The organism is Salinarimonas sp. (assembly GCF_046292825.1).
In the GTDB taxonomy this organism is placed as follows: Bacteria; Pseudomonadota; Alphaproteobacteria; order Rhizobiales; family Beijerinckiaceae; genus Salinarimonas.
This window is the reverse complement of sequence record NZ_JBKBQG010000006.1, coordinates 1-113,687: the sequence shown is the minus strand read 5'-3', so window position 1 is coordinate 113,687 and position 113,687 is coordinate 1. Positions and strand designations below refer to the sequence as shown.

The 113,687-nt window shown below is 70.9% G+C and carries 97 protein-coding genes and 1 pseudogene (1 of these 98 running past the window's edge); 43 read left to right on the top strand and 55 right to left on the bottom strand.

All coding sequences use genetic code 11. From position 1 onward, the window contains the following. Positions 1–435: the 5' portion of a polysaccharide biosynthesis/export family protein gene (locus ACK4UM_RS05440; protein WP_409796616.1), read on the bottom strand. It extends 123 nt beyond the left edge of the window; only the first 435 of its 558 coding nucleotides appear in the window; its start codon is at positions 433–435; its stop codon lies beyond the left edge, outside the window. A gap of 263 nt (positions 436–698) precedes the next feature. Here ACK4UM_RS05440 and rpsD point away from each other — a divergent pair, with 263 nt between their 5' ends. Next, positions 699–1,316: a 30S ribosomal protein S4 gene (rpsD, locus tag ACK4UM_RS05435; RefSeq protein WP_409796614.1), complete on the top strand. Its 618-nt coding sequence runs from the start codon at positions 699–701 to the stop codon at positions 1,314–1,316. Positions 1,317–1,815: 499 nt separating this feature from the next. Here the strand turns inward: rpsD and ACK4UM_RS05430 are convergent, their stop codons facing one another. Beyond that, positions 1,816–2,382 (bottom strand): Spy/CpxP family protein refolding chaperone, encoded by a 567-nt coding sequence (locus tag ACK4UM_RS05430; protein ID WP_409796612.1) that lies wholly within the window; start codon positions 2,380–2,382, stop codon positions 1,816–1,818. A gap of 266 nt (positions 2,383–2,648) precedes the next feature. Between ACK4UM_RS05430 and ACK4UM_RS05425 the strand changes: the two genes are divergently transcribed. The 4 genes from ACK4UM_RS05425 to ACK4UM_RS05410 all read left to right on the top strand — a co-directional run bounded on the left by ACK4UM_RS05425 (position 2,649) and on the right by ACK4UM_RS05410 (position 9,751). Continuing rightward, the gene (locus ACK4UM_RS05425) at positions 2,649–5,936 is read left to right on the top strand and encodes a DUF2126 domain-containing protein (protein ID WP_409796610.1); all 3,288 of its coding nucleotides are present in this window, start codon (positions 2,649–2,651) and stop codon (positions 5,934–5,936) included. 4 nt (positions 5,937–5,940) lie between these two features. Further along, on the top strand, positions 5,941–8,412 hold the full coding sequence (locus ACK4UM_RS05420; protein ID WP_409796608.1) for a circularly permuted type 2 ATP-grasp protein: 2,472 nt from the start codon (positions 5,941–5,943) through the stop codon (positions 8,410–8,412). Beyond that, positions 8,409–9,290, top strand: a complete 882-nt coding sequence (locus ACK4UM_RS05415; RefSeq protein WP_409796606.1) for a transglutaminase N-terminal domain-containing protein — start codon at positions 8,409–8,411, stop codon at positions 9,288–9,290. Before ACK4UM_RS05420 ends, ACK4UM_RS05415 begins: the two co-directional genes overlap by 4 nt. Positions 9,291–9,415: 125 nt before the next feature. Beyond that, positions 9,416–9,751: a hypothetical protein gene (locus tag ACK4UM_RS05410; protein WP_409796604.1), complete on the top strand. Its 336-nt coding sequence runs from the start codon at positions 9,416–9,418 to the stop codon at positions 9,749–9,751. Positions 9,752–9,776: 25 nt separating this feature from the next. Here the strand turns inward: ACK4UM_RS05410 and ACK4UM_RS05405 are convergent, their stop codons facing one another. Further along, positions 9,777–10,136 carry a hypothetical protein gene (locus ACK4UM_RS05405; protein WP_409796602.1) on the bottom strand — a complete coding sequence of 120 codons (360 nt, stop codon included), beginning with the start codon at positions 10,134–10,136 and terminating at the stop codon, positions 9,777–9,779. 152 nt (positions 10,137–10,288) lie between these two features. On the opposite strand from ACK4UM_RS05405, the gene ACK4UM_RS05400 reads away from it, so the two are divergent. After that, positions 10,289–11,704, top strand: coding sequence for a GGDEF domain-containing protein (locus ACK4UM_RS05400; protein ID WP_409796600.1), 1,416 nt, complete (start codon positions 10,289–10,291; stop codon positions 11,702–11,704). 37 nt (positions 11,705–11,741) lie between these two features. Next, positions 11,742–13,292, top strand: coding sequence for a phospholipase D-like domain-containing protein (locus ACK4UM_RS05395; RefSeq protein WP_409796599.1), 1,551 nt, complete (start codon positions 11,742–11,744; stop codon positions 13,290–13,292). Positions 13,293–13,405: 113 nt separating this feature from the next. Here ACK4UM_RS05395 and ACK4UM_RS05390 read toward each other — a convergent pair whose 3' ends face one another. From ACK4UM_RS05390 to ACK4UM_RS05375, 4 genes are all read right to left on the bottom strand, one after another. After that, on the bottom strand, positions 13,406–14,467 hold the full coding sequence (locus ACK4UM_RS05390) for a nickel/cobalt transporter (RefSeq protein WP_409796597.1): 1,062 nt from the start codon (positions 14,465–14,467) through the stop codon (positions 13,406–13,408). A gap of 10 nt (positions 14,468–14,477) precedes the next feature. Next, positions 14,478–15,158, bottom strand: coding sequence for a DUF1007 family protein (locus tag ACK4UM_RS05385; protein WP_409796595.1), 681 nt, complete (start codon positions 15,156–15,158; stop codon positions 14,478–14,480). 175 nt (positions 15,159–15,333) lie between these two features. After that, the gene (dnaN, locus tag ACK4UM_RS05380; protein WP_409796593.1) at positions 15,334–16,452 is read right to left on the bottom strand and encodes a DNA polymerase III subunit beta; all 1,119 of its coding nucleotides are present in this window, start codon (positions 16,450–16,452) and stop codon (positions 15,334–15,336) included. Between the two features lie 444 nt (positions 16,453–16,896). Beyond that, positions 16,897–17,349 (bottom strand): Lrp/AsnC family transcriptional regulator, encoded by a 453-nt coding sequence (locus ACK4UM_RS05375; RefSeq protein ID WP_409796591.1) that lies wholly within the window; start codon positions 17,347–17,349, stop codon positions 16,897–16,899. A gap of 143 nt (positions 17,350–17,492) precedes the next feature. Here ACK4UM_RS05375 and ACK4UM_RS05370 point away from each other — a divergent pair, with 143 nt between their 5' ends. After that, a complete protein-coding gene (locus tag ACK4UM_RS05370; protein WP_409796589.1) occupies positions 17,493–20,978 on the top strand; it encodes an indolepyruvate ferredoxin oxidoreductase family protein in 3,486 nt (1,161 codons plus the stop codon). Positions 20,979–21,219: 241 nt separating this feature from the next. Here the strand turns inward: ACK4UM_RS05370 and ACK4UM_RS05365 are convergent, their stop codons facing one another. The 4 genes from ACK4UM_RS05365 to ftsE all read right to left on the bottom strand — a co-directional run bounded on the left by ACK4UM_RS05365 (position 21,220) and on the right by ftsE (position 24,662). After that, complete coding sequence (locus ACK4UM_RS05365) at positions 21,220–21,789, bottom strand: exonuclease domain-containing protein (RefSeq protein WP_409796587.1); 570 nt, start codon at positions 21,787–21,789, stop codon at positions 21,220–21,222. 448 nt (positions 21,790–22,237) lie between these two features. Beyond that, on the bottom strand, positions 22,238–22,855 hold the full coding sequence (locus ACK4UM_RS05360) for a YdcF family protein (RefSeq protein WP_409796585.1): 618 nt from the start codon (positions 22,853–22,855) through the stop codon (positions 22,238–22,240). Positions 22,856–22,979: 124 nt separating this feature from the next. Then, positions 22,980–23,945, bottom strand: coding sequence for a cell division protein FtsX (locus ACK4UM_RS05355; protein WP_409796583.1), 966 nt, complete (start codon positions 23,943–23,945; stop codon positions 22,980–22,982). Positions 23,946–23,966: 21 nt separating this feature from the next. Continuing rightward, positions 23,967–24,662, bottom strand: a complete 696-nt coding sequence (gene ftsE, locus ACK4UM_RS05350) for a cell division ATP-binding protein FtsE (protein ID WP_409796684.1) — start codon at positions 24,660–24,662, stop codon at positions 23,967–23,969. A 109-nt stretch (positions 24,663–24,771) separates the two neighbouring features. Between ftsE and ACK4UM_RS05345 the strand changes: the two genes are divergently transcribed. Genes ACK4UM_RS05345 through ACK4UM_RS05335 form a run of 3 tightly spaced genes read left to right on the top strand, consistent with a single transcriptional unit; the run spans position 24,772 to position 26,526 of the window. Beyond that, positions 24,772–25,581, top strand: coding sequence for a zinc-ribbon domain-containing protein (locus tag ACK4UM_RS05345; RefSeq protein ID WP_409796581.1), 810 nt, complete (start codon positions 24,772–24,774; stop codon positions 25,579–25,581). Between the two features lie 17 nt (positions 25,582–25,598). Continuing rightward, on the top strand, positions 25,599–26,162 hold the full coding sequence (hpt, locus tag ACK4UM_RS05340; protein WP_409796579.1) for a hypoxanthine phosphoribosyltransferase: 564 nt from the start codon (positions 25,599–25,601) through the stop codon (positions 26,160–26,162). Between the two features lie 10 nt (positions 26,163–26,172). Next, complete coding sequence (locus tag ACK4UM_RS05335) at positions 26,173–26,526, top strand: response regulator (RefSeq protein WP_409796577.1); 354 nt, start codon at positions 26,173–26,175, stop codon at positions 26,524–26,526. 81 nt (positions 26,527–26,607) lie between these two features. Here the strand turns inward: ACK4UM_RS05335 and ACK4UM_RS05330 are convergent, their stop codons facing one another. From ACK4UM_RS05330 to rpsA, 7 genes are all read right to left on the bottom strand, one after another. Next, positions 26,608–27,441, bottom strand: coding sequence for a YsnF/AvaK domain-containing protein (locus ACK4UM_RS05330; RefSeq protein ID WP_409796575.1), 834 nt, complete (start codon positions 27,439–27,441; stop codon positions 26,608–26,610). A 56-nt stretch (positions 27,442–27,497) separates the two neighbouring features. After that, complete coding sequence (locus ACK4UM_RS05325; RefSeq protein WP_409796574.1) at positions 27,498–27,872, bottom strand: DUF2382 domain-containing protein; 375 nt, start codon at positions 27,870–27,872, stop codon at positions 27,498–27,500. 223 nt (positions 27,873–28,095) lie between these two features. Beyond that, positions 28,096–29,049, bottom strand: coding sequence for an ornithine cyclodeaminase family protein (locus ACK4UM_RS05320; RefSeq protein ID WP_409796572.1), 954 nt, complete (start codon positions 29,047–29,049; stop codon positions 28,096–28,098). After that, positions 29,046–29,402, bottom strand: coding sequence for a DUF4381 family protein (locus tag ACK4UM_RS05315; protein ID WP_409796570.1), 357 nt, complete (start codon positions 29,400–29,402; stop codon positions 29,046–29,048). Before ACK4UM_RS05315 ends, ACK4UM_RS05320 begins: the two co-directional genes overlap by 4 nt. Positions 29,403–29,415: 13 nt before the next feature. Continuing rightward, complete coding sequence (gene ihfB / locus ACK4UM_RS05310; RefSeq protein ID WP_409796568.1) at positions 29,416–29,748, bottom strand: integration host factor subunit beta; 333 nt, start codon at positions 29,746–29,748, stop codon at positions 29,416–29,418. A 26-nt stretch (positions 29,749–29,774) separates the two neighbouring features. After that, the gene (sppA, locus tag ACK4UM_RS05305; RefSeq protein ID WP_409796566.1) at positions 29,775–30,755 is read right to left on the bottom strand and encodes a signal peptide peptidase SppA; all 981 of its coding nucleotides are present in this window, start codon (positions 30,753–30,755) and stop codon (positions 29,775–29,777) included. Between the two features lie 212 nt (positions 30,756–30,967). Continuing rightward, positions 30,968–32,668, bottom strand: a complete 1,701-nt coding sequence (gene rpsA, locus ACK4UM_RS05300; protein WP_409796564.1) for a 30S ribosomal protein S1 — start codon at positions 32,666–32,668, stop codon at positions 30,968–30,970. A gap of 483 nt (positions 32,669–33,151) precedes the next feature. On the opposite strand from rpsA, the gene ACK4UM_RS05295 reads away from it, so the two are divergent. The 8 genes from ACK4UM_RS05295 to ACK4UM_RS05260 all read left to right on the top strand — a co-directional run bounded on the left by ACK4UM_RS05295 (position 33,152) and on the right by ACK4UM_RS05260 (position 43,982). Further along, positions 33,152–35,335, top strand: coding sequence for a PAS domain S-box protein (locus ACK4UM_RS05295; RefSeq protein ID WP_409796562.1), 2,184 nt, complete (start codon positions 33,152–33,154; stop codon positions 35,333–35,335). A gap of 217 nt (positions 35,336–35,552) precedes the next feature. Then, the gene (locus ACK4UM_RS05290) at positions 35,553–36,746 is read left to right on the top strand and encodes an ABC transporter substrate-binding protein (RefSeq protein WP_409796560.1); all 1,194 of its coding nucleotides are present in this window, start codon (positions 35,553–35,555) and stop codon (positions 36,744–36,746) included. A 68-nt stretch (positions 36,747–36,814) separates the two neighbouring features. Continuing rightward, complete coding sequence (locus ACK4UM_RS05285) at positions 36,815–37,645, top strand: ABC transporter ATP-binding protein (protein ID WP_409796558.1); 831 nt, start codon at positions 36,815–36,817, stop codon at positions 37,643–37,645. After that, entirely contained in the window at positions 37,642–38,346 is a 705-nt protein-coding gene (locus ACK4UM_RS05280) for an ABC transporter ATP-binding protein (RefSeq protein ID WP_409796556.1), read from the top strand. The genes ACK4UM_RS05285 and ACK4UM_RS05280 overlap by 4 nt, the downstream gene beginning before the upstream one ends. A gap of 3 nt (positions 38,347–38,349) precedes the next feature. Then, the gene (locus ACK4UM_RS05275; RefSeq protein ID WP_409796555.1) at positions 38,350–39,363 is read left to right on the top strand and encodes a branched-chain amino acid ABC transporter permease; all 1,014 of its coding nucleotides are present in this window, start codon (positions 38,350–38,352) and stop codon (positions 39,361–39,363) included. After that, a complete protein-coding gene (locus ACK4UM_RS05270; protein ID WP_409796553.1) occupies positions 39,360–40,712 on the top strand; it encodes a branched-chain amino acid ABC transporter permease in 1,353 nt (450 codons plus the stop codon). Before ACK4UM_RS05275 ends, ACK4UM_RS05270 begins: the two co-directional genes overlap by 4 nt. Before the next feature lie 72 nt (positions 40,713–40,784). Next, positions 40,785–41,615 carry a PRC-barrel domain-containing protein gene (locus ACK4UM_RS05265; RefSeq protein ID WP_409796551.1) on the top strand — a complete coding sequence of 277 codons (831 nt, stop codon included), beginning with the start codon at positions 40,785–40,787 and terminating at the stop codon, positions 41,613–41,615. A 186-nt stretch (positions 41,616–41,801) separates the two neighbouring features. After that, the gene (locus ACK4UM_RS05260; protein WP_409796549.1) at positions 41,802–43,982 is read left to right on the top strand and encodes a sodium-translocating pyrophosphatase; all 2,181 of its coding nucleotides are present in this window, start codon (positions 41,802–41,804) and stop codon (positions 43,980–43,982) included. A gap of 87 nt (positions 43,983–44,069) precedes the next feature. On the opposite strand, the gene ACK4UM_RS05255 is transcribed toward ACK4UM_RS05260, so the two are convergent. Beyond that, complete coding sequence (locus ACK4UM_RS05255) at positions 44,070–45,020, bottom strand: hypothetical protein (protein WP_409796548.1); 951 nt, start codon at positions 45,018–45,020, stop codon at positions 44,070–44,072. Between the two features lie 244 nt (positions 45,021–45,264). On the opposite strand from ACK4UM_RS05255, the gene ACK4UM_RS05250 reads away from it, so the two are divergent. After that, entirely contained in the window at positions 45,265–47,004 is a 1,740-nt protein-coding gene (locus ACK4UM_RS05250; protein WP_409796546.1) for a SulP family inorganic anion transporter, read from the top strand. On the opposite strand, the gene ACK4UM_RS05245 is transcribed toward ACK4UM_RS05250, so the two are convergent. The 4 genes from ACK4UM_RS05245 to ACK4UM_RS05230 form a co-directional block, all read right to left on the bottom strand. After that, positions 47,001–47,273 (bottom strand): hypothetical protein, encoded by a 273-nt coding sequence (locus ACK4UM_RS05245; RefSeq protein ID WP_409796545.1) that lies wholly within the window; start codon positions 47,271–47,273, stop codon positions 47,001–47,003. The two genes, ACK4UM_RS05250 and ACK4UM_RS05245, sit on opposite strands and share 4 nt — an antisense overlap. A 4-nt stretch (positions 47,274–47,277) precedes the next feature. Continuing rightward, positions 47,278–47,949, bottom strand: coding sequence for a carbonic anhydrase (locus tag ACK4UM_RS05240; protein WP_409796543.1), 672 nt, complete (start codon positions 47,947–47,949; stop codon positions 47,278–47,280). 102 nt (positions 47,950–48,051) lie between these two features. Further along, a complete protein-coding gene (locus ACK4UM_RS05235) occupies positions 48,052–49,458 on the bottom strand; it encodes an MFS transporter (protein ID WP_409796541.1) in 1,407 nt (468 codons plus the stop codon). 86 nt (positions 49,459–49,544) lie between these two features. Then, positions 49,545–49,955 (bottom strand): MerR family transcriptional regulator, encoded by a 411-nt coding sequence (locus ACK4UM_RS05230; RefSeq protein WP_409796539.1) that lies wholly within the window; start codon positions 49,953–49,955, stop codon positions 49,545–49,547. A gap of 228 nt (positions 49,956–50,183) precedes the next feature. Here ACK4UM_RS05230 and ACK4UM_RS05225 point away from each other — a divergent pair, with 228 nt between their 5' ends. From ACK4UM_RS05225 to glmS, 3 genes are all read left to right on the top strand, one after another. Continuing rightward, the gene (locus tag ACK4UM_RS05225; RefSeq protein ID WP_409796537.1) at positions 50,184–50,900 is read left to right on the top strand and encodes a hypothetical protein; all 717 of its coding nucleotides are present in this window, start codon (positions 50,184–50,186) and stop codon (positions 50,898–50,900) included. Positions 50,901–51,355: 455 nt separating this feature from the next. Beyond that, positions 51,356–52,720, top strand: a complete 1,365-nt coding sequence (gene glmU / locus ACK4UM_RS05220) for a bifunctional UDP-N-acetylglucosamine diphosphorylase/glucosamine-1-phosphate N-acetyltransferase GlmU (protein ID WP_409796535.1) — start codon at positions 51,356–51,358, stop codon at positions 52,718–52,720. Positions 52,721–52,853: 133 nt separating this feature from the next. Further along, positions 52,854–54,683 (top strand): glutamine--fructose-6-phosphate transaminase (isomerizing), encoded by a 1,830-nt coding sequence (gene glmS, locus ACK4UM_RS05215; RefSeq protein WP_409796533.1) that lies wholly within the window; start codon positions 52,854–52,856, stop codon positions 54,681–54,683. Here glmS and ACK4UM_RS05210 read toward each other — a convergent pair. After that, complete coding sequence (locus ACK4UM_RS05210; RefSeq protein ID WP_409796531.1) at positions 54,670–55,257, bottom strand: glutathione S-transferase family protein; 588 nt, start codon at positions 55,255–55,257, stop codon at positions 54,670–54,672. The genes glmS and ACK4UM_RS05210 overlap by 14 nt on opposite strands. Positions 55,258–55,319: 62 nt before the next feature. Between ACK4UM_RS05210 and ACK4UM_RS05205 the strand changes: the two genes are divergently transcribed. Next, positions 55,320–56,054 carry a helix-turn-helix transcriptional regulator gene (locus ACK4UM_RS05205; RefSeq protein ID WP_409796529.1) on the top strand — a complete coding sequence of 245 codons (735 nt, stop codon included), beginning with the start codon at positions 55,320–55,322 and terminating at the stop codon, positions 56,052–56,054. On the opposite strand, the gene ACK4UM_RS05200 is transcribed toward ACK4UM_RS05205, so the two are convergent. Next, positions 56,041–56,526, bottom strand: a complete 486-nt coding sequence (locus ACK4UM_RS05200; RefSeq protein WP_409796527.1) for a YbaN family protein — start codon at positions 56,524–56,526, stop codon at positions 56,041–56,043. The two genes, ACK4UM_RS05205 and ACK4UM_RS05200, sit on opposite strands and share 14 nt — an antisense overlap. Before the next feature lie 149 nt (positions 56,527–56,675). Between ACK4UM_RS05200 and ACK4UM_RS05195 the strand changes: the two genes are divergently transcribed. Continuing rightward, the gene (locus ACK4UM_RS05195) at positions 56,676–57,032 is read left to right on the top strand and encodes a DMT family protein (protein WP_409796525.1); all 357 of its coding nucleotides are present in this window, start codon (positions 56,676–56,678) and stop codon (positions 57,030–57,032) included. On the opposite strand, the gene ACK4UM_RS05190 is transcribed toward ACK4UM_RS05195, so the two are convergent. Beyond that, a complete protein-coding gene (locus tag ACK4UM_RS05190) occupies positions 57,016–58,014 on the bottom strand; it encodes a heparan-alpha-glucosaminide N-acetyltransferase (protein WP_409796523.1) in 999 nt (332 codons plus the stop codon). The genes ACK4UM_RS05195 and ACK4UM_RS05190 overlap by 17 nt on opposite strands. A gap of 427 nt (positions 58,015–58,441) precedes the next feature. Here ACK4UM_RS05190 and ACK4UM_RS05185 point away from each other — a divergent pair, with 427 nt between their 5' ends. Next, complete coding sequence (locus tag ACK4UM_RS05185; RefSeq protein WP_409796682.1) at positions 58,442–58,963, top strand: cold-shock protein; 522 nt, start codon at positions 58,442–58,444, stop codon at positions 58,961–58,963. A 22-nt stretch (positions 58,964–58,985) separates the two neighbouring features. Next, positions 58,986–59,474, top strand: a complete 489-nt coding sequence (locus tag ACK4UM_RS05180) for a DUF192 domain-containing protein (RefSeq protein WP_409796521.1) — start codon at positions 58,986–58,988, stop codon at positions 59,472–59,474. 293 nt (positions 59,475–59,767) lie between these two features. Here the strand turns inward: ACK4UM_RS05180 and mutS are convergent, their stop codons facing one another. After that, positions 59,768–62,518, bottom strand: a complete 2,751-nt coding sequence (gene mutS / locus ACK4UM_RS05175; RefSeq protein WP_409796519.1) for a DNA mismatch repair protein MutS — start codon at positions 62,516–62,518, stop codon at positions 59,768–59,770. Positions 62,519–62,712: 194 nt separating this feature from the next. Here mutS and ACK4UM_RS05170 point away from each other — a divergent pair, with 194 nt between their 5' ends. The 7 genes from ACK4UM_RS05170 to ACK4UM_RS05140 all read left to right on the top strand — a co-directional run bounded on the left by ACK4UM_RS05170 (position 62,713) and on the right by ACK4UM_RS05140 (position 70,674). Further along, entirely contained in the window at positions 62,713–63,012 is a 300-nt protein-coding gene (locus ACK4UM_RS05170; RefSeq protein ID WP_409796517.1) for an aa3-type cytochrome c oxidase subunit IV, read from the top strand. Between the two features lie 69 nt (positions 63,013–63,081). Next, complete coding sequence (locus ACK4UM_RS05165; protein ID WP_409796515.1) at positions 63,082–64,221, top strand: Re/Si-specific NAD(P)(+) transhydrogenase subunit alpha; 1,140 nt, start codon at positions 63,082–63,084, stop codon at positions 64,219–64,221. A gap of 28 nt (positions 64,222–64,249) precedes the next feature. Then, entirely contained in the window at positions 64,250–64,690 is a 441-nt protein-coding gene (locus tag ACK4UM_RS05160) for a proton-translocating transhydrogenase family protein (protein WP_409796513.1), read from the top strand. A 4-nt stretch (positions 64,691–64,694) separates the two neighbouring features. Next, complete coding sequence (locus ACK4UM_RS05155) at positions 64,695–66,089, top strand: NAD(P)(+) transhydrogenase (Re/Si-specific) subunit beta (RefSeq protein ID WP_409796511.1); 1,395 nt, start codon at positions 64,695–64,697, stop codon at positions 66,087–66,089. Positions 66,090–66,280: 191 nt separating this feature from the next. After that, positions 66,281–67,276, top strand: a complete 996-nt coding sequence (locus ACK4UM_RS05150; RefSeq protein ID WP_409796509.1) for a calcium/sodium antiporter — start codon at positions 66,281–66,283, stop codon at positions 67,274–67,276. Positions 67,277–67,374: 98 nt separating this feature from the next. Further along, a complete protein-coding gene (locus ACK4UM_RS05145; protein WP_409796507.1) occupies positions 67,375–68,436 on the top strand; it encodes a putative zinc-binding metallopeptidase in 1,062 nt (353 codons plus the stop codon). 237 nt (positions 68,437–68,673) lie between these two features. Then, positions 68,674–70,674, top strand: a complete 2,001-nt coding sequence (locus ACK4UM_RS05140) for an acetyl-CoA carboxylase biotin carboxylase subunit (RefSeq protein ID WP_409796505.1) — start codon at positions 68,674–68,676, stop codon at positions 70,672–70,674. 244 nt (positions 70,675–70,918) lie between these two features. Here the strand turns inward: ACK4UM_RS05140 and cobT are convergent, their stop codons facing one another. Next, positions 70,919–71,941 (bottom strand): nicotinate-nucleotide--dimethylbenzimidazole phosphoribosyltransferase, encoded by a 1,023-nt coding sequence (gene cobT, locus ACK4UM_RS05135; protein ID WP_409796503.1) that lies wholly within the window; start codon positions 71,939–71,941, stop codon positions 70,919–70,921. Between the two features lie 121 nt (positions 71,942–72,062). On the opposite strand from cobT, the gene ACK4UM_RS05130 reads away from it, so the two are divergent. From ACK4UM_RS05130 to ACK4UM_RS05120, 3 genes are read left to right on the top strand one after another with little or no spacing between them, the layout of a single operon-like run. Next, positions 72,063–72,911 carry an adenosylcobinamide-GDP ribazoletransferase gene (locus ACK4UM_RS05130; protein WP_409796501.1) on the top strand — a complete coding sequence of 283 codons (849 nt, stop codon included), beginning with the start codon at positions 72,063–72,065 and terminating at the stop codon, positions 72,909–72,911. A gap of 17 nt (positions 72,912–72,928) precedes the next feature. Then, positions 72,929–73,144 carry a DUF1289 domain-containing protein gene (locus tag ACK4UM_RS05125; protein WP_409796499.1) on the top strand — a complete coding sequence of 72 codons (216 nt, stop codon included), beginning with the start codon at positions 72,929–72,931 and terminating at the stop codon, positions 73,142–73,144. Continuing rightward, a complete protein-coding gene (locus tag ACK4UM_RS05120) occupies positions 73,144–73,836 on the top strand; it encodes a TIGR02281 family clan AA aspartic protease (RefSeq protein WP_409796497.1) in 693 nt (230 codons plus the stop codon). Before ACK4UM_RS05125 ends, ACK4UM_RS05120 begins: the two co-directional genes overlap by 1 nt. Positions 73,837–73,846: 10 nt before the next feature. Here the strand turns inward: ACK4UM_RS05120 and ACK4UM_RS05115 are convergent, their stop codons facing one another. The 14 genes from ACK4UM_RS05115 to ACK4UM_RS05050 all read right to left on the bottom strand — a co-directional run bounded on the left by ACK4UM_RS05115 (position 73,847) and on the right by ACK4UM_RS05050 (position 90,938). Next, positions 73,847–75,184 carry a lyase family protein gene (locus tag ACK4UM_RS05115; RefSeq protein WP_409796496.1) on the bottom strand — a complete coding sequence of 446 codons (1,338 nt, stop codon included), beginning with the start codon at positions 75,182–75,184 and terminating at the stop codon, positions 73,847–73,849. After that, positions 75,181–76,386, bottom strand: a complete 1,206-nt coding sequence (gene pobA, locus ACK4UM_RS05110) for a 4-hydroxybenzoate 3-monooxygenase (protein WP_409796494.1) — start codon at positions 76,384–76,386, stop codon at positions 75,181–75,183. The genes ACK4UM_RS05115 and pobA overlap by 4 nt, the downstream gene beginning before the upstream one ends. Before the next feature lie 2 nt (positions 76,387–76,388). Then, positions 76,389–76,955, bottom strand: a complete 567-nt coding sequence (gene pcaG / locus ACK4UM_RS05105) for a protocatechuate 3,4-dioxygenase subunit alpha (protein ID WP_409796492.1) — start codon at positions 76,953–76,955, stop codon at positions 76,389–76,391. Beyond that, positions 76,948–77,664, bottom strand: coding sequence for a protocatechuate 3,4-dioxygenase subunit beta (gene pcaH, locus ACK4UM_RS05100; protein ID WP_409796490.1), 717 nt, complete (start codon positions 77,662–77,664; stop codon positions 76,948–76,950). Before pcaH ends, pcaG begins: the two co-directional genes overlap by 8 nt. 374 nt (positions 77,665–78,038) lie before the next feature. After that, the gene (parC, locus tag ACK4UM_RS05095; protein WP_409796680.1) at positions 78,039–80,237 is read right to left on the bottom strand and encodes a DNA topoisomerase IV subunit A; all 2,199 of its coding nucleotides are present in this window, start codon (positions 80,235–80,237) and stop codon (positions 78,039–78,041) included. Positions 80,238–80,387: 150 nt separating this feature from the next. After that, on the bottom strand, positions 80,388–81,086 hold the full coding sequence (gene urtE, locus ACK4UM_RS05090; protein ID WP_409796488.1) for an urea ABC transporter ATP-binding subunit UrtE: 699 nt from the start codon (positions 81,084–81,086) through the stop codon (positions 80,388–80,390). Positions 81,087–81,090: 4 nt separating this feature from the next. Beyond that, positions 81,091–81,903, bottom strand: coding sequence for an urea ABC transporter ATP-binding protein UrtD (gene urtD / locus ACK4UM_RS05085; protein ID WP_409796486.1), 813 nt, complete (start codon positions 81,901–81,903; stop codon positions 81,091–81,093). A 14-nt stretch (positions 81,904–81,917) separates the two neighbouring features. Continuing rightward, on the bottom strand, positions 81,918–83,087 hold the full coding sequence (gene urtC / locus ACK4UM_RS05080) for an urea ABC transporter permease subunit UrtC (protein WP_409796484.1): 1,170 nt from the start codon (positions 83,085–83,087) through the stop codon (positions 81,918–81,920). A gap of 10 nt (positions 83,088–83,097) precedes the next feature. Continuing rightward, positions 83,098–84,729, bottom strand: coding sequence for an urea ABC transporter permease subunit UrtB (urtB, locus tag ACK4UM_RS05075; protein ID WP_409796482.1), 1,632 nt, complete (start codon positions 84,727–84,729; stop codon positions 83,098–83,100). 260 nt (positions 84,730–84,989) lie between these two features. Then, positions 84,990–86,279: an urea ABC transporter substrate-binding protein gene (urtA, locus tag ACK4UM_RS05070; protein WP_409796480.1), complete on the bottom strand. Its 1,290-nt coding sequence runs from the start codon at positions 86,277–86,279 to the stop codon at positions 84,990–84,992. Positions 86,280–86,655: 376 nt separating this feature from the next. Then, on the bottom strand, positions 86,656–87,486 hold the full coding sequence (locus tag ACK4UM_RS05065) for a GH25 family lysozyme (protein ID WP_409796478.1): 831 nt from the start codon (positions 87,484–87,486) through the stop codon (positions 86,656–86,658). Between the two features lie 147 nt (positions 87,487–87,633). Further along, positions 87,634–88,758, bottom strand: coding sequence for a hypothetical protein (locus ACK4UM_RS05060; protein WP_409796476.1), 1,125 nt, complete (start codon positions 88,756–88,758; stop codon positions 87,634–87,636). Between the two features lie 12 nt (positions 88,759–88,770). Further along, positions 88,771–89,676, bottom strand: a complete 906-nt coding sequence (locus ACK4UM_RS05055) for a hypothetical protein (RefSeq protein ID WP_409796474.1) — start codon at positions 89,674–89,676, stop codon at positions 88,771–88,773. A 65-nt stretch (positions 89,677–89,741) separates the two neighbouring features. Beyond that, positions 89,742–90,938 carry an HBL/NHE enterotoxin family protein gene (locus ACK4UM_RS05050; protein WP_409796472.1) on the bottom strand — a complete coding sequence of 399 codons (1,197 nt, stop codon included), beginning with the start codon at positions 90,936–90,938 and terminating at the stop codon, positions 89,742–89,744. 411 nt (positions 90,939–91,349) lie between these two features. Between ACK4UM_RS05050 and ACK4UM_RS05045 the strand changes: the two genes are divergently transcribed. Further along, positions 91,350–91,595 (top strand): hypothetical protein, encoded by a 246-nt coding sequence (locus ACK4UM_RS05045; protein WP_409796471.1) that lies wholly within the window; start codon positions 91,350–91,352, stop codon positions 91,593–91,595. A 106-nt stretch (positions 91,596–91,701) separates the two neighbouring features. Then, a complete protein-coding gene (locus ACK4UM_RS05040) occupies positions 91,702–92,307 on the top strand; it encodes a glutathione peroxidase (protein ID WP_409796469.1) in 606 nt (201 codons plus the stop codon). A 9-nt stretch (positions 92,308–92,316) separates the two neighbouring features. On the opposite strand, the gene kdsA is transcribed toward ACK4UM_RS05040, so the two are convergent. Both kdsA and ACK4UM_RS05030 read right to left on the bottom strand, forming a co-directional pair. Then, complete coding sequence (gene kdsA, locus ACK4UM_RS05035) at positions 92,317–93,192, bottom strand: 3-deoxy-8-phosphooctulonate synthase (RefSeq protein ID WP_409796467.1); 876 nt, start codon at positions 93,190–93,192, stop codon at positions 92,317–92,319. 31 nt (positions 93,193–93,223) lie between these two features. Next, positions 93,224–93,625: a DUF350 domain-containing protein gene (locus ACK4UM_RS05030; RefSeq protein ID WP_409796465.1), complete on the bottom strand. Its 402-nt coding sequence runs from the start codon at positions 93,623–93,625 to the stop codon at positions 93,224–93,226. A 116-nt stretch (positions 93,626–93,741) separates the two neighbouring features. On the opposite strand from ACK4UM_RS05030, the gene ACK4UM_RS05025 reads away from it, so the two are divergent. Next, positions 93,742–95,139, top strand: coding sequence for an MFS transporter (locus tag ACK4UM_RS05025; RefSeq protein ID WP_409796678.1), 1,398 nt, complete (start codon positions 93,742–93,744; stop codon positions 95,137–95,139). 272 nt (positions 95,140–95,411) lie between these two features. Here the strand turns inward: ACK4UM_RS05025 and fabI are convergent, their stop codons facing one another. Genes fabI through fabA form a run of 3 tightly spaced genes read right to left on the bottom strand, consistent with a single transcriptional unit; the run spans position 95,412 to position 98,080 of the window. Next, on the bottom strand, positions 95,412–96,239 hold the full coding sequence (gene fabI, locus ACK4UM_RS05020; RefSeq protein WP_409796463.1) for an enoyl-ACP reductase FabI: 828 nt from the start codon (positions 96,237–96,239) through the stop codon (positions 95,412–95,414). A 29-nt stretch (positions 96,240–96,268) separates the two neighbouring features. Beyond that, entirely contained in the window at positions 96,269–97,492 is a 1,224-nt protein-coding gene (gene fabB, locus ACK4UM_RS05015) for a beta-ketoacyl-ACP synthase I (RefSeq protein WP_409796461.1), read from the bottom strand. 54 nt (positions 97,493–97,546) lie between these two features. Then, positions 97,547–98,080: a 3-hydroxyacyl-[acyl-carrier-protein] dehydratase FabA gene (gene fabA / locus ACK4UM_RS05010; RefSeq protein WP_409796459.1), complete on the bottom strand. Its 534-nt coding sequence runs from the start codon at positions 98,078–98,080 to the stop codon at positions 97,547–97,549. 258 nt (positions 98,081–98,338) lie between these two features. Between fabA and irr the strand changes: the two genes are divergently transcribed. Continuing rightward, positions 98,339–98,803, top strand: a complete 465-nt coding sequence (gene irr, locus ACK4UM_RS05005) for a Fur family transcriptional regulator Irr (RefSeq protein ID WP_409796457.1) — start codon at positions 98,339–98,341, stop codon at positions 98,801–98,803. A gap of 507 nt (positions 98,804–99,310) precedes the next feature. Here the strand turns inward: irr and pnp are convergent. The 3 genes and pseudogenes from pnp to ACK4UM_RS04990 all read right to left on the bottom strand — a co-directional run bounded on the left by pnp (position 99,311) and on the right by ACK4UM_RS04990 (position 105,125). Continuing rightward, positions 99,311–101,509, bottom strand: coding sequence for a polyribonucleotide nucleotidyltransferase (gene pnp / locus ACK4UM_RS05000; protein ID WP_409796455.1), 2,199 nt, complete (start codon positions 101,507–101,509; stop codon positions 99,311–99,313). Positions 101,510–101,753: 244 nt separating this feature from the next. Continuing rightward, entirely contained in the window at positions 101,754–102,023 is a 270-nt protein-coding gene (rpsO, locus tag ACK4UM_RS04995) for a 30S ribosomal protein S15 (protein WP_409796453.1), read from the bottom strand. A 689-nt stretch (positions 102,024–102,712) separates the two neighbouring features. After that, positions 102,713–105,125 (bottom strand): annotated as a pseudogene (locus ACK4UM_RS04990) (transketolase). A gap of 249 nt (positions 105,126–105,374) precedes the next feature. Between ACK4UM_RS04990 and ACK4UM_RS04985 the strand changes: the two are divergent. Then, positions 105,375–105,602, top strand: a complete 228-nt coding sequence (locus ACK4UM_RS04985; protein WP_409796451.1) for a hypothetical protein — start codon at positions 105,375–105,377, stop codon at positions 105,600–105,602. A 22-nt stretch (positions 105,603–105,624) separates the two neighbouring features. Here the strand turns inward: ACK4UM_RS04985 and ACK4UM_RS04980 are convergent, their stop codons facing one another. Then, entirely contained in the window at positions 105,625–106,161 is a 537-nt protein-coding gene (locus ACK4UM_RS04980) for a flavin reductase family protein (RefSeq protein WP_409796449.1), read from the bottom strand. A gap of 123 nt (positions 106,162–106,284) precedes the next feature. Then, positions 106,285–108,228, bottom strand: coding sequence for a glycoside hydrolase family 15 protein (locus ACK4UM_RS04975; RefSeq protein ID WP_409796447.1), 1,944 nt, complete (start codon positions 108,226–108,228; stop codon positions 106,285–106,287). A gap of 125 nt (positions 108,229–108,353) precedes the next feature. Between ACK4UM_RS04975 and ACK4UM_RS04970 the strand changes: the two genes are divergently transcribed. Continuing rightward, positions 108,354–108,590 (top strand): Lrp/AsnC ligand binding domain-containing protein, encoded by a 237-nt coding sequence (locus tag ACK4UM_RS04970; RefSeq protein WP_188913449.1) that lies wholly within the window; start codon positions 108,354–108,356, stop codon positions 108,588–108,590. A 291-nt stretch (positions 108,591–108,881) separates the two neighbouring features. Here the strand turns inward: ACK4UM_RS04970 and ACK4UM_RS04965 are convergent, their stop codons facing one another. From ACK4UM_RS04965 to ACK4UM_RS04955, 3 genes are all read right to left on the bottom strand, one after another. Then, positions 108,882–109,850 carry an ABC transporter ATP-binding protein gene (locus ACK4UM_RS04965; RefSeq protein WP_409796444.1) on the bottom strand — a complete coding sequence of 323 codons (969 nt, stop codon included), beginning with the start codon at positions 109,848–109,850 and terminating at the stop codon, positions 108,882–108,884. A 253-nt stretch (positions 109,851–110,103) separates the two neighbouring features. Next, complete coding sequence (locus ACK4UM_RS04960; protein WP_409796442.1) at positions 110,104–111,987, bottom strand: dipeptide/oligopeptide/nickel ABC transporter permease/ATP-binding protein; 1,884 nt, start codon at positions 111,985–111,987, stop codon at positions 110,104–110,106. A 205-nt stretch (positions 111,988–112,192) separates the two neighbouring features. Further along, positions 112,193–113,140, bottom strand: a complete 948-nt coding sequence (locus ACK4UM_RS04955) for an ABC transporter permease (protein ID WP_409796440.1) — start codon at positions 113,138–113,140, stop codon at positions 112,193–112,195. Positions 113,141–113,687: the final 547 nt, after the last annotated feature.

Here is a 113,687-nt window from a genome sequence, read left to right as displayed (position 1 = left end):
CCGCGGCGTGAAGCCGCCGGCGATGGCCACCGCGGTCTGCGCGGTCATGCCGTTGACGAAAGGAAACTGGCCGGAATTCGTCACCTCGCCCATGATGAAGAACGGGCGATAGGTGTCGACCTCGACCGCCACGCGCGGATCGCGCAGGAAGCCCGCCCGCAGCCGCTCGGCGACGCGCGCCTCGATCGCGGCCGTCGTCGCCCCCGCGACGGGGATCGCGCCGACGAGCGGCATCGCGATCGCTCCGACCGCGTCCACCGTGTAGAGGTTCGAGAGGTCGTCCTGCCCGAACACGATGATCCGCAGCCTGTCGCCGGCCGCGACGCGGTACTGCGTCTCGAATTCCGCCTCGAGCAGGCGCGGGCGCGGCGTGACGCAGCCCGCGAGCAACGGGGCGGCCATGACGAGGGCGATGGCGCGGCGACGGGTGAGCATGCGTGTCGAGCTTCCTCTTTCCGCCTGAGAGGTTTAGGCGCGCATGGTTAACGAGCGGTGACCGCGTGGCGCGGTTGACAGGGGCGGCGGGTCGCTATATTGCACCCGGCAAGAGCGCGGGTCTCGGATCGGGGCCCGCGTTCGCGTTCGAGCGCAAGCTCGGGCTCTGTACGCACCCGTGGGCCGGTCCGCCGGCCCTGTCGTCCCGAGAGGGAAGAGGAGGGCGCGTTCCTCGACAACACCAAGATCGCAGAGGAACAGCGATGTCGAAGCGCATTCAGGCGAAGCACAAGATCGACCGGCGCCTGGGTCAGAACATCTGGGGCCGCCCGAAGAGCCCCGTCAACAAGCGCGAATACGGCCCCGGCCAGCACGGCCAGCGCCGCAAGGGCAAGCTCTCCGACTTCGGCACGCAGCTGCGCGCCAAGCAGAAGCTCAAGGGCTATTACGCCAACATCACCGAGAAGCAGTTCCGCCGCTACTACGCCGAGGCGATCCGCCAGAAGGGCGATTCCGGCGAGAACCTGATCGGTCTGCTCGAGCGCCGTCTCGACGCGGTGGTCTACCGCGCGAAGTTCGCGCCGACCCCGTTCGCGTCGCGCCAGTTCGTCAACCACGGCCACGTCCGGGTCAACGGGCGCCGCGTCAACATCCCGAGCTTCCTCGTCAAGCCCGGCGACGTGATCGAGGTGAAGGACGCCTCGAAGCAGCTCGTCATCGTGCTCGAGTCCGTGTCGCTCGCCGAGCGCGACGTGCCGGACTACATCGAGGTCGACCACCAGAAGATGGTCGCCAAGTTCGGCCGCATCCCGACCCTCTCCGAGGTGCCCTATCCGGTCCAGATGGAGCCGAACCTCGTGATTGAGTTCTACTCGCGCTGATCCGCGCAAGCGATTGCGACGATTGTCGAAGAGCCGCCCGGGAAACCGGGCGGCTCTTTTCGTTCATGCGCGGCCGCTCACCGTCTCATTCGGGGACGCTGGTCCGAGGGACTAGGGAGTGCAGAGATCGTCGGTCTCGCAGGCGTCTGACGGGCAGAGGACGCTCCCTTTCCTTCCCCTCAGGGGAAGGTGGCTCCGGACCCGAACCGGGTCCGGAGCCGGATGGGGTCGCTCGCTCCGATGGAGCGAAGGGGTGCTGGGCTTCTCCTTACGTAAGGAGCTTTAGGACCACGCCCCTTCGCCGCTTGCGCGGCGAAAAACCCCATCCGACCCGTCGGCTCCGCCGCCGGGCCACCTTCCCCTGAGGGGAAGGAGAGCGGCGGCGCCGGATCTTCTCCTCGATGCGCAGATCACGACGTGTGTGATGTTCGACGCGCCGAGGGGAGGGGAAACCGCCGAGTTCCTCGCCCTCCGCCCCGGCTCGCCGACGAGCCGGCGATCAGCGCGTGCGATCCGGCCCGCGGCCCTCGCGGCCCATGCGGTGGTGGTAGCCGCGATCGCGCATGCGCATCGGGCGCTCCATCCGCGGGCGCGGCCCGTCCATCGACCGCATGCCGAAGAGCGCCGGGAGCGTCGCGCGCTGGCCCTCGTCGAGGCTGTCCCAGAGCGGGCGGAGCGCCTCGACGAGCTGGACCTGCTCCTGCGTGCGCGCCGCGGCGAGCGCGCTGCGCCGCTCCATGCGGGTCATGAAATCGAGCGCGGGCTCGGTCTCGACGACGCCGGCCTGGGCCGCGCGCTCGGCGCGGGCGGCGTGGGCGTCGCGCATCGCCTGCTCGACGGGCTCGAACAGCGTCTCCTGCTCGTCGGATAGGCGCAGGCCGGCGCGCAGCGCGGCGATGCGCGCGTCGAGCAGAGCCTCCCGATCGGGCTGCGCCTGCGCGGTCGGCGCGGGAGCCGCCTCGCGGGGGGCTTCCTGCGCCTGGGGTGCGGGCTGCTGCTGCGCCAGGGCCGGGGCGCCCGCGAGCGCGGTCGCGGCCAAGAGTGCGACGATGAAGGGGCGGGTCATGAGCATCTCCTGCTTCTTGCGGGGCCCCGATTCGCCGGGGCCGAGACGTGAAATGTCGCCCCGCTCCGGTGTTCCCCGCCTGTCCGGCGCATGACCATTTCGTCATGATCGTTGCCGCCGGGGCCCCCGTGCCCGAGAATGAACGCGCGCCGCGCATTGGACGCACGCCACCTGGGGAAATCTTCCCCGAGCCCGACAACAGAGCCTTGCGCGCGCACGGAACTTGCTTGAGCTTGTGTCTCTTGGGATGAGGAGAGCTTCGCCCCGTGTCGATCCGCGTCGCGCTGCACCACGTCACGCACTACACCTACGATCGCCCGGTGGGCATCGGCCCGCAGGTGATCCGCCTGCGGCCGGCGCCACATACGCGCACCCGCGTGCCGAGCTACTCGCTCAAGGTCACGCCCGAGCAGCACTTCGTGAACTGGCAGCAGGACCCGCACGGCAATTGGCTCGCGCGGCTCGTCTTTCCGGAGAAGGCGACGCAGCTCAAGATCGAGGTCGACCTCGTCGCCGACATGGCGGTCGTCAACCCGTTCGACTTCTTCGTCGAGCCCTATGCGGAGAAGGCGCCCTTCGTCTACGCGCCGGAGCTCGCGCAGGAGCTCAAGCCCTATCTCGAGCCCGAGGCGGCCGGCCCCGAGCTCTCCGCCTTTCTGAGCGGATTGCCGCAAGAGCCGACGGGCACGATCGATTTCCTGGTCGATCTCAACCTGCGCGTCAACCGCGCGGTCGCCTACGTGATCCGCATGGAGCCCGGCGTCCAGGACCCGGAGGAGACGCTGTCGCTGCGCTCGGGCTCGTGCCGCGATTCGGCCTGGCTGCTCGTCCAGATCCTGCGCAATCTCGGTTTCGCCGCGCGCTTCGTCTCGGGCTATCTCATCCAGCTCAAGGCCGACGTCGACCCGATCGAGGGGCCGAAGGGCACCGCGCACGATTTCACCGATCTGCACGCCTGGGCGGAGGTCTACATCCCCGGCGCGGGATGGGTGGGGATGGACGCGACGTCGGGGCTGTTCTGCGGCGAGGGCCACATCCCGCTCGCCGCGACCCCGCATTACCGCTCGGCGGCGCCCATCACGGGAGCGACGGACCCGGCCAACGTCGAGTTCGGCTTCGAGATGCACGTCATGCGCATCGACGAGGCCCCGCGCGTCACGGCGCCCTTCGACGACGGCGCCTGGTCCGCGCTCGACGCGCTCGGCGCGCGGGTCGACGCCGACCTCGTCGCGCAGGACGTGCGGCTGACCATGGGCGGCGAGCCGACCTTCGTCTCGATCGACGATTTCCAGTCGGCCGAATGGAACATCGCGGCGGTGGGCCCCACCAAGCGGGCGCGGGCCGACGACCTGATCCGGCGCCTGCGCGCGCGCTTCGCGCCCGGCGGCTTCCTGCATTACGGACAGGGCAAGTGGTATCCCGGCGAGAGCCTGCCGCGCTGGGCGTTCGCGCTCTATTGGCGGCGCGACGGGGTGCCGATCTGGCGCGATCCGAACCTCATCGCGACCGAGGCCCGCACCCGCCCCAATGCCGGCACCGCCGATGCCCAGGCGATCGCGGAGGGCATCGCCGAGCGCCTCGGGCTCGATGCGCAATACGTCTCTCCCGCCTTCGAGGACCCGGCGCATTGGATGCTGCAGGAGGGGCAGCTCCCCGAGAACGTCGATCCGCTCGATCCGAAGCTCGCGGATGCGGAGGCGCGCGCGCGGATGGTGCGCGTCTTCGAGCGGGGGCTCGGCACGCCCGCGGGCTTCGTGCTGCCGATCCAGCGCTGGAACGCGCCCCATCGCGACCGCCGTTGGCGCTCGGAACGGTGGCGGCTTCGCCGCGGGCGGCTGTTCCTGGTGCCCGGCGATTCCCCCGTCGGCTACCGCCTTCCCCTGAACGCGCTGCCGTGGGTGCCGCCCTCGTCCTATCCGCACGTCCACCCGCAGGACCCGCTCGAGCCGCGCGGCGCGCTGCCGGTGCTCGATCTGCCCGAGCGCGCGCCCGAGGCCGAGCGCCAGCGCGTCGTCGAGCAGGTGCCCTCCGACATGGCGGTGCGCACCGCGCTCGCCGTCGAGGTCAGGGACGGGGTGACGACCGTGTTCATGCCCCCCGTCGAGCGGGTGGAGGATTATCTCGAGCTCCTCGCGGCGATCGAGGCCTCCGCGCGGGAGACGGGCATCCCCGTCCATGTCGAGGGCTACCCGCCGCCCTACGATCCGCGACTCGACGTCATCAAGGTCACCCCCGATCCCGGCGTGATCGAGGTGAACGTCCAGCCCGCGCGCGATTGGCGCGACGCGGTCGCGATCACGCAGGGGCTCTACGAGGACGCGCGCCAGGCGCGGCTCACGGCCGAGAAGTTCATGGTCGACGGCCGCCACACCGGCACGGGGGGCGGCAACCATGTGGTGCTCGGCGGCGCGAGCCCGCCCGATTCGCCCTTCCTGCGCCGGCCCGACCTCTTGAAGAGCCTCGTGCTCTATTGGCAGCGCCACCCTTCGCTCTCCTACCTCTTCTCGGGGCTGTTCATCGGGCCGACCTCGCAGGCGCCGCGCATCGACGAGGCGCGCCACGACGGGCTCTACGAGCTCGAGATCGCGCTCGCGCAGGTGCCGCATCCGAGCGAGGGGAGCGTGCCGCCCTGGCTCGTCGATCGCTTGTTCCGCAACCTCCTCGTCGACGTCACCGGCAACACCCACCGCGCCGAGATCTGCATCGACAAGCTCTACTCCCCCGATGGGCCGACGGGGCGGCTCGGGCTCGTCGAATTCCGCTCCTTCGAGATGCCGCCGGACGCGCGCATGTCGCTCGCCCAGCAGCTCCTCCTGCGCGCCCTCGTCGCCTGGTTCTGGCGCGAGCCGCAGGAGGGGAGGCTCGTTCGCTGGGGCACCGCTCTGCACGACCGTTTCATGCTGCCGCACTACGTCTGGGAGGATTTCCAGACGGTGCTCGGCGATCTCGCGGAGGCGGGCTATGCCTTCGATCCCGCCTGGTTCGAGGCCCTGTACGAGTTCCGCTTCCCGCTCTTCGGCCGCGTTCAGCACGGCGGCGTCACGCTCGAATTGCGCGGCGCGCTCGAGCCCTGGCACGTGATGGGCGAGGAAGGCGCGATCGGGGGCACGGTGCGCTACGTCGACAGCTCGGTCGAGCGGCTGCAGGTCGCCGCGCGCGGCTTCGTCGAGGGCCGCCACGTCGTCGCCTGCAACGGGCGCCGCCTGCCGATGACGGGCACGGGCAAGGTCGGCGAGGCGGTCGCGGGCGTGCGCTACAAGGCCTGGCAGCCGGCCTCGGGGCTCCACCCGACGATCCCCGTCCACGCGCCGCTCACCTTCGACGTGATCGACACCTGGAACGGGCGCTCGCTCGGCGGTTGCGTCTACCACGTCGCCCATCCCGGCGGCCGCAATTACGAGACGAATCCCGTCAATGCCTACGAGGCCGAGGCCCGGCGTCTCGCGCGCTTCCAGGATCACGGCCACACGCCCGGCCGCATCGCGGCGCCTCCCGAGGAGCGGCCGGGCGAGTTCCCGCTGACCCTCGACCTGCGCGCGCCGGCGAGGCGCTGAGGCGATGACGGCGCTCGGCCAGCCCCATCTGCAGCCGGCCGCGCCGACCCTGATGGCGAGCCTCGGCGCGGCCGCGCGCGCCTACCGCCCGTTGCCTGGCGCCGCCGACGAGATGCTCGATGCCGCCGGGCGGCTCGTTCCGGCCTGGGCGCGTTTCGCGCAGGCGCTCGGGGCGAGCGGGATCGCGGCGCTGGAGCGCGGCTTCGGCTCGGCCGAGCGCCACATCCGCGAGGCGGGGATCTCCTATCGCGCGCCCGGCGAGACGGTCGAGCGCGCCTGGCCGGTCGCCCACCTGCCGATCCTGATCGAGGCGGCGGAATGGCGGGCGATCGCGGCGGGCGTCGTCCAGCGCGCCCGGCTGATGGAGGCGCTTCTCGGCGAGATCTATTCCAGCGCGCCGCCCGGCGAGGGGGCGCCGCCGCCCGCCGCGATCCTCGGCAGCCCCAATTTCCTGCGCCCCCTCGTCGGCGTGAGGCCGCCGGGCGGACGCCACCTGCATCTCTACGCGGCCGATATCGGCCGGGGGCCGGACGGGCGCTGGTGGGTCCTGTCCGACCGCACCCAGGCGCCCTCCGGCGCGGGCTACGTGCTCGAGAACCGGATCGTCCTCTCGCGCGCCTATCCCGAATTGCGCGAGCGGATGCGCGTGAAACGGCTCGCCCCCTTCTACGGCGCCTTCCGCGACGGGCTCGCGGCGAGCGCCGAGCGGACGCAGCCGCGCATCGGGCTCCTCACACCCGGCCCCTATTCCGCGACCTATTTCGAGCAGGCGACCCTCGCGCGCTATCTCGGCTTCCCGCTCGTGGAGGGGGACGACCTCGTCGCCCGCGATGGGGAGGTGCACGTGCGCACCATCTCCGGTCTCAAGCGCGTCGACGTCCTGTGCCGGCGCGTCGACGGCGATTATTGCGATCCGCTCGCGCTGAACGCCGCCTCGCGGCTCGGCGTGCCGGGGCTCGTCGAGGCCCTGCGCGAGGGCGGGGTCGTCGTCGCCAACATGCCCGGATCGGGAGCGGTCGAGGCGCGCGCGCTCCTCGGCTTCATGGAGGCGCAGGCGCGCCGGCTGCTGGGCGAGGAGCTCGCTCTGCCCAACATCGCGACCTGGTGGTGCGGCGAGCCGGCGGCGCGGGAGGAGGCGCTCGCGCGCATGGACGAGCTCGCCTTCGCGGGCGCCTTCGACACCGCGCCCGCCCGCGCCGGCGCGAGCCTCGACGCGGCCGAGCGCGCGGCCTTGCGCGCGCGCATCGAGACGCGCGGGGTCGACGTCGTCGCCCAGGAGGTCGTGCGCCTGTCGACGACGCCCGTCTGGAAGGACGGCGCGCTCCTCGCGCGGCCCTTCGTGCTGCGCGTCTTCGCCTGCGCGACGCCCGACGGCTGGAGCGTGATGGCCGGCGGCTTCGCGCGCATCGCCGACAATCCGGACGCGCGCGCGATCAGCATGGGGGAGGGCACGCTCTCCGCGGACGTCTGGGTGCTCGCCGACGCGCCGGTCGAGCCGGTGACGCTCCTGCCGGCGCGGGGCGGGGAGAAGATCCGCCGCATCGCCGGGCATCTGCCGAGCCGGGCCGCCGACAACCTGTTCTGGCTCGGTCGCTATCTCGAACGCGCGGAGGCGACCGCGCGCGTCGTCAAGGCGCTCTCCCTCGCCTCGGCGGATGCCCGCGACGGCGGCCCCGTCGACGCGACCCAGGCGCGGCTGCGGGCGCTCCTCGTCGCCTGGGGCGCCGTCAAGCCGGAGCCGATCGCGGGGCTCGCCGCGCGCGCGCTCTCGGATCGCGAGGCATCCGGCTCCGCCGCCGCCGCGATCGCGGCCGCCGCCCGCACCGCCTCCGCCCTGCGCGACCGGCTCGCGCCCGATGCCGGACGTCTGATCGGCGAACTCGCCGGTCTCGTCTCGCTCGCCGCGGACGAGGACCCGCTGAGCCGGGCCGAGCGCGTGATCGAGGTCCTCGTCGCCATCGCCGGCCTCGTCCACGAGAACATGGTGCGCTCCGACGCCTGGCGCTTCCTCGACATGGGTCGGCGCGTCGAGCGGGCGATCGGCACCTGCCGCTATGCCCGCGCCCTCGGCGGCGCCGATGCCGAGCCGGGCGATCTCGACGCGCTGATCGACCTCGTCGATTGCCGCGTGAGCTACCGCGCGCGCTACCTGCTCGGGCCGGCGCTGGCGCCCGTGCGCGACATCGCGCTCCTCGACCCCGGCAATCCGCGCTCGCTCGCCTTCCAGGTCGAGGCCGTGCACGCCCACCTCGCGGCGCTGCCGAGCCTGCGCGAGGACGGGCTGCCGGAGACGCCGCGCCGGCTCGCGAGCGCGCTCCTGCGCAGCCTGGAGGAGGCGGAGGCGGCCGATCTCGGGGCGGTGGCGATGCTGGCCTACGAGCAGGACCTGATGGCCCTCGCCGACGCGATCGGCACGCGGTATTTTCCGCAAGGTGCGGCCGCGACCCGGCCCGAGAAGCTGAGCGGCCTCGCGTGATCTACGAGATCCGTCACGTCACGACCTACGAATACGAAGCGCCCGTCGTCGCGGCGCGCTGCGTGATGCGGCTCACCCCGCTCGCCGGCCCCGATCAGGAGGTGATCGCGAGCGAGGTCCGGATCGAGCCCTCGGCGAGCGTGACGCGCCATGTCGGCTTCTTCGGCGCGACGACGCACGTCGCCGCCATCGACGTCCCCCACGAGGAATTGCGGATCGAGGCGCGCTCGCGGGTGCGGATCGCCCGTCCGCGCCCCGACACGGACGCCGAAGGCGCGCCCTTCGAACGCGTCCGCGAGGCGGCCTTCGCCTCCCGCGCCCGCGGGCCGGACGCGCCGGGCCACGTGCTGTTCCCGAGCGAGCTCGTGCCGATCGTCCCCGAGGTCACCGCCTATGCCGCCGCCTCCTTCCCGGCGGGGCGGGGCGTGCTCGCGGGAGCGCGCGACCTGATGGCGCGGATCAACGCCGATTTCGCCTACGCGCCCGGCGAGACCCACGTCGCCACCCCGATGCGCGAGGCCTTCGCGGCGCGCCGCGGGGTCTGTCAGGATTTCGCGCACGTGATGATCGCGGGCCTGCGCGGGCTCGGCTTGCCGGCGCGCTACGTCTCGGGCTACTTGCGCACCATCCCCCCGCCCGGCAAGCCCCGCCTCGTCGGCGCGGACGCGACCCATGCCTGGGTCGAGCTCTGGTGCGGGGAGGAGCAGGGCCATGTCGGGCTCGATCCGACCAATGCCTGCCTGATCGGGACCGACCACATCGCGCTCGCCGTCGGCCGCGACTATGCCGACGTCGCCCCCGTCGACGGCGTGATCCATGCGAGCGGCGGCCAGAGCCTCGCGGTCGCGGTCGACGTGGAGCCGGTCGGGGAGGGGTGATCGCCCGTTCGTATATTTCCGACCCGGTGGAATTCGTGCGAAACGGGCAGTATTCGTCGCTCGCCTCTGTGATATCATAGTGACCCCCGAAACAGGGAGGTCAACAAATGTTCAGATTTCCACGCATGAAAACGATAGGCGTCTTTGCAGGTGTGGTCTTCTTCGCCGGGGCGGCATCGGCGCAAGTGACCCCCGAGCAGGAGATCGCCGATTACGATCAGCCCGAACAGAGCCGCTGTTTCTTCATGTGCGATCATGGCGTTCCGGGCGCCGGACGCGTGCTCGGCGGCGGCCTGACCGCGGAGGAGGAGATCGCGCTCTACGACGGGCCTTGGGCGAGCGCGTCCCTCTTCGCGCGGGATGGCCTGGCGCGGTCCGATCCGGACGTGACCGGGTCCATCGTGGCGCGCCGCGATCGGGCGCTTCGCGCCGAGGAGACGCGAGCCCTCTACGAGGATTGATCGCCTCGTCGGCCGCCCCGGCGCCTCACCAGGGGCGGCGGGGCGGTCGCGGAGGCGGGGGCAGGACCGGGACCGGGGGCGCCGGCTCGATCTCGACGACGATGCCGATCGGCCCTGCCGCGCTCGCCCGCTCGCGGGGGAGATGCGCGCAGAGCGTCTGCGGCGCGACGGCATAGCGGCCGTCGCGTCGCGCTGCGGAGGAGACGAAGCCGTAGCTCAGGGCATCGACCGCGCAGGGCGGCCGCTCGTCGCGCGGCGCCTGCGCCTGGAGCGGAGAGGCGAGGAGGAGGCCCGCGAGAAGCGTCGCGCCGAGGGGCAGTCTCTTACACATTCCCGTGATCCGCTCCTCCGATTTCGTCCCGTTCTGGCGCAAAATGCCGCCCATACACCCGCTTTCCCCAGCGTCGCAAAGGGCGTGCCGGGCATTGGGCAGCGGAAATGCGTCGGTTTCGTCGAAATTCGATCCTTTCCGTTCACCTCGTAGCGAGCGCTCCCCGGCTATCCTCCTGGCGTCGAGTCGAGGTGAATCATCCCCCCATGGCATCGCAGATCTACGATACCGATCTCGCCGACCACGCCAGTGGTCCCGAGGTCGCGTCGATTCTCGAAGCGTATCGCGCGCTCGCGGACGAGGACGGCCGTGCGCTGCTCGCGCGCCTCGATCCGCGCGCGCTCGATCATGTCGAGGTGCTCGAGCCCTGGGGCGAGGGCGACTGGTTCTACCTGCGCTACGGCCCAGCCGTCACGGCCGCCTACGGCCTCGACATGGCCGGCCGGCTCGTCTCGGAGATGCCTGCGCCGCTCGCAGCGACCTACAGCGACATCCTCGCGCGCGCGCTCGTCGAGCGCAAACCGTTGCTCGGCGTGTTCGATTCCGTCACCGTCCAGAAGGTGAAGAGCTGGGAGCGGCTCGTCCTGCCCTGCCGTTCGCCCTGCGGCGCGGACCGGATCGCGACCTATCTCACCCCGCGCTGCTCGCGGGAGGACCTGCTCACCGCGGTGCTCGAGGCCTCGCAGGACGGCATCATGAGCGTGCGCGCGGTGCGCGATCCGCAGGGCCGCGTCGTCGACGCGATCATCGTGACGGCCAACCAGCAGGCGTCGGAATATTCCGGCCATCCGGTCTGGCGCCTGGTGCACGGCTCGTTCAAGGCCTTGTTCCCCGGCCTCGTCGCGCGGCGCGTCTGGGAGCGCTGCACGCGCGTGATCGAGGAGCGCGTCACCGAGCGCTTCGAGATCAACATCTCGCATCGGCGCCTCGACACCTGGCTGCGCGTGACGATCGTGCCCCTCGACGACGGCTTCGTGATCTCGTTCTGCGACGTCACCGATCTCAAATACGCGCTCATCGAGGCGGAATGCTCGCGCGAGGAGCTCGCCGCCGAGATCGAGCAGCGCCTCGCGCTCGAGCAGGAGCTGCGGCGGCTCTCCCATACGGACGAGCTGACGAAGGCCCTCAACCGGCGCGGCTTCGAGGCGGTGCTCAAGCGCGAGCTCGCGATCTCGGCGCGCTACCAGCGCCCGCTCTCGGTGATCGCGGTCGATCTCGACCATTTCAAGCGCATCAACGACGTCTTCGGCCACGCCGCCGGCGACCGGGTCCTCATCGAGTTCGTCGACCTCGTCCGGGCACGGGTGCGGGCGGATGCGGATGCGGTGGGCCGCATCGGCGGCGAGGAATTCGTGGTGCTCCTGCCCTCGACCCGCCAGGAGGGCGCGATGGCGCTCGCCGAGCGCATTCGCGAGGCCGTCGCCGAGCATCGCTTCGAGATCGCCGGCCACGGGATCGCGATCACCGCGAGCTTCGGGGTCGCCGCGATCGAGGGTGAGGCGCCCGAGGACGAGGTGCTGCGCGTCGCCGACAGCGCGCTCTACGCGGCCAAGCGCTCGGGCCGCAACCGCGTCTGCCTCGCGCGCAACGGGCCCGACGTGCTGCAGGCGCGCGCCGGCTGAGCGGAACCGTAACGGGTCGCCCGGCGTCTAGCGCAGCATGGATGCGCGAGCGACGACGAACCCGCCCCTCACCGGCCCCCTGATCCGCCCCGGAGCGAGCGTGTGGCGCGCGCCGATGGCCGATCGTGCCGCCTGTCTCGTCGACAACGAGACCTATTTCCGCCTCGTGAAGCACGCGATCGCGCGCGCCGAGCGCTCGATCCTGATCGTCGGCTGGGCCTTCGATCCGCGCACGCGCCTCGATCCCCTCGCGGGCGAGGACGGGCTGCCCGACGCGATTGGCGAGATCCTCAACGCGGCGATCGCCGAGCGGCCCCATCTCGAGATCGGGCTCCTCATCTGGAACATGGTGCTGCCGATCGCGGCGACGCTCGACCTGTTTCCCCATCGCGCGGCCTATTGGCTCGACGAGCGCATCAAGCTCAGGCTCGCCGACGACGTGCCCCTCGGCGCCTGCCATCACCAGAAGACGGTTATCGTCGACGACAGCCTCGCCTTCGTCTCGGGCGACGACATCTCGCCCGATCGCTGGGACACGTCCGATCACGCCGACGCGCAGCCCGCGCGCGAGCTCGCCACCGGCATCGCCTACCAGCCCCATCACGGACTCACCATGATGCTCGAGGGGGAGGTCGCGCAGGCGCTCTCGGAAGCCGCGCGCGAGCGCTGGCTCGTCTCTACCGGCGAGGCGCTGCCGCCGCCCGAGCCGCTCCGGGCGGGGCTGTGGCCGGAGGAGATCGCGCCGGATTTTACCGGGATCCCGGTGGGCATCGCCCGCACCCTCCCGGCTCGCCACGGCAATCCGGCGGTGCGCGAGAGCGAGACGCTGCTGCTCGACGCCATCGCCTCGGCGCGCCGTCTCATCTATGTCGAGAACCAATATTTCGCCTCGCAGGCGGTCGGCGACGCGATCGCCCGTCGCCTCGCGGAGCCCGACGGGCCGGAGGTGGTCGCGATCGTCTCGCCGCACTCGCCGAGCTATTTCGACCGGATGGTGATGGACGCCGCCCGCGACGCGCTCCTCGCGGAGTTGCGCAGGCAGGACCCCCACGGTCGCCTGCACGTGCTCGCCCCCCATACGAGCGAGGGGCGGCCGGTGATCGTCCACGCCAAGACGATGATCGTCGACGATACGCTGGTGCGGATCGGCTCGGCGAACCTCAACAACCGCTCGCTCGGCTTCGACACCGAGCTCGACGTGGCGATCGAGGCGCCGGAGGGGCCGGCCGGCGCCGCGGTCCGCGCGCGGATCGACGGCCTCGTCGATCGCTTCGCCGGACATTTCGTCGGCGTGTCGCCGGACGCGCTCGCGGCAGCGCGGGCGCGGACGGGGAGCCTCGCGGGGGCGCTCGAGGCGCTCGACGGCGGCAAGCGGCTCGTGCGGCTCGAGCCGAGCGGTCCCGGCTTCTTCGGAGCGCTGACCGCGCGCCGCCATCTCGGTGATCCGACCGGCGCCGAGACCTCCTTCCGCCCCTGGAAACGCCGCCCCGGCCCCGCCCGCCTCACCACCGGCCACGCCCTCGCCGCCGGAGCCATCGGCGCGCTCGCGGGGTTTTTGGTCGCGCGGGTTCTGCGCAGGGGCGGCTAGAGCATCGTCCCTCCCCGTAGGGAAGGTTGGCCTCGGGAGTGGAGCGACCGAGGTCGGGTGGGGCCCGTCGGGCCGAGATCATCCTGCGCGTGTCGTGCCCGCCCCGGCCTGGCTCACAACCCCGCGCCGCGGGCGAGGCCTGCAAGGAGGGCGGTGCCGAGGACGGCGATGGCGGCGGCGGCGAGGAGCTCGAGGCCGGCGAGCGCGATCCCGGCCCGCCCGCCGCGTCCGCCCGCGAGACGCAGCGCGAGGCTCTTTCCGAAGACCGCGAGGCTCGCGATCGCCCCCGTCGTCAGCGCGGTGCCGATCGCCATCGCGAGGACCGCGGCGATGCCCGCGCCGGCGAGCTGTTGCGAGAAGGCGAAGACGAGGACCACGATCGCCCCCGCGCAGGGGCGCATGCCCGCCGCCGCGACGACGCCCGCCGCCTCGCGCAGGCCGCCGATGCGGCGCAGGCGCTCGGGCGCGGGGATGTGGTCGCAGCAGGAGCCGTCGGCGGCGCCCGCCCGCGCGGCGACGAAACGCTCGGGCGCGCGCGCGATGGCGAGCCGATCGAGGAACGCGCCGGCCTTGCGCCAGGCGAGCAGCGCGCCGATGCCCGCCACCGTCGCGAAGCTCGCGAGCTCGACGACCCGCGTCGCCGCGTCCATGCTCCGCGCCGTCGCGGCGAAGACGAGGAAGGCGCCGCCGACGAGCGCGATCGCGACGATTCCCTGCAGGAGCGCGGCCGCGAGGGCGACGGCGAAGCCGCGCTTCAGCGTCCGCCCGTCCGCGACGAGATAGGCGGCGATCACCGCCTTGCCGTGGCCGGGACCGGCGGCGTGGAAGACGCCGTAGGCGAAGCCGAGGAGGACGAGCCCCGCGGCGCCCCCCGAACCGTCGCGCAAGGCGGCGAGCGCGCCGCGCAGGGATTGGTGGAAGGCGCTCTGGAGCGCGAGGATCATGCCCGAGAGGCCGGTCGGATCCGGCGCCGCCTCGCGGGAGCCGAGCCCGAAGGGCGCGGGGCGCGTCGGCTGGGGCGGATCGAACAGGAATTGCGCGGCGAGCGCGCCGATCCCGGCGACGAGGAGGATCGCGCACGCGGCGACGAAGAGGCGTGCGAGCGGGCGCGTCTCGGCGAGTGGGCCCGCCGACCCGTCGATGTCCGCGCGTGCGATCTCGGCTCCCTGCGCCATCCGACTTCCCTCAGGGACAGGCGACGAGCACCCGGTTCACGAAATCGCTCTCAGACCCTTGCATCTGCGTCAAGGCGTCGAAGAGGCTCTCGGACAGGCGCTCCATCTGCAGGATGTTCTGTTCGGCGGCGAGCGAGATGTCGAAGCTCGTCGAGCGCGTCACGTCGACCGCGCAGGCGCCCGGCGCGTTCTCGACCGTCACCGCCTCGTCGCCGTCGGCGATCCGGAAGGAGACGAAGAATTCCGGGTCCCAGATCTCGACGACCACGTGGCTGCGCGCCTCTTGCGGTCGCGCGAGCGGCAGGCGGAAATGCAGCGTCGCCTGCTTGCCGTCGAAGGTCATCTCGTAATCGGTCGGATCGCCGAAGCCCACCTCGACCCCGTCGAGATTGACGAAGGTGAAATAGTCGAAATCGATCAGGGAGGTGGCGTTCAGCTCCGCGATCTCGGCGAGGTAAGTGGGCTCGATCGAGCCGTCCGCCCGGGTCGGCAGCCCTTGCGTGACGAAGGAGGAATAGAACTCGTCGAAGGTCCAGCGATGGGCGATCTCGGCGATGCGGCCCTCGTCGTCGTAGCCGATCTCGGCCTTGGCCGTGACCCAGACGTGGGGATGCGCGAGCACCGACGCCGTCGGGAGGGCAAGAGCGGCCGCGAGGGCGATCGCGAACGAAGCGGCACGGCTGCGTGTCATGAGATCCGTCGTCGTCCGTCGTGGCGGGAGCCGAGATCCGGAGGCTCGTCCATCGTGGTTAACGAAGGGTTGAGCCCCGCGGCGGGCGGGCGCCGCGGTCCGAGCCGCAGCGCTCCCGACATGGCGGCAGAACGGGGCGAAAGTCGGGCGGGGAGGGCGGGCGCCCCCCGTCCGATCAGACGCGCATCGGCATCAGCACGTAGAGCGCGGGGGCGCCCTCGCGGTCCTGGATGAGGGTCGGCGAGCCGGGATCGGCGAGCTTCAGGAGCGCCGTGTCGCCGTCGAGCTGGGCGGTGATGTCGAGGAGGTAGCGGGCGTTGAAGCCGATGTCGAGCGGGCTCGCATCGTAATCGACCTCGACCTCCTCGGTCGCCGAGCCGGAATCGGGGTTGTTGACGGAGAGCGTCACCCGCCCGTCGCCGATCGCGAGCTTCACCGCGCGCCCGCGCTCGGAGGAGATGGTGGAGACGCGGTCGACCGCCTTGGCGAAGAGGTCGCGGTCGACGACGAGGCGCTTGTCGTTGCCCGCGGGGATCACCCGCTGGTAGTCGGGGAAGGTGCCGTCGATCAGCTTCGAGGTCAGCACCACGGAGGCGAAGGTGGCGCGGATCTTGGCGCTCGAGAGTTCGATGCGCACGACGTCGCCCGCGTCCTCGACGAGCTTGAGGATCTCGGCGACCGCCTTGCGCGGCACGATCACCCCCGGCATCCCGGCGGCGCCCGCGGGCGCGGGGAGCTGGGCGCGGGCGAGGCGATGACCGTCGGTGGCGACCGCGCGCAGGACGGTCTCGCCATCGGATTCGATCGTGTGGAAATAGATGCCGTTGAGGTAGTAGCGCGTCTCCTCCGTGGAGATCGCGAATTGCGTCTTCTCGATGAGCTTGCGCAGGTCTCCCGGCGCGATCACGAAGTCGACCGTCATCTCGCCCGCCGCGAGATCGGGAAAATCGTCCTCGGGCAGCGTCTGCAGCGTGAAGCGCGAGCGGCCCGAGCGCAGCACCATCTGCCCGGTCTCGCCGGTCGCCTCGAGCGAGACCTGCGCGCCCTCGGGCAGCTTGCGGACGATCTCGTAGATCGTCTGCGCCGGCACCGTGACGGCGCCGGGCATGGCGACCTCGGCGCGGATCGTCTCCGTCACCTCCATGTCGAGATCGGTCGCCTTGAGGCCGAGCCCCTCGCCGGTCGCGCGCAGGAGCACGTTCGAGAGGATCGGAATCGTGCTGCGGCGCTCGACCACGCGTTGGGCATGAGAGAGAGCCTTCAGGAGGGAGGCGCGCTCGACGGTGACTTTCATGGCCGACTCGACATTCTCGAGGTGATCCCCTGGCCGCTCTTGCGACGCAACAGGGCGGGCAGCGAGATTGGCGAAGCCGCGCGCGGAAGGCAAGGGCGAGCCCCCCGCGCCGGGCGCATTTTCACAGGCTCTCGCGCAGGAGGCATCGGGCGGCAGATCCCTCCCCGTAGGGAAGGGGGGCCTCGGGAGCGGAGCGACCGAGGTCGGGTGGGGCACGAGGTGCTCTCCTTCCCCTCAGGGGAAGGTGGCCCGGCGCCGAAGGCGACGGGTCGGATGGGGTTTTTCGCAGCGAAGCTGCGAAGGGGCGTTGGCGTAGAGCTCCTTACGTAAGGAGAAGCCCAGCACCCCTTCGCTCCTTCGGAGCGAATGACCCCATCCGTCTCGGGATGCTGTTCGCATCCCGAGCCACCTTCCCCTGAGGGGAAGGAGAGGGAGGCACATCCCTCACAAAGGCAGTGCCGTCGTGTATTTCACCTCGCGCAGCGTGAAGTTCGAGCGCACGTGCTGGACGACGGGCTGGGTGAAGATCGCCTCCTGCAGGAAGCGCTCGTAGGCGCGCGTATCGGGCACGCAGACGCGCAGGAGGTAATCGGCGTCGCCGGTGGTCGAATAGCATTCGAGCACTTCCGGCCGGCGCGAGACCGAGCGCTCGAAGCTCTCGATGCCGGCGCGGTCGTGCTTCATCAGCGTGACGTGGGCGAAGACGCATTCGGGCACGCCGACGCGCTCGGGATCGAGGAGCGCCACGGTGCGGCGGATCGCGCCCGCCTCCTCGAGCGCCTTGAGCCGCCGCCAGGTCGGCGAGGTCGAGAGCCCCGCGCGCTCGGCGAGCTCCTGGGTGGTGAGGCGGCCGTCCTCCTGGAGCGCGGCCAGAATGCGGCGATCGACGTCTTCCATGGCGACGCTCCCTTGCGGAGGATTTTCCCCCCTTCAGCCTAGCCGAGGCGAGATCATGCCTCAAGCGGCAGGTGTCGGGGCATGAATAGGCATCCTTTTCCCGAAAGAGCCGTTCATCATCAGGGAAAATCCGGAGGGAAAGAATGAGCGCCGTCACGCCAGCCGAGTTCGACACGGCCTATCGCCTCGAGGATCGCTACGCGCGCGAGAGCGGGCGGGTCTACATGACGGGCACCCAGGCGCTTGTGCGGATCGTTCTCGAACAGGCGCGCGCCGATCGGGAGGCGGGGCTCGACACCGCCGGGTTCGTCTCCGGCTATCGCGGCTCGCCGCTCGGCGGCGTCGATCAGGAGATGTGGCGCGCCCGCCGCGCGCTGGAGGCCGCCCGCATCCGCTTCCAGCCCGCGATCAACGAGGATCTGGCCGCGACCGCGATCCTCGGCACCCAGAAGGTCGAGAGCGACCCGAACCGCGCGGTCGCGGGCGTCTTCGCGCTCTGGTACGGCAAGGGGCCGGGCGTCGATCGCGCGGGCGACGCGCTCAAGCACGGCAACGCCTACGGCTCCTCGCCGCATGGCGGGGTGCTGGTCGTCGTCGGCGACGACCATGGCTGCGTGTCCTCCTCGATGTCCCACCAGAGCGACCTCGCGCTCATGGCCTGGCAGATGCCGGTGATCCACCCGGCTTCGATCTCGGATTACGTCTCCTTCGGCCTGTGGGGCTATGCGGCCTCGCGCTTCTCGGGCGCCTGGGTCGGCTTCAAGGCGATCTCGGAAGTGGTCGAGGGCGCGGCCTCGCTGGCGCTGCCGGAGCGGCGGGCTTTCGTCGCCCCGGAAGGCTTCGATCCCGGCCCGACGGGCCTGCATTATCGCTGGCCGGATCTGCCGAGCCCGCGGATCGAGGAGCGGGCCTTCGCCAAGCTCGGCGCGCTCCGCGCCTTCGCCCGCGCGAACCCGCTCGACCGGCTCGTCGTCGCGCCCGAGCGCCCGCGGCTCCTCGTCCTCACGATCGGCAAGGCGCACGGCGACGCGATGGAGGCCCTGCGCATCGGCGGGCTGCCGCCGGCGCGGCTCGCGGAGGCGGGCATCGCCGTGATGAAGGTGGGCCTCGTCTTCCCGCTCGACGTCGAGCGCCTGTGCGCGCTCGCCGAAGGCGTCGAGGAAATCCTCGTCGTCGAGGAGAAGGCGGGCGTGGTCGAGCGCCAGCTCAAGGACGCGCTCTTCAATCTGCCCGCCGATCGCCGCCCGCGCATCGTCGGCAAGACCGACGAGACGGGCGCGCCGCTCATTTCCGAGACGCAGGAGCTGCGCCCCTCGCGCATCGCCGCCGCGATCGCCGCGCGGCTTTCGCGCATCGGCGTCCCGCTCGCGCTGCCTCAGGCGACCCGGCGCGAGGCGAAGGCCGGTGAGGTCAAGGCCCCCGTGCGCACGCCCTATTTCTGCTCGGGCTGCCCCCACAACACCTCGACCCGCGTGCCCGAGGGCTCGACCGCGCAAGCCGGCATCGGCTGCCATTTCATGGCCAATTGGATGGACCGCGCGACGACCGGCATCGTCCAGATGGGCGGCGAGGGGGTGGATTGGACCGGCCAGGCGCCCTTCACGAAGACCGGCCACGTCTTCCAGAACCTCGGCGACGGCACCTACTTCCATTCCGGCCACGTCGCCATCCGCCAGGCGATCGCGGCGGGCGCCAACATCACCTACAAGATCCTCTACAACGACGCGGTGGCGATGACCGGCGGCCAGCCGGTCGACGGCACGCTCTCCGTGCCGCAGATCACGCGGCTCGTGGCAGGGGAGGGGGTATCGCGGATCGCGGTCGTCTCCGACGATCCCGAGCGCTTCGACGGGCGCGACGCCTTCGCGCCGGGCGTCTCGCTGCACCATCGCGACGATCTCGACGCCGTCCAGCGGGAGCTGCGCGACGTGCCCGGCGTCAGCGTCCTCGTCTACGACCAGACCTGCGCGGCCGAGAAGCGCCGGCGCCGCAAGAAGGGCCTCCATGCGGATCCGGACCGCCGCCTCGTCATCAACGATCTCGTCTGCGAGGGCTGCGGCGATTGCCAGGCGAAGTCGAATTGCCTCTCGGTCGTGCCGGTCGAGACCGAGTTCGGCCGCAAGCGCACGATCGACCAGCATTCCTGCAACAAGGATTATTCCTGCGTGAAGGGCTTCTGCCCCTCCTTCGTCTCGGTCGAGGGCGGCAAGCTCAGGCGCGGGGTGGGGGCGAACGTGGCCGCGGCCGAGGTGCTCGCCAAGGCCGCCGCGCTGCCCGCGCCCCTGCGGCTCGCGAGCGCGGAGCCCTTCGAGATCCTCGTCGCAGGCGTCGGCGGCACCGGCGTCGTCACCGTCGGCGCGTTGATCACGATGGCGGCGCATCTCGAGGGCCGCGGCGCGAGCGTCCTCGACTTCATGGGCTTCGCGCAGAAGGGCGGGCAGGTGCTCTCCTTCGTGCGCCTCGCCGAGACGCCGGCCGCGCTCAACCAGGTGCGCATCGATGTCGGCCGCGCGAATGCCGTCATCGCCTGCGATCTCGTGGTGGCGGCGAGCGAGCAGAGCCTCGGCACGATGGCGCCGGGGCGCACCCGCATCGTCGCCAATACCCGCGAGATCCCCACCGGCGCCATGCTGCGCGACCCCTCCGCGAAGATCGACACGGGCGCGCTCGCGCGGCTCGTCGAGAAGCGGGTGGGGGAGGGGGCGCTCGCCGCCTTCGACGCGCAGGCCTATGCCGAGCGGCTGATCGGCGACGCGCAGCAGACGAACATCCTCCTTCTCGGCTTCGCCTGGCAGAAGGGCCTCGTCCCGGTCTCGGCCGCCGCGCTCGAGCGGGCGATCGAATTGAACGGCGTCGCGATCGAGGCGAACAAGCTCGCCTTCGCCTGGGGCCGGATCGCGGCGGCGGATGCCGCTTTCGTCGCGCCCCATCTCGAGGAGCCCGGCCGGGAGCCGATCGCGAAGGATCTCGACACCATCGTCGCCCGCCGCGTCGCATTTCTGACCGATTACCAGGACGCGGCCTACGCGGCGCGCTATGCGCAGATCGTCGCGCGGGTGCGCGAGGCGGAGGCGCGCGCGGTGCCGGGGGCGAGCGCGCTCGCGGAGGCGGTCGCGAAGAACCTCTTCAAGCTGATGGCCTACAAGGACGAGTACGAGGTCGCGCGGCTCTATACCGACGGCGCCTTCCTGCGGCGGATCGCGCGCGAATTCGAGGGGGAGGTGCGCCTCTCCTTCCACCTCGCCCCGCCGTTTCTCGCGCGGCCCCGCCCCGGCGAGAGCGAGCCGCGCAAGATGACCTTCGGCCCCTGGATGCTCGGCGCCTTCCGCATGCTCGCCAAGCTCAAGCGGCTGCGCGGCACGGCGCTCGACCCCTTCGGCTACGCGCACGAGCGGCGCACGGAGCGCGCGCTGATCGGGGAATACGAGGCGCTTCTCGAGGAGATCCTGTCGCGCCTAGACCGCGACCGGCACGCGGCGGCCGTGGCGCTCGCCTCCATCCCCGACAAGATCCGCGGCTTCGGCCCCGTCAAGGCCCGCAACCTCGCAGCCGCGAAGGCGCAGGAGGCCGCGCTGCTCGAGCGGTTCCGCGCGGGCGACGCGCCGGTGTTTCGCGAGGCGGCGGAATAGGGCTCCTCGTTCGCAGACCTCCTCCCGCCCCGTCATTCCGGGGCGGCGAAGCCGAGCCCGGAACCGAGACTCCCGACGCTCGTTAGAGCGCGCATGCGCGCTCGCTCGCAACGCAACCGCCACCATACGTTCATGGACGCAGCCTATAGGCTGCTCTTCATAGGTCGGGAGTCTGGGTTCCGGGCTCGCTTCGCGCCCCGGAATGACGGCGGGGGAGGACTTGGCAGAGATCCTCCAACCCTCACGCGGCTTCCGGCGCGGCCTCCGCCTTGCGGCGGCGCGGTTGCGGGGCGAGGCGGGCCGGCCAGTCGGCGGGCGCGATCCCGCTCTGCGCGACGGCGCGGGCGAAGATCGCCTGCGTGACGCGGGCGTCCTCCAGGGCGTCGTGGTGGCGGAAGGCGAGGTCGAAGCGCGCGGCCATCTTGGCGAGGCCGTAGCCGGGAAGACCGGGCCAGACGCGCTTGGCGACCGAGACGTTGTTGATCCAGCGCGCCTCGATCGGCGGCAGGTCGGCGGCAAGCGCGGCGCGGGTGAGAGCGGACTTGTCGAAGCTGCCCTGCTGCACCACCAGCGCGCCGGCGATCCGCCGCTCGAGATCGGCATGGAGATCGGCGAAACGCGGCGCCCCGCGCACGCAAGTGGCGGTGATGCCGTGGATGCGCACGTTCCACGGGCTGAAGGCGCAGCCCGGATCGACGAGCGTGACGTGCTCCTCGACGATCGTGTCGCCCGCCACGCAGACGATGCCGATCTGACAGATCGAGCCGCAATCGCTGGACGCCGTCTCCACGTCGAGCACGCAATAATCCACCGCCTGAGCCCCCCGAATCGGTCTTTGCGCCACTATGGCACGGTTTCGATGTGGATGCCGCCTTCGTCCCTCCCCGCAGGGGAGGGTGGACCGTGGAGCGGAAGCGACACACATCGTGATTCCAGCATGCCTTCGACGCCAACAGGACGCTCCTTTCCTCCCCCTCCGGGGATGGTGGCTCCGACCCCGAACTGGGGTCGGAGACGGATGGGGTCTTTCGCTCCGAAGGAGCGAAGGGGCGTCGGGAGCCGCCGTCCGTAAGGAGCTCTACGACAACGCCCCTTCGCCGCTGTCGCGGCGAATGACCCCATCCGACCCGTCGGCTTCGCCGCCGGGCCACCTTCCCCTGAGGGGAAGGAGAGCGGCGGCGCGTTGTCCTTTTTCTTGCAATGCGCAGATCACGATGTGTGAATCGCATAGCCCTACGGGGAGGGACGAAGGGGAAGGATCACGTCGCGGGGGGATCCCAGCGGACGCTCGTGCGGACGAGGACGGCGACGAACTTGAGGTATTCGCTCGCGAGCAGCCGCGTCGTCGTGCTGTTGCGCCACCAGGCGCGGGTGTCCAGCGAGACGGGCTCGACGGCGTAGGGGATCTTCTCGAGGTCGGGGAGCGCGCTCTCGAGCTCGCGCAGCACGCGCGGCATGTGGTAGTTCGAGGTGACGACGATGAGCGAGGTGAAGCCGCGCTCGAGCGCCCAGCGGCGCGTCTCGACGGCGTTGCCGATCGTGTCGCGGGCGCGATAGTCGAGATCGACGCAGCACTCGAACAGATCCTGCCGACCGGGCACGAGGCGGGCGATCTCCTCCGGCGTCGTGGTCTCGTTGACGCCGGAGATGAGGAGCCGGTCGCCCCAGCCGTCGGCGAGGAGCGCCACCGCATCGCCGATCCGCTGCGATCCGCCGGTCATCGCGACGATCGCGTCGGCGCGCGCGGGCGTCGAGTCGAAACGCTGGACGGTCGCGACGAAGGCGAGGAAGCCCGCGCCGAGCACGATCGCCGCGATCGTCACGGCGCCGACGACGAGCCCGACCATGCGGCCGACGAGCGAGCGCCTGCGGCTCACGCGCGGCCTCCGCGGCGAGGGAGAGAGAAACGGGGCCGGAATCGACGAAAGCTGCGCATCGTCTTTCGTCACCACCCCGGAAACAAGGCGCGAATGGGGCGAAGGAGCGACCCCCACGGCGAAGTCATGCGTTCGGCTCCGCGAGAATGCGTCGCACGGACAGCCCCGACACCAGAGCCGTCACCCCCGATACCACGAGCGCGATCGTCACGATGACCGCGAGCCCGCGCCAGCCGACCTCGAAGGAGCCGAACAGAGCCTCGATCTGGTCGCCCGCCGGGGAGGCGCGCCAGGAGCCCGCGAGCATGCCGAGGAGGAGGAAGGCCGCGATCGCGCCCGCTCCCCCCACCGCGCCTCCGCGCAGGCCGAGCCGCAGGAAGCGGTTCTCGAACTCGCGCGCGATGTAGCGATCGTCGGCGCCGACATAGTGGAGCACCTCGACGATGGTGCGATTGCCCGCCATGGCGCCGCGCGTGGCGAAGGCGACCGCGAGACCCGTCGCGACGAGGACGAGCACCACGATCGCGACGCCCACCCCCACCACCGTGCTCGCCATCGCCGAGAGCCGCGCGAGCCACAGCCCGTGATCGTCGAGGCTCGCGCCGGGGATCTCCGCGAGGCGCGCGCGCAGGGGCGCGAGATCGGGCGTTGCGCCGTCGGCGAAGCGCACCACGACGAGGCGCGGCACCGGCAGCTCCTCGAGATCGAGCCCCGCGCCGAGCCACGGCTCCAGCAATTGCGCCGATTGGCCTGCCGAGAAGGGCTCCGCCGCGACCACGCCCGGCGTCGCGCGCGCCGCCGCAGCCGCCTCGGCGACGAGCGCCTCGAGATCGATGCCGGGGCGGGGGCGGATCTGGATCGTCGCCTCGCGGGCGACGGAGGCCTGCCATTGCGCCGAGCTCGACGCCACGATCTCGGCCGCCCCCGCGCACAGGGCGGCGAGGAAGGTGAGGATCGCGATCACCGCGACGAGCGCGCGGCTCGCGGCGGAATCGACCGGCACGAGCGGCGCGTCGCGCACGAGCGGCGCCACGCTCGCGGGCGGAACGCGCGAGAGGCGGCTCGTTTCGGTGTCGGGATCGTGGCGCATGGCTCGGGCTCGGGCCTCTCTCTACTCGTCGATATGGAGACGGCCCTCGCCGAGGACCAGACGGCGGGCGTCGACGAGGTCCATCAGCGCGAGGTCGTGCGTCGCGATCACGACCGAGGTGCCGAGCCGGTTGAGCTCGATGAACAGCCGCAGGAGCCGTCGCCCGAGCGCGGGGTCGACATTGCCGGTCGGCTCGTCGGCGAGGAGGAGCTCGGGGCGGGTGATCACCGCGCGCGCGATCGCCGCGCGCTGCTTCTCGCCGCCCGAGAGGACGGCGGGCATCACGTGCATGCGCTGGCCGAGGCCGACCCAGGAGAGGAGCTCGACCACCTCCGCCCGGTAGCTCGCCTCCTCGCGGCCCTGCACGCGCAGGGGCAGGGCGACGTTCTCGTAGAGCGTCAGATGGTCGAGGAGGCGGAAATCCTGGAAGACGACCCCCATCCGCCGACGCAGGCGCGTCAGCCGCCGCTTGTCGATCCGGCTCACCTCCTCCCCGAAGATGGTGACGAGCCCGCGCGTCGGCGCGACCGACATCAGCATCAGCCGGATGAGCGTGGTCTTGCCGGCGCCGGAGGGGCCGGTCAGGAACTGGAACGAGCGCGGTCCGATCGAGAAGGTGAGGTCGCGCAGGACCTCGGGCCCGACGCCGTAGCGCACGCCCACGTTCTCGAAATGGACGACGGGCAGATCGCTCGCGTCGAGCGCCGCCTCCTCGATCGTCGCCGAGCCGTCCGTGGGATCGTGCTTCACGCGGCCTTAACCAAAACTGGAGCCAATGGATCGAGGGCTCTCGCCTCCGGGGGCCCTCGACCTTACGCGATTCGTCATGCTGATCACCTGCCCGTCCTGCGCAAGCGAATACGTGATCGATTCGGCGCTTTTGCGTCCGAACGGGCGAAACGTGCGCTGCGCGTCGTGCCGGACCGTGTTCTTCGCGCCCCCCGAGAACCCGGAGCCCGAGCCGCTCCTCGATCCGCTCGACAGTTTCGACGCGCCCGACGCCTTCGCGCTGGACGACACGCCCTCCTTCGAGATCCCCGACGACGCGATCGACGAGGCGCCGGCCATCGCGGTCGAGGCGCGCAACGAGCGGCCCGGCAAGCCGGCGAAGAAGGGCGGCAAGCCCGCCGGCGGGGGGAAGGGCGCCTCGTCGCTCGCCGCCTTCGCCGCGCGGATCAAGGCGTTGCGCCCCTCCGGCGCGACGATCGCCTCGGTCGCGATCCTCCTCGCCTTCGGAGCCGCGCTCCTCGCGCGCGAGAGCGTGGTGCGCGCGCTGCCGCAGGCGGCGGGGCTCTACGCGCTCGTGGGGCTCGACGTCAATCTGCGCGGCGTCGACATCGACGCCGTGACCTCCGTGCGGGTCGTCGAGCGCGGCGAGACCTTCCTCGAGGTCGAGGGCATGCTCGAGAACGTCGCGGGCGTGCCCGCCGACGTGCCGCCGATCGCGCTCTCGATCCGCGACCGCACGCAGACCTCGCTCTATTCCTGGACGATCGATCCGCCGCGCGCGCGGCTCGAACCGGGAGAACGTGTGTCGTTTCGCGCGCGACTCGTTGCGCCGCCGGTCGAAGCGCGGCAAGTTCTCGTCACATTCGTGCCCGCCTCCCGCGCGACGCTCGCGCGGACCGGGCCCTGACGCTAGGAAACCAGACAATGCCGGATTCGCGCGTGCGCGTGCTCTTCGACGAGGCCACCATCGCCAAGCGCTGCGAGGAGCTCGCGGCCGAGATCGTGGCGAGCGCGCCGAAAGACCTCCTCGTGGTGGCGATCCTGAAGGGCAGCTTCATGTTCGCCGCCGATCTGATCCGCGCGCTGCACCGCGCCGGCCTCGCGCCGCAGGTCGAGTTCATGCACCTGTCGAGCTATCGCAACGCGACCGTCTCGTCGGGCCAGGTGACGATCCTGCGCGACGTCGAGAGCGCGATCGAGGGGCGCGACGTGCTCCTCATCGACGACATCCTCGAATCGGGCCGCACGCTCGTCTTCGCCAAGGACCTGATCGCCGCGCGCGGCGCGGCCCGCGTCTATTCCGCGGTCCTCCTCGAGAAGCCCGGCAAGCGGGCTGTCCATATCGAGGCCGATTTCGTCGGCTTCCGCTGCCCGGACCTGTTCGTCGTCGGCTACGGCATGGACATCGCCCATTCCTTCCGGCAATTGCCCTTCGTGGGCGTCATCGACACGGCGGACACGTCTCCGGACCTGTTCGAGCCGCGCTGAGGGAGCCGTCATGGCCAAGATCCTCATCGTCGACGACGAGGAGCCCGTGCGCGCGTTCCTCAAACGCGGGCTCGAGCTCGACGGGCACGAGGTGGACACCGCCGAGAACGGCGCCGACGCGCTCGACGTCCTCGACGACGGTCACCGCCTCCTCCTCACCGACATCCGCATGCCGGTGATGGACGGCATCGCCCTCGCGCTCGCCGCCAAGCGCGACCGCCCGGCGCTCACCATCCTCCTGATGACGGGCTATGCCGACCAGCGCGAGCGCGCCAAGAACCTCGACGCCATCGTCGAGGACGTGCTGACGAAGCCGTTCTCGCTCGCCGACGCGCGGGAGGCGGTGCGCAAGGCGCTGGGGTGAGGTTTCGGTCAGCGACCGCCCACGCGAAAACCCCGGCCCTCACGTGGGCCGGGGTCGCTTTGTCTTCGATCTTGCGCGCGATCAGAAGCGCTGGCCGGCGCCGTGGTCGCCGCGCGGGGCTTGCGGGGAACGGCCGCGGCGCTCGTCTTCGACGTCGACCTCCGTGCGGCGGACGCTGTCGCGGACGCGCTCGGTGCGCTCGCCGCCTTCCTTGGAGATGCGCAGCTCCTCCTTGATCCGCGCCTCCTTGGAGACGACAGGCTCCTCGCGGTGCTCCTCCACCTCGACGGTGCGATCCTGGAAGACGCGGTCGGCGCTGCCGGCGGCGCGATCGACGGGCTTGCGGTCGACGTGGACCGTCTCGTCGCGCAGGGTGACGTCCTTCTCGACCGGGGTCTCGACCACGTAGGAGCGCACGCGCACGCGGCCGTGGCCGGTCTCGCGCTTGCCGACGCGCATCCGCTCCTCGGCGATCGGGATGGTCGCGTCGCCGTCGCCGCGCGCCGTCGCGCCGGTGGCGGGCCCGGTCGGGGAGGTGCGGGTGGCGCCCGCATTGGCCGAATAGCCCTGCCAACCCTGGGAGCGCCATTCCTGCTCGCGGGCGTCGAGCTCGACGGCGTTCGTCTTCTCGAGGATGTCGGCGACGACGGCCGCCTCGTTCTCGCCGGCGCTGACGGAGAGGACGTAGCCGCCGCGGTTCACGCCTTCCGAATAGGTATGGCGGTCCTCCTCGGGCACGAAGAGTTCGCCGAGCTGCTCGAAGAAGCCCTTCTCCTCCTCGGGGCGCCGCTCGGTCCCGGATTCGCGGCCGTGGATGCGGATCCGGTCGGCGGCGATACCGGCCTGGACGAGGCGCTGGGAGGCGGCCTCGGCGTCGCTGCGACTGTCGTAATAGGCGGTGACGGTGCGTGTCATGGGAGTGCTCCTGATCTTGATCGGTGGGGGGCCGCGCCGCGCGACGCGCGGGTCGGTCAGTCCTGCGGGCGATCGACGACGGCGTGCTGGCGGCGGATCGTGACGGGCTCCTCGACGTGCTCGGTCGTCCGCCGGCGACGGATGTGGAGCTCCTCCTTGAGGACGAGACGCTTCTCGACCACGAGGACCTCCTCGAGAACGGGGATTATGGTGACGTCGCCTTCCTCGCGGATCGCGGGGACGGCATCGACCTCGCGGTCGACGGCCACGCGCTCCACGCTCACCTCGTCGCGCGCCAGATCCTGCGCGACGATTTCGCGATGCTCCTGCGTGGTCGTGCGCACCCGCACACGGCCGACGCGGTCGCGCTTTTCGGCGCGGAGCACCTCCTCGGCTATGGGAAGGACGGCTTCATCCTTGGTATTTTGCATCGCCTCGAGCCCTGTTCACTGGAGGCGGTCAAACAAATGCTGGGCTAACGAGTTCCAATTCGATGAGAGCGCGGGCGGAAAGCTTCGCGAGAACTTGGCTGCTTTTGAGAATACATTCGCGGCCTGAGCGCGCAACCGCGCGCCACGGCGCTGCGATGAGAGCGCGGCCGTCCGGGATCTGCCGAAGAACGGAAAGGATTCTCGCCGCCGGCGCGACCGCGCGTCACGCCGCCGGCAGACGCTTCATCACCGCCATGGCCGCGACGAGGTCCTCGATCGCGGCGCCGACCGACTTGAAGAGCGTGATCGCCTCGGGAGATTCCCGGCCGGGAACGGTGCCGCGGCACAGCCCGAAGAGATCGCCGCGCACCGCCTCGCGTCCGATCGCCCCGTCCCGCAGCGCGATGGCGACGTCGCCGCCCTCGGAGAGCGCCGCGGGCGTGTCGACATGGACGAGGGCGCGGCGCAGGGCCTCGTCGTCGGCCTCGCGCATGGACAGGTTGAAGGCGCCGACGAGATCGAGATGGGCGCCCGGGCGCAGCCAGGCGCCGCGCACCAGGGGCTCGCGGGAGAGCGTGGCGCAGGAGACGAGATCGGAGGCGCGCACGGCTTCCTCGAGATCCTCCGTCGCCTCGACCGGAAGCCCTTCGTCGCGCAGCCGCGCGGCGAGGGCGCGGGCGCTCTCGGGCCGACGGTTCCAGAGGAGCACGCGCGCGATCGGCCGCTGGCTCCCATGCGCGCGGATCAGGAAGGGCGCGAGCGCGCCGGCGCCGACCATGGTCATGGTGGCGGCGTCCGCGCGGGCGAGATGGCGGGCGGCGAGCGCGGAGGCGCAGGCGGTGCGCCACAGCGTCAGGCGCGCGCCGTCGAGCACCGCGCGCGGCGTGCCGGTCTCCCCGTCCATGACGAGGTAGACGCCCTGCACGGAGGGCAGGCCGCGGGCTCCGTTGCCGGGAAACACGGTGACCATCTTGACGCCGACCGCCCCGTCGGCGCCCGCGCCCTCCTTCGTCCAGGCCGGCATCAGGAGAAGCGTCGCCTCGCCGTCGGGGCGGGCGATGCCGTGGTGGTGGCGGACGGGCGCGACGAGGTCCGACGCGAAGCCCTCGGCGAGGGCGTCCACGAGGGCGTCGAAATCGAGCGCGGCGTCGATCGCGGCGGCGTCGATCACCCTCATCGGGTGGTGACCGAGGTGCCGACCGGGGCGGTGAGCGCCGGCAGACCCGTCGCCGCCTCCTTCTCGCGCGCGCGCTCCATCTCCGAGCGCAGATCGCGCGCCTCGCGCTTGTAGACGCGCTCGAGCCGGCGGTGCTTGCCCTGGACGAGCCAGGCCGCGACGCCGCCGAGGATCACGCCGAGCGCGAGGGTGGCGAGCAGGACGATCCAGGTCGGGGCGGACACGGTCCAGGCCGGCGCGTCCGGGTAGAAGGGGTCGAGCGAGATCGTCGTCGGCGCGCGGTTCGCGAGCGCGAAGAGCACGACCACGATCGCGACCGCGACGAGGACGAGGAGATTGATGACGCGGATCATGACGAGGCCCCCCTCACTTGGCCGCGGCGGCAAGCGTCTGCGAAGCTCCGGCCATCGCGGGCGCCATCCCGGCATTGAGCCGCACGCGCATCTCCTTGCCCGTCTTGAAGACGGGGATCGCCTTCTCGGCCACGCTCACCGTCTCGCCCGTGCGCGGATTGCGGCCGACGCGCGCGTCCCGCCGCTTGACCGAGAACGCCCCGAAGCCGCGCAACTCCACCCGGTCGCCCCGCGCGAGCGCATCCGCGATCGTGTCGAGGATCGCGTTGACGATGTTCTCGACGTCGCGTTGGTAGAGATGCGGATTCTGCTCGGCGATCCGCAGGACGAGCTCGGATTTTATCATCGATTTAGCTAGCGCCTTGATATTTATCAATTTTCAGCGCGAGGCTGCCAGATGGCGAGCAGTCCGTCAAGCTGGTTGAAGCGCGAAGCGGCGTGCGCCTGGAGGAGGGCGGCGGCGACGTCTTCGAATCCGAGGGCCCGCGCGCCGGTCGCGAGCGCCTGGACGAAGCCGAAGGTGGAGCGCTCGCGCCGCGGCTCCCAATTGCGCACCGGCAGGTCCGTGGGCATGTCGCGCTCCACTTCGAGCCAGGCGATCGCGTCGCGCTCGGTGCCGAGCGCGTCGACGAGGCCGAGCGAGACGCTCTGGCGCCCGTTCCAGACGCGCCCGTCCGCCACCTGGGCGAGCGCGGGGCCGCCGAGCTGGGGGCGGCGCGCGTCGACGAGCTCCACGAACCAGGCATAGGTGTCGTCCACCACGACCTGCAGCGCCTCGAAGGCGCCCGGCGGCGGCACGGTGAGCGGGGAGGGGGCCGCCTTGAGCGGCGCCGACTTCACCTCGCGCACGACGATGCCGAGCGAATCGAGCAGCTCGACCACGTTCGGCATCTGGAAGATCACGCCGATCGAGCCGACGATCGCGGTCTCGCGCGCGATGATGCGATCGGAGGCGAGGGCGGCGATGTAGGCGCCCGACGCCGCGCTGCCGTCGACGAAGGCGACGAGGGGCTTGCGCTCGGCGAGCCGGCGCAGGGCGTGGTAGAGCTCCTCGGAGCCCGTCACCGTGCCGCCGGGGCTGTTGATCGAGACGACGACGCCGCGGGTGGTGCGGCTCTCGCCGATCTCGTCGAGCATCTCGACGAAGCGCCGGTCGCTCGTGATGAGGCCGCTGACCTCGACCCGCGCCACGTGATCGCGCGCGCCGGTGAAGCGATCGGTCGAGATGTCGGCGAAGCGCCAGCCCACGGCCACCAGCGCCGCGATCACGGCGAGGACGCCGATCACCCGCCAGAACGAGAGCTTGCGCCGGATGCGCCGACGGTCGGCGAGATATTCCGCATCGCTCGGCATGAGTGCCATCTTCCTCCTGAGGGAGCCGTCCCCGCCCGCCCGCGGCAAACTAGAAGCGGGGAGGGGTGAGGGCAAGGGTGACGGACGGGCGGCGCCCGCGACGAGATCGCCTCCGGCCGCTGCGTCGTCCATCGCAAACGAGAAGCCCCGCGCGGAAGATCCGCGCGGGGCTCCGGGTTCTCGTCACAAGCCGCACGCGGCGGCTTCGTGGCTCACTTCGTGTCGCGGGCCTTGAGGGCCGCGCCGAGGATGTCGCCGAGTGAGGCGCCGGAATCGGTCGACCCGTACTGGGCGATCGCCTCCTTCTCCTCGGCCATCTCGAGCGCCTTGATGGAGAGCTGCACGCGGCGCGCCTTGCGGTCGAACTGCGTGACGCGGGCATCCACCTTGTCGCCCACCGCGAAGCGCTCGGGGCGCTGGTCGCCGCGGTCGCGGGCGAGCTCGGCGCGGCGGATGAAGGTGCCGAGATCGGTGTCGACGATCTTCACCTCGATGCCGGCTTCCTTCACCTCGGTGACCTCGCAGGTCACGACCTGGCCCTTGCGGATCTCGCCGGCATCCGCGAAGGGATCGCCCGCGAGCTGCTTGATGCCGAGCGAGATGCGCTCCTTGTCCATGTCGACGTCGAGGACCTGGGCGCGCACGACGTCGCCCTTCTTGAACTCCTCGATGACCTGCTCGCCCGGACGGTTCCAGTCGAGATCGGACAGGTGGACCATGCCGTCCACGTCGCCCTCGAGGCCGATGAACAGACCGAACTCGGTCTTGTTCTTGACCTCGCCCTCGACCACCGAGCCGACCGGATGGGCCTCCGCGAAGGCCTCCCAGGGGTTCTGGAGGGTCTGCTTGAGGCCGAGCGAGATGCGCCGCTTGACCGGATCGACCTCGAGGATCTGGACCTCGACCTCCTGGGAGGTGGAGACGATCTTGCCCGGATGGACGTTCTTCTTCGTCCAGGACATCTCGGAGACGTGGATCAGGCCTTCGATGCCCGGCTCGAGCTCGACGAACGCACCGTAATCGGTGATGTTCGTCACGCGGCCCTTGAAGCGCGCGTCGACCGGGTAGCGGGCGGCGATGCCCTCCCACGGATCGGCGAGGAGCTGCTTGATGCCGAGCGAGATGCGGTGCGTCTCGTGGTTGATCTTGATGATCTTGACCTTGACGGTCTGACCGATCTGCACGACCTCGGACGGGTGGTTGACGCGGCGCCACGCCATGTCGGTGACGTGGAGCAGGCCGTCGATCCCGCCGAGATCGACGAACGCGCCGTACTCGGTGATGTTCTTGACGACGCCGTCGATGACCTGGCCTTCCTCGAGGTTGGCGACGAGCTCGGAACGCTGCTCGGCGCGGCTCTCCTCGAGCACGGTGCGGCGCGACACGACGATGTTGCCGCGGCGGCGGTCCATCTTCAGGATCTGGAACGGCTGGGGCACGCCCATCAGCGGGGTGACGTCGCGCACGGGGCGGATGTCGACCTGCGAGCGCGGCAGGAACGCCACGGCGCCGTCGAGGTCGACCGTGTAGCCGCCCTTGACCTGGTTGAAGATGAGGCCCTGGACGCGCTCGTTGGCCTCGAAGGCCTTCTCGAGCTTGACCCAGCTCTCCTCGCGACGCGCCTTCTCGCGCGAGATCACCGCCTCGCCGAGCGCGTTCTCGACGCGGTCGACATAGACCTCGACCTCGGAGCCGACGTCGATCGGCTCGTCGCGGCCGGGGCCGATGAATTCCTTGAGGGCGACGCGACCCTCGGTCTTCGCGCCGATGTCGATGACGGCGACGTCCTTCTCGATCGCCACCACCCGGCCCTTGACGACCGATCCTTCCGCGACTTCGTTCAGCTTGAACGATTCCTCGAGAAGCGCCGCGAAATCCTCGCGGCTGGGCGCGTGCTGCTGTTGTGCGGACATTCAGGCTCCTTCAGGCCCTTGCGGGCGTGCGCCGACGGCTCGTGTTGCGATGCGCCCCCGTCCGCCGCAGCCGGCGACCCCCTGAACGGGAAGACGCCGGACTGTCCGCTCTCGCGAGCGGGCCGGCGCTTCGACGTCGGACGAAGGCATAGCTCGACCGGCCGGGCTCGCGCCGCCTCGCGGCGCCGGCCCCGCCGGGTCGCGCGGTCTTAACCGATAACGCCTTCCTCCGCAAGGCGGCCGTGCCGGCGCGCCCCGACGCTCGCGAGCGGCGGCGACGGCCGCCTTCCGGCGATGCGGCGCTCCACCTTTCGAGAATTCCAAACTAGACCGTCCCGCCCACTGCGTAGAGCCGCGCTCGGCTCGCAAACTTCGCAATAATCGACCCGCCTCTATGGCAATTCGGAGACTTGCGCGATAGGACCCTTTTCGTCACTATGCCCCGTCTCCCCGATCGAGATCCCTCCGCCGACGAGGTCGCCGTTGACCAGATACGAGAGAGAGCTCGGCTTGGCCGTCGCCTCCGTCCCGGCAGGGCTCGGCGTCGGCACCTGGCGGTGGGACATCGCCACGCGGACGATCCACTGGTCGGAGGAATTGCGGCGCATCTACGGCATGGCCGAGACGGACCGCGCGCCCGTGACCCTGCAGGCCTTCGCGGATCTCGTGCATCCCGCCGATCGCGGGCGGGTCATCGCCACCGTCAGCGAGACGCTCTCCTCGCGGCGGGAGGGGCACGCCCACCGCTTCCGCATCCTGCGCCGCGACGGCGGCGTGCGGCTCGTGTCGAGCCGCGCGCGGCTCGTGGTGGACGAGGCCGGCCGGGCGATCGCGCTCGAGGGCGTCGACGTCGACCTCTCCTCCGACCCCGACGAGCCCGTCGTCGAGCCGCACGGGAGCCATCGCGCGATCTTCGACGCGATCGACGACGGCTTCTGTCTGTGCGAGATGATCGTCGACGACCAGGGGCGCGCGCGCGACTATCGTTTCCTCGAGACGAACGCCCTGTTCGAGGAGATGACGGGCATCGTCGCCGCGGTCGGACGCACCGCGCTCGAGCTCGTGCCCGATCTCGAGCCGCATTGGGTCGAGATCTATGCCCGCGCCGGGCTCGAGCGGCGGACGCTGCGCTTCGAGCAGGGCTCGGAGGCGATGGGGCGGTGGTTCGACGTCTTCGCCACCCCGGTCGAGCCCCACGGCCGCTTCGCGATCGTGTTCCGCGACATCACCGCTGAGCGCAACGCGGAGCGCGCGCTGATCGAGAGCGAGGCGCGCTTCCGCAACATCGCCGACCATTCGCCCTCGATGATCTGGGTGACGCGCGAGGACGGCAGCTGCGTCTTCCTGAACGAGGGATGGTTCCGCTTCACCGGGCAGAGCGAGGAGACCGGGCTCGGCTTCGGCTGGCTCGACGCCGTTCATCCCGACGATCGTGCGCACGTGAAGCGGGCGTTCTCCGAGGCCAACGCGCGCGGCGAGACGTTCTCGATCGAGTACCGCCTGCGCCGCGCCGACGGCGTTTATCGCTGGGCGATCGACTCCGCCCGGCCCCGCCTCTCGCCCGACGGCCGCTTCCTCGGCTATGTGGGGACGGTGATCGACATCACCGAGCGACGCGAGGCGGAGGCCGCTCTGGCGGCGAGCGAGGCGCGGGCGCGCGCACTCTTCGATCACGTCGGCGTGTCGCTCTGGGACGAGGATTTCTCCGCGATCCTCGATCGCCTGGAGGCGTTGCGGGCGCAGGGCGTCGTCGACTTGAGCGCCCATCTCGCGCAGCGCCCGCAGCTCGTTCGCGAGCTGATGGATGTCGTCGTCCTGCGCGACGTGAACCGCTTCACGCTGCGCCTGTTCGAGGCCGACGACAAGGCGGGCTTCCTCGCCTCGCTCTCGCGGGTGTTCCCCGAGGGCGCCGAGGACGTCTTCGTGAAGGAACTCGAGGCTTTGTGGCGCGGCGAGCGCTTCGTCCAGATCGAGGGGCCCCTGTGCACCTTCGGCGGGCGCCCCTTCGACGCGATGTTCACGATCGTCTTCGAGGGCGAGCGGGCGGAGCGGACGCTCGTGAGCGTCGTCGACGTCTCCGCGCTCAAGCGCCTCGAGCAGCGCCAGCAGACGCTGATCGCCGAACTCAACCATCGCGTGAAGAACTCGCTGGCGATGGTGCAGGCGATCGCCTTGCAGACCTTCCGCCACAGTCACGGCCCGCAGACGCGCGAGACGTTCATGGCGCGCCTGCAGGCGCTGGGGAAGGCGCAGGATCTCCTCACGCGTACCCGTTGGGACGCGGCGCCGCTCGATGCGCTGATCGCCGAGATCGTCGCTCCCTACGACACCGGCTGCGCGTTCGTGCCGCAGGGTCCGCGGGTCACCATCGATCCGCAGCAGGTCCTCACCTTCGCGCTCGTCCTGCACGAGCTGTGCACCAACGCGGTAAAATACGGCGCCGGGTCGGTCCCCGAGGGGCGGGTCGACATCGCCTGGGAGCTGCGCAAGGAGGGGAGCGAGCGGCACCTGCGCCTCGTCTGGACCGAGCGCGGCGGGCCGCCGGTGACCCCGCCGACGCGCACCGGCTTCGGCTCGCGCCTGATCGCGCGCCTCACGCCGCACGTGCGTTTCGACTACGCGCGGGAGGGCCTCGTCTGCGTCCTCGACGTCCGCTTGGACGGGTGAGCGACGCGCTCGTTGCCACCGCCGGGCGCGAAATCGCCAATATTCGCAACTAATGCATGAAACTTCACGGCGATACGACTAAAATCGTCGCGGCGGCTGCGATGAAGTAGCCTTGCGCTTTCGTTTGCATTAGGACTTGTCCTAATCCGCCGGACCGAGGGGGCCGGCGGAGCGCAGACAAGCTCGCCAAGAGCACATCGTGTGTGGGAGTGACCCTATGAAGAAGCTTCTCATCGCCACCGCCGCCGCGGCCCTGATGACGGCGCCGGCCCTCGCTCAGGAAGAGCCGGTCAATATCGGCATCCTGCTCGGCTTCACCGGCCCGATCGAGTCCATCACGCCGGCCATGGCGGCCGCCGCCGAACTCGCCATCCAGGAGGCCTCCGAGTCCGGCCAGTTCCTCGGCGGGCGCACGATCAACGCCGTCCGCGCCGACTCGACCTGCGTCGACGCCGCCGCGGCGACCGCCTCGGCCGAGCGCCTCGTGACCGTCGACAACGTCGCGGCCATCGTCGGCGCCGATTGCTCGGGCGCCACCACCGCGGTGGTGAACAACATCGCCGTTCCCAACGGCGTGACGATGATCTCCCCGTCCTCGACCTCGCCGGCGCTCACCACGATCGACGATCGCGGCCTGTTCTTCCGCACGGCGCCCTCCGACGCTCGCCAGGGCGCGGTCATCGCCGAGCTCCTGATCGAGCGCGAGATCAACGAGGTGGCCGTCACCTACACCAACAACGATTACGGCCGCGGCCTCTCCGAGAGCTTCTCGCGTGCGTTCGAGGAGCTCGGCGGTCGCGTTCTCATGACCGCCGCGCACGAGGACGGCCGCGCCGACTATTCGGCGGAGGTGGGCGCGCTCGCCGCGTCGGGCGCTCAGCACCTCGCCGTGTTCGGCTATGTCGACCAGGGCGGCCGCGGCATCGTCCAGGCCTCGCTCGACACCGGCGCCTTCGAGAGCTTCATCTTCGCCGACGGCATGTTCGGCGGTTCGATCATCGAGGCGATCGGCTCGGAGCTCGACGGCACCGTGCTCGGCACCGCTCCTGGCTCCGAGGGCGAGGGTCGCGCCCGCTTCGAGGAGATGGCGAGCGCCGCCGGCTTCAACGCGGCGACGAGCTATGCCGGCGAGAGCTACGACGCGGCGGCCCTCCTGATCCTCGCGATGCAGGCGGCCGGTTCCGCCGACCGCGCGTCGATCGCCGAGCACGTGATGGCGGTCGCCAACGCTCCGGGCGAGCAGATCGGGCCGGGCGAGATCGCCCGCGGCCTCGAGATCCTCGCGAATGGCGGCGAGATCGACTTCGTCGGCGTCACTGGCGTCGAGCTGATCGGCCCCGGCGAGGCGGCGGGCACCTACCGCGTCTACGAGGTCCAGGACGGCGCCTTCCAGACGATCGAGTTCCGCTGATCGCGCGCGATCGCCGGCCCGGAGAGCACTCCGGGCCGGCTTCTTTTTATGCAGTCGAGGACACCCGCATGATCCGCGTCGAGAACGTGCACATGCATTTCGGAGGGCTCAAGGCGGTGGCCGGAGCCAGTCTCGAAATCGCGAAGGGCTCGATCACCGGTCTCATCGGTCCCAACGGCGCCGGCAAGACGACCCTCTTCAATTGCATCGCCGGTCACCTGACGCCGACCTCCGGACGCATCCTGCTCGACGGGCAGGACATCACGGGCCTGCCGCCGCACGAGCTGTTCCAGCGCGGATTGCTGCGCACCTTCCAGATCGCCCACGAATTCTCGACGCTCACCGTGCGCGAGAACCTCATGATGGTCCCCTCCGCGCAATCGGGCGAGAGCCTGTGGACCGCGCTCTTCCGGCGCTCGCGCATCACGGCCGAGGAGCGGCGCGTCGCTGAGAAGGCGGAGGAGGTCCTCCACTTCCTGCATCTGCACCACGTCGCCGACGAGCTCGCCGGCAATCTCTCGGGCGGCCAGAAGAAGCTCCTCGAGCTCGGCCGCACCATGATGGTCGACGCCAAGATCGTCTTTCTCGACGAGGTCGGCGCGGGCGTGAACCGCACGCTCCTCAAGACGATCGGCGAGGCGATCCAGCGCCTCAACCGCGAACGCGGCTACACCTTCTGCATGATCGAGCACGACATGGATTTCATCGGGCGCCTGTGCGACCCGGTCATCGTGATGGCCGAGGGCACCGTCCTGACGCAGGGGCCGGCGGACGTGGTCCGCGCGGACGAGCGGGTGATCGAGGCCTATCTCGGACGCGGCCTCAAGAACCGTCCGCCGCGCGTCGCGGCGCCGGTCGGCGCGGCGGCGCCCGTCGCCAGCGCGGGAGGCGTGTCGTGAGCTTCCTCGTCGGGGAGGAGATGACGGGCGGCTACGGCGGCGCCGACATCCTGCATGCCTGCACGATCGGCGTCGAGCGCGGCGAGATCGCGGTCATCGTCGGGCCGAACGGCGCGGGCAAGTCCACCGCGATGAAGGCCGTCTTCGGCATGCTGCCGCTGCGGCTCGGTCGGGTGATGCTCGGCGGTCGCGACATCACGGGGCTCACGCCGCAGGAGCGCGTCCTCGCCGGCATGGGCTTCGTGCCGCAGACGAACAACGTCTTTCGGGCGCTCACGGTCGAGGAGAACCTCGAAATGGGCGCCTTCATCCGCCAGGACGACGCGCGCGAGACGATGGAGCAGGTGTTCTCGCTCTTTCCCATCCTCGCCGAGAAGCGTCGCCAGCCCGCGGGCGAATTGTCCGGCGGCCAGCGTCAGCAGGTGGCGGTCGGCCGCGCGCTGATGACGAAGCCGCAGGTGCTCATGCTCGACGAGCCGACGGCGGGCGTCTCGCCGATCGTGATGGACGAACTCTTCGACAAGATCCTCGAGATCGCCGCGACCGGCATCGCCATCCTCATGGTCGAGCAGAACGCCGCCCAGGCGCTCTCGATCGCGCACAAGGGCTACGTCCTCGTGCAGGGCCGCAACCGCTTCACGGACACCGGGGAGGCGCTCCTCGCCGACCCGGAGGTCCGCCGCTCCTTCCTGGGAGGGTGAGCCGTGGAAGGCTTCCTCAACGCCTTCGTGGCGCTCGCGAACTTCGTGCTGATCCCCGGCCTCGCCTACGGCGCGCAGCTCGCGCTCGGCGCGCTCGGCGTGACGCTGATCTACGCCGTCCTGCGCTTCTCGAATTTCGCGCACGGCGACATGATGGCCTTCGGCACGATGGTGACCATCCTCGTCACCTGGATGCTGCAGGCGGCCGGCATCGGGCTCGGATTCCTGCCGACCGCGCTCATCGCGCTGCCCTTCGGCATCGCGGGCGCGGTGCTCCTGGCGCTCGGGACGGACCGCCTCGTCTATCGCTTCTACCGCAAGCAGAGGGCGGCGCCGGTCACCTTCGTCATCGTGTCGGTCGGCGTGATGTTCGTCTACAACGCGCTGGTGCGCCTCTTCATCGGCGTCGACGATCGTCGCTTCGAGGACGGCGAGCGCTTCGTGATCCGCGCCAACGAGTTCCGCGATTGGACGGGCCTCGCCGAGGGGCTCGCATTGCGCACGAGCCAGGTGCTCACCGTCGTCGTCGCGGTCGCGGCCATGGCAGCTCTGTTCTGGTTCCTCCAGCGCACGCGCACCGGCAAGGCGATGCGCGCCTATTCCGACAACGAGGACCTCGCGCTCCTCTCCGGCATCGATCCCGGCCGCGTCGTGCTCATCACCTGGGCGCTCGCGGCGGCGCTCGCGACGCTCGCGGGCGTGCTCTACGGCCTCGACAAGAGCTTCCGGCCCTTCAACTATTTCCAGCTCCTCCTGCCGATCTTCGCCTCGGCGATCGTGGGCGGCATCGGCAATCCGATCGGCGCGGTGATCGGCGGCTTCGTCGTCGCCTTCTCCGAGGTGGGCGTCACCTACGCCTATCGGCGCGTGCTCGCGCACATGCTGCCCGAGACGTGGATGCCGGAGGGCGTCGTCCAGCTCCTGTCGACCGACTACAAGTTCGCCGTCTCGTTCTTCATCCTCGTCGTCGTGCTCCTCGTGCGACCGACCGGCATCCTCAGGGGTCGCGTGATATGAGCCGCCCGCCCGCACCCGTCCTGTTCGCCTTGATGGGCGCCGCGCTCGCGGCCGTCGGCTTCTTCCAGAGCTGGACGCTCGCGCTCACGATCATGAACATGTCGCTGATCTCGGCGATCATGGCGCTCGGCGTGAACATGCAATGGGGCTATGCCGGCCTGTTCAATGCCGGCATCCTCGGTTTCGCGGCGCTCGGCGGCGTGGCGGCGGTGCTCGTCGCGATGCCCCCGGTGCCCGAGGCGTGGGCCGTGGGCGCGCCGGGGCTGCTCGCGGCCGGAATCACGGCGGCGGCGGCGATCGCGCTCGCCATCGCGGCGCATCGCAGATTGGCGCCGTCCTTGCGCGCACCGGCCATCGTTCTGATCGTCGCGATCGGCTATTTCCTCGTGCGCTATTTCGCCGACCCGGCGACGACCGCGATCGAGAACGTCAACCCGGCCGTCACCGGCTATCTCGGCGGGCTCGGCCTGCCGGTCGTCCTCTCGTGGGGCATCGGCGCGCTCTTCGCGGCGGGCGCGGCCTATCTCATCGGCAAGGTCGCGCTCGGCCTGCGCTCGGACTATCTCGCCATCGCCACGCTCGGCATCGCCGAGATCATCATGGCGGTGATCCGCAACGAGGCCTGGCTCACGCGCGGCGTCAAGAACGTCACCGGCGTGCCCCGTCCGGTGCCCTTCGAGATCGACCTGCAGACCACGCCCTGGTTCCTCGATCTCGCGGCGCGGCTCGGCGTGAACCCGGTGCCGTTCTCCTCGACCTTCGTCGCGCTCCTCTACACGCTCCTGTTCGGCACGGTGCTGATCGTCCTCCTGGTGCTCGCCGAGCGGGCGCTCAATTCGCCCTGGGGGCGGATGATGCGCGCGATCCGCGACAATCGCGACGCGGCCGCCGCCATGGGCAAGGACGTGACGCGCCGGCATCTGCAGGTCTTCGTGCTCGGCTCCGCCGTCGTCGGCATCGCCGGCGCGATGCTGGTGACGCTCGACGGCCAGTTCACGCCGGGCTCCTACATCCCGCTGCGCTTCACCTTCCTGATCTGGGTGATGGTGATCCTCGGCGGCTCGGGCAACAACATGGGCGCGGTGCTCGGCGCCTTCGTGATCTGGTTCGTCTGGGTCCAGGCGGAGCCGGCGGGTCTGTGGCTGATGCAGCTGATCACGACGAACGTGCCGATGGAGGCGGGCTTGCGCAACCACCTCGTCGCCTCCGCGCCGCATCTGCGTCTCTTCCTCATGGGAGCGATCCTGCTGACCGTCCTGCGCTTCTCGCCGCAGGGGCTCGTCCCGGAGCGGCGGGCGGTCTCGCCGCGCGAGAAGAAGAAGCTCGAGACGGCGAAGGCGACCGCCTGAGGGGGGGCTCGCGGAACGCCGAGCCTCGCGTGGCGGTTCTCCCCGGGTGAGTTCGAACCCGGGAGATCGATCATGCGCCGTCTCGCACGAAGCCTCGTGAGCCCCGCGAGCCTGGCTGCCGCGCTCGCGCTGACGCTCGCGGCGCCCGGCGCGGCGCAGGACCTGCGCGGCTTTCCTGCAGCGCCGCAGATCGCGCCGGCACCACCGGCGGAGCCGGCCCGAGCCGAGGCCGATCGGCCCGATCCGCAGGCCGCGCGGGCCGCGGCGCTCGCCGAGGTCGACCTTCTGATCCTGCCGGCCTGGCGCCGCTCGGATCGCTACGAGGGCTTCGGTTTCGGAGCCCGCGCGCTGATGGGCGCCACCGTGATCGACGCCGACGGCGAGCGGGCGGGATCCGTCGAGACGCTGATCCTCGACGAACAGGGGCGCGTGCTCTCCCTCGTCGTGGCGGTCGGCGGCACGCTCGGTTTCGGCCGCACGCTCGCCAACGTGCCGATGTCCTCCGTCGCGATCGCGGGCGACCTGAGCTCCGTCGAGATCCCGGTGCGCACCGCCGACATCGAAGCCGCCACCGAGATGACGCGCCCGATGCTGACCGCACGCGTCGCCGCCTCCGAGATCGTGCCCGTCGATGCTGACGGCTGGAACGGCGCCGTCCTGCCCGGCGCGGGGGCGTGGTCGCTCGCCGATCTCGTCGGCGACACGATCCCCGTCGCCGCCGGCCTGCCGCACGCTCTGGTCGGCGATGCCGTCATCGACGAGAACGGCCGCCTCGTCGCCCTCGTCCTGACCGCTGGCGCGGGCGCCGGCTACGGCGTGCTCGGTCCGCCGCACTATTTCGCCCACGACGACGCCCGCCCCGTCGAGCGCTTCCGCGTCGACCCGGAGGCCGGGCGCCGCTGAGCCCGGCCGAACGCGTCTTAAGCAAAAGGGGAAAACGACGTCCGAAACCGCGATCCTGCCAACGAGTCGTTTGCGCACGACCCGAAAGTTTGGCACGAATCGAGGTGGAAACCTCGAGGGGCGAGCGCCGGCCCCGGCGTGCATGCCGGTGAGAACCGACACCGACCCCAGCGCAAGGACGGACACATGCTCGCACTCACACTGATCATTTTGGGCGGCGCGTTATCGATCGCCTACGGCCTGTGGGCCATCAACGACGTCATGAAACGCGACGCCGGCAGCCTGCGCATGCAGGAGATCGCCGGTGCGATCGCGGAGGGTGCCCAGGCCTATCTCTGGCGGCAATACGTGACGATCGGCCTCGTCGGCATCGTCCTCTTCCTCGCTCTCATCTGGCTGCTCGGCATCTGGGTCGCGATCGGCTTCGCGATCGGCGCGATCCTGTCGGGCGCCGCCGGCTTCATCGGCATGAACGTCTCGGTGCGCGCCAATGTCCGCACCGCCCAGGCGGCGACGCAATCGCTCGCCAAGGGGCTCGACGTCGCCTTCAAGTCGGGCGCCGTGACGGGCATGCTGGTGGCGGGCCTCGCGCTTCTCGGGGTCGCGGTCTATTGCGCCGTCCTCACCCGCTTCCTCGGCTACGGCCCGGGCTCGCGCACGGTGATCGACAGCCTCGTCGCGATGGGCTTCGGCGCCTCGCTGATCTCGATCTTCGCGCGCCTCGGCGGCGGCATCTTCACCAAGGGCGCCGATGTCGGCGGCGACCTCGTCGGCAAGGTCGAGGCGGGCATCCCCGAGGACGATCCGCGCAACCCCGCGACCATCGCCGACAACGTGGGCGACAACGTCGGCGATTGCGCCGGCATGGCGGCCGACCTGTTCGAGACCTACGTCGTCACCTTCGTCGCGACGATGGTGCTCGCCGCGATCTTCTTCGCCGGCCAGCCGGTGCTCGAGACCGTCCTGTTCTACCCGCTCGCCATCGGCGCGGCCTGCATCCTCACCTCGATCGTCGGCACCTTCTTCGTGAAGCTCGGCTCGAACAACTCGATCATGGGGGCGCTCTATCGCGGCTTCATCGCGACGGGCGTGCTCTCGATCGGCATGATCGCGGTCGTGAACCTCCTCCTCTTCGGCGGCTTCGGCACGCAGATGACCGCCAACGTGCCGGTGCTCGGCGGCGGCGTCGAGGCGGTGACCTTCACCTCGCTGAACCTCTTCCTGTGCGCGGTGCTCGGCCTCGTCGTGACCGGGCTCATCGTGATGATCACCGAATACTACACCGGCGTCGGCTTCCGGCCGGTGCGCTCGATCTCGCAGGCGTCCGTGACCGGCCACGGCACCAACGTCATCCAGGGCCTCGCGATCTCGCTCGAATCCACCGCTCTGCCGACGCTGGTCATCGTCGCCGGCATCATCGGCTCCTACCTGCTCGCGGGCCTGTTCGGCATCGCGATCGCGGTGACCGCGATGCTCGCGCTCGCGGGCATGGTGGTGGCGCTCGACGCCTTCGGCCCGGTCACCGACAATGCCGGCGGCATCGCCGAAATGGCGGGCCTGCCGAAGGAGGTGCGCCGCTCGACCGACGCGCTCGACGCCGTCGGCAACACCACAAAGGCGGTGACGAAGGGCTACGCGATCGGCTCGGCGGGTCTCGGCGCCCTCGTCCTGTTCGCCGCCTACACGTCGGACCTCAACTACTTCATCCTCGCGGCGAACCAGCCCGACTCGACGGTCTACCAGTACTTCCGCGGCGTGACGCCGGACTTCTCCCTCGCGAACCCCTACGTGGTCGTCGGCCTCCTGTTCGGCGGCCTCATTCCCTTCCTCTTCGGCGGCATCGCGATGACGGCGGTCGGCCGCGCGGCGGGTGCGGTCGTCGAGGAGGTGCGCCGGCAGTTCAAGGAGAAGCCGGGCATCATGGCCGGCACCGAGCGGCCCGATTACGGGCGCGCGGTCGACATGCTGACCAAGGCCGCCATCCGCGAGATGGTGGTGCCCTCGCTCCTGCCCGTGCTCGCGCCGATCGTCACCTTCGCGGTCGTCTACATGGTGGCGGGCAAGAGCCAGGCCTTCTCGGCGGTGGGCGCGATGCTGCTCGGCGTGATCGTGACGGGCCTGTTCGTCGCGATCTCGATGACGTCGGGCGGCGGCGCCTGGGACAATGCCAAGAAGTCCTTCGAGGACGGCTTCATCGACAAGGACGGCGTGAAGCACGTCAAGGGCTCGGAGGCCCACAAGGCCTCGGTGACCGGCGACACGGTCGGCGATCCCTACAAGGACACCGCCGGTCCCGCCGTGAACCCGGCGATCAAGATCACCAACATCATGGCGCTCCTCCTGCTCGCGGTCCTCGCCGCGACGTGAGCGGCGCGGGCGGCAGCTTTCGGACGCGAAGAGACCCCTCCCGCCCGATCCCGGCGGGAGGGGTTTTTTCTTCGAAGCGGCTCGAGATCAGGGGCGGACGGGGACGCGGATGACGCGCAGACCGTCGGGGCGGGTTTCGATCCCGGGCGCGGTCTCGGGGACGGTCGCCGCCGCAGGGGGCGGGGAGGGCGCACCCGGTGCCGGGGCGGCCGCCGCCCGCTCGGCGGCACGGACGGCGTCGGCGGCGCGAGCGAGGCGCTCTTCGAGCGATCCGAGAGCCGCCTCGCGCAGGGCGATCCGCTCCTCGGCGGCGGCGATCTCGGCCTCGAGCGCGGCGAGCCGGCTGCGCGCCGCGCTCACGGCCGCCTCTCCCTCCGAACGGGCCTCTTGCGTCTCGGCGAGCGTCGCGCGCGCGGCCTCGAGCGCCTCGCGGGCGACGGAGCCCTCGGCTTGCGCGCGGGCGATGTCGGCGGCGATCGCGTCGGCGGCGGCGCGGCGCTCCTCCCGCTCGCGTTCGAGATCGACGAGGTCGCGACGCGCGCTGCGGATCTGGCTCTCGAGCCGCACCAGGTCGTCGCGCAGCGAGAGCACGTGTTCCTCGAGCGCCGCCACGGCCTCTTCCTGCGAGAGACGGCGCGCGCTCGCCTCCGATTCCGCCTGCGCGGCGCGGGCGATGCGGGTGCGCATCGCGCTCTCGGCGCTCGCGAGCCGCTCGAGCTCGGCCTCGAGCCGGTCGCGCTCCGCGAAGTCGCGGGCGGTCGCCTCTGCGACGACGATCGTTCCCGTGCGCTGGGGCGCGGAATCGGCGGCGCCGCGCAGGACGGGATCCGCTTCGCCCTGCGCGAGATCGTTCAGGGGCGCGAGCGCCTCGCGCAGCATCTTGTTCTCGGCTTCGAGCCGCAGAATCGCGGTGCGCGCCGCGACGCGGTGTCCGGCATCGAGCCACAGCGCGTAGAATGCGCAGACCCAGCCGAGCGCCGCGAGCGCGACGAGAAGGAGAATTGCGGGCCGTGCTTCGCGCGCGCGCTCGTCGAGCATGTCGAGAGCCTCTCTCACCTCACCGGGCGTAGTTTGCGCCCGCGTTCGTCTCTTCGGCAATGCGAATACGGCGCATTTGAGAAGAAAGCCTTTCGAGGCGCGAGATCCTGCCTCTGCCGGCCGAAACGGGGCGTTTTCCCGCAGGTGGGGATGGGCGCGATCGGGGTCGCGCGCAGTCCCGCAGCGCTCTCCGAATCGGCTAGCGTGGCGATCCGACCAAACGAGATCGGAGCGCCGTCCGCTCATGGGAGCCGAGACCGCCCGTACCGGACCCGCCGAGCCCTCGGCGGTGGCTCTGTTCACGCCCAAGCTCGTGACGGTCCTGCGCGAGGGCTACGGCCTCGCCGATCTGCGCGCGGACGCGATCGCCGGACTGACGGTCGCGATCGTCGCGCTGCCGCTCTCGATGGGGATCGCGATCGCGTCGGGCGTCGGCCCCGAGCGGGGGCTCTACACGGCGATCGTCGGGGGCTTCCTCGTCTCGCTCCTCGGCGGAAGCCGGTTTCAGATCGGCGGGCCGGCGGGCGCCTTCATCGTGCTCGTGGCGGCCACCGTGCAGCTGCACGGCCTCGACGGGTTGATCCTCGCGACCTTTCTGTCCGGGCTGATCCTCGCCGCGATCGGCCTCCTGCGGCTCGGCACCTTCATCAAGTACATCCCCTATCCGGTAACGGTGGGCTTCACGGCGGGCATCGCCGTGATCATCTTCGCGAGCCAGATCGCCGAGCTCCTCGGGCTCGCGCTCGCCGGCCCGGAGCCGGGGCCGATCCTGCCGAAGCTCGCCGCGATCGCGGACGCGCTGCCGACCGCGAGCCCGGCTGCGGCGGCCGTCGCGGCGCTGACGATCGGCACGATCCTCCTCGTGCGGCGCCTGCGCCCGCGCTGGCCGGCCTTCCTCGTCGGGATCGTCGTCGCGACGCTCGCCGCGAGCCTCCTCGCGCTGCCGGTCGAGACGATCGGCTCGCGCTTCGGCGGCATCCCGCGCATGCTTCCGGCGCCGGGCCTGCCTGCCTTCGAGCTCGAGCGGGTGATCGCGGTGCTCCCCTCCGCGATCTCCTTCGCGCTGCTCGGCGCCATCGAGAGCCTGCTCTCGGCGGTGGTCGCCGATTCGATGACGGGGCGCCGACACCGCTCGAATGCCGAGCTCGTCGCGCAGGGCGTGGCCAATGTCGGCTCCTCGCTGTTCGGCGGCTTCTGCGTCACGGGCACCATCGCGCGTACGGCGACGAACGTCCGATCCGGCGCGCGGGGGCCCGTCGCCGGCATGCTGCACGCGGCCTTCCTCCTCGGCTTCATGCTCCTCGCCGCGCCGCTCGCCGCCGCGATCCCGCTTTCGGCGCTCGCGGGCATGCTCGTCGTCGTCGCCTGGAACATGGCCGAGAAGCACGAATTCGCGACGTTGCTGCGCGCCTCGCGCGGGGACGCGCTGGTGCTCCTCGTCACCTTCGGCCTCGTCGTCTTCCGCGATCTCGTCGAGGGCATCGTCGTCGGCTTCGCGCTCAGCGCGCTTCTGTTCCTGCACCGCATGGCGCAGAGCGTGCGCGTCGACAGCGCGCTGCCGCTCGTGCCCGAGGACGAACCGGACGGCACCCCCTTCGAGCGGGGGCCGCGCTACGATCCCGCGCTCGCGAGCGATCCGGACATCGTCGTCTACCGCATCTCAGGCGCCTTCTTCTTCGCGGCCGCGGGCGTCGTCGGCGCGGCGCTCGGCCGGATGGGGGCTCAGCCGAAGGGCTACGTCCTCGATCTCTCGGCCGTGTCGATGATCGATTCGACCGCCGCCGCCACCATCGAAGGCTTCGCGCGCAAGGTGCGGGCGAGCGGGGCGCGGGTCGTGATCTGCGGGGCGAGCCGCCCCACCCGGCGCCTCCTCATCGCGCACGGCGTGCGCCCCCCGCACGTCCGCTTCCGGGCCGATCTCGAGCGCGCCGTCGCCGCCGCGCGGGGAGGCAAGCCCGGCGGTGCGGGTGGGGACGCGGCTTAGGCTTTCGCAGGCGGCGTCTCGCCGTCGGTCTCGATCTGCGCCGCCTCGGCCTCGGCGAGGGAGCGCGCCGGGTCGCCGGGGAGATCGACGCGCACGAGGCACTCGGCGGCCTCGAGCGCGCGATAGGCTGCGATGTGCTCGGGCGCGCCGAGCGCGAGCGCCTCGTCGAAGGCGCGCTCGACCCTTGCGGCGTGTCCGGACGCGGACGCGATCTCGTGCGTCGCCTCGCGCCAGGTCTGCGTCATGCGGCGGCGTGCGACGAGCGCCATCGGCTCACCGGCAATGGAGGAGGGCGGTGCGCGGCGCCGATCCCGCGGCGAGGGGGCCGAACGCGCCCGTATGCGGGTCGCGCACGAGGAGCTGGCCGTCGGCGATCGAGAAATAGGCGCCGTGGAGCGACAGGCGGCCCTCCCGCACCCGCTCGCGGACCCAGGGGAAGGTGGTCAGGTTGGCGAGGCTCGCCGCGATCGAGGCCTGCTCGAGCCGCGTCAGCCAATCCGGCCCGCGCTCGGCTCCCTCCGCCGAGAGCCGGTCCGCCGCAGGCCGCACCTGCGCCATCCAATGCCCGACGAAATCCCATGTCGAGAGCGGCTCGTTCGTCTCGGCGAAGGCCTTGATGCCCCCGCATTGGGCGTGGCCCATCACCACGATGTGCTCGACGGCGAGCGCCTCGACCGCGAATTCGAGCGCGGCGCTCGTGCTGTTGTGCCCCGCCGCCTCCGGCGCGAAGCGCGGCACGAGGTTGGCGACGTTGCGCACGACGAGGATCTCGCCCGGCAGCGCATCGAAGATCTCCTCCGGCGACACGCGCGAATCGATGCAGCCGATGATCATGATGCGCGGATCCTGCCCGCTCTCGGCGAGCTTCTGGAACCGCGCCCGCTCGTGCGGGAAGCGCTTGGCGAGAAAGGCGTTGTACCCGTCGACCAATCGATCCGGAAACATGCGTGTCCACTCCCCACGCCGGACGCGATCAACGCCCGCGCGGTGCAGAATAGCGCAGGCGGGCCGTCGCGCAAATGCGCCGATGGTGTCGCCCGCCCGCCATCACCCCCGCCCGCGCACGCTCGCCGGGACGCTCGCCATGATCAGCGCGCCCGCGCCGAAGAACAGGATCAGCACGGCGGGGCCGGCGGCCTGGGTGCGGAAGAGGTCGGTGGCGATCGCCACCGCGAGGGGGCCGAGGAAGGCGGTGAGCTTTCCCGACAGAGCGAGGAGGCCGAAATAGCGGCCCGCATCGCCCACGGGCGCGAGCCGGGCGAGGAGCGAGCGCGAGGAGGCCTGGATCGGTCCCGCGACCGCGCCGATCAGGAGGCCGAGCCCGAGGAAGACCTTCTCGGGCGTCGTCGCGTAGAGGCCGGGGCCGTCGGCAGGCGCGGTCTCGACGACGAAGAAGACGTGGTTCGGGCCGAGTGACAGGATGCCGAGGCAGACGAAGGTGAGCGCCGCCAGGCTGACGAGGATCACGAAACGCGGCCCCATCCGGTCGTCCACGCGCCCGCCGATCACCGCGCCCGCCGTGCCCGTGAGGGTGAGCAGGATGCCGAACAGGCCGAGCTCCACCGTCGTCCAGCCGAACACGCCCGCGCCGTAGATGCCGCCGAGCGCGAAAAGGGCGACGAGGCCGTTCTGCCAGGCCATGTGCGCGACGAGGAAGCGGACGATCGAGCCGTCGCGGCGCGCTTCCGCGAGCGTCGCCTTGAGCCGCGCGCCGCCCTCCCGCGCGGCCTGCGCGAGGCGCGTGCCGGTCGCGGGCGCGTCGGGCGTGAACAGGACGAGGGGGAGGACGAACACGACGAACCAGATCGCCGAGAGCGGCCCCACGAATCGGTCGCCCTCGCGCGCCGCCGGATCGAGGCCGAAGGCCGGCTCGATGCCGGCGAGGGTGAGCCCGCTCGTCGGATCGGCGGCGAAGAGGGCGAGCACGACCCCGAGCGAGACGAGCCCGCCCGCATAGCCGACCGCCCAGCCCGTGCCGGAGAGCCGCCCCAGCCGCTCGGGGGGCACGAGGCGGGGCATCATCGCGTTGTTGAACACGGCCGAGAGCTCGGCCGCGATCGTCGCGACGACATAGGCCGCGAGCGCGAGGAACAGGAGATGGGTCGGCGCGGCGGGCGGGACGAGCCACAAGACGGCGCAGGCCGCCGCCATCACGAGGCCGAAGCCGACGCTCCAGGGCTTGCGCGCCCCGGTCGAATCGGCGACGGCGCCGAGATAGGGCGAGGCGAGCGCGAGCACGAAGCCGGCGACGCTCGTCGCATAGGCCCACAGCGCCTGCCCCTGAATGGGATCGGATGCCACCGCGCTCGCGAAATAGGGCGCGAAGACGAAGGTCGCGATCAGGGTGAAGAAGGGCTGCGTCGCCCAATCGTACATCACCCAGCCGAACAGCGCGCGCTTCGGCGCGGCCTTCCGGACGCCGGCTGCGTTCGGCAAAGTTGCCTCGACCTGCATCCGCTCCTCCTCCGAGAGCCGGGCGCCCGAAGGCACGGCTCGTCCGAGGTAGCGCAACCGCGGTTCGCCGTCGAGGCGCTGGCGCGTCAACCCTCGCGGATCAGCCGCTCGCGCGTCGCCGTGAGTTCGGCGATGGCCGCGTCGATCTCCGCCCGCTGCGCTTCGAGGTGGCCGATCTGCTCGTCGACCTTCTCGAGGGAGAGCTTCAGGTCGATGCCCGGCTTGCCGCCGCGGCCGTCGCCGTCGAGCATCTCCTGGATCTCGGCGAGGGTGAAGCCGAGCTGCTTGCCCTTGAGGATCACCGAGAGGCGGGTGCGGTCGCGCGCGCTGTAGATGCGCATCGTGCCGATCCGGCGCGGCGAGAGGAGCCCGCGGTCTTCGTAGAAGCGCAGCGCGCGCAACGTGACGTCGAACTCGCGCGAAAGATCGCTGATCAGGTACTCGCGATCGTCCCGATCGTCGGACGCGAGCGCCTGGACGGCCTCACTGGTCCTCATGTCCCACCCCCAGAAAAGAAGCAACGCCGCATCAACGCGGACGCGAGGGAAGTGCGTCCGTATGGTTGCAGTACGTTATTACGATTGGTTCGCTCTGGCAAGCGTTAGGTGCGCATGGGGAGGTGGGCAACGGAGACGCGAACGGGCCCGCGCCGGCCGGGGCGCAGCTGCGACCAACGCGCGCCGATGCTTGCCACGCGCGCCCGCGTGTCCCATGTTTGGGGGACCATGTCCCTGGTTTTCGCATCTTCGGCCCGTCTCCGCACGGGCATCCTGGCCATCGTCCTCGCCGCCTTCGGCGGCGTCGCGCTCGTCCCCTCGGCGGAGGCGCGCGCCGGCCGCGAGCCGACGGCCTGCATGGAACTCGCCGTCGATTACGCGCGGCAACTCGTCGCGCTCGGCGACGTCGAGCCCCTCGTCGTCGCGCAGGCCGAGATGCTCGACCGACTCGATTCGATCGCTGCCTCCGCGGCCGATCCCTTCGATCGCCTGCAGGAGGCGCAGGCGCTTCTGCGCGGGCGCGAGGGTTGGGCCCTGCAGCGGGAGATCCGCCCCGTGCTCCGGGTTCTCGAGCTGCAACGATCGATCGTGGCGGGATGGCGCGGGCTCTATTGCCCCGTGGCGCGGCCGACCGGCGCCGCCGGCCTCTCCGGGCAGGAGCGCTGCGACGCGCTCGCGGCAGGCTTCGTCGACCGCGTCCGCATCGAGCGCCCGAGCGCCCTCGACACCCGCGCCCGCGAGGCCCGCGACGTCGAACGGCAGACGATCCTCAACGCGCCGGTCACGCGCAGCGAGCGCAACGATCTCCTCGATCTGTGGCGCGTGCGCAACGAATCCTTCGAGACCTTGAAGAGCCTCCAGCGCGTCGTGCTCCTCGGGAGCGCCGCCGAGACCCTCCTGTCGGCGACGGAAGCCGAGGGCTGCATCAACGGCCGCGCGAGCTGACGCCGCGCGCGCTTCTCCCCCGGCGCGGCTGCCAGAATCACACGTCGTGATCTGCGCATGGGATCGCTGCATCAAGGCGCCGCCGCTCTCCTTCCCCTCAGGGGAAGGTGGCCCGGCGCCGAAGGCGGCGGGTCGGATGGGGTTTTTCGCAGCGAAGCTGCGAAGGGGCGTCGTCATAAAGCTCCGTACGTACGGAGAAGCCCAACGCCCCTTCGACCCTTCGGGTCGAATGACCCCATCCGTCTCCGGACCCTGTTCGGGTCCGGAGCCTCCTTCCCCTCAGGGGAAGGAGAGCGGCCGCACCGTTTTCGTCTGACGCATGCACGCAGCCGATGTGTGCACTCCGTGGCCAGACGCGCGAGGGGCGCGGATCGACGGGAGGGCGGTGTTGCGCCGCGCGGAGAATTCGCCCAAAGCTCCGGGCCGATCGTGAACGCCCGAACGGAGCCGCCCCCGTGACCGAATCATCCCGCTCCTGCCTCGCAATCGTGCTCGCCGCGGGGGAGGGCACTCGGATGCGTTCCGCGCGACCGAAGGTCCTCCACGAGGTCGCCGGCCGCACGATGCTCGAGCACGTGCTCGATGCCGTCACCCGCGCGGGCGCGGATCGGCTCGCGGTCGTCGTCGGGCCCGATCACGGGGCGATCGCCGATCTCGTCGCGGCGCGCGCCCCGCACGCGCAGGTCTTCGTCCAGGAGGTCCGCCGCGGCACGGCGCACGCGGTCCTCTGCGCCCGCGCGGCGCTCGAGGCCGGCGCCGACGACGTGATCGTCGCCTATGCCGACACCCCCCTCGTCGAGCCCGACACCTTCGCCCGCCTGCGCGCGCCGCTGGCCGCCGGCGCCGCCGTCAGCGTGCTCGGCTTCGAGGCGGCGGACCCGACCGGCTACGGCCGCCTCGTCCGCGCCGGCGAGGCGCTCGTCGCGATCCGCGAGGAGAAGGACGCGAGCCCGCAGGAGCGGGCGATCGGCTTGTGCAATGCGGGGCTCATGGCGCTCTCCGGCGCGCGCGCGCTCGCGCTCCTCGACGCGGTCGGCTGCGACAACGCGAAGGGCGAGTTCTACCTCACCGACGCCGTCGAGATCGCGCACGGGCGCGGCCTTCCGGTCGCGATCGTCACCGCGCCGGAGGAGGAGGTGCAGGGCGTCAACGACCGCGTCCAGCTCGCGCGCGCCGAGCGCACGGTGCAGGCGCGGCTGCGGCGTCGCGCGATGGCGGGCGGTGCGACCCTCGTCGATCCGGACAGCGTCACGCTCTCCCACGACACGGTTCTGGGCCGCGACGTGGTCGTCGAGCCGAGCTGCGTGTTCCGCCCTGGCGTCGTCGTCGAGGAGGGCGCGACGATCCACGCCTTCTCCTATCTCGAGGGCTGCCGCGTCGGGCCGCGCACGAGCGTCGGGCCCTATGCGCGCCTGCGTCCGGGAGCGGACCTCGCGGCGGGCGCCAAGGTCGGCAATTTCGTCGAGGTGAAGAACGCCCGCGTCGGCGAGGGCGCCAAGATCCCCCACCTGTCCTATGTGGGCGACGCCGAGATCGGTGCGCGCGCCAATCTGGGTGCGGGCACGATCACCTGCAACTACGACGGATTCCTGAAGTATCGCACGAGCGTGGGGGAGGGGGCCTTCGTCGGCTCGAACAGCGCGCTGGTCGCTCCGGTCCGCATCGGCGCGGGCGCCTATGTCGGTTCGGGTTCGGTGGTGACGCAGGACGTGCCCGACGACGCGCTCGCCCTCGGGCGAGGTCGCCAGGCGGTCAAGGAAGGCTGGGCCTCGCGCTTCCGCGCGCAGCAGTCGGAACGCAAGAAGAGCGGCGGCGGCTGAAGCAAACCGGGCGCGAACGAAACAAGTGGTCACGAAACTTGATTGGCGTTTCGGCTTCAGCCTCGATTAGGTCTTGCGTGCGAGGCTCGGGGCAGGGGTCGTCACCGCTCTTCCCGGCAAGGAGACGTTCAGAATGTGCGGTATCGTGGGAATCGTCGGTCGCGGCGAGGTCGCGAGCAGGCTCGTCGACGCGCTCAAGCGCCTCGAATATCGCGGATACGATTCCGCCGGCGTCGCCACGCTCGAGGAGGGCCACATCGCCCGGCGCCGCGCCGAGGGCAAGCTGCGCAATCTCGAAGAGCGGCTTCGCGCCGAGCCGCTCGGCGGCGCGATCGGCATCGGCCATACCCGCTGGGCGACGCACGGGCGCCCCAACGAGGCGAACGCGCACCCTCACGCGACGCCCGAGCTCGCGGTCGTCCACAACGGCATCATCGAGAATTTCCGCGAGCTGCGCATCGGCCTCGAGAACGAGGGCGTGCGCTTCTCCTCCGAGACCGACACGGAGGTCGTCGCCCAGCTCGTCTCCCACGAGATGCGCGCCGGCAAGGCGCCGCGCGAGGCGGTGCTCGCCGTGCTGCCGCGTCTGTCGGGCGCCTTCTCGCTCGCCTTCCTGTTCGAGGGCGAGGAGGATCTGATCATCGGCGCCCGGCGCGGCTCGCCGCTCGCGGTCGGCCACGGCGAGGGCGAGATGTTCCTCGGCTCGGACGCGCTCGCGCTCGCTCCCTTCACCGACGAGATCACCTATCTCGAGGAGGGCGACGTCGCGATCCTCACGCGCACGGGCGCGCGGCTCCTCGACGAGGCGGGCCGGCCGGTCGAGCGCCCGCGCACCCGCGTCGCGGCGGGCGTCTTCACGGCGGAGAAGGGCAACCACCGCCATTTCATGATCAAGGAGATCCACGAGCAGCCCGAGGTCGTCGCCCGCACGCTCGCGCCCTATGTCGACATGGCGGCGGGCCGGATCTGCGCGCCGACGCCGGATCATCCCTACGATTGGACGGCGATCGACCGCCTGACCATCACCGCCTGCGGCACCGCCTATTATGCGGGTCTCGTCGCCAAGTACTGGTTCGAGCGCCTCGCGCGGCTGCCGGTCGAGATCGACGTCGCCTCCGAGTTCCGCTACCGCGAGGCGCCGCTGCCCGCGCGCGGGCTCACCCTCGTCGTCTCGCAATCGGGCGAGACCGCCGATACGCTCGCCGGCCTGCGCTACGCCAAGGCTCAGGGGCAGACGGTGATGGCCGTCGTCAACGTGCCGACCTCGACGATGGCGCGCGAGGCGCATGTCGTCGCTCAGACCTTCGCCGGCCCCGAGATCGGCGTCGCCTCGACCAAGGCCTTCACCTGCCAGCTCACCGTCTTGTTCTCGCTGGCGCTTCAGGCCGCGCGCGCGCGCGGAACCGTGTCGGCGCAGGAGGAGGCGGAGCTCGTCAAGGCGCTCCTGCGGGTGCCGGCCCTGATGGGCGAGGCGATGAAGCTCGAGGGCGCGATCGACCACCTCGCCCGCGATCTCTCCCGCGCCCGCGACGTGCTCTATCTCGGCCGCGGCTCGGCCTTCCCCGTCGCGATGGAGGGAGCCCTCAAGCTCAAGGAGATCTCCTACATCCACGCCGAGGGCTATGCCGCGGGCGAGCTCAAGCACGGGCCGATCGCGCTCATCGACGAGAACGTGCCGGTCATCGTGGTGGCGCCCTACGACGCCCTGTTCGAGAAGACGATCTCCAACATGCAGGAGGTCGCCGCGCGCGGCGGGCGCATCGTGCTCCTCACCGACGAGAAGGGCGCCGCGAACGCTCATATGGAGACGCTCGCGACGCTCGTCGTGCCGGGCGTCCACCCGGTGCTGGCTCCGCTCGTCTACGCGGTGCCGATCCAGCTGATCGCCTATCACACGGCGGTCTTCCTGGGGAAAGACGTCGACCAGCCGCGCAATCTGGCGAAGTCGGTCACCGTGGAGTGACCGACGCCTCCCCGATCGCGTCCCGGCAGCGCGCGACCCAGGCGCCGATCGCGGGCGTCGTGGGCATGGCGTCGCCGAAGAACAGGAACGGGCTGCAGCAGAGGAGATCGGCTGCGCTGAACGCGTCGCCGAGCAGGAACGGCCCGCGGGCCATGGCCGTCTCGAGCTGAGCGAAGATCCGGTCCCGGTCGCCGAGGCTCGCCTGCAGCGCCGGGTGGGAGAGCTTCGCGAAATCGAGGATCAAGACCGGCTCCATCACCCCCTGATAATAGAAGAGCCAGGACAGGTAGGCGCCGCGCTGCGCGTGGCCGATCGGCCGCCCGAGCCGCTCGTCGCCGAAGCGATCCGTCAGCCACAGGATGATGGCGCCGCGCTCGCGCACGCGATCCTCGCCGTCGACGAGGAAGGGCACCTTGCCCTCGGGATGGGGGTTTGCCGGGTCGCGGCGGCCTGTGCCGTCCCGGCGGGGGATCTCGACCTCGCGAAGCGCGATGCGATCCGCCAGTCCCATCATGCGGATCAGCGTCACGATCGTGTCCGAGCGGCTCATGGGGGCGTGGTAGAGTGTCGGCATGTGTTCGTCTCCTGCGTCGATGGGGAGACGATCGCACGACCCTGCTGACAGCTCGAGGCAGCATGTCCCGCACCGACCGACTGATGCGCCTGATGGATGCGCTGCGCCGCCTGCCCGCCCCGGTGACGGCGGCGCGGCTCGCGCAGGAGAGCGGCGTCTCGCGCCGGCAGCTCTATCGCGACATCGCGACGCTGCGGGCCGGCGGCGCGCTGATCGACGGCGAGGCCGGGCTCGGCTACACGCTGACCGAAGACCCCGCGCTGCCCCCGCAGAGCTTCTCGCGCCTCGAGATCGAGGCGTTGCGGCTCGCCGTCGAGGCGCTCGGCGGTATCGGCGATCCGGATCTGACGCTCGCCGGCCAGAACGCGCTCGCCCGCATCGTCGCGACCCTGCCCGAGCGCCAGGCCCGCCAGGCCCACCACGCCATCCTGCGCAGCTTCGCCCAGCCGCCGCGCCGCGCCGCGCCGCAGGTCGATCTCGCCGCCTTGCGCGACGCCTGCTGGGAGGAGCGGGCGGTGCGGATCGTCTATCGCGATCTCGCGGACCGCGAGAGCCGACGCGTGATCTGGCCGCTCGGCCTCTCCTATGGCGAGCGCGCGCTGATGCTGCTCGCGCATTGCCGCCTGCGCATGGATTTCCGCATCTTCCACGTCGATCGGATCGAGGCGCTCGAGCCGCTCGCGGAGAGTTTTCGGCCGCGCCGCGTCGCCCTGGTGCGGGATTACGTCCGGATCCGCCGGCGCGAGCATGCGGAGGCCGCGGGCGAGGCGGCGGCAGGGGCGCTCAACGAGGCGTGACGCGCTCCTCGGGGGCGGCCTCCTCCGCGGAGACGTCCGGCGTCGCGTCCGCCCGCGGCCCGTCCGGCCGCGTCAGGATGTAGGCGGCGGAGGCGAGCATCAGGGCGCCCGTCGAGGCGAGCGCGATCGCGGGCGCGCCGGTGAGCGTCACGACCGCGAAGGAGGCGCCCATCCCGAGGATCGCCGCACGCTTGGCGTGGCGCGGGATGGCGCCGGTGCGACGCCAGCCGACGATCGGCGGGCCGAGATGCGGGTGGGCGATCAGCCAGGCCTCGATGCGCGGCGAAGAGCGCGCGAAGCAGGCGGCGGCGAGGATCAGGAACACGACGCCGGGCATCACCGGCAGGATCAGGCCGAGGATGCCGAGCCCAACGAACAGGAAGCCGAGCACGACGAGCACGAGCCGGGCCCAGAGCGGCAGCACCCGCACCGTCCCGATCTCCTCGCCGGCCCTTCCTCGATCCTGCGCCAACGACGTCCCTCCCGCGGAAAGACCCGCCGCCTGAACATAGTGCGTCCGCCCCGCGATGACACCCGAGCGGCGGACGAAGCGCGCCCGTGGACGGCGCGTGCGCGGCGCAGTAGAAGCGCGCGTTCAGCCCCTCGCGAGTGGCCCCCCACATGTCCAATCCGACGGTCGCGGCGATCCTGCCGGTCGTGCTCCTCGTGGCCTCGAACGTCTTCATGACGTTCGCCTGGTACGGGCACCTCAAATATCCCAACCAGCCCCTGATGCTCGTCGTGCTGGCGAGCTGGGGCATCGCGTTCTTCGAATATTGCCTCGCCGTGCCCGCGAACCGGATCGGCCATCAGGTCTATTCGGCGGCCGAGTTGAAGACGATGCAGGAGGTGATCACGCTCGTCGTGTTCGCCGTCTTCTCGACCTTCGTCCTCAAGGAGACCCTGACGATGAACCACATCGTCGGCTTCGCCTTCATCGCGCTCGGCGCCTTCTTCGTGTTCAAGGGTCCGTTGTGACGGGATCGCCCGCCGCCTCGAGCGCGCGGGCCGCGCAGGCATCGATCACGGCGCGGAAGCGGGCCGCCTCGTCGGCATCGGCGGGCCCGCGGCGGGCGACGTCGATGAGGCGCTCGGCCGCGAGCGTGTCGATCGCGCAATCGCAATAGAGCGCGCAGAAGCGCTCGGTCGAGCCTTCCGCGACGCATTGCACCCGGCATTCCGAGACCATCCGCCCGGCGCCCGGCTCCGTCACGAGCGCGAGGGGGTAGAGGATGCCGAGCAGGATCGGCTGGTGGACGAGGTAGATCGCGAGGCTGCGCCGCCCCATCCAGGCGAGCGCGCGCGCGGGCGCGGCATCGGCTGGCCAGGACGCGATCGCCGCGCGCCACCGGCTCGTGAGGACGAGCCGCGCGATCACGATCCCGGCCAGCACCGGCGCGAGCCAGGGGAAGACCGGCTCGAAATCGGTCGAGGGCGGCGGATCGGCGGCAAATCCGATCCAGGCGAGCGCGCGCGTGTCGAACGCCTCCGACGCGAAGAAGGCGGGCGCGGCGAGGATCGCGAGCGCGGCGAGCGCGGTCAGCCAAGTCGGCGCGGCGAGGAAGGGCAGCGCGAGCACGCTGCCGAGCGCGATCATGTGCAGGATGCCGAAATAGACGAAGGCGTCGGGGAAGATCGCGAAGGTCGCCGCGCTGACGAGCCCCGCCGCAAGCGCGACCCGCAGCACGCGCCGGGCGAAGGCGCCCCAGGCGATCCCCGCCTCGTGGGCGAGCACGAGGCCGATCCCGACGAGGATCAGGAAGGAGGCCGCGATCGTGCGCGCGAAGGTGCGCCAGACGGGGTCGTAGGGGATGTCGTGGGCGACGAATTCGAGGAACCACAGGTCCCAGGCGAAGTGGTAGACGATCATCGCGACGAGCGCGACGCCGCGGGCGACGTCGATCGCCGCGAAGCGCGCGCGGGGAGCGCCCCGCGTGACTTCCGTTCCGGCAATGCGCATGAGGGCTCCCGTTCTGCGGCTCTCGGCCGCGCGGCAGGGGACGGGAAAGCCCCATCCGCGTCAATCCCGATTCGCCGTTTGGCGAGCCAAGGCGTTGAGCAACCTGACGGAAATTCGAGCGCTCGCGAATGGGGCGAGCGTTGCCGCTCTTTCGGGCTTCCGCTCCTGCGATTGAGTGTTATCCTTCCCTTAAGAATCAAGCGGCGTGGTTCGATCGGTGGCGTGCATGTCTGACGAGCTCGATCATTCGGGAGGCGCCGAGCGCGCCGGCCTCGAGAGGAAGGCCAGGGTCGCCGTGACGGCGCCCCGGTTCGAGGAGGCGGGCGCCGCCGGCGCCGCGATCCGCGACGCGGGTCCGCTCGCGGGCGCTGCCTCAGGCGACGGCGACGCGGCCCCCGAGGACCGCGCCCGGAGCGCGGCCGTCGAGATCCCCGCCGACCTCGTCGAGATCGCCGGACGGATCAAGTGGTTCGATGCGGCCAAGGGTTTCGGCTTCATCGTGCCCGACAACGGCCTGCCGGACGTCCTCCTCCACATCACCTGCCTGCGCCGCGACGGCTATCAGAGCGCGGCCGAGGGCGCGCGGATCGTGGTCGAGGCGGTGCTGCGCACGCGCGGCTACCAGGCCTTCCGCATCCTCTCGCTCGACGAGAGCTCCGCCGTCCATCCCTCCGAGCTGCCGCTCGCGCGCACCCATGTCTCCGTCGTGCCGACGAGCGGGCTCGAGCGCGCGGTCTGCAAGTGGTTCAACCGCCTGCGCGGTTTCGGCTTCCTCACCCGCGGCGACGGCACGCCGGACATCTTCGTCCACATGGAGACGTTGCGCCGGTACGGCATCGCCGAGCTGAAGCCCGGCGAGGAGGTGCTGGTGCGCTTCGGCGACGGGCCCAAGGGCCTGATGGCCGCCGAGGTGCGCCTCGCCGACAGCGCCATGCCGTCCTCGCACTGATCCGCAAGCGAGTATCGTACCCGTGTCGCGTTCCCTCCGAACTTTTCGTGCGCCGCTCGGCCCCTCCGTCGCGGCGCTCGCCGTGCTCGTCTTCGCCCTGGCCCTCGCGATCCCGCCGCTGCGCGCGCAGCCCGCGCTCGAGCCGCTCGCGATCGTCTCCGGCGACACCCGCCACGAGTTCCAGGTCGAGATCGCCGACACGCCGGAGAGCCGCGCCCGCGGTCTCATGTTCCGCCGCTCCATGCCGGCCGACCAGGGCATGCTGTTCGATTTCGAGCGCGTCGGCCCCGTCTCGATGTGGATGCGCAACACCTACATCTCCCTCGACATGCTGTTCATCGCCGAAGACGGCCGGATCGTCCGCATCGCCCGCGACACGGAGCCCCTGTCCGAGCGCACCATTCCCTCCGGCGAGCCGGTCCTCTCGGTGCTCGAGCTCAACGCCTCGACGACGCGCCGCTTGGGGATCGAGGCCGGGGATTACGTGGAGCACCGGTTGTTCCAGCGGTGACATCCCTCCCCGTAGGGGAGGGTGGCCCCTGGAGCGGAGCGACAGGGGTCGGGTGGGGCCCGAGGCTTGAAGATTGTTCTCCACCCGGGCCCCACCCGGCCTTTCTCGGCTCACGCCTCGAAAGTCCACCCTCCCCTACGGGGAGGGACGGGCGCGAGCATTCCTCCCCGTAGGGGAGGGTGGCCCCTGGAGCGGAGCGACAGGGGTCGGGTGGGGCCCGAGGTTCGAAGCATGATCCCCACCCGGGCCCCGCCCGGCCTTTCTCGGCTCACGCCTCGAAAGTCCACCCTCCCCTACGGGGAGGGATTCCCAAGCCCCTTCAAACGATAGAGAGCCTCCAGCGCCTCCTTCGGGGTCATCTCGTCCGGGTCGAGCGCGGCGAGCGCCTCGCGCAGTCCGTCCTTCGCGACGGCGGCGGGCGGGGGAGGGGGGGCGGCGCGCACGGGGGCGGCGAAGAGGGGGAGGTCGTCGAGGGCGGCGGCGCGGGGGCGCTCGCGGTCGGAGCGCTCGAGCTCGGCGAGGATTTGGCCCGCGCGCGCGATCACGGGCGCGGGGAGCCCGGCGAGCTTCGCCACCTGCAGGCCGTAGGAGCGATCGGCGGCGCCCTTCACCACGCGGTGGAGGAAGATCACCGCGCCGCGATGATCGGCGACCTCGAGCGTGAGCGTCTCGATGCGCGAAAAACGCTCGGTGAGACGGGTCAGCTCGTGGAAATGGGTGGCGAAGAGCGCGCGGCAGCGATTCTCCTCGTGCAGATGCTCGACGCTCGCCCACGCGATCGACAGCCCGTCGAAGGTCGCCGTGCCGCGGCCGATCTCGTCGAGGATGACGAGCGAGCGGCGCGTCGCCTGGTTGAGGATCGCCGCCGTCTCGACCATCTCGACCATGAAGGTCGAGCGCCCGCGCGCGAGGTCGTCGGCGGCGCCGACGCGGGAGAACAGGCGGTCGACCACCCCGATCTCGGCCCTCGTCGCCGGCACGAAGGCCCCCGCCTGGGCGAGCACGACGACGAGCGCGTTCTGGCGCAGATAGGTCGACTTGCCGCCCATATTGGGCCCCGTCACCACCGCGATCGCGCCGGCCTCGCGCCCCGAGAGGTCGCAATCGTTCGCGACGAAGGGCTTGCCCTCCCGCTCGAGCGCGGCCTCGACGACCGGGTGGCGCGCGCCCTCGACGCGGAAGGCGAGGCTCTCGTCGACATGCGGGCGCACCCAGTCGCGCGCCTGGGCGAGATCGGCGAGCGCGGCCGCGACGTCGACGATCGCGAGCGCGTCGCCGGCCGCGAGGATCGCGGGACGGGCGCCGGCCAGCATGGCCGCGAGATCGGCGAAATGCGCGTGCTCGATCGCGATCGCCCGTTGCGAGGCCGACGCGATCCGGCTCTCGAGCTCGCCGAGTTCGACGGTGGTGAAGCGCATCGCGTCCGCCATCGTCTGGCGGTGGATATAGGTGCCCTTCAACGGCCCGCGCAGGAGCTCCTCGCCGGCCGCCGCCGGCACTTCGAGGAAATAGCCGAGCATGGAATTGTGCTTGACGCGCAGCGTCCGGCAGCCGGTCTCCTGCGCGTAGCGCGCCTGCAGGCCCGCGATGAAGCGGCGCGAATCGCTCTGCAGCGCGCGCGCCTCGTCGAGGGCCTCGTCGACCCCCTCCCGCACGAAGCCGCCGTCGCGCTTCGACAACGGCAGATCGTCGGCGAGCACCGCGCCCAGGCGCTCGGCGAGGCCGGGGTCGAGCGCGGCGAGCGCGGTCTGCGCCGCGGCGAGCTCGGCCGGCAGATCGCCCGCCTGCGCCATCAGATCGGCGATGGCGTGCGCGCAGAGGAGGGCGTCGCGCACGGCCGCGAGGTCGCGCGGGCCGCCGCGCTCGAGCGCGAGCCGCGACAAAGCCCGCGAGACGTCCGGCGCACGCGAAAGCGCCTCGCGCAGGAGCTCGCGCAGGGGCGCGTCCTCGACGAGCCGCGCGATCGCGTCCTGCCGGCGGCGGATGGCGGCGACGTCCGTCAGCGGACCCGCGACCCGCTCGGCGAGGAGCCGCCCGCCGGCCGGCGTCAGCGTGCGGTCGATCGTGGCGAGCAGCGAGCCCGCGCGCTCGCCCGACAGGGTGCGGGTGAGCTCCAGATTGGCCCGCGTCGCCGCGTCGATCGCCACGATTCCGGCGCCGTCCTCGCGCGTCGGCGGGCGCAGAGCGGGCCGCGCGGCGACCTGGGTGCGCGCGACGTAGAGGAGCGCGGTGCCCGCCGCCGCGATCTCGGCGCGGGTGAAGGCGCCGAAGGCGTCGAGCGTCGCGACGCCGAACGCGTCGAGGAGGCGGCGCTCGGCGGAAGCCGCGTCGAGCCCGTCGCGCGGGAGCGGGTAGAGCGGCGCGCCCGTCTCGCGCCAGACGGGCGCGAGGTCGGGATCGTCGTGGAGGACGTCCGGCAGGACGATCTCCCGCGGCTCGAGGCGGGCGAGCGTCGGCCCGAGTTCCGAGCGGCTCGCCTCGACCACCTGGAAGGCGCCCGTCGAGATGTCGATCGCCGCGATGCCGTAGGCGTGTTCGGCCTCCGCGACCTTCCGCCGCGCGATCGCGACGAGGCGGCTCGCGCGCGCGGGCTCGAGCAGGCGCTCCTCGGTGATCGTGCCCGGCGTGACGAGGCGCACCACGTCGCGTCGCACGACCGCCTTCGCGCCGCGCTTCTTCGCCTCGGCGGGATCCTCCATCTGCTCGCACACCGCGACCCGGTGGCCGAGCCCGATGAGGCGTTGCAGGTAATCGTCGGCGCGCTCGATCGGCACGCCGCACATCGGGATGTCCTCGCCCAGATGCTTGCCGCGTTTCGTGAGCACGATGCCGAGCGCGCGGGAGGCGATCTCGGCGTCCTCGAAGAACAGCTCGTAGAAATCCCCCATGCGGTAGAACAGGAGGCAATCCGGGTTGGCCGCCTTGATCTCCACGTATTGCGCCATCATCGGCGTCACCCGATCCTCGGCGCCCGTCGCCTTGCGGGGGACGGCCTTGCGGGCGTCGGTCTTGGTCTCGGCGAGCGGCGCGGGATCGGCGGTCATGGCATGATGTCTAGCAAAGCCCGGCGCGGGAGGGGAGGGCGCGCGCGCCGCGGGTGTGGATAAGGCGCGCGCCCGCGCCCGCGGCCCCCTGCCGAAATCGCACGCGATCCCCGACCATCAACGGATTGCGGGCGCGCACGGCATCGGCTAAAGCCGACATCTGCGTTGTCGGAGGATCACGAGGAATGGCGAACATGGCGCACGATGTCGACCCGACCCGGGAATACCGCCCGGAGATGGACGGCAAGACCCACGAGACCACCTATGACGGCTTCGTGCATTTCACCACGATCGGCACCATGCTGGTCGTCGGCTGGGTGCTGTCGCTCGCCATCGGCGGCGTCGGCGGGGCGTGGTTCTGGGGCATCTTCGGCGTGATCGCCTCGACGGTGGCCGGTGCGCTCGGCGGCTTCGTGCCCGCCATCGGCTGGCGCGCTCCTGGCGCGGTGCTCGCGTTCCTGCTCGTGGTCTTCCTGTTGACGGCCGCCGGCTGACGCGCCGCCTTCCGCCGGGGGGGCGTCTCCCCCGGCGCTTCGTAAAACAGCATTCGGGGGGATGAGGGCATGCGGGTCGCGGTCCTGAAGGAGACGGCCGGCGGCGAGAGCCGCGTCGCGGCGTCGCCCGACACGGTCAAGAAGCTCGTGTCGTATGGCGCCGAGGTCGCGATCGAGACCGGGGCCGGCACGGCCTCCGGCTTCCGCGACGCGGATTACGAGGCCGCCGGCGCGACGATCGCGGGCGATGCCGCCGCCGCCGCGGGCACGGCCGACGCCGTGCTCCTCGTGCGCCGTCCCGAGGGCGAGCGCCTCGCCGCGATCCGCGCGGGCGCGGTCGTGCTCGCCACGATGGACCCCTACGGCGAGGCCGCCGCCGTGCAGGCGATGGCGGACGCCAGGATCGCCGCCTTCTCGATGGAGCTGATGCCGCGCATCACCCGCGCGCAGGTGATGGACGTGCTCTCGAGCCAGGCGAACCTCGCCGGCTACCGCGCCGTGATCGACGCCGCCGCCGAATACGGCCGCGGCTTCCCGATGATGATGACGGCGGCCGGCACCGTGCCCGCCGCGCGCCTCTTCGTGATGGGCGCGGGCGTCGCCGGGCTGCAGGCGATCGCCACCGCCCGGCGTCTCGGCGCCGTGGTGACCGCGACGGACGTCCGCCCGGCCGCGAAGGAGCAGGTCGAATCGCTCGGCGCGAAGTTCATCGCCGTCGAGGACGAGGAGTTCAAGCAGGCCGAGACCGCGGGCGGCTACGCCAAGGAGATGTCGGCCGAATACCGCGCCAAGCAGGCGCAGCTCGTCGCCTCCCACATCGCCAAGCAGGACATCGTGATCACGACGGCGCTGATCCCGGGCCGGCCCGCGCCGAAGCTCGTGACGCGCGAGATGGTCGAATCGATGAAGGCAGGCTCCGTCGTCGTCGACATCGCGGTCGATCGCGGCGGCAATTGCGAGCTCTCGCAGCCCGATCAGGTCGTCGAGCACGGCGGCGTGCGCATCGTCGGTCACCGCAACGTCCCCGGCCGCCTGCCCGCGACGGCGTCGGCGCTCTACGCGAAGAACCTCCTCGCCTTCCTCGAGACGATGATCGACAAGGGCGAGAAGAAGATCGCGCCCAATTGGGACGACGAGCTCGTGCGCGCCACGCTGCTCACGCGGGACGGCGCGGTCGTGCATCCGTCCTTCCAGCCGGCCGCCGCCTGACGGCTCTTCTCAGGACAGAGGGACAGCCATGGCAACCTTGACACCCGAAGAGGCGCTGCAGCGTGCCCAGGCCGCGGCCGACGCCGCGCGCGAGGCGGCCATCGCCGCCCAATCCTACGCGGACATGGCGGCGACCGGCATGAGCGTCGCGACCGGCGGCGCCATCGATCCCACCGTGTTCCGCTTCGCGATCTTCGTGCTCGCGATCTTCGTCGGCTATTACGTGGTCTGGGCGGTGACGCCCGCGCTCCACACGCCGCTGATGTCGGTCACGAACGCGATCTCCTCGGTGATCGTGGTCGGCGCGCTGCTCGCGGTCGGCGTCCAGGTCGTCGACACGGCCGAGGGCGCGGGCGGCGGCTTCGCCACGTTCCTCGGCTTCATCGCCCTCGTGCTCGCCTCGGTGAACATCGTCGGCGGCTTCCTCGTCACGCAGCGCATGCTCGCCATGTACAAGAAGAAGGGCTGAGGCGATGGGGGCCAATCTCGCCAATCTCCTCTACCTCGTCTCCGGGGTGCTCTTCATCCTCGCGCTGCGGGGCCTCTCGCATCCGACGACGTCGCGGCAGGGCAACCTGTTCGGCATGATCGGCATGGGGCTCGCGGCGCTGACCACGCTCGTCTACGCGCCGCCTTCCGTCGGCGGGTTCCTGCTCGTGGTGGTCGGCATCGCGATCGGCGGCTCGATCGGCGCGGTGATCGCGCGGCGCGTGCCGATGACGGCGATGCCGCAGCTCGTCGCGGCCTTCCACTCCCTCGTCGGCATGGCGGCGGTGCTGGTGGCGGCGGCGGCGCTCTACGCGCCGCAGGCCTTCGGTATCGGCATGCCGGGCGCGATCCCGGGCCTGAGCCTGTTCGAGATGGGCATCGGCGCCGCGATCGGCGCGCTCACCTTCACGGGCTCGGTCATCGCCTTCCTCAAGCTCGACGGGCGGATGTCCGGCAAGCCGATCATGCTGCCCATGCGGCACATGATCAATCTGGGGCTCGGCATCCTGCTCCTCGTCCTGCTCGCGGCCTTCATCGCCACCGAGAGCGCGACCCTGTTCTGGCTGATCGCCATCCTCGCCTTCGCGCTCGGCGTGCTGCTGATCATCCCGATCGGCGGCGCGGACATGCCGGTCGTCGTCTCGATGCTGAACTCCTATTCCGGCTGGGCGGCGGCGGGCATCGGCTTCACGCTCGGCAACCTCGCGCTGATCATCACGGGCGCGCTCGTCGGCTCCTCGGGCGCGATCCTCTCCTACATCATGTGCAAGGGCATGAACCGCTCGTTCGTCTCGGTCATCCTCGGCGGCTTCGGCGGCGAGACGGCCGGCGCGGCGGCGGGCGAGGCGGAGACGCGGCCCGTCAAGCAGGGCTCGGCGGAGGACGCGGCCTTCATCATGAAGAACGCGGCCAAGGTCATCATCGTGCCCGGCTACGGCATGGCGGTCGCCCAGGCCCAGCACACGCTGCGCGAGATGTGCGACCTCCTCAAGGAGGAGGGCGTCGAGGTCAAGTACGCGATCCACCCGGTCGCCGGCCGCATGCCCGGCCACATGAACGTGCTCCTCGCGGAAGCGAACGTGCCCTACGACGAGGTCTTCGAGCTCGAGGACATCAACGGCGAGTTCCCGCAGGCGGACGTCGCCTTCGTCATCGGCGCCAACGACGTGACGAACCCCTCCGCCAAGACCGATCCGCAATCGCCGATCTACGGCATGCCGATCCTCGACGTCGACAAGGCGAAGACGGTCCTGTTCATCAAGCGCGGCATGGGCTCCGGCTATGCCGGCGTCGAGAACGAGCTGTTCTTCCGCGACAACACGATGATGCTCTTCGGCGACGCCAAGAAGATGGTCGACGAGATCGTCAAGGCTCTGTGAGGCGCGGGACGGGGAGGGGGCGTGCCCCTCCCCGAAGCGATCCCTCGCCGCGTCGGCGTCCAGACTGAAGCGCGTGCGAAACGGCCGCGGCCGGCGGTGATCCGCTCTTGCGCCGGCCGGAGGGATCGCTATCTGAGGTGCGCGCGAGAGCGCCCCTGTTTCCTTCCGCCGCCGACGGAGCGCGCGTCTCGATGAACATGCTCGGCGATTACCAGCTCGCGGTCCTGGCCCTCGGGTCGATCGGGTTCGGGCTCTTCCTGCTCGTCAAGGGCGGCGATTGGACGATCGATGCCGCGGCCTTCCTCGCCGAGCGGCTCGGCGTCTCGAAGCTGTTGATCGGCGCGACGATCGTGGCCTTCGGCACCTCGGCGCCGGAATTGTTCACCTCCGTCAACGCCAACCTGTCTGGCTTCCCCGGCATCTCGCTCGGCAACGTCGTCGGCTCGAACATCGCCAACATCCTTCTCATCCTCGGCGCCGTCGCGCTCGTCTACGCGCTGCGGACGGACCCGCGCGAAGTGCGCGCCGACCTCCTGATGATGGGGCTCGCGACGCTCCTCCTCGTCGGCCTGATGATGTACGGCGTCGTGACGCAATGGGCGGGGCTCGGCCTGTTCGCCCTCCTCGTCGTCTTCGTCGTCTTCCGCTTCTGGACCGACAAGGGCGCGGGCCTGCCCGATCTCGCCGAGGACGCGCACGACGAGGGCATCGACGAGAAGGGCATCGCGACGATCGGCAAGGCGCTCGTCTTCCTCGCGCTCGGCCTCGCCGCGCTCGTGGTCGGGTCGGAGGTGCTGGTGCAGGGGGCCGTCGCGGCCGGAGGCGCGCTCGGCGTGCCGGAGGCGATCATCGGGGTGACGGTCGTCGCGGTCGGCACCTCGCTGCCCGAGCTCTCGACCTGCCTCGCCGCGGCGGTGAAGCGCCAGACGAGCATGATCATCGGCAACATCGTCGGCTCGAACCTGTTCAACATCCTCTCGATCGTCGGCATCACCGCGATGATCAAGCCGCTCGCCATCGACCCGAGCCTCGCCGACCTCGAAATGTGGCTGATGCTCGGCCTCACGGCGCTGCTCGTCGTGTGGCTGCTGACCGTCGCGAAGATCGGCCGCGCGAGCGGCATCGCCATGCTCGTCGCGTATCTCGCGTTCACGGCGTACCAATATCAGGACGTGGTGTTCGGTTGAGGCGCGGACGTCTTCGCGCGACGCATGTCCGCGATAGCCGAAAGTGCGGTCTCGTGCGTTGACGTGCGCCGCACCGTCGGCATGCGCGAAAGACCCCCATGAAGCTCTTCACCTGCGGCGCCTGCGGCGCCCCCCAGCATTTCGAGGCGACCGCCTGCGACGCCTGCGGCAAGAGGCTCGGTTTCGCCGCCGGGCGGCGGGCGCTGCTGGCGCTCGATCTCGACGAGACGCTCTGGCGCCCCGCCGAGCGCCAGCGCGCCTCCGCGGACGAGGCCTACGTCTTCTGCGCGAACGCCGCCTACGGCGCCTGCAATTGGCTGGTGCCGGCGCAGGAGGCGGGGGCGGAGCGCTTCTGCCTCGCCTGCCGTCACAACCGCACCATTCCCGATCTCGCGCTCGGCGACCACATCGCCCGCTGGCGCAAGCTCGAGGAGGCCAAGAAGCGGCTCGTCTACACCCTCGTCGCCCTCGACCTGCCGCTCACGCGCCGGCCGGAGGACCCGAACGGGCTCGCCTTCGACTTCCTCGCCGACCCGCCCGATGCCGCCCCCGTCACCACCGGGCACACGCAGGGGCTGGTCACCATCGCGCTCGCGGAAGCGGACGACGTCGAGCGCGAGGCGCGCCGTCACGCCATGGGCGAGCCCTACCGGACGCTGCTCGGCCACCTGCGTCACGAGGTGGGGCATTATTATTTCGAGAAGATCGTGGTCGAGCGCGACGCGATCGAGGCGTTCCGGACCCTGTTCGGCGACGAGCGCACCGATTACGCCGCCGCGCTCGCCCGCCATTACGAGGCCGGACCGCCGGCGGACTGGGCCGAGCGGCACGTCAGCGCCTATGCGAGCGCGCATCCGTGGGAGGATTGGGCGGAGACCTTCGCGCACTACCTGCACATGGTCGACACGCTCGAGACCGCCGCCGCCTTCGGCCTCTCGCTGAGCCCGCAGGAGCCGGGCGCCGAGGACCTCGCGGCCCGTGTCGCCTTCGATCCGCACGACGACGGCGCGTTCGGGCGTCTCGTCGCCGCCTGGGGGCCGCTCACCTTCGCGGTGAACGCGCTCAATCGCTCGATGGGGCAGGGGGATCTCTATCCCTTCGCCCTGCCGCCGCCGGCCGTGGAGAAGCTCGCCTTCGTCCATGCGCGCGTGCGCCGGTGATCGCAGGCCATCCCGTTCACGCATCCCGCCCGCCGCCCGTGACGAGCGCCGTCTTCGTCCTTACCTCTCTTGGGGAAGGCCCCTAGCCACGAGAGGGAGGGTAGACGGTCGCGCTCGTCGCAGACGTCGAGCCCCCCATACCCGCCCATAGCCGAAAGAGGCGTGGACGAGCGCACCGCCGCCTCGCTACAAGCGTTGCGGACACAAAGACCCCATCGAGCCCGAGTGACGCCGCCCATGTTCGAGAAGATCCTCATCGCCAATCGCGGCGAAATCGCCTGCCGCGTGATCAAGACGGCGCGCAAGATGGGCATCCGCACGGTCAGCGTCTTCTCGGACGCGGACCGCGACGCGCTGCACGTCGCCATGGCCGACGAGGCGGTCCATATCGGGCCCGCCGCCGCCGCCGAGAGCTATCTCGTCATCGACAAGATCGTCGAGGCCTGCCGGAAGACGGGGGCGCAGGCGGTCCATCCCGGCTACGGCTTCCTCTCCGAGCGCGAGGCGTTCCCGCAGGCGCTCGCCGCCGCGGGCATCGTCTTCATCGGCCCCAATCCGCGCGCGATCGCGGCGATGGGCGACAAGATCGAATCGAAGAAGGCGGCCGCCGCCGCGAAGGTCTCGACCGTGCCCGGCTTCCTCGGCGTGATCGAGAGCCCCGAACACGCGGTCGCGATCGCCGACGAGATCGGCTATCCGGTGATGATCAAGGCCTCCGCCGGCGGCGGCGGCAAGGGCATGCGCATCGCCCATTCGTCGGGCGAGGTGGCGGAAGGTTTTGCGCGCGCGAAGTCCGAGGCCGCGTCGTCCTTCGGCGACGACCGCGTGTTCGTCGAGAAATTCATCACCGATCCGCGCCACATCGAAATCCAGGTGCTGGGCGACAAGCACGGCAACGTGATCTGGGTGTCCGAGCGCGAATGCTCGATCCAGCGCCGCAACCAGAAGGTCATCGAGGAGGCGCCCTCGCCGCTCCTCGACGAGGAGACGCGCGCCCGGATGGGCGCTCAGGCGGTCGCGCTCGCCAAGGCGGTCGCCTACGATTCGGCCGGTACGGTCGAGTTCGTTGCGGGGCAGGACAAGTCGTTCTACTTCCTCGAGATGAACACCCGCCTGCAGGTCGAGCACCCGGTCACGGAGCTGATCACCGGCATCGACCTCGTCGAGGAGATGATCCGCGTCGCGGCGGGCGAGCGGCTGCGCCACGCGCAGGAGGATGTGAAGCTCAATGGCTGGTCGGTCGAGAGCCGCATCTATGCGGAGGACCCGACGCGCAATTTCCTGCCCTCCACGGGCCGGCTCACGATCTACCGCCCGCCGGCGGAGGGCGTGCAGGGCGGCGTCACCGTGCGCAACGACACCGGCGTCGAGGAGGGCGGCGAGATCTCGATCTATTACGATCCGATGATCGCCAAGCTCGTCACCCACGCCCCCACCCGCGAGGCCGCGATCGACGCGCAGGCCCGCGCGCTCGACGCCTTCGCCATCGAGGGCATCCGCCACAACATCCCCTTCCTCGCGGCGCTCATGGCGCATCCGCGCTGGCGCGAGGGGCGGCTGTCGACCGCTTTCATCGCGGAGGAATTCCCCGACGGCTTCAAGCCGATCGCGCCCGAGGGCGTGATCGCGACGCGCATGGCGGCGGTCGCCGCGGCGATCGACCACCTTAAGGCCACGCGCGCGCAGAAGATCTCCGGGCGGATGACCGGCCACGTGCGCCCGCGCGACCCGGAGCGCGTCGTCGTGCTCGAAGGTGTGGAGCACCGCGTGTCGGTCGAGGCCCGTGGCGATCTCGTGATGGTCGCCTTCGAGACGGGCGAGCGGCTGCCGGTCGCGAGCGATTGGCGGCCGGGCGACCCGGTCTGGGAGGGCACGGTCGCCGACGTCGCGATCGCGGTCCAGGTGCGGGCGCTGACGAACGCCGTCCTCCTCCAGCACGCGGGCGCGACCGCGATCGCGCGGGTCTATTCGCCGCGCGAGGCGCAGGCCGCCGCGCTGATGCCGGAGAAGGTCGCCGCCGACACCTCGAAGCAGCTGCTCTGCCCGATGCCCGGCCTCGTCAAGGCGCTCCTCGTGGCGCAAGGCCAGGAGGTCAAGGCCGGCGAGCCGCTCGCCATCGTCGAGGCGATGAAGATGGAGAACGTGCTGCGCGCCGAGCGCGACGGCACCATCTCCGCCGTCCACGCCAAGGAAGGCGACAGCCTCGCGGTCGACGCGGTGATCCTGGAATTCGCCTGAGGGGAGGGGGGCTTCGCTCGGAAGTCCTGAATCGTCCTCGGGCTGTCATCCCGGACGCCGAAGGCGATCCGGGACCCAGACTCCCGACGTTGGGGTCGCAGCCTGTAGGCTGCGTCTCGCCGACACTCGCTTCGGTTTCGTGGCGGAGCGAGCGCGGCATGCGCGCTCGGACTGTCGTCGAGGTTATGGGTCCCGGATCGCCTTCGGCGTCCGGGATGACACCACCTCCTCCATTCACGAGCGCTCACGCCCCCCGCGACACATTGGCCTGGTCGAAGGTCGCCATTTCCGTGTGGCAGGCATGCGCCGCCTTGACGATTCCCATCGCGAGCCCCGCGCCGGAGCCCTCGCCGAGGCGCATGCCGAGCGCGAGGAGCGGCGTCTTGCCGATGCGCTCGAGCACGTCGCGATGGGCGCCCTCCGCCGAGACGTGGGCGGCGAGGCAATGGTCGAGCGCGCGCGGATCGAGGGCGTGCAGCACCGCCGCCGCGGCGGTCGCGACATAGCCGTCGATCACGACCGGCACCCGCTCGGCGCGCGCGGCGAGGATGGCGCCGGCCATCGCGCAGATCTCGCGCCCGCCGAGCCGCGCGAGCACCTCGAGCGGGTCGGCGAGGTGCTCCCGATGGAGCGCGAGCCCCGCCTCGACCGCGGCGACCTTGCGAGCGAGCCCCTCGTCGTCCACGCCCGTCCCGCGCCCGACCCAATGCGCCGGATCGCCGCCGTAGAGCGCGGCGTAGATCGCCGCCGCGCAGGTGGTGTTGCCGATGCCCATCTCGCCGATGCCGAGGAGATCGGTGCCACCGGCGATCGCCTCCATGCCGAAGGCCATGGTGGCGACGCAATCGCGCTCGGCCATGGCCGGCTCGACCGTGAAGTCCTTGGTCGGCATGTCGATCGCGAGGTCGAACACCTTGAAGCCGAGCCCGTAGGCGGCGCAGATCTGGTTGATCGCCGCCCCCCCGGCCGCGAAATTCTCCAGCATCTGCCGGTTGACCGCATCGGGGAAGGCGGAGACGCCGCGCGCGGTGACCCCGTGGCTGCCGGCGAAGACCGCGACGAGCGGGCGCGCGACGGTGGGCTTCCCCTTGCCCTGCCAGGCGGCGAGCCATTCGACGAGGTGCTCCATCCGCCCGAGGCTCCCGCGCGGCTTCGTGAGCTCGGCATCGCGCGCGCGCACCGCCTCGACGGCCGCCTGATCGGGGCCCGGCATGCCCGCGACGAGGGCGCGGATGTCGTCGAAGGGGCGGCTCGTCGCTTGGCTCATCGGTTCGCTTCCCTCATCCGAAAAGATCGGTGCGTGGCGCGCCCGTTCGGATGGCGTCGGCGCGTGCGCGTCCTATAACGGGCGGGCACGGCGGCGTGAAGGCCGCCGATCGGAGAGCCGCATGGGAACGACGCCGATAGGGGAGAGGGACGAGGGACGCGCGTCGCGCAACCCGCTCGCCCGCGCGCTCGTCGACCTCGCTCGAGCCATGCGCTTCTTCTCGCGCCTGCCGGTGCCCGCGCTGCCCTTCGAGACCGACCCGCACGCCCCGCCCTCGATCGCGGGGATGACGCGCATGCTGCCCCTCGCCGGTGCGCTGATCGCCGGGCCCGCCGCCCTCGTCCTCCTCGCCGCCGCCGCGCTCGGCCTGCCGAGCCTGCCCGCGGCCGCGCTCGCGATCGTGGTCCTCGTCCTCGCGACCGGCGCGCTGCACGAGGACGGCCTCGCCGACATCGCCGATGGGTTCGGCGGCGGGCGCACGCGCGAGCGCCGGCTCGAGATCATGAAGGACAGCCGCATCGGGGCGTTCGGCGCCTGCGCGCTCGCGCTCGGGCTGATCCTGCGCGTGAGCCTCCTCGCCGCGCTCCTCGACGACGGCGGCGCGCTCGTCGCGGCGGCCGCGCTCGTGAGCGCCGCCGCGCTCTCGCGGATCGCGATGATGCTCCCCCTCGCGCTCCTCCCCCCCGCGCGCACGAGCGGCGCCTCGGCGAGCATCGGCCGCCCCGACGCCGCGAGCCTCGCGATCGGGGCCGCGATCGCGCTCGCGATGGGGGCGGCGGCGTGCCTGACGACGGGCCTCCCCCTCGAAGGCCTCGCGCTCGCCGCAGCCCTCGCCGCCACCGCCGGCCTCGCGCTCACGGCCCTCTCGCGCCGCATGATCGGCGGCCAGACGGGCGACGTCGCGGGGGCGACGCAGCAGGTCGCGGAAGCGGGGGCGTCGATCGGGCTCTTGATCGCGGCAGCCCGGTGACCGATCTAAGGTATCCCATGACCACCATCTCCACCCCCTGCATCAAGGTCTGCATCCTCGATCCCGAGACCGGGCTCTGCGAGGGGTGCGGGCGCACGCGCGAGGAGATCGCGACCTGGGGCCGGCTGTCGGAGGCCGAGCGTCGGGCGATCATGGACGGGCTCGACGCGCGCATGCGCCGGGCCTTTCTCGGCGAGGAGACGGGAGGCGCGGCGGCGCCCGCGGGCGGCTGATGCCCGGCGCGATCGGCTTCGGGCTCCTCCTCGTCGGCGTCGCGATCCTGGTGTGGACGCATGGCGAGCGCGAGATCATCGGGCTCGCGCCGGAGGATTTCGCGCGCCTGACCGCGCTCCTCGCCCTCGTGATGCTGATCGCGGGCTCCGCGCTGTCGCGCGCCGACGGCGGCATCCGCCGCGCGTTCGGCCAGCTCGCCACCTGGGCGCTGATCTTCCTCGCGATCGTGGTGGTCTACGCCTATCGCTACGAGGTCGACATGATCGCCGATCGGGTGATGGGCGAGCTGCGGCCGGGGCGGGCGGCGATCACCACCGAGGGCGACGTCGCCGTGCGGCGCGCGCTCGACGGGTCCTTCGTCGTCGAGGGGGAGGCGGACGGGGAGCGGCTGCGCTTCATCTTCGACACCGGCGCGAGCGTCGTCGTCGTCACGGCGGACGCCGCGCGCCGGCTCGGCTTTCGCGAGGCCGATCTCGATTATCGCGTGCCGGTGATGACGGCGAACGGTCGCACGCTTGCGGCGCCGATCACCATCGATTCGCTCAGGGTCGGCACGATCGAGGCGCGCAACGTCCGCGCCCTCGTCGCCCGCCCCGGCGCGCTGCCGGAGAACCTCCTCGGCATGAGCTTCCTCGACCGGCTCGAATCCTACGAGGTCCGCCGCGACGAGCTGATCATGCGGGCGCGGTGACCCCGAGGGGTCACCCGCGCCCCGTCTCCAGATCCGCGAGCGCGCGGGCGACGAAGGCGGCGCTCGCGTCGATATGGGGCGCGAGATCGAAGGCCGCGTCGAGCGGGACGCCGTCGCCCGACGCCTCGAGCGCGGCGCGCAGGCCGATGCGCTCGGCACGGGCGCGGTCGGCGGCGGCGGTGACGCGGGCTTTCGCTTCCGCCGCGCCGAGATGCGGCGCGAGCGCGGACGCTGCCGCCTCCGCGAAGACGAGCCCGCCGCCGGCCTCCAGATTGGCGCGCATGCGGGCGACGTCGACGACGAGCCCCTCGGCGATCGTGCGCGCATGGGCGAGCGCACCCGCGGCGAGGCCGAAGAGCGGCGGCAGCGCGTGCCATTCGGCGTGCCAGGCGCCCGCGGGGCGCTGATGCGCGGCGACGATCGCGTCGAGCAGCGGGATCACGCAGCCGCGCGCGGCGCTCGCATTGGCGAGGATCGCCGTCGAGGATACGGGGTTGCGCTTGTGGGGCATGGCCGAGGAGCCGCCGCGGCCGGGCGCGTGCGGCTCGGCCACCTCCGCCGTCTCGCTCGCGCCGAGGAGGACGACGTCGCCCGCCATCTTCGCGAGCGCCCCCGTCAGGATCGCGAGCGCGCACCCCGCCCGCGCGATCGCTCCGCGACGCACATGCCAGGCGATCGGCGCGGGCGCGAGGCCGAGCCTGCGTGCGAGATCGTCGGCGATGGCGGGGCCGAGCCCGCCGAGGCCGGGCAGGGTGCCGGCGGGCCCGCCGAGCGAGAGGCGGCAGGCGCCGCGCGCGGCGCTCGCCAGGTCCGCCGCGGCTTCCGCGATGCCCGCCGCCCACAAAGCGACGACGTGACCGAAGGTGATCGGCGTCGCGTGCTGCCCGTAGGTGCGCCCGACGCACGGGGTGCGCGCGTGGGCGCGCGCGAGGGCGACGAGCGCGGCGATGACGGCGTCGCACTCGGCCTCGAGAAGCGCGAAGGCGCGCTTGGCTCGCAGCGCGAGGGCGGTGTCGATCAGATCCTGCGTCGTCGCCCCGCGATGGAGGTGATCGGCGAGGCCGTCGGGCAGGAGCCCGCGCATCGCCGCGAGGACGGGGATCGAGGGCACGCCGGCCTCGCGCGTCGCCTCCCCGATCGCGTCGAGATCGAGCGCGTCCGGGTCGATGGCCGCGATCGCGTCCGCGAGCGCCTCCGGCACGAGCCCGTGCGCCGCCTCGACCCGGGCCAAAGCCGCCTCGACCTCGATCATCGCCGCGATCTCGGCGCGTGCGGAGAACAGCGCGCGCATGGCGGGCGTCGTGAAGAGCGGTCCGGTCAGCGGCGAATCGAGGGCCGAGAAGGTCACTTGTGCCCCCCCGCGTCCAGCGGCAGGCCGACATAGTTCTCCGCGAGCGTCGTCGCGGCGGCGGGAGAGGTCGTCACGTAATCGAGCTCGGCGAGCTGGCGGCGCCGGTCGAAGGGCGTGTCCTCCTCGAAGCGATGGAGCATCTGGGTCATCCACCAGGAGAAGCGCTGCACGCGCCAGATGCGCGCAAGGCAGGTCTTCGAATAGCCGACGAGCCCGCTCTCGTCGCCGCTCGCATAGAAGCGCTCGAGCGCGCGGGCGAGCACGCGCACGTCGCCCACCGCGAGGTTCATCCCCTTCGCCCCCGTCGGCGGCACGATGTGAGCGGCGTCGCCCGCCAGGAACAGCCGCCCGTGCCGCATCGGCTCGGCGACGAAGCTGCGCATGGCGGTGACGCCCTTCTGCAGGATCTCGCCCTCCGAGAGCTTTCCGCCGACCGCCGCCCCGAGCCGCGCCTGCAACGCCTCCCAGATCCGCGCGTCCGGCCAGCGGCCGATATCCTCGTCTGGGGCGCATTGCAGGTAGAGGCGGCTGATTTCGGGGGAGCGCATCGAGAGGAGCGCGAAGCCGTCCTCGTGGCGCGCGTAGATCAGCTCCTCGGAGGCGGGCGGCGTGCGCGCGAGGATGCCGAGCCAGCCGAACGGATAGACGCGCTCGAAGACGCGCAGCACCTCCGCCGGGATCGAGCCGCGCGAGATGCCGTGGAAGCCGTCGCAGCCGGCGACGAAATCGCACGTCACGCTGCGGCGTGCCTCCCCCTCGCGCCAGGACAAGGTCGGGCGCGCGCTCTCGATGTCGGCGATCGCGACGTCGGTCGCCTCGAACACGATGGCGCCCCCGGTCTCGATGCGCGCGGCGACGAGGTCCTTCACCACCTCGTGCTGGCCGTAGACCATCACGCCCTTGCCGGTGAGCGCGTGGAGGTCGATGCGCCGGCTCTCGCCGTCGAAGGCGAGGTGGAGGCCGTGATGGACGAGCCCCTCGCGGTCCATGCGGGCGCCGACGCCCACGTCGCGCAGCACCTGCGCGGTCTCGTGCTCGAGCACGCCCGCCCGGATGCGCCCCTCGATATGCGCCCGGCTGCGCGCCTCGATCACGAGGCACGAGATGCCCGCGAGATCGGGGAGGCGCGCGAGGAGGAGCCCCGCCGGCCCCGCGCCGACGATCCCGACCTGGACATGGCTCGCGTCTGGACCCGCCATCGTCACACCTCGAAGAACACGGTCTCGTCGCGGCCCTGCAGACGGATGTCGAACAGGTACGCGTCCTCGCCCGCCCGCGCGACGAGCGTCCCCCGCCGCTCCTGCGGCACCCGCGCGAGGATCGGGTCCTCTTCGTTGGCGGGCTCGTCGGGGAAGTAGATGCGCGTCACGAGCCGGGTGAGGAGGCCGCGGGCGAAGACGGAGACCGCGAGGTGGGGCGCCTGCATCGCGCCGTCCGGGCCCGGCACCGGGCCGGGCTTGATCGTCGCGAAGGCGAAGCGCCCCTGCGCGTCGGTGCCCGCGCGGCCGAAGCCGCCGAAGCCGGAATTGTCGGCGGATGTGGGATAGCGCCCGGCGCCGTCCGCCTGCCAGATCTCGATCATGGCGTCGGGCACGGGGGCGTCCTCCCCGTCGAGCACGCGGCCCTCGATGCGGATGGGGGCGCCGATCGCGCCCGGCCCGACGAGATCCGCCTCGACGAGGGGGACGATGCCGTAATCCTGCGGCGTCAGGCAATAGGCGAAGAAGGGGCCTACGGTCTGCGAGGGGGTGATCGGGCGCTCACTCATCGTGGGGCTCCTCGATCGGGGTGGCCGCGCGCCCGCGCAGCACGATGTCGAACCGGTAGCCGAGCGCCCATTCGGGCTGCGTCGTCTCGAGATCGAAGGCGGATACGAGCCGTGCGCGGGCGGCCTCGTCGGGCACCGCGCCGAAGATCGGATCGAGCGCGAGGAGCGGATCGCCGGGGAAGTACATCTGCGTCACGAGGCGGCTGAGGAAGCTCGCGCCGAGGAGGGAGAAGTGGATATGCGCCGGCCGCCAGGCATTGTGGTGGTTGCGCCAGGGATAGGCGCCGGGCTTGATCGTGACGAACCGGTAGCGCCCCTCCGCGTCGGTCACCGCGCGGCCCGCCCCGGTGAAGTTCGGATCGAGCGGCGCGTCGTGGCGGTCCGCCACGTGGACGTAGCGCCCGGCCGCGTTCGCCTGCCAGATCTCGACGAGCGTGTGCGGCACGGGCCGCCCATCCTCGTCGAGCACCCGGCCGGAGACGACGATACGCTCGCCGATCGGCACGCCGGCATGGTGGCGGGTGAGGTCGGCCTCGTCGGGAGCGACGCGGTCGTGGCCGTAGACGGGGCCGGTCAGCTCCGTGAGCGTCTGCGGGACGATCACGAGCGGGCGCGAGGGGGCGCGCAGGCGCGTCGAGCCGTAATCCGGGCTCGCGTTCGGCGGGTGCGCGCGCAGGCTCGCGCGCGGATGCTGGCGCGTCGTCGACACGGCTCGACCTCCCTGTCCCCGCGTGGATCGCGGGGGATCATTCGTATGCGAATGATCGTGCCATGGTTTTTCGCGGGTGGGAAGGGGAGGGGGCTATCTCAGGGGATCGGCAGAAGCCGCCTAGTCGGCGGCAGGAGAGCGTGCTGCGCACGCCACTCGATTTGCTGGGTTCCCTTCCCCTGCGCCGCTGCCGCGGCTCCGGCCGGGAATGACACACCTGTGGCTCCCCCCGTGTCATCCCCGGCCGGAGCACGCGAAGCGTGCGGAGGGGAAGGGGACCCAGCGCAGGAAGACGCTTGCGCAGCAAGCTCTTGTGCCGCCGACCAGGCGGCGCGTCGGGCGTGACATCCCACGCGCCGCCATTCGCGCGGAACTCACCCGAACTTGTTCGTCTTCGGAAAACCCTTCGGCGGCAGGCGGCCGGATTCGGCGCGGTTGGCGAGCCAGTCGCGCAGAGCCTCGCCGGCGACCGTCCAGGTGCGGCCTGACGTGTCCTGCCAGGTGAGGCCTTCCTCGAGCGGGAAGATCTTGGCGTCCGACACGCCGCCGTCGCGGTAGCGCTGCAGGCGCACGCCCTTGCCGCGGGTCATCTCGGGAACCTGGGCGAGGGGGAAGACCAGGAGCTTGCGGTTCTCGCCGACGATGGCCACGTGGTCGCCGCGCACCGGCGTCGCGATGACGGCCCGGGTGCCGGCATCGACGTTGAGCGCCTGCTTGCCCTTGCGCGTATTGGCGACGAGGCCGTCCGTCGGCGCGACGAAGCCGCGCCCGTCCGACGCGACGAGGAGCAGCTTCGCCCCCGCCTCGTAGGGGAAGACGGCGGCGATCTCGGCGCCCTCGTCGAAATCGACCATCAGCCGGATCGGATCGCCGACGCCGCGCCCGCCCGGGAGCTTCGCGGCGTCGAGCGTGTAGACCTTGCCGCTCGTCGCCACGACGAGGATCTTCGCCGTCGTCTCGGTGTGGAAGGAGAAGCCGAGCGCGTCGTCGCCCTTGAAGGCGACCGCCGACACGTCCGCGACATGGCCCTTGAGCGCGCGGATCCAGCCCTTCTTCGAGACGATCACCGTGATCGGCTCGCGCTCGACCATCGCCTCGACGATGTCGAGATTGGAGGTGTCGGGCGCTTCCTCGAAGCTGGTGCGGCGGCGCCCGAGCTTGGTCTCGCCCGAGAAGGCCTTGCGGACCTCGCGGATCTGCTTCGCCACGTCCTTCCATTGCCGCGCCTCGTCCCCGACGAGGGCGGTGAGGTCCTCCTCCTCCGCCACGAGGGCGTCTCGCTCGCGCACGAGCTCCATCTCCTCGAGCTTGCGCAGCGAGCGCAGGCGCGTGTCGAGGATGGCGTTGGCCTGGATCTCGGTCAGCTCGAAGACGCGCATCAGCTCGGCCTTCGGCTCGTCCTCCTCGCGGATGATCTTGATGACGCGGTCGAGATCGAGATGGATGACGAGGAGGCCGCGCACGATCTCGAGCCTGCGGGCGATCTCGCGCAGGCGATGGTTCGAGCGGCGCACGAGCACGACGCGGCGGTGGTCGAGCCACGCCCGCAGCGCCTCCGCGAGCCCGATCACGCGCGGGACGGTCCCGCCGACGAGCACGTTCATGTTGAGCGGCACGCGCGCCTCGAGCTCGGTGAGCTTGAAGAGCGAGGCCATCATGAGGTTCTCGTCGACGTTTCGCGCGCGCGGCTCGAAGACGACGCGCACGTCCTCCGCCGATTCGTCGCGCACGTCGGCGAGGAGCGGCAGCTTGCGCTCGGAGAGGAGCTCCGCGATCTTCTCGATGAGCCGCGATTTGGAAACGCCGTAGGGGATCTCCGTGACGACGACGGCCCAGGTGCCGCGGCCGAGATCCTCGCGATGCCAGCGGGCGCGCACGCGGAACGCGCCGCGCCCGGTATTGTAGGCCTCCGCGATCGCCTCGCGCTTGTCGACGATGATGCCGCCGGTGGGGAAATCGGGGCCGGGCACGAAGTTGAGGAGCTGCTCGGAGGTCGCGCCGGGGTGGGTGATCAGGTAGAGCGCGGCGTCGCAGAGCTCCGCGACGTTGTGCGGCGGGATCGAGGTCGCCATGCCCACCGCGATCCCCTGCGCGCCGTTGGCGAGGAGGTTCGGGAAGGCGGCGGGGAGGACGACGGGCTCCTGCGTGGTGCCGTCGTAATTCGGGCGAAAATCGACCGTGTCCTCGTCGATCCCGTCGAGGAGGAGGCGCGCGACCTCGGTCATGCGCGCTTCGGTGTAGCGATAGGCGGCGGCCGAGTCGCCGTCGATATTGCCGAAATTGCCCTGGCCGTCGACGAGGGGATAGCGCGAGGCGAAATCCTGGGCGAGACGCACGAGCGCGTCGTAGATCGCCTGGTCGCCGTGCGGGTGGAACGAGCCCATCACGTCGCCGACGACCTTGGCCGATTTCTTGAACGGCGCGCCGGGATCGAGGCGCAAGAGGCGCATCCCGTAGAGGATGCGCCGGTGGACGGGCTTGAGGCCGTCGCGCGCATCCGGCAGCGCGCGGTGCATGATCGTCGAGAGCGCGTAAGCGAGATAGCGCTCCTCGAGCGCCGCCTTCAGCTCGATGCTGGAGACGTCGCCGCCCGCGGGCGGCGCGACCCGCGTGGCCCTCCAGAACCCGTCTCGGTTCGCGAGACGAGAGCTAGAACGAAACGCCAACCCGATCAATGGCGCGCACGGCGCAATCCTCAGGGATCGTATCGAACTGCCGGAGCGCTACACCATCACCTTCCGGCGCACCTCGTCCCGGTCGAGCTGGGCGGCGGGGCCGGCGAGCACCACCTCGCCGCGGTCCATCACCACGATCTCGTCGGCCAGGGCGGCGGCGAAGTCGAAATATTGCTCGACGAGCACGATCGCCATGTCGCCGGCGTCCCGCAGATAGGTGATCGCGCGGCCGATATCGGCGATGATCGAGGGCTGGATGCCTTCCGTCGGCTCGTCGAGGACGAGGAGCTGCGGGCGGGCGACGAGGGCGCGGGCGATCGCGAGCTGCTGCTGCTGCCCGCCCGAGAGATCGCCGCCGCGCCGGCCGAGCATGGATTTCAGCACCGGGAACAGCGTGAAGACCTCGCTCGGGACGATCCTCGCCACGCCCTTCGGCAGGGCCGCGAAGCCGGTGCGCAGGTTCTCCTCGACGGTGAGGAGCGGGAAGATCTCGCGCCCCTGCGGCACGTAGGCGAGGCCGAGCCGCGCGCGCTCGTAGGGTGCGAGCCGGGTGACGTCCCGCCCGTCCCAGACGACGCTGCCGGCCGAGACCGGCACCTGGCCGACGAGCGCGCGCATGAGCGAGGTCTTGCCGACCCCGTTCCGCCCCATGACGCAGGTGACGCGCCCGCGCGTGGCGGTGACGCCGACGCCGCGCAGGGCCTGGGCCGCGCCGTAATGCAGGTCGATCCCGCTCGCGTTCAGCATCGCCTCACCGCCCCAGATAGACTTCGATCACGCGCGGATCGGCGCTGACATGGTCGATCGACCCCTCCGCCAGCACCGAGCCCTCGTGCAGAACGCTCACCTTTACCCCGAGCGCGCGCACGAAGCTCATGTCGTGCTCGACGACGATCACCGAATGGTCCGCGTTGATGCGGCGCAGGAGATCGGCCGTCTCCTCCGTCTCCGCGTCGGTCATGCCGGCGACGGGCTCGTCGACGAGGAGGAGGGCGGGGTCCTGCGCGAGCAGCATCCCGATCTCCAGCCATTGCTTCTGCCCGTGCGAGAGGGCGCCGGCCGCCTCGCGACGGCGCTCGCCGAGCTTGACGATCTCGAGGATCTCGTCGATGCGCGCGCGCTCGGCCCCGCTCGCGCGGTGCAGGAGGGTGGCGATGACGCCGCGCCGGCCCGCGAGCGCGAGGGCGAGATTGTCCTCCACCGACACCTTCTCGAAGACGGTCGGCTTCTGGAACTTGCGGCCGATGCCGAGCGACGCGATCGCCGCCTCGTCGAGGCGGGTGAGGTCGTGCGTGCCGGAGAAGACGATCTCGCCCGTGTCCGGCTTCGTCTTGCCGGTGACGACGTCCATCATCGTGGTCTTGCCGGCGCCGTTCGGCCCGATGATCGCGCGCATCTCGCCGGGCTCGATCACGAGCGAGAGGGAGTTGAGCGCGCGAAAGCCGTCGAAGGAGACGCTCACCGCGTCGAGATAGAGGAGGGCCGGGGTGGCGCGGGTGTCGGGCGCGCGCGGCGGATCAGGGGTCTCCGCGGGGGCGGGGAGGGGGGTGGCGAGCGTGTCCATGGCGAGAGCCTCCCTCATTCCGCCGCGGCCGGGCGCGGCGCGGGCGCCTTCTCGCCGCGCCCCTTGCCGAAGCCTCTGCCGTGCAAGCCGGCGAGCCGCGCGCGCAGAGCCGCGAAGGCGCCGAGGATCCCCTTGGGCAGGAAGAGCGTCACCGCGATGAAGATGCCCCCCAGCACGAACAGCCAGATCTCGGGATAGGCGCCCGTGAGGAAGCTCTTGAGCGCGTTGACGACGATCGCGCCGAGCGCCGCGCCGGACAAGGTGCCGCGCCCGCCGACCGCGACCCAGATCACCGCCTCGATCGAGTTCGCGGGAGCGAATTCGGACGGGTTGATGATGCCGACCTGCGGCACGTAGAGCGCGCCCGCGAGCCCCGCCATCATCGCCGAGACGGTGAAGACGAACAATTTGAAGCGCTCGACCCGGTAGCCGAGGAAGCGCGTGCGCGCCTCGGCGTCCCGGATCGCGACGAGCACGAGGCCGAGCTTCGAGGTGACGATCGCCTGCGCCAGCAGGAGCCCGCCCGCGAGCGCGAGCGCGGAGAGCGCGAACAGGGTCGCGCGCGTCTGCGGCGCCTGCAGCGAGAAGCCGAGCACGTCCTTGAAATCGGTGAGCCCGTTATTGCCGCCGAACCCCATGTCGTTGCGGAAGAATGCGAGCATCAGCGCGTAGGTGCCCGCCTGCGTGATGATCGAGAGATAGACCCCCGTCACCCGCGAGCGGAAGGCGAGCCATCCGAACACGAAGGCGAGCGCGCCCGGCACGAAGAGCGCCATGAAGGCGGCATAGGCGAAGACGTCGAAGCCCCACCAGGCGATCGGCAGCTCGGTCCAGTTCAGGAAGACCATGAAATCGGGCAGGACGGGGTTGCCGTAGACCCCGCGCGGGCCGATCTCGCGCATCAGATGCATGCCCATCGCGTAGCCGCCGAGCGCGAAGAAGGCGCCGTGGCCGAGCGAGAGGATGCCGCAATAGCCCCAGACGAGGTCGAGCGCGACGGCGAGCAGGGCGTAGGTCAGCCATTTGCCCATGAGGACCACGACGTGGTTCGGCACGTGCAGCGCGTGGCCGGGCGGGAAGGCGAGGTTCGCGATCGGCACGAGCGCCGCGACCGCGACGAGGATGAGCACCGCGGGCGCGATGTGCGGGGCCATCAGGCGCATGACGAAAGGCGTGTGTCGCATCGGTGCCGCCTCAGCTCTCGACCGCGCGGCCCTTGAGGGCGAAGAGCCCCCGCGGCCGCTTCTGGATGAACAGGATGATGGCGACGAGCACCAGGATCTTGGCGAGCACGGCGCCCGCCATCGGCTCGATCAGCTTGTTGGCGACGCCGAGCGAGAAGGCCGCGACGAAGGCGCCCCACAGGCTCCCAACCCCGCCGAAGACGACGACGAGGAAGCTGTCGATGATGTAGGACTGGCCGAGATTGGGCGAGATGTTGTCGATCTGCGAGAGCGCCACGCCCGCGATCCCGGCGATGCCGGAGCCGAGCCCGAAGGTGAGCGCGTCGATCGCCGGCGTGCGGATGCCCATCGAGGCGGCCATGCGCCGGTTCTGGACGACGGCGCGCATGCGCAGGCCGAAGGGCGTCAGCTTCATCGCGAGAAGGAGCGCGAGGAACACGACGAGCGCGAAGGCGACGATCCACACCCGGCTCCAGGTGAGCGCGATGCCCATCACTTCGACCGAGCCCGACATGAAGGAGGGGTTGACGACCTCGCGATTGGTCGGCCCGAAGATCGAGCGCACCGCCTGCTGCAGCACGAGCGAGACGCCCCAGGTCGCGAGAAGGGTCTCGAGCGGGCGTCCGTAGAGGTGGCGGATGACGAGGCGCTCGATGGCGATGCCGACGAGCCCCGCCGTGAGGAAGGCGACGGGCAGCGCGATCAGGAGCGAGGCGTCGAGCAGGCCCGGCGCGAAGGTGCGGATCGCCTGCTGCACGACGAAGGTGGCGTAGGCGCCGATCATCACCATCTCGCCATGCGCCATGTTGATCACCCCCATCACGCCGAAGGTGACGGCGAGCCCGATGGCGGCGAGCAGCAGGACCGAGCCGAGCGAGAGGCCGAAGAAGACGTTCTGGACCTGCGCGACCACCGCGAGCCGCCGCTCGATCGTCGCGAGCCCGTCGCGGGCGGCCTCGCGCACCTCGTCGGGCGCGTCGGCCGGCAGGCGCGAGAGGATGGTGCGCGCCTCCGCGTTGGCGCGCCCGGCGATCCGCTCGATCGCGGCGATGCGGGAGGCCGCGTCCTCGCGCGGATCGAAGAGGGCGAGCGCGTCCATCGCGACCTCCTGCGCGCGGGCGACGCGGGCGTCGGTCTCCGCCGCGCGGGCCTCGGCGAGCGCCTCGCGCTTTTCGATGTCGAGGGAGCGCAAGGCCGCTTGCGCGGCGTCGAGGCGCCGGCGCGGATCGGGCGACATCAGGGTGAGGCTGCCCAGCGCGGCGTCGATCGCGCGGCGCACGCCGTTGTTGACCCGCACGCGGGCGGTGGCGCCGGGTTCGGCGACCGGCTCGCCCGTCGCGGCGTCGAAATGGGCGCCCGCGCGGTCGACGAAGAGCACGCCGCCCCCCGCGCGCCGGGTCACGAGGCGCCCGTCGGCGAGCGCCTCGAGGATCGCCTCGGCCTGCGGATGACCGGAGGCCGCGAGCGCCTGGACCGACGCGATGGTGCGCGGGAACTGGTCGGCGGCGAAGCCCGACAGGATCGCCTCGATGTCGGCGGAGGCGCGCGCGGGCGCGCCGGGCGCCGTCGCGGCGAGCGCGCCCATTGCGAGCGCGACGCTCAGCGCGACGAGCCGGATGAGACGGGCGATCTGCAAGGCCATGCGGTCCTCTGTTCGGCGTGAAGATCATCCTCAGGCTGTCATCCCGGGCCGCGAAGCGGACCCGGGACCCATACGCTCCGACGATCGTCCGAGCGCGCATGCGCGCTCGCGTCGCTACGGTGGAGCAGCTTCGGCCGTCGGCGAAACGCAGCCTATAGGCTGCGACTGAAACGTCGGGCGTATGGGTCCCGGATCGCCTTCGGCGTCCGGGATGACAACCCTGAGGCGGCGCGCTTCGGGTGCTTCGTCCCGGTCGGCCCTCACGAGCCGCCGCAGCTGCCGGTGGCGACGTTGAAGTTGCCGCACGACATCGGGGCCTGCCAATCCGACATCAGGTCCTTCGAGCCCTCGAGATAATCCGACCAGGCGTCGCCCGGCACGAGGCCCGCCGTCTGCCAGACGACGTCGAATTGCCCGTCGCCCTGAATCTCGCCGATCAGCACGGGCTTGGTGATGTGGTGGTTCGGCATCATCGCCGAGAAGCCGCCCGTCAGGTTCGGCACGGCGACGCCGATCATCGCGTCGATGACCGCGTCGGGATCGGTGGTGCCGGCCTTCTCCACCGCCTTGAGCCACATGTTGAAGCCGATGTAATGGGCCTCCATCGGGTCGTTCGTGACGCGCTTCGGGTCGCCGATGAAGGCGTGCCACTTCTCGATGAAGGCGGCGTTCTCGGGCGTGTCGACCGACATGAAGTAGTTCCACGCGGCGAGATGGCCGACGAGGGGCGTCGTGTCGATGCCCGCGAGCTCCTCCTCGCCGACCGAGAAGGCGACGACGGGGATGTCGGTCGCGCGGACGCCCTGGTTGCCGAGCTCGCGGTAGAAGGGCACGTTCGCGTCGCCGTTGATGGTCGAGACGACGGCGGTCTTCTTGCCGGCCGAGCCGAAGGCGCGGATGTCGGACACGATCGTCTGCCAATCGGAATGACCGAAGGGCGTGTAGTTGATCATGATGTCTTCTTCCGCCACGCCCTTGGCCTTGAGATAGGCCTCGAGGATGCGGTTCGTGGTGCGCGGATAGACGTAGTCGGTGCCGGCGAGCACCCAGCGCTCGACGCCTTCCTCGTTCATCAGATAATCGACGGCGGGGATCGCCTGCTGGTTGGGCGCGGCGCCCGTGTAGAAGACGTTGCGCGAGCTCTCCTCGCCTTCGTACTGGACGGGGTAGAACAGGATCGAGTTCAGCTCCTCGAAGACCGGGAGCACCGCCTTGCGCGACACGGAGGTCCAGCAGCCGAACACGGCGGCGCAACCACCCGTGATCAGCTCGCGAGCCTTCTCGGCGAAGAGCGGCCAATCCGAGGCCGGGTCGACGACGACCGCCTCGAGCGGCCGCCCGAGGAGCCCGCCGGCCTTGTTCTGCTCCTCGATCAGCATCAGCATGACGTCCTTCAGCGTCGTCTCCGAGATCGCCATCGTGCCCGAGAGCGAGTGCAGGATGCCGACCTTGATCGGCTCGCTGCTCGCGAAGGCGGGCACGCGGCCGAAGGCGGCCGTGCCGGCGAGGAGGGCGCCGAGCCCGAGAACGTTGCGTCGCGTGAAATCCATGTCTTCTGCCCCTTCCCTCGACACGCGCCGCTTTCGTCGACGGCGCAACCGGGGACGTGTCTGCAAGAGCGAGGCCAGAATTTGCCGGGGGCCGACGGCATTCGCGGCGCGATTTTTAGGCAAGGACGGATCGCGTCATCGGCGATTGCCCTGAAAACGTGCTTCTATACGAAAGTAGAATGAACGATCCTAAGTATTCGTGCGGATGAGCTGCCGCGGTACCGCGATAACGCAGCGCCGCCGCGCTGCTTCTCCTCTGGGTCGCAGAATGGTCACCTGTCCGTCATTCCGGGGCGCGAAGCGAGCCCGGAATGAGGCCGTCGAGGGGAAGGCGAGGGACGAGCGACGATCCGTGCACCTCGTCCGCGCCCCTCCCTCACGAGCCCCTGGTCCGACAATATCCCAGCGCGTTCAGGCGCGCGGCGTCGCGGGGGTCGCAATCGGTCGAGAGGAATTCCCGCCACTCGCGCTCGGTGCCGTAGAAGGCGTTGCGGTCGACGCCGCCGCGGATGCCGGGCACGGTGCCGGTCTGCGTCCATTGCCAGAAGGTCCAGCGCCGGTCGCGGTAGCGCTCGTGCGGCTCGGCAGCGACGGAGCGCAGCCAGAAGGTCGCGTCGAAATGCTCGCCCTCGAGCACGTCGCGGTGGAAGTTGATGTCCGTGTAGATGATCGGCAGGCGGCCGTAATGGCGGTGGAACATCTCGAGGATGACGCGGGTCTTCTCCAGCGCCTCCTCGCGCGGCACGCGCCGGCGGCACAGCCGCGAATGGTTGTTCCATTCCATGTCGAGGACGGGCGGCAGCATGTCGGGCTCGTTCGGCACGTTCTCGATGAACCAGCGCGCCTGCTCGACCGGATCGCGGCACCAGAAGATGAAGTGGTAGGCGCCGCGCGGAATGCCGACGCGACGCGCGCCCTCCCAGTTCTCGTGGAAGCGCGGATCGAGATGCAGCCCGCCCTCGGTCGCCTTGATGAAGGCGAAACGCGTGCCCGCCGCCCGCACCCGGTCCCAATCGATCCGCCCCTGCCAATGCGACACGTCGATGCCGTGCACGGGGAGCGTGTGCACGCGGCGCACGCCGTGGTGGGGGGCGCTGTCGCCCTTCTGCGGATAGAAGTCCGGCGCCAGCGAGCAGCCGACGGCGAGGAGCGCCGCCGCGGCGACGATGGCGAGACGGGCGAGAGCCCGGGACGGCGCGAAGAGCATGGGCTGATCCGAGCGGGAGAGACCCGGCGAGGATTCGCGCAAGACGTCCTACCATTCGGTAAACGCGATCGCCTCACGCTGCCGAAAAGCGAGGCAGAGCCGAAGCTTGGCTTGCCCGGCGCCGCCACCGCACGGCCCCCCTCGAGCCTAGCTCTCGCCGCTCGCGTCGGCGAGCGAGCGGGCGAGGGCGAGCTGCTGCGTCACCGTGTCGCCGATCGCCGTCCACGCCGCGACGGCCTCGTTCAGCTGGGCCGTGAACCAGCCCGCTCCGAGCCCGGTCTCGACGCTCGACAGGTAGAGCATCCCGTTCGACAGGAGCCGGATGTCGCCCATGAGCAGGCCGACCACGTCGCGCGCGGCGGCGAGGTTGTCGCGGAACACCGCGCTGCCCCCCGCGATCGTCGCGAGCACGGCGAGCTCCTGCTCCACCGCCATCTGCGAGACGATCAGCGCCTCGTATTGCGCGATGTAATCGTCGAGCTCGGCGTTCTTGCGCCGCATCTCGTCGGCGAACTTCGAGGCCGTGCCGACCTCGTCCTTGATCGAGAAGAGCACCGCCACGACGAGCGGCCCCGCGGTCGTCGCGGTGGCGACGGCCTTGCCGATCGTGAAGCCGAACGCCAGTGCCTGCGGGATCTGCGAGGTCGCGCCGGCGGCGATCTCGCCGCAGAGCTGGTCGATATGCGTCTGCAGGGCGTCGATCTGCGCCTCTATCGCGTCGAGCGGCCCGGCCTTGGCCGCCTGCTCCTTCGCCGCGGCGAAGCGGGCCGCGTCGTCGGCGATCTGGTTCTGGAGGAAGCCCGAGAGCGCGGTCGCGCAGGCCGCGATCGGCAGCGCGGCGGAATGGCTGTCGGCGTCGAGCGAGGTCGTGACGCGGCGCAGCTCCGTGATGCCCGCCTGGAACTGCGCGAGCGCCTGCCGGCGGGCCGCGTCGTCGGCGCTCGCATCGTCGAGCGTCGCCGCGGCGGGCAGGAGGCCCCGGCACATGGCGACGATCTGGTTGGCGATCGTCGCCACCGCCTGCATGCAGGCGAGGATCCCGCCGGAGAGGCTCGTGTCGTCCGCGTAGAGACGCACGTGCCCGCGCACCAGCGCCTGGTCCTCGGGCAGGGTGGGCAGCACCTTCAGCGAGAGATCGGGCTGCTGGAGGATGCCGGCGCCGTTCGCGCCGAGCATCGTGAAGGCGGTGAGGAGCCGGCGCAGCGCGTCCTCGACCCCGCAGGCGACGAGGTGCGGGCGATCGGCGCTCGGCGTGCGCAACAACATGGCCATCGCGATCCTCCTTCAGGTTCCGGCCACGATCTCGGCGGCGATCGCGCGGGAGGCGGCGAGATCCTGCATCATCGTCTCGAGCTGGGCCGCCATGATCGGGGGTAGCTGCGGCGTGGCGAGGATCTGGTCGAGCTGCGCGGAGATCTGCTGGAGCGCGGTGACCATGTTGGCCACCCCGCCCGAGAGGCCCGTCAGCGCCAGCGAGAGCGCGAGGAGCGGCCCCTGGCCGGCCTGCAGCTGCGCGATCTGGCGCTCGACGTCCTGCAGCCGGTCGACCGCCTTGCGGGAGGTCTCGATCGTCGTGATCAGGCTGGTGAGCTGCTCGGCCAGGCTGATCAGCGACACGCCTGCGAGGATGAGCTTCCAGGGGTGGCGCTTGTAGTCGTCGATCTTGTCGCGCAGGCCGTTCGCCTGCTGCTGGAGCGCCTGCGCGCGCGCGTTCGCGTTCGCAAGCTCCTGCGAGACCGTGCCCATATCGGCCTTGATCCGCGAGAGCGCCGCGTCGATGCCCTCGGAGAAGGGCGCCAGCGCCTGCCGCAGCGTCGCCACTTCCCCCTCCTCGACCGCGATGCGCGCACGCGCCTCCTTCGCGAAGGCGAGGAGCGCGGGCGCGCTCGAGCGGTCGACGGGCGCCCAGGCGGCGGCGAGGCCGTCGTCCTCGACGACGAGCGACTTCATCGTGGAGAGCGTCTGCGCGCGCAGCGCGCTCTTCCAGCCGCCGAGCGTCGCGTTCAAGGTGGCGAGGTCTCCGGCGAGCGCGGGGGCGATGGCGGGGTCGACGCCGATCGAGCCCACCTGCGCGATCTTCTGGTCGACCATGGCGATGCCGTCGGCGGCGAGCTGCGTCGCGCGGGCGAAGAGCAGATTGGGGGCGAGCGCCGCGCGCGCGTGGGAGGGCAGGGGAGTGGGGGCGTTCATGGGCGTCTCCGGTCTCGAGGTCGGTGGCGAGGGGCGCCCCCGACGGGGCGCCCCGGACGAGCCGCTCAGGCCGCGCGGGCGAAGGCCTGGGGCTTGCCGACCTTCGCGGCGATCGCCGCTTGGGTCGGGGCCTCGTTGCCGGTCGAGACGTATTGGACGTTGCGGCCCTTCTCGAGCAGCGAGGATGCGATGTCGACCGCCGAGGACCAGTCCTGCTGCGCCGTCTCGAGTTCGGCCGTGACGATGATCGACACCGTCTGCGGCGTCGCGCTCGGGTCCGACTTGCGGATCGAGGCGAGGTAGTCCTGCGGGTTCTGGAGGTCGGCGACCACCGCGCCGATGCCGTTGTCGAGCTGCTGCCAGGCGGTGACGAGGTTCGCGAGCGCCGCCGTCGTCTGGTCGAGCGTCCCCGTCAGCCCGGAGATCTGGCCCTTGGCGTGCTGCAGGAGCGTCAGCTCGGCCTTGTCCTTGGCGAGCTGCGTCTGGTCCGCCCTGAGCGCCTTCAGGGTGTCGTCGTAATTCTTGCCGGCGATGCCGGTCATCGTCGCGCCGCCCGCGATCACCGCGACGCCGCCGACGATGAGCGCGGTCGAGACGCCGCCGGTCTCGATCTCGGCGAGCGCGCCGACGGCGATCATCAGCCCGCCGACCACCATCATGGTGGCGCCGCCGCCGATCATCGCGAGGTCCTTGCTGAGCGCGCTCTGCTCGGCATCGATCTTCTGCTCGAGCTGCGCGATCTCGCCCGACGTGCCGCCGAGGGTGCGGTTCGCGGTGTCGTAATCGGTCTTGAAGGTCGATTCGTCCTGCGTCACCTGCGTGCGATAGGTGGTGAGCGTCTCGTAGGTCTTCTGGCAGGTGTCCTGCTGCTGCCGCACGAGCGTCTGCAGCGCCTGGAGGGCGCCGACGAGCTTGGCGATCTCGCCGGGCTTGAACTCGGTCTCGTCGCCCATCGCCTTCGCCGCGGCGGCGAGGGAGCCGTAGAGATTGTCGAAGGTCTCGCCGAAGCTGATCAGCCCCTGCAGCGTGTTCCAGCACTGGCCGCTATAGCCGTTGAGCCAGGCCTGCGCGTGCTGCTGCGCCGTCGCAAGGTGCTTGTTGAGGTCCCGCAGGCCGTCGACGTCGATCGTCGGGAATTGCGGCTGCTCGGCGACGGCCTTCGCGAGCACGTTGAGCTGGATGATCTGCGATCCGGTCTCGTGTCCGGCGAGCTTCGTCGCGGCGCCGGTGATGTCGTTGCGGGGGGCGGGCGTCGATGGCATGAACCGTCTCCTGCGGTGCGTCCCTGGGGCGCTCCTCGCGTCGGCGCGAGCGACCGCACGCCGCGGCGAGGGGAGCCGCGGCCTGGGACGGGCCGAGATCGGAAGAGCATGTGTCGCGCGCGGCCGTCTCGTCCGGCCACGCTCGCAGGATGCCCGGATTGCGTGTAGTTTGCAATCCAAATTTGCACGTTCTCGGGCGCGGTTTTCATCCTGAGGTGGCGCGAGCGCCGCGGTCCGGCAGGAGCACCACGGTGCCGCGCGACCGTTTCGGGATGCGCGGGAAGCGAATTCGCATCCGTGCTAATCCGTCGTCGCGGCGTTAACGAACGAATGCTACGCTTCTTCACGGAGCGAAACGGATCGAGCCGCGTTGACCGAAAACAGGGAACGCGATCGGCGGGAGGTCGGGGCATGAGACCGGCGACTGTGATGGAGCGGGAGCGGCGGCGCGCACGGGTGGCGTCCGAGGCGCTGGGGCAGGACGTGCAGGCCTCGCATCTGCGCCGGGCCGCGCAATCGGCGGGCGAAGCCTTCGCCTACAGCGCGGACGAGGCCGAGGTCGCGACGCTTCGCGCGAAGCCCTGGCGCGTCTCCTCGCGCGCGATCTGGCTCACGGCCGGCGCCGCAGCGGCCTGCGGGCTCTTTCTCGCCTATTGACCGCATCGAAGCGCGGCGGCAGCGCGCCGCATTGTCGCGGCACGTGCGTCTTGGCGGCGCGGCGGCGCGCGCCATCTCCTTGCGGGCCCGCCTGCCGGAGATTGCGATGACGCCCTCGATCCTGCGCCGCTCCCTGATCCGATCGGCTCTCCTCGTCCCTGCCGCGATGCTCGCGAGCGTCGCGTTGGCCGCGACGGCTCCGCGCGCGCAGGCGGGCGACGCCGTCTCCAGTCCCACCGCCCACGCCTTCTCCTTTGCCGGCATCGAGGGCGGGCGGATCGATCTCGCCGCATTCGCCGGGCGCCCGATCCTCGTCGTCAACACCGCCTCGCGCTGCGGCTTCACCGGACAGCTCGCCGGGTTGCAGACGCTGCACGAACGCTTCGGCGAGCGGGGGCTCGTCGTGATCGGCGTGCCGTCGAACGATTTCCGGCAGGAACTCGACGACAACGCGGCCGTCGCCGCCTTCTGCCAAGGCCGCTTCGGGGTCACCTTCCCGATGGCGGAGATCTCCTCCGTGCGCGGGGCGCAGGCCCATCCCTTCTACCGCTGGGCGGCGCGCGAGCGTCCGGGCGAGGCTCCGCGCTGGAACTTCCACAAATACCTGATCGGCCCCGACGGCCGCATATCCGCGACCTTCGCCACCACCACCGAGCCGACGGACCCGCGCGTCATCGCCGCCATCGAGCGGCTCGTGGGGCAGGGGAGCTGAGGGGTTCGATCAGCCGCGGCGCCCCTTCGCCAGCGCGTCGAAGGCCTGGAGCTGCGCGAGCAGCGGCTCGAGCTCGGCGAGCGGCACCATGTTCGGACCGTCCGAGGGCGCGCGCTCGGGGGCCTCGTGCGTCTCGATGAAGACGCCGGCGACGCCGACCGCGACCGCCGCGCGGGCGAGAACCGGCACGAATTCGCGCTGACCGCCCGATGTCGTGCCCTGGCCGCCGGGTTGCTGGACGGAATGGGTCGCGTCGAAGATCACCGGCGCGCCCGTCTGCGCCATGATCGGCAGGGCGCGCATGTCCGACACGAGCGTGTTGTAGCCGAACGAGGCGCCGCGCTCGGTCGCGAGCACGTTCGGATTGCCGGCGCCCACCACCTTGGCGATCACGTTCGCCATGTCCCAGGGCGCCAGGAACTGCCCCTTCTTGACGTTCACGACCCGCCCCGTGCGCGCGGCGGCGACGAGGAGATCCGTCTGGCGGCAGAGGAAGGCCGGGATCTGGAGGATGTCGACGGCCTCCGCCACGGGCGCGCATTGCTCGATCTCATGCACGTCGGTGAGCGTCGGCAGGCCGTAGCGCTCGCGCACCTCCGCGAAGACCGGCAGGGCGGCCGCGAGCCCCATGCCGCGCGCGCTCCCCGACGAGGTGCGGTTCGCCTTGTCGAAGCTCGCCTTGAAGACGAGGGGCAGCGACAGGCGCGCGGCGATCTCGGCGAGCGCGTGCGCCATCTCCAGCGCGTGCTCCCGGCTCTCCATTGCGCACGGACCCGCGATGACGGCGAGCGGCAGGTCGTTGCCGAAGCGGACCGAGCCGGCGGCGACGACGGGGGAGGGGGCGGGGGCGGGGGCGGGGGCGGGGGAGGTGTCTCGAGCGCTCATGGCGCGGCTCTAGCGCGTTCGCGCCCGCGCGTCAAAACCGCATCGCGGATGCGTTGACGAGCCCCGCCGCCACGCTCGCCGCGCCGAGGAAGAGCGCGGGCGCGATCTCGCCGCGGGCGATGCGCGGCGAGAGATCCGGGATCGCGAGCCGCACGAGACCGTAGACCACGATCTGCACGACGAGCGCGACGAGCCCCCACAGCGCGAGATCGATGAAGGTCTCCGAGAAGATCATCGCGCTCGACAACGGGATCGCGAAGCCGACGAGGCTGAAGCCGAGCGAGACGCTGGCCGCCGGCACGTTGCGGCGGATGAGTGCGAACTCGTTGTGCGCGGTGGCGAGGGTGTAGACCGCGATGTAGAGCACCGACAGCGCGATCGCGACCGTGAAGTCGAGGAGGAACGAGGGGAGCACGGAGAGGATTGGCGACATCGCGCGTAGGATCCGGGTGCGAATCGTGGGAAGGCTGGCGGGCCTGATTCGGCCCCGCGCAGCATAGAGCCCGCGGCCGCCCGCCGCAGCCGCAGAGACACGAGCGAAGAGAAGTGTTGCGTCACCGCCGCATCGTCCCGATGATCATCGCCACCGCGCTCTTCATGGAGACGACGGATTCCACCGTCATCGCCACCGCGCTGCCGGCGATCGCGGCCGATCTCGGCGAGGATCCGATCGCGCTCAAGCTCGCGATCACCTCCTATCTCATCGCGCTTGCGGTGTTCATCCCGGCGAGCGGCTGGATGGCGGACCGGTTCGGGGCGCGCACGATCTTCCGCGCGGCGCTCGGCGTGTTCGTGGCGGGCTCGCTCGCCTGCGCCTTCGCGGATTCGCTCGGCTGGTTCGTCGGCGCGCGCTTCCTGCAGGGCATGGGCGGGGCGATGATGGTGCCCGTCGGCCGGCTCGTCCTCCTGCGCGGCATTCCCAAGCGCGAGCTCGTCGGCACGCTCGCCTTCCTGACCGTGCCGGCCCTGATCGGCCCCGTCATCGGACCGCCGCTCGGCGGCTTCATCACCACCTACGCCTCCTGGCGGCTGATCTTCGTGATCAACGTGCCGATCGGCCTCCTCGGCATGGTGCTCGCGACGATCTTCATCGAGAACGTCCGCGAGCCGGAGGTGCCGCCCTTCGATCTCGCCGGCTACCTGATGATCGCGATCGGCCTCGCGCTCCTGATGCTCGGGCTCGCGACGGCGGGGCTCTATCTCCTGACCTGGGAGGCCTCGCTCGCCTGCTTCCTCTCGGGGCTCGCCCTGCTCGCGCTCTACGCGCGCCATGTGGGCCGCGTCGCGCATCCGGTCCTGCCGATCGGCCTCATGAGCATACCGACCTTCCGGGCCGGCGTGATCGGCGGCTCGCTGTTCCGGCTCGGGGTCGGCGCGATCCCCTTCCTCCTGCCGCTGATGCTGCAGCTCGGTTTCGGGCTCGACCCCTTCCAGTCGGGCATGATCACCTTCGCGGCGGCGGTCGGGGCGATCTTCATGAAGGCGCTCGCCGCACGCATCCTGCGCGCCTTCGGCTTCCGCACGGTGCTCGTCTGGAACGCGCTCGTCTGCGCGGCCTTCATCGCGGTGATGGCGGCCTTCCGGCCGGACACGCCCTATGCCGTGATGCTCGGGCTCCTCGTGATCGGCGGCTGCGCGCGCTCGCTGCAATTCACCGCGCTCAACGCCGTCGCCTTCGCCGACGTCGTGCGGCGGGACATGAGCGCGGCCACCGCGCTCACCAGCGTCGCCCAGCAGGTCTCGCTCGCCATGGGCGTGACCATCGCCGCCTTCGCCCTCGAAGGCGCGAGCGCGCTCGCCGGTCACGAGCGGATCGTCACCGCCGACTTCACGCCGGCCTTCCTGTTCGTGGCCTTCGTCTCGGCGCTCGCGTTGATCCCCTTCGCGCGGCTCGACGCGGACGCGGGCGCGGAGATGTCGGGGCACGGGCGGGGTGGGGGTGCTTAGATCATTCGCGGTTGGTCTGGAGCCGCTCACCGGTGTCATCCCCGGCCGGAGGTCGCTTGCGACCGGAGGGAAAGGGGACCCAGCACAAGACATGTGCGCAGCACACTATCGCGCCACCGACGAGGCGGCTGGACGCCGCCGCAAGAGCTTGCTTCGCAAGCGATTCTCATGCTGGGTCCCCTTCCCCTCCGCACGCTGCGCGTGCTCCGGCCGGGGATGACACCTCTGGAGCATTCGCCCTGGGAGGCGTCCACGAACCGAGGGAGCCCCCCTCACTCCCCCATCACGCCCGCCGCTTCCTGCGCCTTCAGCACCTCGATGCGGGGCATCGAGACGATGTTGTAGCCGGAATCGACGTAGTGGATCTCGCCGGTGACGCCGCCGGAGAGGTCGGAGAGGAGGTAGAGCGCCGCGCCGCCGATATCGTCGAGAGAGACGGTGCGGCGCAGGGGCGCGTTCGCCTTCTGGTAGGAGAACATCTGGCGGGCATCGGCGATGCCGGCGCCCGCCAGCGTGCGCACCGGGCCGGCGGAGATCGCGTTCACGCGGATGCCGTCGGGCCCGAGATCGTTGGCGAGATAGCGCACGGAGGCCTCGAGCGCGGCCTTGGCGAGGCCCATCACGTTGTAATTGGGCATCACCCGCGTCGAGCCGGCATAGGTGAGCGTGAGCAGCGTGCCGCCCGGCCCCATGCGCTTGATCGCCCGCTGCGCGACCTCCGTGAACGAGAAGCACGAGATCGTCATCGTGCGTTGGAAATTCTCCCGCGTCGTCGCGTCGACATAGCGGCCCTTGAGCTCGCTCTTGTCGGAGAAGCCGATCGCGTGGACGACGAAATCGAGCTTGCCCCCCCAGGCCTCGTCGAGCCGCGCGAAGGCGGCGTCGACGCTGGCGAGATCCTCCACGTCGCAGGGCACGACGAGGTCCGAGCCGAGCGATTTCGCGATCGGCGTCACCCGCTTGCCCAGCGCTTCGCCCTGATAGGTGAAGGCGAGCTCGGCGCCGTGGGCGGCGAGCACCTTCGCGATGCCGTAGGCGATGGAATGATCGTTCGCGACGCCCATGACGAGGCCGCGCTTGCCGCGCATCAGATCGCTCAAGATAAAGTCTCCCCCGCTCTCCGGCGCGCTCACGCCTCGAGCCGCTTCATCACGATGGTCGCGTTGGTGCCGCCGAAGCCGAAGGAATTCGAGAGCACGCAGCCGATCGACACCCCGTCGCGGCGCTCGCGCACGATCGGCATGTCGGCGAAGGCGGGGTCGAGCTCCTCGATATGGGCGGAGGCGCAGATGAAGTCGTTGTTCATCATCAGGAGCGAGTAGATCGCCTCCTGCACGCCGGTCGCGCCGAGCGAATGGCCGGTGAGCGACTTCGTGGCCGAGATCGGCGGGCACTTGTCGCCCGCGCCGAAGACCTCGCGCAGCGCCTCGATCTCCTTCTCGTCGCCGACGGGGGTCGAGGTGGCGTGCGGGTTCACGTAGTCGACGGGCACCTTCACGGTCGAGAGCGCCTGGCGCATGCAGCGCACCGCGCCCTCGCCCGAGGGGGCGACCATGTCGTAGCCATCCGATGTGGCGCCGTAGCCCGCGATCTCGCCGTAGATCTTGGCGCCGCGCGCCTTGGCGTGCTCCAGCTCCTCGAGCACCAGCACGCCCGCGCCGCCGGCGATGACGAAACCGTCGCGATTCACGTCGTAGGCGCGCGAGGCGGAGGCCGGGCGGTCGTTGTACTTCGACGACATCGCGCCCATCGCGTCGAACAGGTTCGACATCGTCCAGTCGAGATCCTCGCAGCCGCCGGCGAACATCACGTCCTGGCGGCCCATCGCGATCGTCTCGTAGGCGTTGCCGATGCAATGGTTCGAGGTCGCGCAGGCGGAGGAGATCGAATAATTCACGCCCTTGATCTTGAACCAGACCGCGAGCGTCGCCGAGGCGGTCGAGGACATCGCCTTGGGCACCGCGAACGGGCCGATCCGCTTGGGACCCTTCGCCTCGGTGATCGCGGCGGCCTCGACGATCACGCGCGTCGAGGGGCCGCCGGAGCCCATGATGATGCCGGTGCGCTCGTGCGAGATCTCGTGGGGCTCGAGGCCCGCGTCGCGGATCGCCTCGTCCATCGCGATGTGGTTCCAGGCCGTGCCGCGGCCGTGGAAGCGCATCGCGCGCCGGTCGACGAGCGATTCGATATCGACGTCGGGCGCGCCGTGCACCTGGCAGCGGAAGCCGAGGCGGGCGTAGTCCTCCGCGTGGACGATGCCCGAGCGGCCCGCGCGCAGGCTCTCCAGCACCGCGGGGGCGTTGCTGCCGATGGACGACACGATTCCCATGCCGGTGACGACGACGCGTCTCATGCCCGGTCCTTTCCTCCCTGTGCGAAGCGCCGCGCCGAGCGGCGCCCCCTGACTTCAGCCGCCTGCGGGTGCCGCCTGGAACAGGCCGACGCGCAGGTCCTTGGCCTCGTAGATGCGCCGCCCGTCCGCCTCCAGGAAGCCGTCGGCGATGCCGAGCACCAGCTTCGAGCGGAAGACGCGCTTGAGGTCGACGCCGTAGACCACGCGGCCGACGCTCGGCAAGACCTGATCGGTGAACTTCACCTCCCCGACGCCGAGCGCCCGCCCGCGCCCCTCCGCGCCGAGCCAGCCGAGATGGAAGCCGACGAGCTGCCAGAGCGCGTCGACGCCGAGGCACCCCGGCATGACCGGATCGCCCTTGAAGTGACACTCGAAGAACCAGAGGTCCGGGCGGATGTCGAGCTCGGCGCGGACGTGGCCCTTGCCGTAGGCGCCGCCGTCCTCGCCGATCGAGGTGATGCGGTCGAACATCAGCATCGGCGGCAGCGGGAGCTGCGCGTTGCCCGCGCCGAACAATTCGCCGCGCCCGCAGGCGAGGAGCTCCTCGTAGGTGAAAGCGGACTGGCGGGCGGCTGTGGCGTCGGTCATGGGCGTGGCACGCGTCCTCTGTCTGTGCGCTGCGATACGACGCAGCGCCTTCTCCTTCGACTCGGGCATTCCCTAACACACGTTTCCCATACCGCAAACGCGGCCGTAAACCCCGGTGCGGCGCCGACGTCCGTGGTTCGACGGGTTGCGATGGACGCGTGCACGCCCTATGAATAAGAGAACGATCGCCGGGCGCGGCGCGTTCCCCAGAAGCGGGAGCGTGGCGGGCTGCATCGACGAGGCGCAACGAGCGAAAACATGGATCAGACCGTCACCAATGCCGCCCAGAGCGGTGCCATGGCCGGACGCCGGGGTTGCCCGCTGTCGGAGCTGCGCGACAAGCTCCGCCGCTCGGGCCTGCGGCCGACCCGCCAGCGCGTCTCGCTCGGCTGGCTCCTGTTCGGCGGGGGCGACCGGCACATCACCGCCGAGATGCTGTTCGAGGAGGCGATGCGCGCGCGCGTGCCGGTCTCGCTCGCGACCGTGTACAACACGCTCCACCAATTCACCGAGGCGGGCCTCCTGCGCCAGCTCGCCGTCGACGGCTCGAAGGCCTATTTCGACACCAATCCGAGCGACCACCACCACTTCTTCGTCGAGGGCGAGGAAGAGCTGATGGACGTGCCCGCCACCGACGTCACCGTGCTCGACGTGCCGGAGCCGCCGGAGGGCTACGAGGTCGCCCGCGTCGACGTGGTGGTTCGCCTCCGCCGCAAGCGCTGACGCGCCGCTCCCGCTCCGCGCGAATTCGGCGCCCGTCCCGATCGCTCGGGGCGGGCGTTCTTCGTTCGGGCAATCGCAACCTTCGACAAGCTCCGAAGCCGGCTATCGAGTCGATCGCGCCTGCCGCGAGGGACGTCCTTCGACGTCCGAGCAGCGATTTCTTTCGTGGAGCGGCACCGTCGGTGTCATCCCCGGCCGGAGCGCCGAAGGCGCGCAGGGGAAGGGGACCCCGCGACCGATTCTGCGCCGAAGGCGCTCGAGATGCCGCCGACGAGGCGGCTCGTCGCCGCCACAAGTGCTTGCTCCGCAAGCATCTTGTGCGCTGGGTCCCCTTCCCCTGCGCACGCTCCGCGTGCTCCGGCCGGGGATGACACGGAGGAGCGGCTTCGAGACGACAACCTTCCCAGGGCACGAGAGCTCTCTACCCCAGAGGCCTGCACCAAAAAGAAAAACGCGGCCCCGTGAGGGCCGCGTCCATTGTCTCCCGCTCGGCGAGCGGTCGCGCGATCAGTCGCGATCGCGACGGCCGCCGCGGCGGGCGCGACGGTCGTCGCCGCCCTCGCCGTCCTCGTTCTCGGCGCGCGGGGCGCGAGCCGGGGGCTCGATCTCCTCGCCGGTCTCCTGGTTCACCATCCGCATGGACAGGCGCACCTTGCCGCGATCGTCGTTGCCGAGGAACTTCACCTTGACGGTGTCGCCCTCCTTGACCACGTCCGTCACCTTGGCGACGCGCTGGGCGGCGAGCTCGGAGATGTGGACGAGGCCGTCGCGCGAACCGAAGAAGTTCACGAAGGCGCCGAACTCCATCACCTTGACGACCTTGCCCTCGTAGATCGCGCCCGCTTCGGGCTCGGCCACGATCGAGCGGATCCAATTGTAGGCCGCCTTGATCGCCTTGCCGTCGGAAGACGCGATCTTGACCGTGCCGTCGTCCTCGACGTTGATCTTGGCGCCGGTCTTCTCGACGATCTCGCGGATCACCTTGCCGCCCGTGCCGATCACCTCGCGGATCTTGTCGGTGGGGATCTTCATCACCTCGATGCGCGGGGCGTGCTCGCCGAGCTCGGCGCGCGGCGCGGTGAGCGCCTTCGACATCTCGGCGAGGATGTGGTCGCGGCCGCCCTTGGCCTGGTCGAGGGCGACGCGCATGATCTCCTCGGTGATGCCGGCGATCTTGATGTCCATCTGCAGCGAGGTGATGCCCGCCTGCGTGCCGGCGACCTTGAAGTCCATGTCGCCGAGATGGTCCTCGTCGCCGAGGATGTCGGAGAGCACCGCGAAGCGCTCGCCCTCGAGGATGAGGCCCATGGCGATGCCGGCGACCGGGTTGCGCAGCGGCACGCCCGCATCCATCAGCGAGAGCGACGCGCCGCAGACGGTCGCCATCGACGAGGAGCCGTTCGACTCGGTGATCTCCGAGACGACGCGGATCGTGTAGGGGAACTCGTGGGCGGGCGGCAGCATCGGGTGGATGGCGCGCCAGGCGAGCTTGCCGTGGCCGATCTCGCGACGGCCGGGCGAGCCGACGCGGCCCGTCTCGCCCACCGAGAAGGGCGGGAAGTTGTAGTGCAGGAGGAAGGCCTCCTTGCGGGTGCCCTCGAGCTCGTCGATGAACTGCTCGTCCTCGCCGGTGCCGAGCGTCGCGACGACGAGCGCCTGCGTCTCGCCGCGGGTGAAGAGCGCCGAGCCGTGGGTGCGCGGCAGCACGCCGACTTCGGCGACGATCGGACGGACGGTCTTCACGTCGCGGCCGTCGATGCGGATGCCGGTGTCGAGGATGTTCCAGCGCACGACCTTCGCCTGCGCCTCCTTGAAGGTCGCCTTGACCTTCTCGGCCTCGAAGCGGGCCTCGCCGTCGGCCGGGCAGAGCGCGGCCATCACCTTGGCCTTGGCGGCGTCGACGGCGACGTACCGGGCCTGCTTCTCGGTGATCTTGTAGGCCTCGCGCAGATCGCTCTCGGCGATCTCGAGCACGGCCTTCATCACCTCGTCGAGATCCGGCGGCGAGAAGTCGCGCGGCTCCTTGGCCGCCTTCTCGGCGAGGCGGACGATCGCCTCGATGACCGGCTGGAAGTGCTTGTGGCCGAACATCACGGCGCCGAGGAGGACGTCCTCGGACAGTTCCTTCGCCTCGGATTCGACCATCAGCACGGCGTCGCCCGTACCCGCGACGACGAGGTCGAGCTCCGTCTCCTCCATCTGCTGGAGGGTGGGGTTGAGCACGAAATTGCCGCCGACGTAACCGACGCGCGCGGCGCCGACCGGGCCCATGAAGGGCACGCCCGAGAGGGTCAGCGCCGCGGAGGCCGCGACCATCGCGACGATGTCGGGGTCGTTCTCGAGATCGTGCGAGAGGACGGTCACGATCACCTGGGTGTCGTTGCGCCAGCCGTCGAGGAAGAGCGGGCGGATCGGGCGGTCGATGAGACGGGAGACGAGCGTCTCCTTCTCGCTCGGGCGGCCCTCGCGCTTGAAGAAGCCGCCGGGAATGCGGCCGGCGGCGTAGGTGCGCTCCTGGTAGTTGACGGTCAGCGGCATGAAGTCGATGCCGGGCTTCGGCTCCTTGGCCGCGACGGCGGTGGCGAGCACGGTCGTCTCGCCGTAGGTGGCGAGGACGGCGCCGTCCGCCTGACGGGCCATCTTGCCCGTCTCGAGGACGAGCTTGCGGCCCGCCCAGATCAGCTCTTCGCGTTGAATGTCGAACATGTGTCTGCCTTCGGTCGGTCGGGCTCTCGGAAGACGCCATGGGCAAGACGGCGGGGGGCTCCCGGCTAGCGCCGCTTCAAACGGCGCGAAGAGCCCCCGGCGATCTCGTCCATGGCCGTCGCCCGCGCCCCGGTCGAACGCGCACGGGACGTTCCCGTTCGCGAGGGGGACGCCGCGTCGGCACGGTGCCGACGGGACGGGTGCGACGGAGCGCCGCGGAGGGTCCGCGGCGCTCCGAGGCGGATCAGCGGCGGATGCCGAGACGCTCGATGAGGGTGCGGTAGCGGCCCTCGTCGCAGCGCTTCAGATAGTCGAGCAGCGAGCGACGCTGCGAGACGAGCTTCAGGAGGCCGCGGCGGGAATGGTTGTCCTTGGCGTGGCTCTTGAAGTGGCCGGTAAGGTTGGTGATGCGCTCCGTGAGGATCGCGACCTGCACCTCGGGGGAGCCGGTATCGTTGGCCTCGCGGGCATATTCCTTGATGAGCGCGGCCTTGCGCTCGGCGGTGATCGACATCGGGCAGTCCTTTCGTTCTCGATGATGGATCCGGAATGCGGCTCGAGGCCGCTCCGGCACGCCGCGCAGGCCAGGCCGGGATGTCGTCCAGCGTGGTCACGCGAGCGCGCGCCCTCCCCGAGGCGGGGAACGCGTCGCGCGGACCATAGACGAATTCTCGCGGGATTCCAGACAAAAGGCGCGGGGCCCGTCTCCCCCTCGCGCGCGCATCCCTCCCCGGAGGGGAGGGAGGTTCACGCATCGCGATCTGCGCGAAGCAAGGGAGGACGAGGCGCCGCCGCTCTCCTTCCCCTCAGCGTTTGAAAGTCTTTTGTTGCGGTGTCATCCCGGACGCCGAAGGCGATCCGGGACCCATATCCACGACATCTCAGTCGCAGCCTGTAGGCTGCGTTTCTCAAACGGAAGCTTCCCGACGGTAGCGGAACGAGCGCGGCATGCGCGCTCGGACTTGTCGTCGTGGATATGGGTCCCGGGTCCGCTTCGCGGCCCGGGATGACAGCCTTCGGAGGATTCACAGGCTCTCAGGGATCGCAATGCCTTGGAAGAATCTCTACGCCGTCATTCCGGGGCGCGAAGCGAGCCCGGAATGACGGCGGTGGGAAATCTGCCACCCGGGCCCCGCCCGGCCCTTCTCGCTGCGCTCGAAGGGCCACCCTCCCCTCCGGGGAGGGATCACGCGCAGCGCACCCTCAGATCGCGCGCAGGTGGCGGATGGGGCGGCCGGGGGCCATGGCTTGGGCGGCCTCGACGATGCCCTGCGTGTCGATGCCGAAATGGCGGTAGAGGTCGGCGATGGTGCCGGTCTGGCCGAAATGCTCGACGCCGAGCGAGCGCGTGCGGTGGCCGGCGACGGCGCCGAGCCAGGCGAGCGTCGCCGGGTGACCGTCGATCACCGTGACCAGCGCGCAATGCGGCGGAAGATCGCCGAGGAGCCGCTCGACATGCGACCGCGCATGGGCGACGCCGCCCTCGCGGGCGCGCTGCGCGGCGGTCCAGCCGGCATTGAGCCGGTCGGCGCTCGTCACCGCGAGGAGCCCGATGTCGCGCCGGTCCTCGGCCATCAACCCGACCGCCGCGATCGCCTCGGGCGCGACGGCCCCCGTATATGCGACGACGAGCTCGCAATTGGGCCCGGGCTCGCGCATCCAATAGGCGCCGTCCACCACGTCGCGGGAGAGCGCCGGCGTCATCGTGCGCGTCGGCTGCTCGAGGGCGCGCGTGGACAGCCGCAGATAGACCGAGCCGCCGGTCTCGTCCCGCAGCCAGGAGCGCGGATCGGGCTCGGCGTCGCCGTCGCGCTGCACGTAGTCGAAGGCGAAGCGCAGGATGGCGGAGAGCTCGTCGACGAAGGCGGGCTCGAACGAGGCGAGCCCGTCCTGGGCGAGCCCGATCAGCGGCGTGCCGATCGACTGGTGCGCGCCGCCCTCCGGCGCGAGCGTCACGCCCGACGGCGTCGCCACCAGGATGAAGCGCGCGTCCTGGTAGCAGGCGTAATTGAGCGCATCGAGCCCGCGCGCGATGAACGGGTCGTAGAGCGTCCCGATCGGGATCAGCCGCTCGCCGAAGAGCGCATGCGAGAGCCCGAGCGCGGAGAGGAGGATGAACAGGTTCATCTCCGCGATGCCGAGCTCGATGTGCTGGCCCGACGGCTTGTATTCCCACGCGAAGGTCGAGGGGATGCGCTCCGCCTTGAAGGTGTCGGCGAGGCTCTCGCGCGCGAAGAGCCCGCGGCGGTTCACCCAGGGTCCGAGATTGGTCGAGACGGTCACGTCCGGCGCGGTCGTCACGATGCGCTGCGCGAGCGCCTCGTCCGAGCGCGCGAGCTCGTAGGACGAGGCCGAAGCCGGCTTGCGTCGAGAGGGTCTGCTGGCGCGGTTCGGCGAGGCGCTCGGGCACCGGCAGGGTCGGCGCGGCGAGCCGACGCCGCCCCTGGGCCGCGAAGGGCACCTGCGCGAGGAAGCGCTCGAGCTCGGCGCGCGGCAGGGAGAGCCCCTCGAAGGGCTCCCATTCGTGCCCCTCGCGCACGCCCATTCCCTTACGGAACACCTCCATCTGCGCGGGCGTCATCATGCCCGCATGATTGTCCTTGTGCCCCGCGAGCGGCAGGCCGAAGCCCTTGATCGTGTAGGCGATGAAGACGACGGGGCGGTCGTGGTCGATGCGCTCGAAGGCTTCGAGCAGGGTCGGCAGATCGTGGCCGGCGAGGTTGGTCATCAGCCGCGCGAGCTCGTCGTCGGAGCGGCGGTCGATCAGCGCCGAGACGGGGCCCTGGTCGCCGATGTCGTCGAGGAGACGCTTGCGCCAGGCGGCGCCGCCCTGGAAGGTCAGCGCGGAATAGAGCTGGTTCGGGCAGGTGTCGATCCATTCCCGCAGCCGCTCGCCGCCCTCCTCGCGGAAGGCCGCCTCGAGCAGCACGCCGTATTTGAGCGTCACCACCTCCCAGCCGAAGGCGCGGAAGATCGCCTCGAAGCGCGCGTAGAGCCCCTCGCGGATCACCGCGTCGAGGCTCTGGCGATTGTAGTCGACGATCCACCAGGTGTTGCGGACGCCCTGCTTCCAGCCCTCGAGCAGCGCCTCGAAGATGTTGCCCTCGTCCATCTCGGCATCGCCGACGAGGGCGATCATGCGGCCCTCCGGACGCTCCGCCGCCCAGCCGTGCGCCTTCACGTAATCCTGCACGAGGCTCGCGAACAGCGTCTGCGCGACGCCGAGCCCCACCGAGCCGGTCGAGAAATCGACGTCGTCGCCGTCCTTGGTGCGCGAGGGATAGGATTGCGCGCCCTTGTAGCCGCGGAAGCGCTCGAGCTTGTCGCGCGTCTGGTTGCCGAGCAGGTACTGGATGGCGTGGAAGGCGGGGCTCGCATGCGGCTTGACGGCGACGCGATCCTGCGGGCGCAGGGCGGCGAAATAGAGCGCGGTCATGATCGTCGCGAGCGAGGCCGAGGAGGCCTGGTGCCCGCCGACCTTCAAGCCGTCGACGCTCTCGCGCAGGTGGTTGGCGTTGTGGATCGTCCACGCGGACAGCCACAGGACCTTGCGCTCGAGCGCGGCGAGGAAGGGCAGGCGGGGGTCGTGCGAACCCCGGGCGGGTGTCTCGGACATGCTTGCTCCGTGCGTGGCGCAGGGCGACCATAGCCGATCTGCGCGAAAAGAAAGCTTCATCCCGCGCGAAAAATGCGCCATCGAGGCGCCCCGCCGGGCCCGGACCGTCGATTCGGGCACGAAATCGCGCAAGAGTCGAAAAGCGGTTCTAACATAAGCTGTTGGCAGGAGAGGAGACCGGTGCATAGGATGGCCGCAAAGCGACAAGGCCCGGAAGGGGCCGCGAATCGGGGGCGCGGAACAGCGCTCATGCATGGAATGCCGCCTCTTCTCGACGCGGACGACTTTCTGGACAAGTGCCGCGCCTATAGCGACCTCGCCCGCCATCGCGACGCGCTCGCGCAGAGCCTCGCCGGCTGCGAGGGAGAGGACGAGGACCGTCGCGTCGATCTCGAAGACGCGCTCGAGGACAATCGCGCCGCGCGTCTCGTCCTGATGTGGAAGATCCTCGAAGGCGACGCGCGCGTCTCGCGCTGACGTCGAGCGTCGGTGCCGACGCTCAGACGCCCTGAAAACGCCGGTCGCGATAGACGAGGGCGCGCCCGCCGCGGCCGATGCGAACGCCGACGACGGCACCGATCACCACGTGATGGGTGCCGACGATCTCGGCCGAGACGACCCGGCAATCGAAGGCGACGAGAGCGCCGTCGAGGATCGGGGCTCCGGTCTCCAGCGTCTGCCAGCGGTCGTCGTCGAAGCGCGCCTCGCCGCGCAATTCCGTGCGGCCGGCGAACACGCTCGCGAGCGGTTCGTCGTCCCAGGCGAGCGTGTTGACGCTGAAGATCCCCGCCTCGATCACCGATCGGGCGCTCTCCGAGCCGGCATTGGCGCAGACGAGAAGGCTCGGCGGGTGGTCGGAGACGGCGGTGACGGCGGTCGCCGTGAAGCCCGCGCGGCCGGACGCCGCCCGCGTCGCCACCACGTGCACGGCACCCGCGACGCGGCTCATCCCCTCCCGAAAGCGATCGGAATCCACGGTGTCGTGGCCGTCGAGGATGTCGGCGGTCAATTGGGCGGGCATGGGGCGAGTGGTCAAGGGTGCATCCCGGTCGCGGCGACGAGCGCCGCCCCGGCGGCGACGCAACCCCAATATGGGCCTCCCCCGCGCCGAAGAAAGGGGAAGAAGGCCGGATCGTGGCGGCGCGCGGCCGCGAACGGCTCAATCGAAGGCGAGAATCGAGTCCTTCGAGGAGAAGATCTTGACCGAGCCGTTGCGCAGAGCCGAGTAGACGACCCCCTTGATGCCCTCCGTCGCACCGACGAGCCGCTTCGCGCGATCGGTGTAGGACCCGCGCACGTAGTCCACGCCGCCGACCTCGTGCAGGTGCAGCGAGGTCGCCGCCGAGATCAGCGCGAGATGGGTGAAGGCCTGCGGGAAATTGCCGAGGAAGGCCCCCGTCTTCGGATGGACCTCTTCGGAATAGAGCCCGACGTCGTTCGCCCGCGCGAGCAGCTTCTCGAAGGCCTCGCGCGCCTCGTTCGGCCGACCCACGATGAGGAGCGCCTCGACGAGCCAGAAGCTCGTGATCATGAACGCGCCTTCCTCTCCGGGGAGCCCGTCGTCGCCCTTGTAGCGATGGACGAGCTCGCCCTCGGCGAGCTGCGCCTGCACTTCGCGGACGGTCGCGTCCAGGATCTCGTCGGAGAGCGGCAGGCCGAGCATCGGGACCTGGAGGAGGGCCCCGTCGACGTCGCGCGTGCCGTAATATTGCGTCAGATAAGGCGGCTGACCGGCGAGCCCCTTCGCGCGGATCGACTCGATGATCGCCTCGCGCGTCTTCGCCCATTGCGGCCGGTCGCCGAGGAGGCGCGCGGCGCGGTCGAGCGTGACCCAGGCCATGGCCTTGCCGTGCACGAATTCCTTGGGCTCCTTGCGCATCTCCCACAGCCCGTGATCGGCGAGGTGCCAGTTCTTGCAGACGTAATCCGCGATCTGCGCGACCATGGCGTTCTCGTCGTCGTCGAGCCGCGCGCCGAGCGCGACGCGCAGGTCGGCCCAATCGAGGAGCTCGCCGAACACGTCGAGCTGGAGCTGCTCGGCCGCCTCGTTGCCGGCGCGCACCGGCGTCGAGCCGTGATAGCCGGTGAGGTGATCGAGGCAGCGCTCGGGCAGGAAGGGCTGGCCGTCGATGCCGTACATGATCCGCATCGTCGAGCCCTCGCGCAGGCAGCGCCGCGTCAGGAAATCGGAGAACCGCGCCGCCTCGCCGCTATAGCCGAGCGCGGCCAGCGCGTAGAGCGCGAAGGTCGCGTCGCGGATCCAGCAGAAGCGGTAATCCCAATTGCGCACGCCGCCGATCCATTCCGGCAGCGAGGTCGTCGCCGCCGCGACGAGCGCGCCGGTGGGGGAATAGGTGAGGAGCTTGAGCGCGAGCGCGCTGCGCTCGACGGCCGTCTCGTAATTGCCCGTGAAGCGCGAATAGGAGGCCCATTCCCGCCAGAAGGCGCAGGTGACCTCGTAGCATTCGTGCGCGCGCGTGCGCGGGTCCATCAAGGGCATCACGTGGGTGAGCACCGCATCGCGCGATTGCCCCTGCTTGAGCATGTAGCGAACGCGCACCCCGCCGCGATGGGGCTCGATGTCGCCGCCGCACCAGAGATGCAGCATGCCCGCGAAGGAGACCTTGTCGCCGTCGATCTCGATCGAGAGCCCCTCCTTCGAGAAGCCCGAGCCGCGCGGGGCGATGCGCATCTCGACCTCGACCTCGCCCTCGAGGCAGGCGAGGCGGCGCACGAGCCAGCCCGGCGCGTTGAGATTGACGTAATCGTGCGCGCTCGCAGTCCGCGTCCGGCCGACCGGCATGAAGTCGACCACCTCGAGCGCCCCGGTCTTCGTCTCGAAGACGGTGCGCAGCAGGTTCGTGTGCGGCAGGTAGGCGCGCGAGATGCGCGTCACGTCGCGCGGCGCGATCTCCCAGGCGCCGCCGCCGAGATCGTCCCCGCCGTCGCCGCCGTCGAGGATGCGGAAGAAGGCCGGGTCCTCGTCGAAGCGCAGCAGCGCGAGCCAGTCGATCGCGCCCTCCTTCGAGACGAGCGCGCAGCCGTGGCAATCGCCGATGATGGCGTAATCCTCGATCGGCGGCTGACGATATCCTGACGACATGGCGCGATCCTCCTCGCGTCCTCAACGCGCGACAATCGCGGCCGTTCGATCCTGGCCGCTTGCGCGGGGCGGGGAGGGGGCCTAAACCTGCGTGGCGACCTCATCGAGCCCATGGAGCCCGCGCCGTGCAGACCTTCTTCGTCGAGATCAAGTGCAAGCTCGGCAAGACCTACGACGTCGCGCGCGAGCTCGCCGATCGCGAGATCGCCTCCGAGATCTATTCGACCGCGGGCGACTACGACATCCTCGCCAAGTTCCACATCGACCGCGACGTCGACATCGGCCATTTCGTCGCCCAGAAGGTGCAGACGATCCCCGAGATCGACGACACGAAGACGGTGATCACGTTCAAGGCGTTTTGAGGGGAGGGGGGCTCTCCTTCCCTGCGCAGTCTTGGAATCATCTTCCGTCGCGGTGTCATCCCGGACGCCGAAGGCGATCCGGGACCCATATCCACGACATGTCGGTCGCAGCCTATAGGCTGCGTTTCTCCAATGATCGACCCTGCTGCACGGTGGTGCAGCGAGCGCGGCATGCGCGCTCGGAAGATCGTCGCGTTTATGGGTCCCGGGTCCGCTTCGCGGCCCGGGATGACGGGGGGCTAGGCGAAAGACTCACAAGATCCGAGGGGAAGGAGAGCCGCCCTCCGCCCCTCACACGATCGGGTCGATGCACGCGACCGTGCGACCCGGGCCGGATGAAACGAGCGGCGGCATCGCCTCGCGGCAGGCGTCTCGCGCGCGCGGGCAGCGGGGGGCGAAGGGGCAGCCGGGGGGAGGGCGGGTCGGATCGGGGAGCTCGCCGGCCGTCGCGATGCGGGCCGGCGCGCGGCGCCCGAGGCTCGGGGCGCTGTCGAGGAGGAGCCGCGTATAGGGATGGCGCGGGCTCGCGAAGACGGCATCGACCGGCCCCGTCTCGACCACGCGCCCGAAATACATCACCGCCACCTCGTCGGCGATCGTCTCGACCACCGCGAGATCGTGGCTGATGAAGAGATAGGTCAGCGAGAGCCGCGCGCGCAGATCGGCGAGGAGCGCGAGCACCTGCGCCTGGATCGAGACGTCGAGGGCCGAGACCGGCTCGTCGAGGACGAGGATGCGCGGGGCGGCGGCGAGCGCGCGGGCGATGCCGATGCGCTGCGCCTGGCCGCCGGAAAAGGCGTGCGGATGGCGCTCGAGGAAATCCTCGCGCAGCCCCACCGCCGCCATCACCTCCGCCACCCGCGCCGCGCGCGCCTGCGCCCCCATTCGTGCGAGATGGACGAGCGGCGCCTCGATGATCTGGCGGATCGTCTTGCGGGGGTTGAGCGCGGCGGCGGGGTCCTGGAAGACGTATTGGATCGTCTGCGCGAAGACGCGCGGTCCCTCGCGCGCGGCCTGTGCGAGATCGTGCCCGGCGAGCCGGATCGTGCCCGCGCTCGGCGGCAGAAGGCCGACCAGCATGCGCGCGAGCGTCGACTTCCCGCACCCCGATTCCCCCACGATGCCGAGCGTCTTTCCGGGCGCGACAGAAAGGGAGACCTCCGACACCGCGTGCACGGCGGGCTTGGTTCCCCCGAACAGACGCCGCCCACCGCCGAAGGTCTTGGACAGGGCGTTGGTTTGGAGGATGGGGGTCGTCATCGGGAGGGCTCCGTCTGCGGTGGCGCCGCCGGTCTCCTTCCGGGTCTGTCATCCCGGACGCCGAAGGCGATCCGGGACCCATATCCACGACGCTTCAGTCGCAGCCTGCAGGCTGCGTTTCTCCGACGATCGACGCTGCTGCGAGGTCGAGCAGCGAGCGCGGCATGCGCGCTCGGACGGTCGTCGTGGTTATGGGTCCCGGGTCCGCTTTGCGGCCCGGGATGACAGCCCCGCATTTCACGCGATCTCCCCCTCACGATCCCAGCACCTCCCTCGCGAATAGACACCGCGACTTTCGCCCCTCCGCGACCTCGTCGAGCGGGATCGTCCCCGCGCGGCATTGCGGGCGGGCGCGGTCGCAGCGGGGGGCGAAGGCGCAGCCGTCGGGGAGGGCGTCGACGGAGGGCGGCAGGCCGGGGATGGGCGCGAGCGTCTTCCCGCGCGATCCGAGCACCGGCACGCAGCCGATCAGGCGCCGCGTATAGGGGTGGGCGGGGGCGTCGAGGAGCGCCTGGGTCGGCCCCTCCTCGACGATCCGCCCCGCATACATCACGCAGACCCGGTCGCAGATCTGCGAGACGATGCCGAAATCGTGCGTGATGAAGACGAGCGCGAGGCCGCGGTCGCGGCGCAGATCGTCGAGGAGCGTCAGGATCTCGGCCTGGACCGTGACGTCGAGCGCCGTCGTCGGCTCGTCGGCGATCAGGATCTCGGGATCGTTGGCGAGCGCCATCGCGATCGCGACGCGCTGTCGCTGCCCGCCCGAGAGCTCGTGCGGAAGCGCGCGCGCGCGGTCGGCGGCGGCGGGGATGCGCACGCGCTCCATGAGCGCGACCGCCTCCGCCCAGGCCTTGGCCCGCGAGAGCGGCCGGTGGGCGCGGATCGCCTCGACGATCTGGTCGCCGACGGTAAAGAGCGGATGGAGCGTGCTCGACGGGTCCTGGAAGACGTAAGCGATCCGCCCGCCGCGCAGAGCCCGCAGCCGCTCGGCGGACAGCGCGAGCACGTCGCGCCCATCGTGCCAGACGCGCCCGCCGCGCACGATGCCGGGTGGGGAGGGGACGAGGCCGAGGATCGAGAGCGCGGTGACGGACTTGCCCGAGCCGGATTCGCCCACGATCCCGAGGCATTCCCCCGGCCGGATGGCGAGGGAGACGCCGTCGACCGCGCGGAACACGCGCCCGTCGAGCTCGAAGCGGGTGTCGAGCGCCTCGATCGCGAGCGCGGCCTCTTCCGCGGGCGGATGCGCGCCCTCGTCTTCCGCGCCGCGCGCGATTCTGGTGACGGGGGCGGGGCGGGCGAGCGTGCCGCCCGACAGGCGCGGATCGAGCGCGTCGCGGATGCCGTCGCCGACGAGGTTGATGCTCACGACGAGCACGAAGATCGTCACGCCGGCGACGGTCGTGACGTGCGGCGCGGTGAGCATCACCCGCCGCCCCTCGCCGAGGATCGAGCCGAGATCGGCCTGGGGCGGCTGCGAGCCGAGCCCGAGGAAGGAGAGCCCCGCCGTCTCGAGGATCATCCAGCCGACCGTCGTCGACATCGTGATCACGATCACGGGCATCACGTTCGGCAGGATCTCGGAGACGAGGATGCGCGCGTGGCTCATGCCGGAGAGCCGGGCGGCGTCGACGAAATCGCGATGGCGCAGCCCGACCGTGACGCCGCGGATCGCGCGCGCGAAGAAGGGGATGTTGACGATAGCCACCGCGTAGAGCGCGTTGATCAGGCCCGGCCCCAGAACCGCGACGATGGCGAGCGCGAGGAGGATGTAGGGGAAGGCCATCAGCGTGTCGATCGAGCGCATCAGGAGCGCGTCGAGCCGCCCGCCGAAATAGCCGGCGAGGAGGCCGATCGTCGAGCCGGCGAGCGCGGCGACGAGGGTGGCGGTGATCCCCATCGCCAGCGAGACGCGCGCGCCCCAGACGAGCCGCGAGAGAAGATCGCGACCGAGCTCGTCGGTGCCGAGAAGATGGTTCTCGGACAGAGGCGGCAGGAGCCGGTTCGCGGGCGCGGTGACGTTCGGCGGGTGCAGCGGCAGGAGCGGGGCGAGAAGCGCGATCGCGACGATGATCGTCAACACGACGAGACCCGCGCCCGCGAGGCGGTTGCGCAGGAGGAGCGCGAGGAAGCGCATCGGGCCGCCGGTCCGTGAATTGCCGCCACCGCGGGTAAGGAGCTCGACCTTCTCCCCTCCCCCTTGTGGGGAGGGGCCGGGGGTGGGGGTCGTGCAGGAGGCACCCTGTCGTTTCATCCTGCACGACCCCCATCCGTCTCCGGGCTTCGCCCGGAGCCACCTTCCCCACAAGGGGGAAGGACAAGGTGGCGTCGCGGGATCCGGGTCATGTCCGCACCCTCGGGTCGACGAGGCTCTGGGCGATGTCCGCGCACAGGTTGAAGAGCACGTAGGACGTCGCGACGAGGAGCACGCCGCCCTGGACGAGCAGGATGTCGCGCGCCGCGATCGCCTGGACGAGCATCCGCCCGATGCCGGGCCATTGGAACACGGTCTCGACATAGACCGCGCCGCCGAGCACGAAGCCCGCCTGGATGCCGATCACCGGGATGATCGACACGAGCGCGGCCTTGAAGGCGTGGATGAAGATAACCCGGCGCTCGGGCAGGCCCTTGGCGCGGGCGGTGCGCACGAAATCGAGCCGCAGCACCTCGAGCATCGCCGAGCGCGTGAGCCGCGCGAGCACGCCGGTCGCGACGACCGCGAGCGTGATCGCCGGCAGCGCGAGATGGCGCAGGAGATCGGGGAGGTCGCCGCCGCCGAAGATCGACATCATCCCGCTCGCCGGCAGCCAGCGCAGCTCGACCGCGAAGACGAGGATCAGGATCAGGCCGAGCCAGAAGGAGGGCATCGAGATGCCCACCAGCACGAGGAGCGTCACCGCCTTGTCCGCGAGCCCGTATTGCCGCACCGCCGAGACGATGCCGGCGAGGAGCCCGAAGATCGAGCACAGGACGAGCGCCGCGCCCGCGAGGATCAGGGTCGCGCGGAAGCGCTCGGTGATCTCGTCGAGGACGGGGCGGTTGAGGCTCACCGAGCGCCCGAGATCGCCCTGCACAAGGTTGCCGAGCCAGGTGAGATATTGCACCGGCAGCGGCCGATCGAGCCCGAGCTGCGCATTGAGCCGCGCCACGTTCTCGGGCGTCGCATAGGCGCCCAGGATCGCACGCGCCGGATCGCCGGGGATCAGCGCCATGATCGCGAACACGATCAGGGTCAGCCCGAAGAGGATCGGGACGAGGGCGAGGAGGCGTTTGGCGATGTAGAGCGGCATGGATCTCGCTGCGAAATCCCTCCCTGAAGGGGAGGGTGGCCCCTGGAGCGGAGCGACAGGGGTCGGGTGGGGCCGGGGTGGAGGTGGAGCGGGACCGGCGGGCCCCACCCGGCCTCCACTCCGGGGCTACGGAGTGCGTACATCGTGGGTCCAGCATGCCTTCGACGCAAACAGGACGCTCCCCCTCCTTCCCCTCAGGGGAAGGTGGCTCCGACCCCGAACAGGGGTCGGAGACGGATGGGGTCTTTCGCTCCGCAGGAGCGAAGGGGCGTCGGGAGCCGCCGAACGTAAGCAGCTCTACGACAACGCCCCTTCGCAGCTTCGCTGCGAAAAACCCCATCCGACCCGTCGCCTTCGGCGCCGGGCCACCTTCCCCTGAGGGGAAGGAGAGCGGCGGCGCCTTGCCCATTCCTTTGCGATGCGCAGTGAACGGTGACACATGATCTTGCACCTGGCGGGATCATCCGGGATTTGGCGGGAACCGGCGGGAAAGGCTTGGCGCGCAAGGGGCTCCGGCGGCCGAGCTGGACCAGGCGCGGCGACACTT

Coding starts and splice junctions, on each gene's coding strand:
- ACK4UM_RS05165 (WP_409796515.1), top strand. CDS start 63,082: ATGCGGGTCGCGGTCCTGAAGGAGACGGCCGGCGGCGAGAGCCGCGTC.
- urtC (WP_409796484.1), bottom strand. CDS start 83,087: ATGCGACACACGCCTTTCGTCATGCGCCTGATGGCCCCGCACATCGCG.
- ACK4UM_RS05390 (WP_409796597.1), bottom strand. CDS start 14,467: ATGGCGCAGGGAGCCGAGATCGCACGCGCGGACATCGACGGGTCGGCG.
- mutS (WP_409796519.1), bottom strand. CDS start 62,518: ATGACCGCCGATCCCGCGCCGCTCGCCGAGACCAAGACCGACGCCCGC.
- ACK4UM_RS05255 (WP_409796548.1), bottom strand. CDS start 45,020: ATGCTCGACGAGCGCGCGCGCGAAGCACGGCCCGCAATTCTCCTTCTC.
- ACK4UM_RS05270 (WP_409796553.1), top strand. CDS start 39,360: ATGAGCCGCCCGCCCGCACCCGTCCTGTTCGCCTTGATGGGCGCCGCG.
- ACK4UM_RS04965 (WP_409796444.1), bottom strand. CDS start 109,850: ATGACGACCCCCATCCTCCAAACCAACGCCCTGTCCAAGACCTTCGGC.
- ACK4UM_RS05210 (WP_409796531.1), bottom strand. CDS start 55,257: ATGCCGACACTCTACCACGCCCCCATGAGCCGCTCGGACACGATCGTG.
- ACK4UM_RS05140 (WP_409796505.1), top strand. CDS start 68,674: ATGTTCGAGAAGATCCTCATCGCCAATCGCGGCGAAATCGCCTGCCGC.
- ACK4UM_RS05265 (WP_409796551.1), top strand. CDS start 40,785: ATGCGCCGTCTCGCACGAAGCCTCGTGAGCCCCGCGAGCCTGGCTGCC.
- ACK4UM_RS05370 (WP_409796589.1), top strand. CDS start 17,493: ATGAGCGCCGTCACGCCAGCCGAGTTCGACACGGCCTATCGCCTCGAG.
- ACK4UM_RS05205 (WP_409796529.1), top strand. CDS start 55,320: ATGTCCCGCACCGACCGACTGATGCGCCTGATGGATGCGCTGCGCCGC.
- ACK4UM_RS05225 (WP_409796537.1), top strand. CDS start 50,184: ATGTCCCTGGTTTTCGCATCTTCGGCCCGTCTCCGCACGGGCATCCTG.
- pobA (WP_409796494.1), bottom strand. CDS start 76,386: ATGGCGGGTCCAGACGCGAGCCATGTCCAGGTCGGGATCGTCGGCGCG.
- ACK4UM_RS05230 (WP_409796539.1), bottom strand. CDS start 49,955: ATGAGGACCAGTGAGGCCGTCCAGGCGCTCGCGTCCGACGATCGGGAC.
- ACK4UM_RS04975 (WP_409796447.1), bottom strand. CDS start 108,228: ATGTCGTCAGGATATCGTCAGCCGCCGATCGAGGATTACGCCATCATC.
- ACK4UM_RS05250 (WP_409796546.1), top strand. CDS start 45,265: ATGGGAGCCGAGACCGCCCGTACCGGACCCGCCGAGCCCTCGGCGGTG.
- rpsD (WP_409796614.1), top strand. CDS start 699: ATGTCGAAGCGCATTCAGGCGAAGCACAAGATCGACCGGCGCCTGGGT.
- fabB (WP_409796461.1), bottom strand. CDS start 97,492: ATGAGACGCGTCGTCGTCACCGGCATGGGAATCGTGTCGTCCATCGGC.
- ACK4UM_RS05325 (WP_409796574.1), bottom strand. CDS start 27,872: ATGCAAAATACCAAGGATGAAGCCGTCCTTCCCATAGCCGAGGAGGTG.
- rpsA (WP_409796564.1), bottom strand. CDS start 32,668: ATGTCCGCACAACAGCAGCACGCGCCCAGCCGCGAGGATTTCGCGGCG.
- fabA (WP_409796459.1), bottom strand. CDS start 98,080: ATGACCGACGCCACAGCCGCCCGCCAGTCCGCTTTCACCTACGAGGAG.
- ACK4UM_RS05335 (WP_409796577.1), top strand. CDS start 26,173: ATGGCCAAGATCCTCATCGTCGACGACGAGGAGCCCGTGCGCGCGTTC.
- ACK4UM_RS05055 (WP_409796474.1), bottom strand. CDS start 89,676: ATGAACGCCCCCACTCCCCTGCCCTCCCACGCGCGCGCGGCGCTCGCC.
- pnp (WP_409796455.1), bottom strand. CDS start 101,509: ATGTTCGACATTCAACGCGAAGAGCTGATCTGGGCGGGCCGCAAGCTC.
- ACK4UM_RS05060 (WP_409796476.1), bottom strand. CDS start 88,758: ATGGCCATGTTGTTGCGCACGCCGAGCGCCGATCGCCCGCACCTCGTC.
- ACK4UM_RS05395 (WP_409796599.1), top strand. CDS start 11,742: ATGGATGCGCGAGCGACGACGAACCCGCCCCTCACCGGCCCCCTGATC.
- kdsA (WP_409796467.1), bottom strand. CDS start 93,192: ATGAGCGCTCGAGACACCTCCCCCGCCCCCGCCCCCGCCCCCGCCCCC.
- glmS (WP_409796533.1), top strand. CDS start 52,854: ATGTGCGGTATCGTGGGAATCGTCGGTCGCGGCGAGGTCGCGAGCAGG.
- ACK4UM_RS05155 (WP_409796511.1), top strand. CDS start 64,695: ATGGGGGCCAATCTCGCCAATCTCCTCTACCTCGTCTCCGGGGTGCTC.
- ihfB (WP_409796568.1), bottom strand. CDS start 29,748: ATGATAAAATCCGAGCTCGTCCTGCGGATCGCCGAGCAGAATCCGCAT.
- ACK4UM_RS05260 (WP_409796549.1), top strand. CDS start 41,802: ATGCTCGCACTCACACTGATCATTTTGGGCGGCGCGTTATCGATCGCC.
- ACK4UM_RS05120 (WP_409796497.1), top strand. CDS start 73,144: ATGCCCGGCGCGATCGGCTTCGGGCTCCTCCTCGTCGGCGTCGCGATC.
- ACK4UM_RS05125 (WP_409796499.1), top strand. CDS start 72,929: ATGACCACCATCTCCACCCCCTGCATCAAGGTCTGCATCCTCGATCCC.
- cobT (WP_409796503.1), bottom strand. CDS start 71,941: ATGAGCCAAGCGACGAGCCGCCCCTTCGACGACATCCGCGCCCTCGTC.
- irr (WP_409796457.1), top strand. CDS start 98,339: ATGGATCAGACCGTCACCAATGCCGCCCAGAGCGGTGCCATGGCCGGA.
- ACK4UM_RS05030 (WP_409796465.1), bottom strand. CDS start 93,625: ATGTCGCCAATCCTCTCCGTGCTCCCCTCGTTCCTCCTCGACTTCACG.
- ACK4UM_RS04955 (WP_409796440.1), bottom strand. CDS start 113,140: ATGCCGCTCTACATCGCCAAACGCCTCCTCGCCCTCGTCCCGATCCTC.
- ACK4UM_RS05355 (WP_409796583.1), bottom strand. CDS start 23,945: ATGCGCCACGATCCCGACACCGAAACGAGCCGCCTCTCGCGCGTTCCG.
- ACK4UM_RS05320 (WP_409796572.1), bottom strand. CDS start 29,049: ATGAGGGTGATCGACGCCGCCGCGATCGACGCCGCGCTCGATTTCGAC.
- ACK4UM_RS05400 (WP_409796600.1), top strand. CDS start 10,289: ATGGCATCGCAGATCTACGATACCGATCTCGCCGACCACGCCAGTGGT.
- ACK4UM_RS05345 (WP_409796581.1), top strand. CDS start 24,772: ATGCTGATCACCTGCCCGTCCTGCGCAAGCGAATACGTGATCGATTCG.
- ACK4UM_RS05375 (WP_409796591.1), bottom strand. CDS start 17,349: ATGGAAGACGTCGATCGCCGCATTCTGGCCGCGCTCCAGGAGGACGGC.
- ACK4UM_RS05040 (WP_409796469.1), top strand. CDS start 91,702: ATGACGCCCTCGATCCTGCGCCGCTCCCTGATCCGATCGGCTCTCCTC.
- ACK4UM_RS05190 (WP_409796523.1), bottom strand. CDS start 58,014: ATGCGCATTGCCGGAACGGAAGTCACGCGGGGCGCTCCCCGCGCGCGC.
- sppA (WP_409796566.1), bottom strand. CDS start 30,755: ATGCCGAGCGATGCGGAATATCTCGCCGACCGTCGGCGCATCCGGCGC.
- ACK4UM_RS05290 (WP_409796560.1), top strand. CDS start 35,553: ATGAAGAAGCTTCTCATCGCCACCGCCGCCGCGGCCCTGATGACGGCG.
- ACK4UM_RS05240 (WP_409796543.1), bottom strand. CDS start 47,949: ATGTTTCCGGATCGATTGGTCGACGGGTACAACGCCTTTCTCGCCAAG.
- rpsO (WP_409796453.1), bottom strand. CDS start 102,023: ATGTCGATCACCGCCGAGCGCAAGGCCGCGCTCATCAAGGAATATGCC.
- ACK4UM_RS05385 (WP_409796595.1), bottom strand. CDS start 15,158: ATGACACGCAGCCGTGCCGCTTCGTTCGCGATCGCCCTCGCGGCCGCT.
- ACK4UM_RS05405 (WP_409796602.1), bottom strand. CDS start 10,136: ATGGGCGGCATTTTGCGCCAGAACGGGACGAAATCGGAGGAGCGGATC.
- ACK4UM_RS04960 (WP_409796442.1), bottom strand. CDS start 111,987: ATGCGCTTCCTCGCGCTCCTCCTGCGCAACCGCCTCGCGGGCGCGGGT.
- dnaN (WP_409796593.1), bottom strand. CDS start 16,452: ATGAAAGTCACCGTCGAGCGCGCCTCCCTCCTGAAGGCTCTCTCTCAT.
- hpt (WP_409796579.1), top strand. CDS start 25,599: ATGCCGGATTCGCGCGTGCGCGTGCTCTTCGACGAGGCCACCATCGCC.
- ACK4UM_RS05420 (WP_409796608.1), top strand. CDS start 5,941: ATGACGGCGCTCGGCCAGCCCCATCTGCAGCCGGCCGCGCCGACCCTG.
- ACK4UM_RS05130 (WP_409796501.1), top strand. CDS start 72,063: ATGGGAACGACGCCGATAGGGGAGAGGGACGAGGGACGCGCGTCGCGC.
- ACK4UM_RS05145 (WP_409796507.1), top strand. CDS start 67,375: ATGAAGCTCTTCACCTGCGGCGCCTGCGGCGCCCCCCAGCATTTCGAG.
- ACK4UM_RS05285 (WP_409796558.1), top strand. CDS start 36,815: ATGATCCGCGTCGAGAACGTGCACATGCATTTCGGAGGGCTCAAGGCG.
- ACK4UM_RS05050 (WP_409796472.1), bottom strand. CDS start 90,938: ATGCCATCGACGCCCGCCCCCCGCAACGACATCACCGGCGCCGCGACG.
- ACK4UM_RS05045 (WP_409796471.1), top strand. CDS start 91,350: ATGAGACCGGCGACTGTGATGGAGCGGGAGCGGCGGCGCGCACGGGTG.
- ACK4UM_RS05330 (WP_409796575.1), bottom strand. CDS start 27,441: ATGACACGCACCGTCACCGCCTATTACGACAGTCGCAGCGACGCCGAG.
- ACK4UM_RS05170 (WP_409796517.1), top strand. CDS start 62,713: ATGGCGCACGATGTCGACCCGACCCGGGAATACCGCCCGGAGATGGAC.
- ACK4UM_RS05065 (WP_409796478.1), bottom strand. CDS start 87,486: ATGCTCTTCGCGCCGTCCCGGGCTCTCGCCCGTCTCGCCATCGTCGCC.
- ACK4UM_RS05245 (WP_409796545.1), bottom strand. CDS start 47,273: ATGGCGCTCGTCGCACGCCGCCGCATGACGCAGACCTGGCGCGAGGCG.
- pcaG (WP_409796492.1), bottom strand. CDS start 76,955: ATGAGTGAGCGCCCGATCACCCCCTCGCAGACCGTAGGCCCCTTCTTC.
- ACK4UM_RS05410 (WP_409796604.1), top strand. CDS start 9,416: ATGAAAACGATAGGCGTCTTTGCAGGTGTGGTCTTCTTCGCCGGGGCG.
- ACK4UM_RS05235 (WP_409796541.1), bottom strand. CDS start 49,458: ATGCAGGTCGAGGCAACTTTGCCGAACGCAGCCGGCGTCCGGAAGGCC.
- ACK4UM_RS05195 (WP_409796525.1), top strand. CDS start 56,676: ATGTCCAATCCGACGGTCGCGGCGATCCTGCCGGTCGTGCTCCTCGTG.
- urtB (WP_409796482.1), bottom strand. CDS start 84,729: ATGGCCTTGCAGATCGCCCGTCTCATCCGGCTCGTCGCGCTGAGCGTC.
- ACK4UM_RS04985 (WP_409796451.1), top strand. CDS start 105,375: ATGCATGGAATGCCGCCTCTTCTCGACGCGGACGACTTTCTGGACAAG.
- ACK4UM_RS05150 (WP_409796509.1), top strand. CDS start 66,281: ATGAACATGCTCGGCGATTACCAGCTCGCGGTCCTGGCCCTCGGGTCG.
- urtA (WP_409796480.1), bottom strand. CDS start 86,279: ATGGATTTCACGCGACGCAACGTTCTCGGGCTCGGCGCCCTCCTCGCC.
- ACK4UM_RS05315 (WP_409796570.1), bottom strand. CDS start 29,402: ATGATCCGCGTCATCAATCTCCTCGTCCTCGTCGCGGTCGCGATCGTG.
- urtD (WP_409796486.1), bottom strand. CDS start 81,903: ATGGACACGCTCGCCACCCCCCTCCCCGCCCCCGCGGAGACCCCTGAT.
- ACK4UM_RS05160 (WP_409796513.1), top strand. CDS start 64,250: ATGGCAACCTTGACACCCGAAGAGGCGCTGCAGCGTGCCCAGGCCGCG.
- urtE (WP_409796488.1), bottom strand. CDS start 81,086: ATGCTGAACGCGAGCGGGATCGACCTGCATTACGGCGCGGCCCAGGCC.
- ACK4UM_RS05430 (WP_409796612.1), bottom strand. CDS start 2,382: ATGACCCGCCCCTTCATCGTCGCACTCTTGGCCGCGACCGCGCTCGCG.